Origin of the sequence: Haemophilus parainfluenzae, assembly GCF_036288925.1 — a bacterium.
Classification (GTDB): Bacteria; Pseudomonadota; Gammaproteobacteria; order Enterobacterales; family Pasteurellaceae; genus Haemophilus_D.
Map to the genome: position 1 here is coordinate 573,553 of NZ_CP127167.1, position 115,343 is coordinate 688,895.

Here is a 115,343-nt window from a genome sequence, read left to right on the forward strand (position 1 = left end):
GCTACCCAGGCGGGGCAATCATGCCAACCTATGATGCAATTTATGACTCAGCTCTTGACCATCTTCTTTGCCGTAACGAACAAGGTGCAGCAATAGCCGCAATTGGTTATGCTCGCTCTACGGGCAAAGTTGGCGTATGTGTCGCAACATCAGGTCCAGGTGCAACCAACTTAGTAACAGGTTTAGGCGATGCCTTTGCTGATTCTGTACCTATCGTGGCATTTACTGGTCAAGTAGCAGCACCACTTATCGGTACAGATGCTTTCCAAGAAGCTGATGTTTTAGGTTTATCCCTTGCGTGTACCAAACACAGCTATATTGTTCAATCTGTTGAAGAACTTCCTGAAATTATTGCTTCTGCTTTCCAAATTGCACAAAGCGGCAGACCAGGCCCTGTTCTCATCGATGTCCCTCGTAACATCCAAGTTGGCGATGTACCAGAACATATCAAACCTATTGTCAAACCAACCGTAAAACCAACCGCACTTTCAGAATTAAAATTAGCTGAAGCAAAAACATTATTGGCACAAGCGAAAAAACCGGTGCTTTATGTCGGTGGTGGTGTAGGCATGGCGAAAGCTACACAAGCGGTCAAAAAATTCCTACAAATTACCAAAATGCCATCTGTTTCAACATTAAAAGGTTTAGGCTCAATTGACCCGACCGATCCCGTTTATATGGGCATGATTGGTATGCACGGCACAAGACCTGCCAATATTGCCGTACACGAATGTGATTTATTGTTAGTGTGCGGTGCACGTTTTGACGACCGCGTGACAGGCAAATTAGACAGTTTTGCGCCACAAGCTAAAGTCATTCATTGTGATATTGATGCGGCTGAAATCAATAAACTTCGTGTGGCCAATGTTGCCCTTCAAGGTGATTTAATTCAAGCTTTAGAGGCTTTAAGTATCCCGCTTGCGATTGATGATTGGCGTACACATATTCAAGCGCTGAAAGCCAAACTCGATTTTACTTATATCAACAATGCAGGTAATCGACCGATTGACCCTTGGGCATTGCTCAACACTCTTTCACAGCGTAAACCTCAAAATGCGGTGATTTGTACCGATGTTGGTCAACACCAAATGTGGTCAGCACAACATATGCGTCATTTCGCACCAGAAAACTATATTACCTCTGCGGGCTTCGGCACCATGGGATTTGGTTTACCTGCAGCGGTGGGCGCGAAAAAAGCACGTCCTCATGATGAAGTGATTTTAGTCACGGGTGATGGTTCATTGATGATGAACATTCAAGAATTAGGTTCAATCAAACGCGGCAAATTACCCGTGAAAATTTTACTGTTAGATAACCAACGTCTTGGTATGGTGCGTCAATGGCAAGACCTTTTCTGGAACAAACGCCGCTCTGAAACCATTTTAGAAGATAACCCTGATTTCGTGATGTTAGCGAAAGCTTTTGATATTCCAGCTGAACGCATTGAGCGCGCTGATGACGTGGATGCAGCACTTAATCGCTTATTAAATAGCGAAACCGCTTATTTGCTACAAGTATGCATTCCACCTGAAGAATGCGTATGGCCATTAGTCCCACCAGGTGCATGTAATGCCGATATGTTGGAGGAAATTTAAGATGAATCAATATACTTTTGACTTGATCGCTCAACATCGCCCAGAGGTTTTAGAACGTGTATTACGCGTTATTCGTTTACGTGGTTTCACTGTGACTAATATGGATATGGCATTGGTAGAAACCCAAGTGAAGTTAAAAATCACTGTAAAATCTGACCGCACTTTTGATTTGTTGGTGAATCAATTGGAGAAATTGCCGGATGTGGTGGAGATAAAATAATGAAAAAATTTCTTTTACTTGTTATTTCTATCTTATTTATAGTTGGATGTACAACCAATAAAAAAGAAATATCTAAACAAACAGAGGTGATCCAAGCCTTTTTTATTGCAAACAATAATATTTATGCCATAGGAGATTTAAATAGCTATCAATTCTCATCTTCTAAATCTGAAGATGTGCAAAATTTCATTAATTTTTTAAATTCTAAAGATATGAAAGCTTTTAAAGAAGCACGCATAGATCGTATTGAAAAAAATAGTGAAGATAACAAAATTAAAGCATTCGTATTTATTGAACTTGATAGCAAAAAATTGACTAAAAAGGAGATAGAAAGTTTATTTAATAAACGTGATGTTTACAAATCCTCTCAGGGAAATCCTGACTTACTTTTTGGAATAAGTCATGGTGAGCTTGTAAAGCTTCAGAATAAAGATGAGATCTTGATTAAAGGAAAGCTCTCTAAACCATTAAAAACAAATTTTATTGAATATAAAAAATCAACAAGTTTTGATTATGAAGGGACCAAAGAGGGAGCTTCAATGGCTGTTGTTTGGGGGGCGTTGCTATTCTTATGATTCCATTAGCAATTATTACATTACCATTTCAAGCTATAGATTCTTTATCTAAATAATTGCATTTATAAATTTAACTTTATTGAATAATTTCTTCGTATTATCTTCTGCCAAATCTCCCCTACCCCTCTTTGATAAAGAGGGGGAAAGAACGAGCGAGATTTTATATCATTATTCTACTTTGATATGGCAAATATAAATTAGTCAGATGACAGCAAATTTATAAAGAAAATCCCCTCTTTAGCAAAGAGGGGTAGGGGAGATTTGGCAGTATTCATTAACGAAGAAATTAAATAATATAACGAACTTTAACAAAAATTTACTTGGAGAGATTATTTATGCCAAAACTACGTTCAGCGACCAGCACTCAGGGTCGTAATATGGCAGGTGCACGTGCCTTATGGCGTGCAACAGGGATGAAAGAAAATGACTTTGGTAAACCGATTATTGCGGTAGTGAACTCTTTCACCCAATTCGTACCTGGGCATGTTCATTTAAAAGATATGGGGCAACTGGTTGCAGCTGAAATTGAAAAAGCCGGCGGCGTAGCAAAAGAATTCAATACTATTGCGGTAGATGACGGTATTGCTATGGGTCACGGTGGGATGCTTTATTCCTTACCAAGCCGTGATTTAATCGCAGATAGCGTGGAATATATGGTTAATGCTCACTGTGCTGATGCGATGGTGTGTATTTCCAACTGTGACAAAATCACCCCGGGAATGTTAATGGCGGCAATGCGTTTGAACATTCCAACTATCTTCGTTTCAGGTGGCCCAATGGAAGCGGGTAAAACGAAATTATCTGATAAGCTTATTCGCTTAGATTTAGTGGATGCGATGATTGAAGCGGCAGATCCGAATGTAAGTGATGAGCGTATTGATGCGATTGAGCGCAGCGCTTGCCCAACTTGTGGTTCTTGCTCAGGCATGTTCACCGCTAACTCAATGAACTGCTTAACCGAAGCTTTAGGTTTATCTTTACCAGGCAATGGCTCGATGTTGGCGACCCATGCTGACCGTAAAGAATTATTCTTAAAAGCAGGTCGTCAAATTGTTGAGCTTTGCAAACGCTATTATGAACAAGATGATGAAAGTGTTCTGCCACGTTCAATTGGCACCTTTGAAGCCTTTGAAAATGCCATGAGTTTAGATATTGCGATGGGTGGTTCAAGTAATACCGTTTTACACTTATTAGCGGCTGCTCAAGAAGCAGGCGTAGATTTCAAAATGGAAGATATTGACCGCTTATCACGCGTTGTGCCTTGCTTAAGCAAAATTGCACCAAATACTAATAAATACCATATGGAAGACGTACACCGTGCAGGTGGTATTATGGGCTTATTAGGTGAATTAGATCGTGCGGGGCTAATCCATCGCAACACCAAAACCGTGTTAGGAACAACACTAGAAGAACAATTAAATCAATACGATATTATTCGTAACAAAGACGAAGAATTACACAAATTCTTCCGTGCCGGCCCTGCTGGTATTCGCACCACACAAGCCTTCTCGCAAGATTGTCGTTGGGATAGCATAGATGATGACCGTGTAAGTGGATGTATCCGTAACAAAGAAAATGCAATTTCTCAAGAAGGTGGCTTAGCCGTATTATTCGGTAATATCGCAAAAGACGGTTGTATCGTAAAAACGGCGGGTGTGGATGAGTCTATCTGGAAATTCACAGGCCGTGCTATCGTATTTGAAAGCCAAGAAGACGCTGTAGCCGGTATTTTAGGTGGTAAAGTTAAAGAAGGCCATGTAGTAGTCATCCGCTACGAGGGTCCAAAAGGTGGCCCAGGTATGCAAGAAATGCTTTATCCAACCAGCTACTTAAAATCGATGGGCTTAGGTAAAAAATGTGCTTTATTAACAGATGGTCGTTTCTCTGGTGGTACATCCGGTTTATCTATTGGTCACGCCTCGCCTGAAGCAGCTTCCGGCGGTGCAATTGGCTTAGTACATGATGACGATATTATCGAAATCGATATTCCAAATCGTTCGATTAATCTAAAAATTAGCGATGAAGAATTAGCAACACGTCGTACTGAGCAAGATGCCAAAGGCTGGCAACCCGCTCACCGTGAACGTGAAGTATCATTCGCCTTAAAAGTATTTGGTCACTTCGCTACTTCTGCAGATAAAGGTGCAGTGCGTGATAAAACACTTTTAAAATAATTTCTAATCACTCCTCCTCTCACAAAAGAGAGGAGGATAAAAATAAAGAAAAATTAACCGCACTTCATCATAACAAATTAAGTATCATGAAAAATCTACTTACCAATTCTCAACCCTCTCAATCGGATTATGTTAACGCGATTGTTAAACTTGGCTCCAGAGTATATGAAGCCGCTACTGTAACCCCGCTACAAAAAATGGGGAAATTATCCGAGCGCCTACATAATAATATTTGGATTAAACGTGAAGACCGCCAGCCAGTAAATAGCTTTAAGCTGCGTGGTGCCTATGCCATGATTTCCAGTCTTTCTTCTGAACAAAAACAGGCGGGTGTCATTGCCGCTTCTGCAGGTAATCATGCGCAAGGCGTAGCATTATCAGCAAAACAACTTGGGCTAAAAGCATTGATCGTTATGCCACAAAACACACCAAGCATTAAAGTGGATGCCGTCCGTAGTTTTGGTGGCGAAGTGTTTCTACACGGAGCTAATTTTGATGAAGCCAAAACTAAAGCGATTGAGCTTTCAAAATCTAAACATATGACATTTATTCCACCGTTTGATCATCCATTGGTGATCGCGGGTCAAGGTACGTTAGCGATGGAAATGCTGCAACAAGTGGCTGATTTGGATTATGTCTTTGTGCAAGTTGGAGGTGGTGGTCTCGCCGCTGGCGTAGCCATTTTACTCAAACAATTTATGCCGGAAATTAAAGTGATCGGTGTCGAGTCCAAAGATTCAGCCTGTTTGAATGCTGCTTTAGAAAAAGGTGAACCTACAGATTTAGCACACGTTGCCCTGTTTGCTGATGGTGTAGCAGTAAAACGTATTGGTGATGAAACATTCCGCTTATGCCAGAAATATTTGGATGGTATGGTGTTGGTGGATAGCGATGAAGTTTGTGCCGCAATGAAAGATTTATTCGAAAATGTGCGCGCGATCGCCGAACCATCTGGTGCTCTAGGTCTAGCTGGTTTGAAAAAATACGTAAAACAAAACAATCTAGAAGATAAAAACATGGCAGCGATTTTATCCGGTGCCAACCTTAACTTCCATACTTTACGTTATGTTTCAGAACGTTGCGAAATTGGTGAAAACCGTGAAGCTTTATTGGCGGTAACCATGCCTGAGCAACCTGGTAGTTTCTTAAAATTTGCCCATGTCATCGGTAATCGAGCAGTAACAGAATTTAGTTATCGTTATGCAGATAACCAAAAAGCTTGCATTTTTGTTGGTGTGCGAACGACTAATGAAGCAGAAAAAGCAGACATTATTGCTGATTTAACGAAAAATGGCTTTGATGTTGAAGATATGTCTAATGACGACATTGCTAAAACACACATTCGTTACTTGATGGGTGGACGAGTTTCAAACCGTAATGAGCGACTTTATAGCTTTGAATTCCCAGAACAAAAAGGCGCTTTACTGAAATTCTTAGAAATATTAGGTAAACGCTGGAATATTTCATTGTTCCACTATCGTGCGCATGGTGCCGATTACGGTAATATCCTTGCAGCATTTCAATTAGAAGAAAAAGATAACACAGAATTTGAGCAAGCTTTAACACAACTCGGTTATGTTTATGAAGATGTAAGCGAAAGTAAAGCTTATCGATATTTCTTAAGATAGAAACAAAAAGAGCGGTCAAAATGACCACTCTTTTTTTATTACCATAAATTTATCGTTTTGATTTAACGAGTTTTTCAGTAAGCTCGTAAGCACGAAGTTTCGCTAACTCTCTAGAAAGTTTCGCTACAAGTAGGTCATGATCTACATCAGAAATATGAGCCACAATATTTTCTTCTGCTTGGCGTTTTGCATTCAAGATGCGTTCAGCATCCAACTCTTCTCCACGAATTGCTACATCAGCGAGTACTGTTACAACTGTAGGTTGTATTTCTAAAAAACCACCTGAAACATAAATAACTTCTTCAGTTTCATTTTTAAGCGTAAATTTGATAATGCCAGGCTTAATCGCAGTAAGTAAGGGAGTATGACCAGGTAAAATACCAAGCTCTCCTTCAATACCTGTTGCTCTAAGTTGTGTTACATCACCTTCAAAGATTTTATCTTCGGCACTCACGATAATGAGTTTTAATGTTGCCATTTTAGTTCTCCTTCAATAACTTGAAGCGATTACATATTTTTGGCTTTTTCTAGCACTTCTTCGATCGAACCTACCATATAGAACGCTTGTTCTGGAATATGATCGTATTCACCGTCTAAAATACCTTTGAAACCACGAATAGTATCTTTTAATGATACATATTTACCTGGAGAACCGGTAAATACTTCAGCAACGAAGAATGGCTGTGATAAGAAACGTTCAATTTTACGAGCACGTGCCACTACTAATTTGTCTTCTTCTGATAATTCGTCCATACCAAGAATAGCGATGATATCTTTTAATTCTTTATAACGTTGTAGGATACCTTGTACGCCACGAGCAACATCATAATGTTCTTGACCCACGACTAACGGATCTAATTGGCGAGAAGTCGAATCCAACGGGTCAACTGCTGGATAAATACCTAAAGATGCAATTTGACGACTTAATACAACGGTTGAATCTAAGTGTGCGAATGTTGTTGCTGGCGATGGGTCAGTCAAGTCATCCGCAGGCACATATACCGCTTGAACAGAAGTAATAGAACCTGTTTTGGTTGAAGTAATTCGTTCTTGTAACACACCCATTTCTTCCGCTAATGTTGGTTGATAACCTACCGCAGATGGCATACGACCTAAAAGTGCCGATACTTCGGTACCTGCAAGGGTATAACGATAGATATTATCAACAAAGAATAATACATCACGGCCTTCATCACGGAATTTTTCAGCCATAGTTAAACCAGTTAATGCAACACGAAGACGGTTACCTGGCGGCTCATTCATTTGACCATAAACCAAGGATACTTTATCTAATACGTTAGATTCGGTCATTTCATGATAAAAGTCATTACCTTCACGAGTACGCTCACCAACTCCCGCAAATACAGAATAACCAGAATGCTCAATCGCAATGTTACGGATTAACTCCATCATATTTACGGTTTTACCCACACCCGCACCACCGAATAGACCTACTTTACCACCTTTTGCGAATGGACAAATTAAGTCGATAACTTTAATCCCTGTTTCTAATAATTCTGTACTGTTAGATTGTTCTTCATAGCTTGGCGCTGCACGATGGATAGACCAACTTTCTTCTGCACCAATTTCACCCCGTTCATCAATAGGTTCACCCAATACGTTCATAATACGACCAAGGGTTTTTGTACCTACAGGCACTTGAATTGGGTTACCCGTGTTGTCCACTTTTAAGCCACGTTTTAAACCATCAGATGTACCTAATGCGATACAACGAACTACGCCGCCACCTAATTGTTGTTGAACTTCAAGGGTTAAACCTGATTCAACTTTTAATGCATCATAAACTTTTGGTACTGCATCTTGTGGGAATTCAACGTCAATCACCGCACCGATGATTTGAACAATTTTACCTGTTGCCATTACCGTTCCTCTTTTCGTTAAATTGCAGCCGCACCGGCGACAATTTCATTTAATTCATTTGTAATACTCGCTTGACGAGCTTTGTTATAAACTAACTGCAAGTCATTAATTAAGTTACCCGCATTATCTGTTGCCGCTTTCATTGCAACCATACGAGCAGCTTGCTCGGAAGCAAGGTTATCCACCACAGATTGATACACTTGTGATTCTAAATAACGAGTTAATAAGCTATTTAATAACGCTTTAGGATCTGGCTCATAAAGATAATCCCAAGTGTGTTGTCTTTGCTCTAAATTATCCGTTTCTAATTCTGGTAATGGTACTAATTGTTGATAAATAGGGGATTGAGACATCGTATTGATAAACTTGTTATAAGCAATATAAATCGCATCAATTTCACCTTTACGATAGGCCTCAAACATCCCATTTGCAACACCAAGCAATGCTTCCATTGCCGGATTATCACCGAGACCTGAGAGCTGTTCATTAACAGGCAATCCTAGTGAACGAAAGAAATTAATGCCTTTTGAACCAATTAATCCTAATTGAACATTAACACCTTTCGTTTTCCATTGTTTGATTTCTGTTACCACCGTTTTAAATAAATTTATATTTAAACCGCCACACATTCCTCTATCTGTAGAAACGACTAAAATGCCGACATTCTTCACATCTCTTTCTGCTAGAAATGGATGTTTGTAACCAACATTCGCTTTAGAGACATGGCTGATAACATTTCGTATTGTTTCAGAATACGGACGAGACGCTGCCATACGATCTTGCGTTTTACGCATTTTCGAAGTCGCCACCATTTCCATTGCCTTAGTAATTTTTTGTGTACTTTGTACGCTGGCAATTTTGGTTTTTATCTCTTTTGCACCTGCCATTTTATTTCTCCGTTACTTTTACCATGCGCTATTGGCTTTAAAATTATCCAAAATTGTTTTCAATGTGTTTTTAATCTCATCATTGTAATTACCAGTTTTGGTTAATTCAGCCATAAAATCGCCATGAGTACGGTATGCATAATCTAAAAGTGCGGTCTCAAAACTTGCAATTTTTTGCAATTCCACATCTTCTAAATAACCAAACTCAACAGCAAAAAGTACAATGGCTTGTTCAGCCACACTGAGGGGTGCATATTGTCTTTGTTTTAACAATTCAGTAACTTTTTCACCGTGCGTTAATTGTTTACGTGTCGCATCATCCAAATCAGATGCAAACTGAGCAAACGCAGCTAATTCACGATATTGAGCTAATGCAGTACGGATACCACCAGCTAATTTTTTTACTACTTTAGTTTGTGCAGAACCACCCACACGAGATACCGAAATACCAGGGTTTACCGCTGGACGAATACCAGAGTTAAACAAGTTAGATTCTAAGAAAATCTGACCATCGGTAATCGAAATTACGTTGGTTGGAACGAATGCAGAAACGTCACCCGCTTGAGTTTCAATAATAGGAAGAGCGGTTAAAGAACCAGTTTTTCCTTTTACTGCACCTTGAGTAAATTTTTCTACGTATTCTTCATTTACACGTGCTGCACGTTCAAGTAAACGTGAGTGTAGATAGAATACGTCACCTGGATAGGCTTCACGACCTGGTGGACGACGTAATAATAATGAAATTTGACGATAAGCAACGGCTTGTTTTGATAAATCATCGTAAACAATTAACGCATCTTCACCGCGATCACGGAAATATTCACCCATTGCACAACCAGCATAAGGTGCTAAATATTGTAAAGCAGCTGATTCAGATGCAGATGCCGCAACAACGATAGTATTTTCAAGTGCACCGTGCTCTTCTAATTTACGCACTACGTTTGCAATAGTCGACGCTTTTTGACCGATCGCGACATAGATACATTTAATACCTGAATCACGTTGGTTAATGATAGCGTCGATTGCTAATGCTGTTTTACCCGTTTGACGGTCACCGATGATTAACTCACGTTGACCACGACCGATTGGCACCATGGAGTCAACCGCTTTATAACCGGTTTGTACAGGCTGATCAACAGATTTACGATCGATAACACCTGGTGCAATCACTTCAACAGGAGAGAAACCATCGTTTTCAATTTCGCCTTTGCCATCAATTGGTTGACCAAGTGTGTTTACCACACGACCTAATAAACCACGACCAACTGGTACTTCAAGGATACGGCCAGTACATTGTACTTCCATACCTTCCGCTAAATCTGCGTAAGGACCCATTACTACCGCACCAACAGAATCACGTTCAAGGTTAAGTGCCATTGCGTAACGGTTACCTGGTAAGGCGATCATTTCGCCTTGCATCACATCGCTTAAACCGTGAACACGAATAATCCCATCACTTACAGAAACAATTGTCCCTGTATTACGGGCTTCGCTCACCACGTCGAATTGAGCGATGCGTTTTTTAATCAATTCACTAATTTCTGTTGAATTTAGTTGCATCTTGTATTCCTCTTATAATTGCAACTCGTTTGCGAGACGAGTAAGTTGCCCACGGCTACTTCCGTCAATCACAAAATCTTCTGTACGAATCACTACACCAGCAATCAGTGAGCTATCTACATTGCAATTTAATTTCACTTTGCGAGCTAATCTTTTTTCCATTGCAGCTGCAATTTTTTCGATTTGTGTTGCATTCAATGGTTGTGCAGACGTTACTTCAACTTCTGCAATAGCTTGATGTTCTTCCACATAATGTTTAAATTCTTCAAACACGGTAGGAATCGCACTCAAACGCTTATTTTCAGCCATTAACCGAATAAGATTTTGCCCATATTGATCCAATTGTTCGCCACAAATAGAAATTACTGTATTAGCTAATTTCTGTGCAGAAAGAGAACTACTTAAGTAAGCTTTTACCGTCTCATCTTCAGCTACGGCGGCAGCGAAACCTAACATTTCAGTCCATTTTTCGACCGCACTTTGTTCAATGGCAAAGTCAAATGCAGCTTTTGCATAAGGGCGAGCTATTGTAGTTAATTCTGACATAAGCTAAGCCTCTTATAACTCTGCAACTAATTTATCAATAATGTCATTGTTTGCCGCTTCATCAATAGAACGACCCACAATTTTCTCAGCACCAGCCACTGCTAATGAAGCTACTTTAACACGTAATTCTTCTTGAACACGTTTACGTTCAGCTTCTACTTCAGCATAACCTTGTGCAATAATTTTTGCTTTCAGTTCTTCGGCTTCAGCCTTCACTTCGTCTAACACTTCATTACGACGTTTATTCGCTGCATCTAAAATTTCTTGAGCTTGTACTTTTGCAGCTGAAAGTTCTTGTTCAACAAGATTTTTCGTATCTGCTTGCTCTTTTTTAGCTGCTTCAGCTGACGCTAAAGCGTTCGCAATTTGACTTTGACGAGTTTCAATCGCATTAATAATTGGTGGCCAAACAAATTTCACACAAAACCATACAAAAATAATAAAGGCGATGGTTTGACCAATTAATGTTGCATTAATATTCACAACATACCTCCTTCGTTAATTAGGAAATTTGTTGTTTATTAACCTAATAATGCAGCAAATGGATTTGCGAATGCGAAATATAAACCGATACCTACCGCGATCATCGCAATCGCATCAAGAAGACCTGCAACAATAAACATCTTAGTAAGTAGTGAATTAGCTAATTCAGGCTGACGAGCGGCAGACTCAAGATATTTACCGCCAAGAAGACCAAAGCCAATCGCAGTACCTAACGCAGCAAAAGCAAGCATAATCGCAGAAGCAATGATTGTTGCACTAATTACAGTTTCCATAAATTTTCTCCGTTGTTGAGAGTTGAGTTGTTAAATAAAAAATAAAAATTAATGTTCCGCTTTATTATATGCAATACTCAGGTAAACCACAGTAAGCATCATAAAGACGAAGGCTTGTAATGCGATGACCAAAATATGGAAAATCGCCCACACCAACTGCAATGGCACACCCAGTGCAGCCACAAATGCATTGGCTGAATACATCACGGCAATCAAAATAAAGATCAGCTCACCAGCATACATATTTCCGAATAAACGAAGTGCTAATGAAACAGGCTTTGAGATCAACGTCACGGATTCAAGAAGAAGATTAACAGGGATAAATGCCCAATGATTGAAAGGATGTAAAGTGTATTCTTTTGCAAGACCTTTAATACCCTTAGATTTAATCGTATAAAAAAGGATCAATACAAATACTGAAATCGACATTGCAAATGTCATATTCATATCCGTAGTCGGCACAGCTCGTACAGGAATATGATGATCACCTGTAATAATAGCAAACAACTGGGGAATATAATCCACAGGTAGCAAATCAATAGTATTCATAATCATCACCCATACGAAAATGGTTAAAGCCAACGGCGCTATCACATCTCGTTTGCCGTGATAATTTTCTTTTACCACACCATCAATCCATTCTACAGCCATTTCAACAGCACATTGTAGTTTACTCGGTACACCTGCTGTTGCTTTTTTAGCCACTTTACGAAAAATAGCTAAGAAAAGGAAACCACACAACACAGAGAAGAAAAACGTATCAAGATTAAACGTCCAAAAACCTTCACCTGCTGTAAGATAAGTTAAATGGTGTTGGATATATTCAATTGAAGTTTGTCCAGACATAATCGATCCTTTGTAGAAAAAATTAAGATCTATTTAACAAAAACGGAATAAAATTATTCAACGCTAATGCTGTAAAAAAACCAACAAAAAACAAAATAAAATGTGAGATAACAAGCCATTTAAAGGACACCCCCACAAGCACAATCATTAACATAAACTTTAACGCTTCACCACGATAAAATGCCGTTAATTTTGTTGAAAAATCTTGTTTACGAAAAAAAACAATATAAGCAAAAGCACAAAATGGTACAAAAGCACTAATAAATCCTAAACTAAAATCTACCGCACTTTCACCTTGCCAAAGCGCAACTAACAAACCAAAAACAACAAGACAGACTGATTCAATGATTATCGCCTTTTGATATCGATTTTTGGCCTGCGTTAAAACCTTAGACATTATCTTATTTTTTTAAAATACAAAAACTACCTAATTATACCCGTGCTACAAAGAGTTTCAACTTTTAAACCACTAAAAAATGTTAAACAAATCACACTTTTAAAAAATAATTAACAAAATAGCCGTAAAAAAAGTGTGTTTTATCGTAAAACGATTAAATGTCGCTCACCTATAAGCTCTGGTACATGCAAAGTTATCACGTCTTTTACTTCGAATTTTTTGTCTAATTCTTGAACTTCATCTTCGTGATAAATGCCTTTCAAAGCATAAAAATACCCATTTTCTTTTGGCAAATGATGACACCAATCTGTCATATCTTTTAACGAAGCAAATGCACGACTTAATACTCCGTCAAATTTTTGTTCAGGTTGGTATTCCTCAACACGGCTAAGAACAGGTTCTACATTTGTTAGTCCTAACTCACGTACTGCATTTCGAATGAAGCTAATACGCTTACCTAAACTATCTAACAAGACAAATTGCTTGGTAGGATTAATAATGGCCAAAGGCAGTCCTGGCAAGCCTGGACCTGTTCCTACATCTATAAAACGATCCCCTTGTAAATAAGGACTAACAACAATACTATCCAAGATATGTTTTACTAACATCTCTTGCGGATCACGTACAGAGGTTAAATTATAAGCCTTGTTCCATTTATTGAGTAATTGTACCAACTGAATCAGCTGATCTTTTTGTAGATCGGTTGATTGAATTTCTGCTTGAGCCAGTAAATTTTCGAGTTTTGCTTTCATTTTTCTATCTATCTTGTCTGTTTGTCGCCATTCTACTTGAAAGTGCGGTTAAAATCCTTAGTGTTTTTATTTCAGTAAAAATTTAGCCTACTAATTACATCTTTTTAATTTGTAATATAAAAAAGTGCGATGAAAATTCACCGCACTTTTGCTTTCAATACCTGAGAAGTTTACTCCCCACGTTTTAGCATGCCTTGTTTTTTCAAATTCACCAGAATAATTGAAATTGCTGCAGGAGTAATGCCTGAAATTCGGCTCGCTTGGCCAATGGAAACCGGACGATGCTGTTCTAACTTCGCACGTACTTCATTAGATAAACCAGACACTTTGCTGTAATCAAAGTTAGCCGGGATAGCCGTATTTTCGTGGCGTTTTTGTTTTTCAATTTCTTCTTGTTGATGCTCAATATAGCCTTGATACTTAATAGCAATTTCCACTTGTTCTACAGCTTCTCTATCTTCCATTGCTGGTTTGTATGGCGTTAAAGAAGTCAAAATATCGTAGGTCATTTCTGGACGGCGTAATAAATCTTCACCGTTGGCTTCACGCACAAGTGGGCTGCCAAGCACTTTATTGGCTTCTTCTAAATATTCAGAACGCGGATGCAACCAAATGCTGCGTAAGCGTTGGCGTTCCTGTTCGATATTTTCCATTTTTTGATTAAAGCGAGCCCAGCGAGCCTCATCAATCAAACCTAATTCATGGGCAATTGGTGTTAAACGAATATCCGCATTGTCTTCACGTAATAACAAACGGTATTCTGCACGAGAAGTGAATACGCGATACGGTTCTTTGGTACCTAGCGTACAAAGGTCATCCACCAATACGCCTGTATAAGATTGATCGCGACGTGGATACCATGCCTCTTTTTCTTGTACATAAAGACCTGCGTTAATCCCCGCCAATAAGCCTTGTGCCGCCGCCTCTTCATAACCTGTTGTACCGTTAATTTGACCCGCAAAAAATAAACCGGAAATAGCTTTAGTTTCTAAGGTTGGTTTTAAATCGCGTGGATCAAAATAATCATATTCAATGGCATAACCTGGTTTAATGATGCGAGCTTTTTCCAAACCTTTCATAGAATTCACAATGCCCATTTGCACGTCAAACGGCAAACTAGTCGAGATCCCGTTTGGATACACTTCATTACTGGTTAAGCCTTCAGGTTCCAAATAAATTTGATGTGAATTACGATCAGCAAAACGCATTACTTTATCTTCAATGGATGGGCAATAACGTGGACCGATCCCTTCAATCACTCCGGTATACATTGGACTGCGATCCAAGTTATTACGGATCACTTCATGGGTTTGTTCATTGGTATGGGTGATATAACAAGGAATTTGTTGAGGGTGATCATCCACTGATCCCATAAAAGAGAATACCGGTAATACGGCATCACCATGTTGTTTAGCCAATATATCGAAATTGATCGTGCGTGCATCAATACGCGGTGGTGTACCCGTTTTCAAACGATCTACACGTAAATTCAAATCACGTAAACGATGAGAAAGTGTAACGGATGCCGGATCACCTGCACGGCCTCCTTCATAATGTTCTAAACCTATATGGATCTTACCCGCTAAGAAAGTACCGGCAGTTAAAATAACCGATTTAGCACGGAATTTAAGCCCCATTTTGGTTTCCACACCACAAACGCGATCTTGCTCAATTAAAATATCGGTCACTTCTTGCTGGAAAATATCTAAATTTGGTTGATTCTCCAGTGCGATGCGTACCGCTTGACGATATAACACCCGGTCAGCTTGAGCACGAGTTGCACGTACAGCAGGTCCTTTACTGCTGTTTAAAGTACGAAATTGAATACCGGCTTTATCCGCTGCATGAGCCATAAGGCCACCCATCGCATCAATTTCTTTCACTAAATGGCCTTTACCAATGCCACCAATGGCTGGATTACATGACATTTGTCCTAGGGTATCGACATTATGTGTCAATAACAGAGTTTTTAATCCCATACGTGCTGGTGCTAATGCCGCTTCTGTACCAGCATGACCGCCACCAACAACGATCACATCATAATTTTCGGTGTAAAACATATCTCTCTCTTTGTCTTTAATTTGATCTTCGATCTAAAAATAGGCGCTATTCTACTGAAAATTACGTGTGCTTGAAAGCAAGAATTCAATCTGTGATAAGAGAAGATCGAAAGGTAATAAAGATAAGATCTATTTATATATAAAGATCTTATTATTGTTACTATTATGATCCTTTTACCTTGTGAATAAGATCCTTTTCCTTTTTTAAATGAAGAAGTTAGATCATTTTAGACTTTGTTGAAATGTCATCAGTTTGGAGGCTTTTTCTTGTGGATAACCTTCAATTTTATCCACAGTTAAAACAATCATCATATTTACTCAGTGGAAAAGAACAAGTTTTTGACAGGTTTTATTAAAGTTACCCACAGATAATTTTTTTGGATAATAGATAAAGAAAAAGCGATAACTCAAATTATCGCTTTATTATGACTAAAGTGCATGAATAAATTGTGGTAACCAATCTTCCGCAAATTGTTCTTGATCATCAACATACAAGACATCGATTTTTAAACTCTCGCAGATTTTGACCGCACTTTTTTCACTTAATTGTGTTTCGACTTTATTCACGGCATGACAGAATGTATCGTAATCTGAATTACCTAAGCCTACAACGGCAAAGCGGAGAGAAGAGAAATCTTTATCTGATGCCGCAATTTGTTCAAAAAGTGGTTTTAAATTATCAGGTAATTCACCTGCACCATGTGTTGAAGTGACGATCAACCAAATATTTTCATCAATCACCTCATCAAGTTCTGGTCCGTGGAAAAGTGCGGTAGAAAAATCTTGTGTTTTTAATACATCTTCTAAATGCTCCGCCACATATTCAGCGCTGCCTAATGTACTGCCTGAAATCAAACAAATATGCATATTCTTTCCTAATAAAAAAGGCTTAGATTTTCTAAGCCTTTATAGTCATTATACGTTGTCGAATTTACCCAACAATGAACGAATGTGTTCTTGCCAGTTGCGGTGTTCATTTCTAAGTTGCTCGTTTTCATGTTGCAATGCTTCTACCGCTTGTTGAGATTGATTTTTTTGTTCTTTTAATTCTTCTACTTCAAGTTGAAGTAATTGAATGGTTTCTACTGCTTGTCTAATTTTTTCTTCAAGCTGATCTAAAATTTCTAAAGACATAGTGATTTCCTTTTTTAAAATAAGTCCGAAATGACTTCATTTTACCCACTTAATCTTATTTTTAAAAGCTTCTTATCAAAAATTATTAGGCAAACGTTTGCTTAGTGATAAAATAGCGAGACTTTTTGCATTGGGAGAGAAAAATGAATCGTGCATTAGCTATTGAATTTTCAAGAGTAACCGAAGCAGCTGCATTAGCGGCTTATACTTGGCTTGGACGTGGTAATAAAAATGCGGCAGATGAGGCGGCAGTCAAAGCCATGCGTTATATGCTGAATTTAATCCATATGGACGGTGAAATTGTGATTGGTGAAGGGGAAATTGATGAAGCCCCAATGCTTTATATTGGCGAAAAAGTGGGATCAGGTAATGGTGAACTCGTTTCTATTGCGGTTGATCCGATTGATGGCACACGAATGACAGCAATGGGACAATCAAATGCGATTTCGGTATTGGCGGCTGGTGGTAAACGTACTTTTTTAAAAGCGCCTGATATGTATATGGAAAAATTGGTTGTCGGTCCTGAAGTAAAAGGCATGATTGATTTAAGTTTACCGATTGAGCAAAACCTGCGCCGTGTAGCTTCTCGTTTAGGTAAATCCTTATCGGATTTAACGGTGATGGTACTCGCTAAACCACGCCATGATGAAGTGATTAAGCAAATGCATAATCTAGGTATTCGCGTGATGGCCATTCCAGATGGTGATGTTGCTGCTTCGGTTTTATGTTGTTTACCGGATGCTGAAGTGGATATGGTTTATGGCATTGGCGGTGCACCTGAAGGTGTGGCAGCTGCCGCTGCAATTCGTGCATTAGGTGGAGATATGCAAGCTCGCCTTATTCCACGTAATGAAGTGAAAGGCGATACAGAAGAAAACCATAAAATTGCCGCTGAAGAAGTTCAACGTTGTGAAGCCTTAGGTGTGAAGGTCAATGAAATCTTAAAATTAGAAGATTTAGTACGTGATGATAATCTTGTTTTTGCTGCAACGGGAATTACGCACGGTGAATTACTCAAAGGAATTTCTCGTCGTGGTAACTTAGCAACTACAGAAACCTTATTAATCCGTGGTAAATCACGCACCATTCGTAAAATCCAATCCATCCATTATCTTGATAGAAAAGATTCTGAAATCTATGAGATTTTAAGAAATTAGTAAAAATAAAAGAGCGGTCATAAAAAACAATGAATTTTTTGACCGCTCTTTTTTATTTCTTACAGCATTTTCTTCAATTGATACAGATAAGCTAAGGCTTGTTTTGGACTTAATTCATCTGGATCAAGCTGCTCAATGGCTTCACGTAAAGCATCTGACTCTGCTTCAAAAGCCAATTCACCTTGATATTGATTTAATGCTCTCAAATGTTGAATTTGTTGATCACCATTTTGTGCTGACAATTTTTCTAACTGATGTAATTTTTGCTTCGCCAGTTTAATCACAGATTGAGGCACACCAGCCAGCGCTGCAACAGCAAGACCATAACTTTTACTTGCTGCACCGTCTTGAACCGCATGCATAAAGGCGATGGTATTGTTATGTTCTAATGCATCTAAATGAATATTCGCAATACCTTCAATTTTTTCTGGTAGTGCCGTGAGTTCAAAATAATGGGTCGCAAATAACGTAAGAGAACGGGTTTTCTTCGCTAACCATTCGGCACAAGCCCAAGCTAAAGAAAGCCCATCATAAGTAGACGTCCCTCGTCCAATTTCATCAATCAGAACCAAACTTTGTGAAGTGGCTTGATGGAGAATGTTCGCCATTTCGGTCATTTCTACCATAAATGTAGAACGACCGGATGCTAAATCATCAGAGGCTCCAATTCGAGTAAAAATACGATCAATTTGCCCAATAACCGCACTATCAGCCGGCACAAAACTGCCTATATAGGCCATTAACGTAATTAAAGCTGTTTGGCGCATATAGGTACTTTTACCACCCATATTTGGGCCAGTAATAATCAGCAAATGACGTTGCTGATTGAGATTCACAGGGTTAGCAATAAAGGGGTCTTTTAAGACTTGTTCCACTACAGGATGACGACCATTTTCAATCTTTACACCAATTTCATCACTAAATTGTGGAGCAACATAATTTAAGGTTTCTGCTCGTTCTGCGAGGTTAACTAACACATCTAATTCAGACAATGCTAAGCTGGCTAACTGTAATTGACCTAAATGTGGCAACAATAAATCAAATAATTCATCATAAAGTTGCTTTTCTAAAGCAAGCGCCGCGCCTTTTGATTTTAAAACCTTGTCTTCATATTCTTTTAATTCAGGAATAATGTAGCGTTCGGCATTTTTTAAGGTTTGACGACGAACATAATGAATCGGTGCTTTATGAGCTTGCCCTTGGCTGATTTGAATGTAATAACCATGCACCGCATTAAAGCCAATTTTTAAGGTATCAATGCCTGTGCTTTCTCGTTCGCGTTGTTCTAAATTTTCTAAATATTGCGTTGCGCCAGCGGAAAGGGTTCGCCATTCATCTAATTCGGCATTATAGCCTTCAGCAATAACGCCACCATCGCGAATTAATAACGGAGGGGTTTCAATAATTGCTTTTTGAAGTAGCTCGATTTGCGCTGAAAAATCATCAATTTGTACAGAAAGTGCGGTCAAATTTGACGATGTTTTTGTATGAATCAGAGATTTTATCGGTTCAATTTGTTCTAATGCAGTACGTAAACGCGTGAGATCTCTAGGACGTGCGGAACGCAGTGCTATACGAGCAAGAATACGTTCCATATCCCCCACTTGTTGCAAATAAGGCTGCAATTCGTGATACAAATCTTGCTCAATAATTTCACCAATAGTTTTTTGGCGTTTTAATAGAATGTCTGTTTGACGGATAGGTTGATGAATCCAACGTTTTAACAAACGACTACCCATTGGTGTAACACATTTATCTAATACCGAAGCCAGCGTGTTTTCTGTGCCACCCGCAAGATTTTGAGTGAGTTCTAAATTTCGGCGTGTTGCAGCATCTAATTGAATATTATCGTTATTTTGAATAACACTAATGCTTTGAATATGTGGAAGAGAAGCACGTTGTGTTTCTTTTGCATATTGCAATAAACAGCCTGCTGCTGCCAAGCCAAGAGGTGATTTTTCTACACCAAATGCACGTAAATCTTTCGTACCAAATTGACGATTAAGTTCTGAAATCGCGGTACTAAGTTCAAATTCCCAAATTGGACGACGGCGTAGGCCTTTATAAGGTTCGATAATGGCCATTTCAGCAAAATCTTCACAATAAAGTAATTCTACAGGATTAATACGCTGTAATTCAGCTTGCAAGGCTTCTTTTGAATGAGGTTCACAAAGCTGGAAGCGTCCAGATGTCATGTCTAATGTGGCTAGACCGAATTTTTCTTTTTCCTGATAAACCGCCACAATTAAGTTATCTTGGCGTTCTGGTAAAAGCGCTTCATCACTTACCGTACCTGGTGTCACAATTCGTACAATTTTTCGTTCAACCGGCCCTTTTGATGTGGCGGGATCACCCACTTGCTCACAAATGGCTACAGGTTCACCTAATTGCACTAATTTTGCTAAATAGCCTTCTACCGCATGATAAGGCACGCCAGCCATGGGAATGGGATTACCTGCTGATTGTCCACGTTTAGTTAAAGAAATATCTAACAACGCCGCCGCTTTTTTTGCATCATCATAAAAAAGCTCATAAAAATCCCCCATTCGATAAAATAACAAAATGTCAGGATTTTCTGCTTTTAACTTGAGATATTGCTGCATCATCGGCGTATGCTGCTCGAAATTATCTTGTAAATTCATCACGTTATCCAGGAATAAATATAGATATAAATTATTAGAAGTTTAATATTCTAATTTTAACTGGTTATTGTATGAATTGTTGGAACAAAAAGCCACTGATAGCAAAAAATAACAAAAGTTTTTGTTCTATTTGATCAGTTTTATAACTTCTTCTGTTAAACGTCCTATTTCTTGCCAATTTTTTGTATTAATTAGTTTTTTATCAACAAACCAAGAACCTCCACAAGCCAATACATTTGGAATTGCAAGATAATCTTTAATATTTTGTAAATCAATTCCTCCTGTAGGCATTATTTTTAGCTGGCTGTAAGGTCCTAATAATGCTTTGATCATTTTTATACCACCAGAAGCTTCAGCTGGGAAAAATTTTACAGTATCAATACCTAGTTCTAAAGCTGCTTCAATAGACATTGGATTATTTATACCAGGAGTGATTGGTAAATTTAAATCTTGGCACAATTTTACAATTTTTTTATTAAATCCTGGAGTTACAACAAAATCAGCACCTGCATTTTTTGCTTGAAAAACTTGTTCTGATGTTAAAACTGTACCAGCTGCAATGAGAAAATCTGGACGTTCTTGACGTAATAATTTAATAGCTTCTGCAGCAAAAGAGGATCTGAAAGTAATTTCAGCTATAGGTAAACCATTTTCAGCTAATGTGTCTGCAAGTGGTAAAATGTCTTTTTCGTTATCTAGAGCTATAACTGGTACAATCTTAAACTTACGAAGTTTTGATTCAATTTCATTTAATGTTAATGACATGATACTTTCCTATTTAAAGTAATGTTTTGCATTATTAAAGCAGATATTCTCAATCATTTTTCCTAATAAATTAAGGTCATTTGGAACTTCACCTTTTTCTACCCATTCACCAATCATTTCACAGAGAATTCTACGAAAATACTCATGACGAGTGTAAGATAGAAAACTACGGGAATCAGTAAGCATTCCAACAAATTGACTTAATAAACTTAATTGAGATAGTTGTTGCAGCTGACGTTGCATACCATCTTTTTGATCATTAAACCACCAACCTGATCCAAATTGAATTTTTCCTGAAATGCCACCTGTTTGGAAATTACCAATCATGCTAGCAATCATTTCATTATCACGAGGATTTAAGCAATATAAAATGGTTTTTGGAAGTTGATTAGTTTTATCCATTTCATCTAGCAAGTGAGATAACTGTTCTGCATAAGTTCGGTCACCAATAGAATCAAATCCACTATCAGCACCTAATAAAGAAAACATTCTGCTGTTATTATTACGGATAGCACCAATATGCATTTGCATCACCCATTTACGTTTACAATATTCACCTGCCAACCAAACTAAAATTGCAGTGCTAAATTGAGCTATTTCATGTTCTAATATTTGTTTATTTTGAAGACGTTTTTGCAAAATTTGAGTTAATGTAGTTTCATCGGGTATAGGTGCAAAACGAACAATTTCCATCCCATGGTCAGATGATTTACAACCATGTAAGTCAAAATACTCAAGACGTTTTGATAATGCTTTTTGTAAGTCTGAAAATGTATAAATTTCTACATCAGAAACTTCACTTAGTTGTTTTATATAATCGTTAAATTGAGGTAATTCAATTTTTAATACTTTATCAGGTCGCCAACTAGGGACAACATCAATATCAAATGAATTGTCTGCTTGAATTGATTTATGATAGCGTAAATCATCAATAGGATCGTCTGTTGTTCCGACTAATTTAACATTCATTTGTTGCATAATTCCACGTGCTGAAAATTCGGGTTGCTGCAATAATTCATTGCATCTGTTCCAAATTTTTTCCGCATTTTGTGGATTAAATAATGTATCTTTAATACCAAATGGGCGACGTAATTCTAAATGTGTCCAGTGATAAATAGGGTTACCAATACAAAGTGGAACAGTTTTTGCCCAAGCTAGATATTTTTGATAATTATCAGTTTTACCTGTAATAAGATCTTCAGATACACCAGCCGTACGTAAGGCTCGCCATTTATAATGATCACCTTCTAACCAAATTTCTGCTAAATCTTTAAATTGACGGTTTTCTGCTATTTCTTTTGGATTTAAATGACAGTGATAATCAAAAATAGGCTGTGCTTTTGCATAGTCATGATAGAGTGTTCTCGCTGTATCAGTTGAAAGCAAAAAATCTTCATCCATAAATAGTTTCATATTAAGTCTCCTTATACTCCACTGTATGCAGAAAAACCACCATCAACAGGTAAAATCACCCCATTCACAAAGCTAGCATACTCTTCATCTATTAAGAAAAGTAATGCACCTAATAGCTCTTCTGGTTCACCAAAACGGCCCATAGGTGTATTAGTTAAAATTTTATTAGCACGAGCTGTAGGATTACCTTGAGCATCAAAAAGTAATGTACGATTTTGATTACTTACCAAAAAACCTGGAGCAATAGCATTACATCGAATTCCAACTTTAGAAAAGTAAACAGCCAGCCATTGCGTAAAGTTACTGATAGCTGCTTTTGCACCAGAATAAGCAGGTATTTTTGTTAATGGAGTGAAAGCATTCATGCTAGAAATATTAACGATATTTGCACCTGGTTTTCCAAGCATATCTTTAGCAAAGACCTGTGTTGGTAATAAGGTACCTAAATAGTTAAGGTTGAAAACAAATTCAATACCTGATTTATCTAAATCAAAGAAAGTTTTGGTTGTTTCATTTAAGTCAAATTGATGGAATTCATTATCAGTTGTTGCTTTTGGATTATTCCCACCTGCACCATTAATTAAAATATCACAAGTACCAAAATCTTTAGATATTTGATTTCTAACAGATTGAATATTTTCTAATTCTAACACGTTAGCTTTATAGGCTTTTGCTATACCGCCAGACTGATTAATTTCTTCTGCAACAATATTTGCTGCATCAAGATTTATATCTAATAAAGCTATTTTTGCTTTAGTTTTTGCAAGTTGTTTTGCCAGGAATGCACAAAGTACACCACCAGCACCAGTAATAACAATAAGTTTGTTTTCTAAGTTATGTTTTGCTGCAATATTCATAACAAATTCCTCCATTAATTAAATTCAGATTTAAGATAAGAAGTGGCTGTTTTATCAATAATTGCCCCTTTATGTTGAATCACTATTCCGGCAAGTTTATTACCTTGTTGGCAACAAATTTCTAATGATTTACCTGTTAAATAGCCTTGTAAAAAACCTGCATTAAACGAGTCGCCAGCAGAAGTTGTATCTATTACATTATTAATAATTTGAGTTGCAACTTGAGCTGTTTTTCTTTGATCTTTATCATAAAAAATAGCTCCATTTTGACCGCACTTTAAAATCACTTTTGGAATGCCAATTTGTTTTAAACGGTGTAATGTTTCTTCTTCGTTTGTGTCATTCCATAGAGCTTTTTCATCATCTAATGTAACTAGAGCTAAATCAACTAAAGGTAATAGTTGTCTATAATATTCTTGTGCTTCTTGTAAATTTTCCCAAAGTTTAGGACGAAAGTTACTATCAAAGACAATTTCAATTCCTTTTTGGTGTAGGTTTTCTAAAATTTTAATCAATAAAGTGCGGTCATTTTTAGGTAAAATAGCAAGAGAAATACCACTTAAGTAGATCATATCCATTTTTTTTAATTGATTAACAATATCAGAAAAATTAGAATTTGAGAGAAGATACCGAGCAGCAGAATCATTTCTCCAATATAGGAATGTTCTTTCCCCCTTTTCATCAAGTTGAATCAAATACAAGCCTGGTTGATGTTTTGAATCAAGTAAAACACAATCTGTATTTATTCCATCATTTTGCCAATGGGTTAACATTTCATAGCTTAATTTGTCAGTACCTAAAGCTGAAACATAATGAATAGAAACGTCTTCTTTTTTACTTATACGAGATAAGTATGTCGCTGTATTTAAAGTATCCCCACCATAGCTTTGCCACATATTCCCAAATGGTTTACCATTTAGTTCAATCATGCATTCACCAATGAGTGCAATTTTTTTCATAAAACCCTCTTAAATAGAAAAAGGATACGGAATTCCGTATCCTTTTCCGCTAATATTATTTTGTTGCTAATGAATCAATTTTTTCAATATAGTCTTTAAGAACAGGATTTTGTTTCGCTACATCATGCATTGACTTTGTTGCTTCAATAAACGGAGTTTTATCTACTTTCACAAATTCAACACCTAGTTTATCTTTTGCCTCTTGTGTGGTTTCAGCAATCATTTTTTGCCATAAATCTTTATGATACATCATTGAATCGTCAGCGGCTTTTTTTAGTGCTTTTTGCTGTTCTGGAGTAAGTTTATCCCAAGATTTTTGACCGATAACTAATACATCTGGAATCATAGTGTGTTCATCTTCACTATAGAATTTAGCCACTTCACCATGACGAGCTAGAGTTAGTGCTGTTTGATTATTTTCAGCCCCATCTACTACTTTCTGTTGTAAGGCAGTGTAGAGTTCTCCATAAGCTAAAGGAGTTGGAGATGCTCCCATTAATTTAATCATTTCAACAGCCGTTGGACTTGGCTGAACACGAATTTTCATACCTTTTAAATCTTCAGGAGATTTAATTGGTTTAGCCGCATAAAAACTACGAGCGCCGCCATCATAGTAAGTTAAACCGATAAAACCTTTATCTTTAGAGGCATCAAGAATTTTTTGTCCGATATCTTTGTCTGTTAATACTTTGTAATAATGATCTACATCGTGGAATAAATATGGAATATTGAATGCACCGTAGGATGGTTCAAATGCTTCTAATTCACTAGCATTTGATTTAGCCATATCTAAGGATCCAGCTTGGAGTAATTCCATTGATTCTCGCTGGGTTCCTAATTGACTATTAGGATAAATGCGGATTATTACTTCACCATTTGTTAATTTTTTAACTTCATCAGCCATATATTGCATCGAAATATGAACAGGGTGGGTTTTGTCATTATTGTGACTTAATTTCAATGTTGTTTTCGCTGATGCTGAAAGCGATACACCTGCAGAAAGAGCAATAGTTAAAGCAAAAGCAAGTAGGTTTTTCTTAGTACGCATAAAAATCTCCATACATATATTAAGAATTTTATAAATAATAATGTTAGCGACCAACAGCATTTGATGTCGTTATTTTGTAATATTGCAAATATTTTAAAAGTGGTCAATCCAATTTTTTTAAATTGGTGATCCAGATCACGAATTTAATAAAAAAAATTTGCAAAAAAAGAAAAGTTAAAGATAATTGGTAAACCATTTTATAATAAAAACTCTATAGGAGGCTAGTACGATGAATAGATTCATCTTAATAATGGACAAAATACTTTCTACATTATGTGTTGTATTAAGTTCATTCCTAGTATGTTGTGTTGTATGGCAAGTTATGTCTCGCTATATTCTTAATGCACCAAGTACTTATACTGATGAAATTGCCCGATTTTTATTTATTTGGGTTGGTCTTGTTGGTGCAGCCTATGCTTTAGGTAAAAAGAAGCATTTAGCTATCGATCTTCTCGCTATTAAATTAGAAAACTCACCAATTAATCAAAGTCGTTTATTTCTCGTGATTAATCTTATTAGTATTGCTTTCTCTGCAATTATTATGTGCTATGGTGGAATAAATTTAGTACTTGATACTTTTAGCAATGGCCAGCTTTCGCCTGTTCTTGGTATCCAAATGGGGCTGATCTATTTTGCAATTCCTTTAAGTGGCTTTTTTATGCTGATTTATTTAATACGTGATGTTTATGAAAATCTCAAGACCATCACAAGTAATCAATCTCAAATTATGGTTAAAGGTGAATAAAATGGATTGGTCAAGTGTTATTGTTCTATGTTCTAGTTTCTTTATTTTACTATTTATTGGTGTACCAATTTCATTTTCTATTGGATTGGCATCATTATTAACGATTTCTCTTTCCATTCCTTTTGATTCTGCTATTGCAGTAATTTCTCAAAAGATGGCATCAGGTTTAGATAGTTTCTCATTATTAGCTATTCCATTCTTTATTTTGGCAGGGAATATTATGAATCGTGGAGGTATTGCTATTCGACTTATTGAATTTGCTAAAGTACTTGGAGGTCGTTTACCAGGCTCACTCGCTCACGTTAACGTGTTAGCTAATATGATGTTTGGCTCTATTTCGGGATCTGCAGTTGCAGCGGGAGCTGCAATGGGTGGAATAATGTCACCTCTTCAAAAAAAAGAAGGGTATGATCCAGCTTTCTCTGCAGCAGTAAATATTGCATCTTGTCCTACAGGTCTACTTATTCCACCAAGTAATACTTTTATTGTGTATTCTTTAATTTCAGGTGGAACGTCTATTGGTGCATTATTCTTAGCTGGATACATTCCAGGAATTTTAATGGGACTTTCCATAATGGTAATTATTGGGTTTATTGCGAAAAAAAGAAACTATCCAGTATCTCCTAAGCCAACAAAATCCGAAGTCGTTAAAAAAACCTTAGATGCATTACCAAGTTTAGGTTTGGTTATTGTGATTATGGGAGGGATTATTGGTGGTATATTTACAGCAACTGAAGCTTCAGCGTTTGCAGTAGTGTATACCTTGGTATTAGCTGTAATCTTCTACCGTGAAGTGAAAATTAAAGAGTTACCAGGAATTATTCTTGAATCTGTATTAACAACTTCTATCGTCTTACTTTTAATAGGCACTTCCATGGGGATGTCTTGGGCAATGGCTAATGCGGATATTCCTTACACTATCAGTGATGCTCTGTTGGATATTTCAGATAACCCTATAGTCATACTTTTAATTATCAACATTATTTTATTAATTGTTGGTGTGTTTATGGATATGACGCCAGCACTTTTAATTTTTACCCCAATTTTCTTACCAATAGTGACTGAATTAGGTATGGATCCTGTTCATTTTGGTATTTTGATGGCATTTAACTTATCTATTGGTATTTGTACCCCTCCTGTTGGTAGCGCATTATTTATCGGTTGCTCTGTTGGTGGAGTAAGAATTAATCAAGTAATTAAGCCTCTTTTACCATTTTATATTGTTCTTATTTTAACCTTATTATTAGTAACCTATATTCCATCACTTAGCTTAGCTTTACCACAAATGCTGTTAGGCTATTAATTCGGAGAAAGGCAAAGATGAAAACATTAAAACAATGGCAGTTTATTAAAAACGAAAAAAATCGTATTGATTTGGCATGTGATCATGGATTTATATTGCATATTTTTGTTTTGGAAAATGACATTATTCGTGTGGCCTTTACACGAAATAATGAATTTAAACTTCCTCATACTTGGGCTATAACTCCAAACAAAAAAGATGTTGAATGGAAAGGTCGAGATAAATGGTCATTAGATGGGTTCTCTTTGCCTAATTATCAGCTTATTCAAACAGAAAAAACACTTGAAATTTCAACCGCACTTTTACGTTTAACAGTCCATCAGCCACTTTATCTTGAATGGGAATTCAAACAAGGTGAAAAATGGAAGCCATTGATGATGGATAGAAAAACAGGCGCATATTTAATGGGTATATCTAATTCTGATATTTCTCATTTTATAAACCGATCTGTTGATCACTATTACTATGGTTTAGGTGAAAAAACAGGTAACCTTAATAGACATGGTCGTCGTTTTGAAATGCGTAATATAGATGCAATGGGCTACAACGCAGAGTATACAGATCCACTATATAAACATATTCCATTCTATATTACTCATACTTCAGATGTCAGTTATGGGCTTTATTATGATAATTTGTCACCTTGCTGGTTTGTCTTGGGTAGTGAAATTGATAACTACCATGCTTATTATCGTTCTTATAAAGCAGAAGATGGAGATCTTGACTATTACGTTATTCTTGGACCAAAAATTATTGATGTAACCAAAAAATATTGTCAATTAACTGGGGGTACAGCTTTTGGTCCAAAATGGAGTTTAGGTTATAGCGGATCGACTATGAGTTATACCGATGCTCCAGATGCGCAAGAACAGTTAAAAAAATTTGTGGATTTATGCGATAAGCACGATATTCCATGTGATTCTTTCCAACTTTCATCAGGCTATACTTCAATTAATGGAAAACGCTATGTTTTCAATTGGAACAAAGAAAAAATTCCTCAACCATTAGAAATGGCTAAGCATTTTCATGATGCAGGAATGAAATTAGCAGCCAACATTAAACCTTGTTTATTACAAGATCATCCACGCTATGAAGAAGTGGAAGAATTAGGTTTATTTATCAAAGATTCTGAATCTAATGCGCCAGAACGATCAATGTTTTGGGATGATGAGGGATCACATTTGGATTTTACCAATATGGATACTGTCGATTGGTGGAAGTCAAATATAAAAAAACAATTATTAGATAATGGTATTGATTCTACATGGAATGATAATAATGAATTTGAAGTATGGGATAACTATGCAAAATGTCATTATTTTGGTAGGGGAATGCCAATTAAATTGTTGAGACCATTGCAACCATTGTTAATGATGAAATCTTCCTATGAAGCACAACTAGAACATGCTCCAAATAAACGCCCTTATTTAATATCCCGTTCGGGTTCTCCAGGAATGAATCGTTATGTTCAAACTTGGTCTGGAGATAATCGAACAAGTTGGAATACTCTAAAATATAATATCAAAATGGGATTAGGGATGAGTCTTTCTGCTCTCCACAATGTAGGGCATGATGTTGGTGGCTTTTCGGGTAATAAACCTGATGCAGAACTCTTTGTTCGTTGGGTTCAAAATGGTGTAATGCATCCTCGATTTACTATCCATTCTTGGAATGATGATAAAACGGTTAATGAACCCTGGATGTATCCTCAAGTAACGAATATTATTCGTGATGCTATTCAATTACGTTATTGTTTAATGCCTTATATTTATAATGCATTTTGGAAATCTCATAATGAAAATGAGCCTATGTTACGCCCAACTTTCTTAGATCACGAGAATGATCCTAATACGTTTGCTGAAAATGATGATTATTTGTTTGGTGAAGATTTATTGGTGGCTTCTGTGGTTGAAGAAAATCAACGTAAACGAGAAGTTTATTTGCCACAAAATTTAACAGGTTGGTATGACTTTTATTCTCACCAATGGTTTAATAGCGGCGAAACGATAATAGCTGATGCTCCATTGGAAAGGATACCTCTATTTGTAAGAGCTGGTAGTATTATCCCTCTAACTAAAAAGGGATATAAAAATACTTTAATAGATGATTATCGTGAGTTGCTTATCATGCCTTTTATCAACCATGGTCAAAGAAGTATTACAATTTTTGATGATGATGGTGAAACATTTGATTATCAAAAAGGTAAATGCCTAATTTTAAATATTGACCTTAAATGTACCAATAGTACTATTGAATTAACTATTACTAAATCAGGTGGTTATTTGCCTAAATATAATGAGATTAAATTTAGGATTCCAATTTCAGAAGAAAGAGATTTTGTTATTAATGGAAACATGGTGAATAATGGCTTTAAACTAAATTTAAATAATATTTAATTAGAGAAGAGTAATGAACTTTGATGAATTAAGATCCTATAAAAAGATTGGAAATGAATTAAAAGAACAACTTAATAATAATCAATATAAAGTTGGTGAAAAATTACCTGCAGAGCGAGATTTAGCAGAGTATTTTGATGTTAGTAGAACGGTTATTCGTGAAGCTATCATTATGTTGGAATTAGAAAATCTAGTTGAGGTAAGAAAAGGCTCAGGCGTATATGTTATTGCTTTGCCTCAAAGACAGGCAAGCAATGATGATGTGCTTGATAAAGTTGATGTTGGACCTTTTGAATTATTACAAGCTCGTCAATTATTGGAAAGTAGTATTGCTGAATTTGCTGCATTACAAGCAACTCGTTCAGATATTGTTCGTTTAAAAGAAATTCTGGCTAGAGAACGTTCCAATTTAGATCAAGGTGATGAAGATTATGTGGCTGATGAAGATTTTCATCAAACAATTGCTGAAATTACGCAAAATGAAGTAATTGTACATATGCAAAAGGCGCTCTGGGAGCTACGTATAAATAGCAAAATGTGGCAAGGATTACATTTACATATTCCAAATCAGAGTTATCGGCATCTTTGGTTACAAGATCATGAAAATATTATAACGGCATTGCAACGTAAAGATCCCGCAATGGCAAAGAAAGCTATGTGGCAACACTTAGAAAATGTAAAACAAAAACTTTTTGAGTTATCTGATGTAGATGATCCTGATTTTTATGGTTATCTATTTAATATGAGTCCAATTGTTGTAGATCGTTAAAATTAAGAAGGAGGTTCAAATGGAACAAGCATGGCGTTGGTATGGACCCAAAGATCCGGTATCTCTATCGGATATTAGACAAGCAGGTGCGACAGGTATTGTAACAGCATTGCATCATATTCCAAATGGGCAGGTTTGGAGTATTGAGGAAATTGAAAAACGAAAAGCAGAAGTTGAAACAGCAGGGCTAGTTTGGTCTGTAGTTGAGAGTGTGCCAGTACATGAGGAAATAAAAACACAAACTGGCAATTATCAGATTTGGATTGATAATTATAAACAAACTCTTCGTAATTTAGCTAAATGTGGTATTGATACAGTTTGTTATAACTTTATGCCTGTTTTAGATTGGACACGTACAGATTTAGCTTATGAATTGCCTGATGGTTCTAAGGCTCTACGTTTTGATCATATAGCTTTTTCTGCCTTTGAATTGCATATTCTGAAACGTCCTAATGCAGAGTTAAGTTATACAGAGGAAGAACAGGAAGCAGCTAAACGTTATTATGAAAAGATGACGGAAGCAGATATTAAGCAATTAACTAATAATATTATTGCTGGTCTTCCTGGTGCAGAAGAAGGGTATACTTTGGAAGAGTTCCAAGGACAATTAGATCGTTATAAAGATATTTCACCAGAAAAATTCCGCTCTCATCTTGCCTATTTTTTAAATCAAATTGTGCCGGTTGCACAAGAGGTTGGTGTTAAACTGGCTATTCATCCTGATGATCCTCCTCGTCCAATATTAGGGTTACCTCGTATCGTATCTACTATAGAGGATATGCAATGGTTTGTTGAAGTAGAACCGCTTCCAGCAAATGGTTTTACTATGTGTACTGGGTCTTATGGTGTTCGTTCAGATAATGATTTAGTTAAAATGACAGAACAATTTGCCGATCGTATTTACTTTGCTCATCTACGCTCAACAGAAAGAGAAGATAATCCATTAACGTTCCATGAGGCTTCTCATTTACAAGGAGATGTGGATATGTTTAATGTAGTAAAAGCATTATTAACTGAAGAGTATCGTCGTTTAAATAATGGTGAGACTAGATTGATTCCTATGAGACCAGATCATGGACATCAGATGTTGGATGATTTGCATAAGAAAACAAATCCTGGGTATTCCGCTATTGGACGTTTAAAAGGTCTGGCTGAATTTCGAGGTTTAGAGATGGCATTAAAAAAAGTATATTTCAATAAATAACAGGAATTCCTTACTAAGGAGGAAATGATGAAAAAAGCATTATTAGTATTACCTTTTATTTCATTGGGTGTGTTTGCTCAGGATGATCTGACTTATGATAAGCTTGTGCAGACATCAGTGAAAAGTGGTTCTATTGATTACTTTATTCAAGGCAAAGGAGGGGCCGGTGAGAAAAATAATCAAATTTGTGAAGATGGATTATTTTTCAATGATCACTATCTTGCCGTTTTTGATGGAGCGACTGATAAATCTGGTAAGAAATATGACGGCAAAAAAGGAGGTCGAGTTAGCAGAGATATCATTCAAGATGTTTTCCAATCGCTTCCTCCTAATACAGATAAATTAGCGATTTTGCAGAAAATTAATGAGAAATTCAAAGAATTTTATGCTAAGAATCCAGACATGGATTTTGAAAAGAATCCATTGTTTAGACCAACAGCAACATTAATTTGGTATAACTTGGATACCAATGAGCTTGTTGCAATTGGTGACTCAAAGGCAAGAATTGATGGGGTTAATTACAATGATGAAGCTAAATATGTTGATGTATTAAATAGTGCTTTGAGAGTAAAAATTCTAAAAGATTTGAAATTAACACCTGAGCAAATAGAAGAAAATGATTTAGGTCGTTTTTATATTCTTCCTTTGCTGAAAAGACAATCTGAATTTCAAAACAACCCAAACGCTCCAAAAGCTTTCCAATATTGGGCAATTGATGGTTTTAATATCCCTGAATCGGAATTAAAAACTTGGAAGTTTGATAAAACTCCTAAAGTGATTGAATTATCTTCAGATGGATATGAAACTTATCCGAAAGAAGCAACTGTTGATAGTTATGAAAATCAATTGAAAGAAGAACTAAAAAACGACCCATTGCGCATTGAAAACCCATCAACAAAAGGAGTCGTAAAAGGTAATTATACCTTTGATGATAGAGCAATTTTGATCTATAAATCTAAATAGGCTATCTACTTGTACTTACGTTAAATAAGTACAGGTTTTTTTATATTATTAATTTATGCGTAAGTATTCTGGCGAACTTATTTTATTTTTTGTAACTTTTATTGCTGCTTCAGGTTGGTTTTTTTCTAAATATTCTTTAGAGGGAATGCCACAGATGGGGTTTATTGGCCTTCGTTTCACCATTGCATTTCTTATATTTTTGCCCTTTTCCTATTCTACAATTTGTAAGTTAGAATTTTTTCAAATAATGAAAGCTGTGAGTGTTGGTTTAGCTTATATACTAACGATGGTATTATGGATTTCTGGATTAATATTAAGCGAATACTTAGGGGAAGGAGCTTTCTTATATAGTCTATCAATGCTGATCGCTCCTTTAATATCTTGGGGATTATTTAAGCATAAACCTCAAAAAATTTTTTGGATTTCACTACCTATTGCTGTATTAGGGCTCTATTGTTTATTGGGACAAAAAAGCAGCATGTTCCATTTTTCCTTGAGTAATATTATTTTCTTACTAGCCTCTATTTCTGCTGCATTATATTTTGTGTTAAATAATCAATTTGCTAAGAATATTCCACCATTGGCTTTGACAACAATTCAGATCGGAGTTGTTGGAGTTTTGGCTGGATTATATTCTTTATTGGTAGAAAAATGGCTATTCCCCATCTCTATGAATACCTTATTTTGGTTTGCAGGTAGTATCCTTATTGCTACCAATTTAAGGGTTTTTTTACAAACTATTGCTCAAAATAAGTGCAGTATTAATAATGCAGCAGTTATAATGTTATTAGAACCTATATGGACTCTGGTTTTAAGCATATTTTTTTTAGGTGAAATATTTTCGTTCATAAAAATATTAGGTTGTAGTTTAATTTTAATTTCTTTGATTATTTATCGCTTACCTAAATTAACTAGAGTATCACTTGAATAAGTAGAGTTTTAATTTTCTACATCCACACTCAGTACTTCATCTTCTGTTTTTAACAGCGTATAGACATCTTTTAGCATTTCATTATCGATGTTGTAGCATCGTACTTGCAAGCGAACTTCGCCGCTAGCTTGGTCTTTTACCGAGATATTTTCAATACGATAGTCATGTTTGAGTAATAAATCTGTGACTTTACTAATACCGTTCGCAGAACTTAGCTGAATAGCCAATCGAGTACGCTTTTTATAGGTTTTACGGCGAACATAACGTTGCACAATCGGGCTGATACGGATAGCGATTAAAATCATCAAAGTAGCAATAATCGCATCAAAAATAAAACCCGCACCTGTTGCCACACCGATAGCCGCAGCCGCCCAAATAATGGCGGAAGTAGTTAAGCCTGAAATAGCATCATTTTTCTTGTGTAAAATTACCCCTGCGCCTAAAAAACCAATACCACTGATTACTTGTGCGGCAAGTCGCATAGGGTCAGTTCGGATATTATCTGAAACTTGTGCGTAATGTTCAGCAGCTTGAATGGAGACAATCGTGAGTACACAAGTCGTTACCGCAATAATAGCACAAGTTTTGACACCAACCGGTTTGTGTTTAAGTTCTCGTTCTAAGCCAATAATCCCGCCAAGTACAAGTGCGAGTAGCATTTTTCCGAGAATAATTAAATAAGCCATTTGTTCAAAAATAGTTGAAAAAAGAGAGAGATTTTCCATATTAATAATCAATATAAGTAAATAAAAATGGTACTTATTCTACCTGAAAAAAAGGCGTTAATGGGTAAATTTACTTTAATTATCGCCTTTCTGCTTGAAATTGAGTAAAATCTAAGGTTTTGAAAAATGACGATAGCTGAGAATAAATTTATGCAAAAATCAACGCCAAATATTGGCTTTGTAAGTTTAGGTTGCCCTAAAAATTTAGTTGATTCAGAACGGATTTTGACCGAATTACGTACTGACGGATATAACATTGTGCCAAGTTATGAAAATGTAGACTTGGTCATTGTGAATACTTGCGGTTTTATTGATAGTGCTGTACAGGAATCCCTAGAAGCTATTGGCGAGGCGTTGGAAGAAAACGGACGTGTGATTGTGACCGGCTGTTTAGGGGCGAAAGAAGATCAAATTCGCCAAGTTCACCCGAAAGTATTGGAAGTAACTGGTCCGCATAGTTATGAAGCAGTAATGGCTCAAGTACACAAGTATGTACCAAAGCCAGAACATAATCCTTACACCAGCCTTGTTCCAAAACAAGGAGTGAAATTAACACCAAAACACTATGCATATTTGAAAATCTCAGAAGGTTGTGATCATCGTTGTACATTCTGCATAATTCCTTCATTGCGTGGGGATTTAGAAAGCCGTTCTATCACGCAAGTATTGGATGAAGCAAAACGTCTTGCTGATGCAGGCGTGAAAGAGTTATTGGTCGTATCACAAGATACCTCTGCTTATGCAATGGATACACAACGCAAAGAAGGTGGCGTAAAAACGGCTTTCTGGAATGGTATGCCAATTAAAAATGACTTAATGACCTTGTGTAAACAACTTGGTAAATTAGGCATTTGGGTACGTTTACACTACGTTTATCCTTATCCGCACGTGGATGATTTAATTCCATTAATGGCGGAAGGTTTATTGTTGCCTTATTTGGATATTCCATTGCAACACGCAAGTCCAAAAATTTTAAAAGCGATGAAAAGACCAGGAAAAATTGACCGCACTTTAGAGCGTATCAAGCAATGGCGTGAGATTTGTCCGGATTTAACCTTGCGTTCAACTTTCATTGTAGGCTTCCCGGGTGAAACAGAAGAAGACTTCCAAATGTTATTGGATTTCTTAAAAGAAGCACAACTTGATCGCGTGGGCTGTTTCAAATTTAGCCCAGTAGAAGGCGCACCGGCTACCGAAATGGCCGACCAAGTGCCTGAAGAGGTAAAAGAAGAACGTTTCCACCGCTTTATGCAGTTACAACAAGAAATTTCCGCTGAACGATTAAAGCAAAAAATTGGCCGAATGCTTGATGTAATCGTGGATGAAATTGATGACGAAGGTATTATTGGCCGTACAAAAGCTGATGCACCAGAAATTGATGGCTTAGTTTATATTGAAAATCTAAGTGGCACACCTGTAAAAGTAGGCGAAGTTATTAAAGTCACTATCACCCATTCAGATGAATATGATCTGTGGGGAACCTGTTAATTATTCATTTTATTTATTTTTTACCAAAGAAATTTAGAAATGACAGAAGCACAAAAACAACCAAGTGTTATCCGTTTTGAACAGGAAGTAGCAGCAAAAAGCTATGAATCAGCTTGCGTTGAATTGCTGGATATTTTAAGCAAAATTGATAGTAATTTTGGTGGCGTTGAAGGTATTGAAATTGATTATCCTAGTCAATTAAATGGTGAATTAGTACAAGAAAAAATTAAGCATTTTTGTACCCGTGTAGCGGTAGCAATGAGCGAGCTATTTTCTAATCCTCAATTAGATATTTCTGAAGGTGGTGCTCAGCGTTTCTTTAGTTTCCAACGCTGGATTAATATGATTTTTGCTTCATCACCCTTTGTGAACGCTGATCATGTGTTACAAGCTTATAACCGCAATCCAGATAAAACCAATTTATTCGATTTCCATTTAGATAATACGAAATCATCATTAATTAAATTCTGTATTTTGTATTTGCCGGAATCGAATATAAACGTCAATCTTGATGCTTTATGGAATTTAGATCCAGAATTATGTGCATCCCTTTGTTTTGCATTGCAATCACCACGTTTTATTGGTACAGAACAATCGTTTTCTAAGCGTGGTACGCTTTTACAATGGTTCCCTGAAAAATTAGCAACGATTGAAAACTTAAATAATATACCAAGTGCAATTTCACATGATGTGTATATGCATTGCAGCTACGATATTGCTGAAAATAAACACTGGGTGAAACAAGCATTAAACCAAGTTATTCGTCGTCATTTATTGCAAGGTGGATGGGTAGATCGCGATGTCACGAAATTAGGTGAACGTGATGGCAAACCAGTCATGGTCATATTATTGGAGCATTTCCATTCATCCCATTCAATTTATCGTACGCATTCCACTTCAATGATTGCTGCGCGTGAGCGTTTTCATTTAATTGGTGTAGGTAATGATGCTGTAGATGCAGCAGGACAAGCGGTGTTTGATGAATTCCATTTATTAAAAGGTGATAATATTTTTGGTAAATTGAATGAATTAAAAGAGATTTGTGAAAAAAATGGTGCTGCGGTTCTTTATATGCCAAGTATTGGAATGGATTTAACCACTATTTTTGCAAGCAATACACGCCTTGCACCAGTTCAAGTAATTGCTTTAGGTCACCCAGCTACGACACATTCTGATTTTATTGAATATGTGATTGTAGAAGATGATTATGTGGGTTCTGAAAAATGTTTCAGTGAGCAATTATTGCGTTTACCGAAAGATGCCTTACCTTATGTGCCTTCAGCACTTGCACCACAACACGTAGAATATCGCTTACGTGAAAACCCTGAAGTGGTGAATATTGGTATTGCCTCTACCACAATGAAGCTTAACCCCTATTTCTTGGCAGCATTAAAGGCTATTCGTGATCGTGCTAATGTGAAAGTGCATTTCCACTTTGCATTAGGTCAATCTAGTGGTGTGACGCATCCTTATGTTGAGCGTTTTATTAAATCTTATTTAGGCAATGATGCGACAGCTCATCCACATGCACCTTATGATCAATATCTTCGTATTTTGCATAACTGCGATATGATGGTAAACCCATTCCCATTCGGTAACACCAACGGCATTATTGATATGGTGACGTTAGGTTTAGTGGGCGTATGTAAAACTGGTGCAGAAGTGCATGAACATATTGATGAAGGGTTATTCAAACGTTTAGGTTTACCGGAATGGTTAATTGCAAATACGGTAGATGAATATGTTGAGCGTGCAATTCGTTTAGCAGAAAATCATCAAGAACGTTTAGAACTTCGCCGTCATATCATTGAAAATAACGGTTTACAAACCTTATTTACAGGTGATCCAAGCCCAATGGGTAAAGTGTTACTTGAAAAATTTGAGGAATGGAAAGCAGCAAATTTAGCTGAAAAGCCAAAGAAAAAAGCGACTAAATCCGCAACGACAAAAGAGAAGGCCACAAAGTCTACGACAGAAAAGAAAAGTGCGGTCAAATCTGAAGGTAAATCTGAGCCGAAAAAAATGGTAAAAAAAAAAGCAGATAAATAATCAATAAATCCCCGAAAGGGGATTTTTTATTGAAAAAAATTAAACAAAGCCTCATTTTTTCTAAAAAAACTTGATTTTGTGACATAAAGCCTGTAATTAATAGACCCATTCAACACAACATAAAATAAGGAAAAACTCATGAAAAACGTCGGTTTTATCGGTTGGCGCGGAATGGTCGGTTCCGTATTAATGGATCGTATGGTACAAGAGCAAGATTTTGCCAATATTAATCCAGTTTTCTTCACTACTTCTCAAGCAGGTCAAAAAGCCCCTGTATTCGCAGGCAAAGAGGCAGGTGAGCTTAAAAATGCATTCGACATTGAAGAACTTAAAAAATTAGACATTATCGTGACCTGCCAAGGTGGCGACTATACCAATGAAGTCTATCCAAAATTAAAAGCAACAGGTTGGGATGGTTATTGGGTTGATGCAGCGTCTGCACTACGTATGAAAGATGATGCGATTATCGTGCTTGATCCGGTAAACCAACACGTGATTTCTGAAGGCTTGAAAAAAGGCATTAAAACTTTTGTGGGTGGTAATTGTACTGTAAGCTTAATGTTGATGGCTATCGGTGGTTTGTTTGAAAAAGATTTAGTGGAATGGGTATCTGTTGCAACTTACCAAGCGGCTTCAGGTGCGGGCGCAAAAAATATGCGTGAATTGATTTCACAAATGGGCTTATTAGAACAATCGGTTTCAAGTGAATTAAAAGATCCTGCTTCGTCAATTTTAGATATTGAACGTAAAGTGACGGCAGAAATGCGTTCTGGTAGCTTCCCAACGGATAACTTCGGTGCAGCATTAGGGGGAAGCTTAATCCCTTGGATTGACAAACTTCTCCCTGAAACAGGACAAACGAAAGAAGAATGGAAAGGCTATGCAGAAACCAACAAAATCTTAGGTTTAAGCGACAATCCAATTCCTGTTGATGGTTTATGTGTGCGTATCGGTGCATTACGCTGCCACAGCCAAGCATTCACTATCAAACTGAAAAAAGACTTACCGTTAGAAGAAATCGAACAAATTTTAGCGTCTCACAATGAATGGGTGAAAGTGATTCCAAACGACAAAGAAACCACATTACGTGAATTAACTCCAGCGAAAATAACAGGTACATTAAGCGTACCGGTTGGTCGTTTACGTAAATTGGCAATGGGTCCGGAATACTTAGCGGCATTCACTGTAGGTGACCAATTATTATGGGGCGCTGCAGAGCCAGTTCGCCGTATCTTAAAACAATTGGTGGCATAAGTTTTACTTTCACTACAAAGGGCGTATTTACTACGCCCTTTTCATTAAAAAATTATGATCAGAGAACCTCATTTTCATCAATTTGCTCTTGCAGAGTTATTGCCTTTTTTTGAGCAATTTCCGACGCAATATCTTTCTGGTGAACGAAATATCAAATTAGCTTATCGTCATTTGGTTCAGCCTGAAAGCGCGGTCAGAAAATTGATGATTTTGGTTAATGGTCGAGCAGAAAATATGCTGAAATGGACTGAGTTGGCTTATGACTTTTATCAACAAGGTTATGATGTTTTGCTTTTCGATCACCGAGGACAAGGCTATTCACAGCGTATTATTCCTCAAAAAGGGCATTTAGATGAGTTTCGTTTTTATATTGATGATATGGCAAAAATCATTGAAAAAACGACCGCACTTTATTCTTATCAAGCGCAATATATTCTTGCACACTCCCTCGGCGCTTTGATTTCTACCTATTATCTAGCCAATTACGATCATCATATTAAAAAGGCTGTGCTTTCTTCGCCTTTCTTTGGCGTTCCCATGAAACATCCGTTACGAGATGAAATCATCATTGCAACGATGATGGCATTTGGTCAAGGTCATCGTTATGTTTTTGGCAAAGGACATTACAAACCGGCAGATTTAAACCTTAATGAACTTAGTCATTCTAAAACGCGAATGAAATGGATGAACCGAGTTAATCGAAAACGCGCAGCTATTCACTTAGGTGGCCCGACATTCCGTTGGGTACATTTGTGTTTAAATGCAATCAAAGCGCTCCCTAAAATCATTCCAAGAGTGGAAATACCCGTGCTTATCCTACAAGCGGAAAAGGAAAAGATAGTGGATAACAAAAATCTTGAAAAATTGACCGCACTTTTTCCGCATGCAGAATCCATGCTTGTACCTCAAGCAAAACATGAAATCCTTTTTGAAAAGGATAACGTGAGAAAAGCCGTGCTTGAACGCGTTAATCAATTTCTTCATTCTTAAATTTTCCTAATTAGATTAAATACAAAACATTATATATTGATTTATTAATGTTTTTTTATTTTTATCTCATGAGTGTTTAGCCTTTTATTGAGCAAGATCATAGTTTCTTTCTCACTATATCCCTACAATCAATAATACTTATTTATAGTTATGTTTTTTTGTCGTTTGTATAGTTGGAGTGTCTATGTCAAAAATGAAGAAAATCGTCACCGCAATTTGCTTGGCTGGTGTCGGCGCTGTGGTATTGTGGGGAACGCAGTGGGTTATGCATAAAACCAGTACACCGGAGTTTTGTGTCAGTTGTCATTCAATGAGCTATCCAAAAGAAGAATGGGAAGGTTCGAGTCACTTTGCTAATGCAAAAGGCGTGCGAGCACAATGTTCAGACTGCCATATTCCAAAAGAAGGTTGGCATTATGTCAAAGCTAAATTTATTGCTTTGAAAGATTTGTGGTATGAAGCACAAGGCAAGATTGAGAATAAAGAAAAATATGAAGCCCACCGTGCCGAGCTTGCTCAAATGGTGTGGAATGATATGAAAGCCAACGATTCAGAAACCTGTCGCAGCTGTCACAGTTTTGATGCAATGGAGTTTTCAAAACAAACTAAATTAGCAAAACAAACCCATACAGATGCCCAAACAAACGGCCAAACCTGTATTGATTGTCATAAAGGCATTGTTCACTTCCTTCCTGAAGTACATGGCGATCAAAATGCGCAAAAATCCTCTACTGTACAAGGCGGTACTCTCTCTGATGGCTCAGCGATTTTTGCTACTGAAATGGTGAAAGCGACCAATGATAAAGGAAATGAGGTTCGTCTCATGCCTTATGCAGAATTAATGCAATGGAAAGTAAATGGTGATCAAGTTCAAGGCACCTTACATGGTTGGCAACAAGTAGGAGCTGAAGCGGTTGTTTATCAAGAATTAGGTAAACGTATCACGCTTGCTTTACTGGATGAAGATGCACGTAACCATGTTCAAGTCGTAAAAACTGTACATGATGCAGTAACGGATTCTGACTGGAAAGAAATCAATGTTGCGGTGAATGTTGCAAAAGAAAAAATGTCATCAGATCTGACCGCACTTAATCAATATGGCAATCAGTTAAATCAAACTCAATGTAGTGGTTGTCACGCGGCAATTGGTGCGGATCATTACACGGCTAACCAATGGATTGGTGTGGTGAACTCTATGAAAGACCGAACATCAATGAACAAAGATGAAGTACGTGCATTAACTATTTATCTGCAACGCAATGCCAAAGATATGGCAAAACAATAATAACCAACTATCTAAAACGAGGCTGAAATGAAAAAGAATAACGTAAATGAACAACGTCGTGATTTTCTGAAAAAAACATCTTTAGGCGTGGCAGGTAGTGCCCTTTCTGGTGGTATGGTGGGCGTTGTATCAAAAAGTGCGGTCGCAAAAGAAGCTGAAATAAAAACAGTGGTTACTGCGGCTCACTGGGGACCGCTTGGTGTGGTTGTGGAAGATGGTAAAGTTGTGAAATCTGGCCCTGCCATTGAACCTGCTGTACCGAACGAATTACAAACCGTTGTTGCCGATCAGCTATACAGCGAAACTCGCGTGAAATATCCAATGGTGCGTAAAGGCTTTTTAGCTAACCCAGGAAAAAGTGATACCACAATGCGTGGTCGTGATGAATGGGTGCGAGTTTCTTGGGATGAAGCGTTAGATTTAGTACACAATCAGCTTAAACGCGTTCGTGACGAACATGGTCCAACAGGCATTTTTGCCGGTTCTTATGGTTGGTTTAGCTGTGGTTCATTACATGCTTCTCGTACGTTATTACAGCGCTACATGAATGCTACCGGTGGTTTTGTGGGGCATAAAGGGGACTACTCTACGGGTGCTGCGCAAGTCATCATGCCGCATGTGCTTGGTACTATTGAGGTCTATGAACAACAAACCAGCTGGGAATCTGTGTTAGAAAACAGCGATATTATTGTGCTTTGGTCTGCAAACCCACTCACAACCATGCGTATTGCTTGGATGTCTACCGACCAAAAAGGGATTGAATATTTCAAAAAATTCCAAGCGAGTGGAAAACGCATTATTTGTATCGACCCACAAAAAAGCGAAACTTGCCAAATGCTGAACGCAGAATGGATTCCGGTGAATACAGCAACGGATGTGCCGTTAATGCTTGGTATTGCGCATACTTTAGTTGAACAAGGTAAGCATGATAAAGATTTCTTGAAAAAATACACGTCGGGTTATGCTAAATTCGAGGAATATTTATTAGGTAAAACTGATGGCCAACCAAAAACAGCAGAATGGGCGTCAAAAATTTGTGGTGTACCGGCAGAAACGATTAAACAGCTTGCAGCAGATTTTTCTAGTAAACGTACCATGTTAATGGGTGGTTGGGGTATGCAACGCCAACGCCATGGTGAACAAACCCACTGGATGTTAGTCACTCTAGCGTCTATGTTAGGACAAATTGGCTTGCCAGGTGGTGGATTTGGTTTGAGTTATCACTATTCAAATGGTGGGGTGCCAACGGCGACAGGGGGTATTATCGGCTCTATTACCGCAAGTCCAGCAGGCAAAGCGGGTGCAAAAACATGGTTGGATGATACCTCTAAATCTGCTTTCCCATTGGCGCGTATTTCAGATGTGTTGCTCAATCCTGGCAAAAAAATTCACTATAACGGTACTGAAATTACTTACCCTGATATCAAAGCGGTGTATTGGGCAGGCGGTAACCCATTTGTTCACCATCAAGATACCAATACCTTAGTGAAGGCCTTCCAACAACCAGATGTGGTGATTGTGAATGAGGTAAACTGGACGCCAACTGCGCGCATGGCAGATATTGTCTTGCCAGCAACCACCAGTTATGAACGTAATGACTTAACCATGGCAGGCGACTACTCCATGATGAGCGTTTACCCGATGAAACAAGTGGTTCCGCCACAATTTGAAGCGAAAAATGACTATGATATTTTCGTTGAACTTGCTAAACGAGCAGGTGTGGAAGAACAATACACCGAAGGTAAAACGGAAATGGAATGGTTGGAAGAATTCTACAATGCAGCCTTTACTGCCGCACGTGCAAACCGTGTTGCAATGCCTCGTTTTGATAAATTCTGGGCAGAAAATAAACCGTTAAGCTTTGAAGCGGGAGAAGCCGCGAAGAAATGGGTACGTTATGGTGAATTCCGTGAAGATCCATTACTCAATCCGCTCGGCACGCCGTCAGGTAAAATTGAGATTTTCTCTGATGTTATTGAGAAAATGCATTATAACGACTGTAAAGGTCACCCAAGCTGGATGGAGCCAGAAGAATTTGCGGGTAATGTGACAGAAGAATATCCGTTAGCTTTAGTAACGCCACATCCTTACTATCGTTTACACAGCCAATTGGCACATACTTCATTACGTCAAAAATATGCGGTCAATGATCGGGAACCGGTAATGATTCATCCTGAAGATGCGGCTGCTCGCGGTATTAAAGACGGTGATATTGTTCGCATTCATAGCAAACGCGGTCAAGTGCTTGCAGGTGCGGTTATCACAGAAAACATCATCAAAGGTACTGTTGCTCTCCATGAAGGCGCGTGGTATGACCCAATGGACTTAGGTGAAAGTGAAAAACCGTTATGTAAAAATGGTTGTCCAAACGTATTAACACGCGATGAAGGCACATCAAAACTTGCACAAGGTAACTCACCCAATACCTGTATTGTTCAGGTTGAAAAATTTACCGGTAAAGCACCTGAAGTGACGGTATTCAAACAACCTAAACAGGCTGTGTAAAACCAATAAAAAACGACCGCACTTTGATTGATAGGATCAAAGTGCGGTCTTCTTTTTAGTTATTTTTTCTTGTTATTGTCAGCTCGTTACTATGCTTTGTGCATATTTCTCAGCAAAGCAATTTCCCGCTCTAAGCCTAGAATAATTTTATCTTTTTGTGCCAATAGCTCGTCTTTATGAGAAATAATTAATTGCAATTGTTGAATGGCTTTTTCTAAATTATCATTACCAACAGCGAATAAGAAATTATTTGAATTTGTTGATTCTGTGACTGAATTATTAAAATAAACTTTTTCAGTTTCCCCATAAGAAAGCAATTCGCAAATATCCATATCAAACACTTCAGAAATTTGCTCCAAACGTGGCAGATTTGAACGCACCTCACCTCGTTCAATTTTGGCATAACCGGTCACCGACATGCCTAATTTATCCGCCATATTTTCTTGAGATAATTGGTGTTGTTCACGTAATTGACGAATTTTTTCATTAATTTTCATATTCTACTCTCGCAGTGCAAATAGCTACCGCAACTCGGTAACCTTCTGTAATTGTTGGTTAATTGTACACAAATTAGCGAAAAATTATAATTCTTTTGCTTTTTAATCCCTAAATAATTTAAGGAATCCCGTATGAAACTCAAAAATCTTTCAATTGCAACCGCACTTTTACTGGCGTTAACCGGCTGTGGCAGCAGCGGTGGCGGAAACAGCGATAACCCCCCAACTACGCCCAATAACGAAATTCAAAACAACCAAACAACACAAAATCAAGCTAACACGCAACAGGCTGAACTCGATCGTTTAAAAACGCAACTTTCTCAAGCGCAAAATGAAAAGCAAACGGCAGAAGATAAACTTAAACAAGCCGAGCAGCTTTCTGCGCAAGATTTAAATAAAGCAAAAGCAGGTTTACAAAAAGCACAAGAAGAACTTGCAGCAGCACAAAAAGCATTAGATGAAAAACTCTCCTTAGAAAAAATGCTTACTCGTGATGAAGTATTTCAATTTGCATTACATAACGGTTTAAATACTGTTGATTCTAGCGAATTTGCAGATAATTTCAAAAATAACAGCAAATCATTTGTAACTGAACAGCTCGTTGAAGTTCACAAAATTATAGCGCTTAAACGTTTAGCAAGAAGCTATAGCTTATCCGAAGATGAAGTTCGCAATTTTGTAAACGCAAATAAAGACAAAACATTAAATGAAGCAAGAACATTACTTAATGATAAACGTACAGAAAGAGAAAATTTAATCAATGAATTAACCGCCCTTGCAAAGCAAAAAGGTTTAGAGGAGTGGGAAGCACGTAATTTTGCCTACGGTAAAAACTATACAGATAAAGAAAGTGCGGTCCAAGATCTCAATAATTACATTGCTGAGAAAGATAAACGTAAAACCAAAATCGATGAATTAATTAATCTTGCGAAAGAAAAAGGGTTAGATGATTGGGAAGCGCAGAATTTTGCTAATAGTAATATTGAAAATGAGCGAACTAAAGCATTGGAAAATTTAGATAATTTATTAATAGAAAAAGAGCAATCAGCAATTTTAGATGCAAAACGCAATATCATTAGAGAGGCGTATAAAACACCTGAAGGATTTACTCGAAAATATGACCCACAAGAAACTACATCTTCAAACGTTCGAGGAGAAGAATCATCCAAACAAACATCATATATAGATGTTTATAATCAAAAATATTCTATTGTTGTTGGTAAATATGAAGACTATAAAAACCTTAATGATCCGATGTACAATAGAGAAACATATAGCGTTTCTATACAACGCAATTATCTAAATGGAGTGAATACCAAAGATATACCTAATGAAGGTAAAGCGACTTATATCGGGACTGCTTTCACTAAAGATAGAGAAGGAATGCTTACATATAATGTAGATTTTGCCAATAAAAAAGGTGAGGGAAATATTACCGGTTTAGACGGTTTAGGTAATCTAACTTTACATGAAGGTAATTTAGCCGAAATCTACGGCAAAGATTGGGGTAAAGGCATATCTTCTGATATGACTTCTGATAAATGGACAAACATGAAAGGGGAATATTTACTGCTATTTTACGGAAAAAATGCTGAAGAAATTGCAGGTGTAGCCGAATTTGGTAAAGAAAATGTCTCTTATGATGATCAAGAGGTAAAAGAATTATTTAAAGTTGTGCCTAGAAACGGTGAACGTAATCTCCATTATTCTAGTAGCGATAATATCGCTATCGGCTTCGGCGGTACACGTGGCGAGATCCAAAAATAAACTTTTCCTTTAATATAAAAATGCCGTTTGAACCTCGGTTTAAACGGCATTACTTTCTAATCGACTATGAAAAAACTTCCCTATTTTATCATTCTATTTCCCTTAGCTACTCAAGCTGAAACCTTCCAAGCACCACAGCCTATTTTCTTTGAAAAGAATATCGTGCCAAAAACGGAAGATCCGCAGATAAAAACGCCGGAAAAATCTACCGCACTTTCAAGACCGATGACATTTGAATCCAATGACAATACCCAAACTAAACTGGAAAAACTGATCAATTATAGTGTGGTAAAACAACAATGGGGGATATTGAAACAAACGTTGCCGCTTTATCAATCGCAACCTCAGCACGATGTCACGCTATATCGTTATGCCCTAGGGGCGATGTTGCGTGCGGAGCGCAACCATAAGCAAGCGATTCGTCTTTATCGGCAAATTGTTGATGAAAAACCGGAACTTGCCTATCCGCGTTTCGATTTAGGCGTGATGTTATTTGAAAATAAACAGTATCACCAAGCTAAAGCAGAACTTGAGCGCGCTATGCCGGATTTATCTCCGCCTATGCAACAATTCGCCCAACGTTATTTGGCCACCATGAATGAACGCCAAGGCTGGAAAGCAGACGTAGAATGGCAATATACCCAAACCGACAACGTGAATAACGCGTCATCCCAACAAGATATTTTGTTAGGTAAATTGCGCTTTAAAAAAGACAAAGACTCTTTACCACAAAAAGCGCACGGCTTTCGTTACGGACTTGGGTTAAGCCGTGAAATCAATGTCGCCGGTAATCATTTTGTGACCTTAAACAGCCGTTTTGGCGGCGTGTATTACTGGGATAATCAAGATTATAGCGAAAAATCACTTTACGCCGCATTGGGCTATCGTCATCGTTCCGTCTTACAATCTTTAGGATTGACGCCCTTTTTTGAGCAAAACTGGTTGGGTGCGCCACGTTATAGCCAAAATTATGGCATTACCGCAGATTTACACCGTGAATTAACCGCACTTTGGTCGCTCTCCGGTACGCTTTCCCACACGCAAAAACGTTATGCGGATGCCAATATTGCACGCCGTCATAACGGCTATATTAACGGCGCAACATTCGCATTAAGTTATCAAGCGAAACCGAATTGGTTACTTTTCGGCGGGATTGAAGGCAGTATGGATCGCAGCAAAGACAAAGCAGAGTCCTCACTTCGTCGAGGTGTCAATATCGGCACCGTCTGGCAAATTAAGGATTTTGCTACCCGTTTAAGCCTGCGCTATGTGAAACGTTATTTTCGTGCAGAAAATTTCTATTTCCCAATGAAAAAACGACAAGATAAAGAATACGGTTTTAACATTTCGCTATGGCATAACAAACTGCAATGGAAAGGTTTTATACCTAAATTAAATTATCGTTACCGTAAAATTGACAGTAATATCCCGGAATTTTATTCGCGCACAAGTGGCGAGTGGTTTGTGTCTGTCGAACGTAATTTCTAAAGGAAGTTACCCAAAATAAAATATAAAACATAGCCGCACTTTGATTTTCGCCTTCAAAGTGCGGTCTCTTTTCAAGGTATTTTCTCTTCACTTCGCTTTGTCTATCTATCAAATCAATTTTTTCTACCTTTCCTCATCACCGCTAAAATGTGATCTATCTCACAGTTTTAAGTCTTGTCTTGTGCTCAAATTGAACCACTGTCCTTTTTTTGGGACGAAATAGTAGAGACCTGACGATGTAAAAAGAGAAGGTATCACTTTGATTCATCATGTAGAAAAAGGAGAAAACAGATGACAAAAGATCTTAATGTCTTTGATAAACACTATGGTTTATTGATCAATGGCGAATGGACAAATGGCTCTGAGGGTAATACCTTAACAGCATATAACCCTGCAAATGGTGAAGCCTTAGCCACCTTTATTGACGCTACGGATGCAGATGTCGATGCTGCAGTGAATGCTGCGAAAGAGGCCTTTAAAACCTGGAAAAATACCAGCGCAACGGAACGAGCTACAATTTTGAATAAAATTGCAGATATTATTGACGAAAATACCGAATTATTCGCTTTACAAGAAACGTTGGATAACGGTAAACCGATTCGCGAAACACGCGCAGCAGATATTCCGTTGGCATCAGATCATTTCCGTTATTTTGCCAGTGTTATTCGCGCCGAAGAAGGTGTCGCAAACCAACTGGATAGCGAAGATTTGTCGTTGATTTTACGCGAGCCTATTGGCGTTGTTGGTCAAATTATTCCATGGAACTTTCCGTTCTTAATGGCTGCATGGAAAATAGCACCGGCATTGGCAGCAGGTTGTACTGTCGTGATTCACCCATCTTCCACTACTTCATTGAGCTTACTTTCCTTAGCTCAAAAAATTAATCATTTATTACCGAAAGGTGTCTTCAATGTTATCACTGGTAAGGGTTCTAAATCTGGCGAATACATGTTGCACCATACTGGATTTAACAAACTGGCATTCACCGGTTCCACCGAAATCGGTAGAAAAATTGGTGTGGCTGCTGCTGAAATGTTGATTCCATCCACCTTGGAATTGGGTGGTAAATCAGCTAATATTTTCTTTGACGATATGCCATTTGATAAAGCATTGGAGGGCGCACAAAAAGGAATTCTCTTCAACCAAGGGCAAGTGTGTTGTGCCGGTTCACGTATTTTCGTACAAGAAAGCGTTTACGATAAATTTATCGCGGCACTAAAAGAAGAATTTAAGAAAGTTAAAGTCGGCTTACCTTGGGAAGATGACACGCAAATGGGGGCGCAAGTAAACGGAAATCAAGTTAAGGTTATTAGCAAGTATGTTGATATTGCTAAAGAAGAAGGGTGTCAAATCGTCGTTGGTGGAGGTAAATCAACCGACCCGGCATTGGCTCGAGGCGAATTTTTCCAACCAACCTTAATTTTAGCGCCTGATAACAAAAAACGCGTGGCACAAGAAGAAATTTTTGGTCCGGTTGCGGTAGTAATCAAATTCAAGGATGAAGCAGATGTAATTAAAATGGCAAATGACAGTGATTATGGCCTAGGTGGTGCGGTGTGGACATATAACATTAACCGTGCGCTACGAGTTGCACGAGCACTTGAAACCGGTCGTGTTTGGGTGAACTGTTATAACCGTTTACCAGCTGGAGCTCCTTTCGGTGGTTATAAAACCTCTGGTATAGGTCGTGAAACCCATAAAATGATGCTTGACGCTTATACACAGGTGAAAAATATCTTCATCAGCACACGTGAAGAGCGTGAAGGTATGTATTAATCATTCACTTTCTAACCTAAAAAACGACCGCACTTTGATTTGTATCTCAAAAGTGCGGTCAATTATTAAAGAGTTTTAAAACCTCTCAAAAACTGACCGCACTTTTGTATTTTCAACGATATTTATGTTAAGCAAATCTTATAATTTCACGTCTAACTTCGCGTAAGCACGTTCTACTTTTTCCAATGCTTTTTCCACGGAAATATCACGAGCGAGTAAGACACCTAAACGGCGATGACCATTGACTTCGCCTTTGCCGAAAATGCGGATATTGGTGTGTGGTTCAGCCAATACTTCGGCGATATTGCCAAATTGCACGTTTTTCGATTGGCCTTCCACCACAATGGCTTTGGAAGCCGATGGACTAATGAGAGTAATTTCTGGAATAGGTAAGCCTAAAATCGCGCGGGCGTGTAAGGCGAATTCGGATAATTCTTGAGAAATCAGCGTGACCATACCAGTATCATGTGGGCGAGGGGAAACTTCATTGAAGATAACCTCATCACCACATACAAACATTTCCACGCCGAAAATACCGCGACCACCTAATGCGGTGGTGATTTTCTCTGCCACCTCTTGGGCTTTTTTCAACGCTGCATCAGACATGGCTTGTGGTTGCCAAGATTCGCGATAGTCGCCATCTTCTTGGCGATGGCCGATTGGTGCTAAGAAGCTGGTGCCATTAATGTGACGAACGGTGAGTAAGGTAATTTCATAATCGAATTTAACAAACCCTTCTACAATCACGCGTCCTGCACCTGCTCGACCACCTTGTTGAGCGTAATCCCACGCTTTTTGTAAGTCGTCTTTGGATTTTAAAATACTTTGACCGTGGCCAGAAGAGGACATAATCGGTTTCACTACGCAAGGAATACCGATTTTTTCAACCGCACTTTGGAAGTCATCAAAGTTATCGACAAATTGATAAGGAGAGGTTGGCAATTTAAGCTCTTCAGCGGCTAAACGGCGAATGCCTTCGCGATTCATCGTCAGCTTGGTGGCTTTGGCGGTAGGCACAACATTAAAACCCGCTTTTTCTAATTCAATCAGCGTATCAGTCGCGATGGCTTCTACTTCCGGCACAATGTAATCTGGGCGCTCTTTTTCCACTAAGGCTTTGAGTGCTGCACCATCTAGCATGGAAATCGTATAAGCACGATGTGCCACTTGTTGTGCTGGGGCGTTTTCATAACGATCGACGGCAATTACTTCTACGCCTAAACGTTGTAATTCAATTACCACCTCTTTGCCTAGTTCACCAGAGCCAAGCATCATCACTTTAATAGCATTTGGGGTTAATGCTGTACCTAGGGTTGTCATGTTGTGTCCTTATTTTAAGAAAGATTCATCGAGTGCTAAATCGTCATTTTTATTAATCCCCACACCGCGAGAAATCACATTTTTAGCAATTTCATGTGCTTCTTCTAAAGAATGCTCAGTGTAAGTTCCGCATTGGTATTCATTTAATTCAGGAATTTGGTTTTGATCTTGCACGGTTAAAATATCTTTCATGGAAGCTAACCATGCATCAGCCACTTGTCGCTCGTTTGGTGTACCAATTAATGACATGTAAAAACCTGTGCGACAGCCCATTGGGGAAATATCGATGATTTCTACATTGTCATTGTTTAAATGGTCTCGCATGAAGCCCGCAAATAAATGTTCAAGGGTGTGAATCCCTTTTGGTAGGAGAATTTCTTTGTTTGGAATGCAAAAACGAAGATCGAAAACAGTGATGTCATCGCCCTTTGGGGTACGCATCGTTTTGGCAACTCGCACGGCAGGTGCGTTCATACGGGTGTGATCCACTTTAAAACTGTCGAGTAATGGCATATTTATTTCCTTTTAAATCATTAGTTTGTAAATTTTTTATATGTTTTTACAAATTCTTTGAACTTTTCTTTTTAGCGTCGGTCTTATAAAACAAGCAACTTGCAGTTGTTTTAATAAAATTGGTTCCTTAGGTTATTTGCCCCTTACTTGATAAGGGGCGTTTTTTTATCTGTTGAATATCAATTCGTCGTTATTCTAGCCCACAACCAGGTTATGTACAAAGGCTATTCACGGCTATGACACGAAAGGTAAACTGAAAAAGAGTAGGGCAATATAACGCAGTGCTTTTCCAATCGTCATAAAAATCAAACAACTTAGCCAATTTAAACGAAGCCAACCGGCTACCGCACAAAACACATCCCCGATAATAGGCAGCCAACTTAATAATAAAGTGATGGCGCCATAACGTTGTATTTTGTTTATTATCCACAAAGTGCGGTCATTTTTGCTATTAATTTTTGGAAACCATCGACCAATCCAGTAAGTGGTAAAGCTACCTAATGCGTTGCCTGTGGTTGCTAGAAAAACAAGCCAAAAAATATCCGCACTTAATAATGACCCGACCAATACTTTTGGCGCAGCAAGGGAGACAAAAACAATTTCTGAATTACCCGGCAAAATGGTGGCACTTAAGAAAGCACTGAAAAACATCAGCCATAGCCCATGGGTTTGCCAAAAATCAGCCCAAAAGCTGAAAGAGAAAATGTCCCACATTAGGCTCTAATAATCTCGCGCGTTCTGACATCAAACACATCCATCCCCGCACTTAATCCCGCTTTTACGCCGAGATCGGCATCTTCAAAGACGATACAACGAGATGGTTCAGCTTTTGCCAGTTCTGCACAGCGCAAAAAGGTTTCTGGATGTGGTTTATGTTCTTTCACATCATCAGCGCTGACAATGGCATTAAAGTAATGTTTGATATCTAATTTTTGCATCAACATATCAATGATTCGGCGGTTTGAACCTGAACCAAGCGCAATTGGCTTTTGTTGATAGTAATGACGCACTACGTCAAAGGTTGGGAGTAATTTTGATTCTGTTGGAATCAATTCATAAGAAAGTTTGCGTTTTGCTTGTATCACTTCATTTAAACGTTCTTGTGGCATACCGGCATCTTGCATAATGGCAGAGGCGATAGTGCTCACGGTTGCGCCACCTAAATCATACATAATTTGGCTGTTAAAACGATAACCAAATTGTTCCCCCACCATGTTCCAGGCTCGGGCGTGTACTGGCATGGTGTCGATTAAGGTGCCATCCATATCAAAAATCAGGCCATCATATTTTTCAAAAAGTCTGTTATCTATCATTTATTGCTTTCCTAGTTCGTAAATTTTTTCACTTTGTTTCAATTTTGTGATCTGTGCACTGGTAATTTTGTGAAATAGCGGTAAAGTTATCCTATCTTAAAAAGGAATGTTATGTCGTTACTCAAACAATTAACCCGTTGGAAAATTCGCGGTCAGATTGATCAGGACGTTATTGATATTATTCTGACTTTGCAAAGTCGCCTCGAGCATCATTGGCGCATTGATGTGTCCATTCCGACCGTCATCACACTCTTATTGCATATTGCCAACAGCCTTGCCCGCTTAAAACGAGGTGGTTGCGTTTCTCCGCTTCATCAATCCTTTTATGATGAAATGCAAAGTGCGGCCATTTTCCCTGATGTTTTGGAAATTCACCGCGATTTGCTTTCTTTTATTCCGCAAGATATTCCCGAAGCCGAGCAGAGCTATTATCTCGCCAATATTTATAGCTTGCTGCTGGAGCAAGATAAAAAATAAGGGCATGAAAAGCCCCTATTTTATCAGTTAAAAATCAAACTGAGTTCTAAATCTTTGAGTAAATTGCTTTCTAAGCGCAAATCATTCCATACTAACGGATTATTATCCAAGTAATGTTTCTCAAAAGTCAGTTCCCAAGTCTGCAAAGAGCGGTCAATTCTGAGACCGATTTTATCGGTGCTATCTGTTGCCTGACGAGATTTATTTAAAATCACCGAAATGCGTAAAAGAAGCAGTAAAACAAGGACATCTTCATCTGCATAACGAGCAAAAATCGGTAAATCATTCTTTTTAAATGCACCCGTGTGATAACGAACTAAATTTACCAATAAGCGTTGTTGTTCGCGATCAAAGCCCGGTAATTCCATATTCTGCAGAATATAAGCGGAATGTTTTTGTACATTGCGATGATTAATGACAATACCGACTTCTAATAAGCGTGCTGCCCAAATCAGTAGATTTTTCATTTCATCAGCAAGATACGGTTTTTGCCAATGGGTGTATTGGTTAATTAAGGTTTTTGCACTATTTGCTACGCGATCGGCTTGCGCTAAATCTAAGTTAAATTGTTCGGCAAGTCCTAATGCGGTACGCGTACGGATATCTGAAACTTGGAAGTTTTTTTCTAAGCTGTAAATCACTCCTTCTCGCAAAGCACCGTCAGAGTAGCGCATATTTTCTAAGCTAAAAACGTCAAAAACAGCACTTAAAATGGCCAAGCCTGGCACAAAGATATCCACACGATCAGGGTTTAGTCCCGCAATATTGAGTTCTTCAAAATGGGAAGCTTGTAAGGTTCGTTCAATTAAATTTTGTAAGCGTTCAGCGGTGATGATACCGTTTGGATCAAGGGTTGCAGTAATCACTTGGTACACGGTTTTGATCGTGCCAGATGAGCCGAGTACAGATTGCCACCCAAGTTTGCGGTATTCCCAGCTTAAATCTTCAATTTTATTGACCGCACTTTGGCGAGCTTGCTCGAAGTTTTCTTTTGAAATTTGTCCGTTCGGGAAGAATTTTTTGGCAAAGCTCACGCAGCCCATGTGACGACTTTCCGCCACTAAGGGGGTGAAATCATCACCGATGATCATTTCGGTCGAGCCACCACCAATATCGATGACCAGTTTACGTCCGCTTTCGGGTTGAGTGTGGCAAACACCCGCATAAATAGTTTTAGCTTCAGTTTGACCGCTGATGATATTAATGGGATAGGGAAAGACAGTGGCAGCCTGGCGTAAAAATTCATCATTATTGACCGCTCTTCGTAAGGTATAAGTTCCGACGACATTCACATCTTCTGGCGCAAAGCCTTGTAAGCGTTCAGCAAAAAGTGCAAGGCAATTTACACCGCGCTCAATGGCTTCTTGGCTTAATACATTGTGCTCGTCTAAGCCATCGGCAAGTCTCACTTTTTGTTTTAAACGAGAAAGCACCTGAATCGAGCCATTGATAATGCGTGCCACAATCATGTGGAAGCTGTTTGAGCCTAAATCAATGGCGGCAATCTCCCTGGCCTCACCTCGGTGATGAGGTTCTGCGAGTTGAGCCAGTTGCTTGTCATTATGCATGTTCTTTCCTAAAATTCAAATTGATACAATAAATCAAAAACTTGGTTTGTGCTAGAAACCGATTGGAAATAAAGCTGCGGCATTAAGCGATAACGTAAAGTCACTTCCGCCAAGCCATCAAACAATCCTACACCGTATTTCACTTGTAAGCGTTTACCAATATTACCACTAACTTGTACTTTAGAGCTATCACCAACACCGGCAGTGCCTAAGTTTAAGTCTTGAATACCAAAGGCTTCGCCAATACCGCCGACGACTTTACCACTTTTTGCTAAACCTAAGCCAAGTAATGCCGCTCCCACAGAACCACCAGATCCCGCTTCACCACTGTTTTCTAATGAACGACCAGTTAATAAGTAAGAGAGTGCCTGATCTTGTGATTTTGCAGGATCAGAGAAGACGGTGACTTGTGGGCTAGATGCTATACCAATCACTTTTACCCCTGCGGTCACTTTACTGTCTTCCATAGCTTCTGGGTTACGAATCGCTTCAATATTTAACATCGGTTGTGAAGGTAAACCCGCGAAGCTAATTTGTCCTTTACGAATTAATAAATCCTGTCCAAAAGAAGCATAACGACCATTTTTCAGGTTAATTTGACCGAATAATCCTAGCTTACCTTTATCCTGTTTCACAGAAAGTAAACCATCCAAATTCGTTTTTAAACCATAGGCATTTAAATGCACATCATCGCCGATTTTAATTTTTAAGTCAGATTGAATTTGCATACCGGATTTGGTTTCTGAAACAAATTGGCGATTGATGAGTTCTTCTTTACTTTTTCTTGGGCCATTTAAAATCACTTCATCTTCACTTACTGGCTCAGCATTGTCCGGTAAGCTTTCAATAGCAATTCTTGCCCATGGGATATCCACGTTTCCACTTAAATCCAAGTGTTTAGGTGACGCTTTGACAACCACATTCGGACTGACTTTTAATTTCGCCATAGACGGAATATCAACTTTGAAATTATCCGCTTGCGCTCTAACTTCTGCCGTCCAGTTATTCATGTTAGCCCAGTTAGCTCGCCCGTTAATATTAAGTTTGCTATCTGGTGTTTGAACATGACCATTTAAGGTTGAAGACGTACCATTAAAGCGGATTGCCACTTGTCCATCAGTCACATCAAAAGGTAGGCTTTTTAGTTTTGTTTTGACATGGCGAAGATCAAAATAACCGTTTAGCAATGGTTTTTCTAAATTGCCACCAAAACTTAAGCGAGAAACCACTTCACCATCCATGCTTTCACCGCTAGAGAGAAGTTGATTCGCTAAAGATAAACGTAAACCTTCAATAGTAAAGGTGCCGCCTAATTGTCGACCTTTACTTAAATCATTAATTTTTAAGTCCGTACCGATTCGACCTTGATTTTGAATATTAATGTTTGATTTCAGGGTTAAATTGTTATTTTGAATATCGGCATTCACGCTTAATTTAGGAATATCCAGCTTAAAGGTGCGGTAGTCTAATTTTTGTGCCACACCAATGTTATTACCTTCTACTGCTACATTTAGTTGTAACGGTTTATCACTGAACCACGCTACTTTACCTCGGCTTTGTAATTGACCTTTGAGCATGTTTTGTCCCATCAATTTATTCACTACATCTAAATTAATGCGTTTCAGCTCAAAAGGGACTTCGCCGTTTTTCCCTGCCGTAAATTGTTGTGGAAAACACAAATCTAAATCTTGGTTAACCCAGCAGTGTGATCCGATGGTGGCTTGGATTTTTTTGTTGTCATAGGTCACTGGAATAGTTTGATTCACTTTAAAATCGCCGATGGGTGAGTTTAAATGTACCTGACTTAAATTTCCTTTCCATTGCTGAGAAGTGCGGTCAAAATTGCCGGTGATTTGTAAATTAGCTGCAACAGGTTCACCTTTTGATTTTAAGGTAAGGGTATGATGTTTCTCATCACCTGATGCATTCAAATCAATATTATATAATTTGATGCTATCGCCATAGCGAAAGTTTTCCGCTTTGACGTTAAGTTCACCTTTCACTTGTGGTTCACTCACAACATTACCTTTAATTAAGGCTTTGGATAAGTCTAACCCTTGGAAATGTAAGCCTTGCGCCGTTAAATCGGTATTAATGGTTGGTGCCGTAAGCTTACCTAAAATCTGGGCTTTGCCAACAACGGAACCCGCTAAATCTTGCCATAGACCACGTAAATCAGGTGCATTGATATCCAAGTTTAAATCAGATTCTTCACCTAATATACCTTTAGCTGTGAAGTGATTATTACCATAGTTTAATTGTAAATTTGGAATATTCAGTAAAGCGTCATCACTCAACAAGAGACGACCTTTCAAGCTCAATGGTCGAGAAGAAAGACGACCAACTAAATCTACAGTAGGTACTTCTACTTTCCAATTGGCCACCCCAATGTGACCTTGTGAATGAATTTTCCCTGATAATACTGCTGGGATATCTGGAACATAAGGCTTAAGATTCATTTCCTGAAAATTGGCAGAAATATCCCATTGCACCCGATCTTGCCAGTTTGATGAACCTGAAAAATGAGCCGAACCTTCAGGATTATTTAAATTTAGTTCGTTAATTTTGATTTCATACAGCTTACCATCTGCATTTAAATCAATTTTTGTAGGAGGAATATGATTCAATCCTTCTATTTCTCCACGCGTTTTAAGGTGATAATTCAATAAGTCACCGGAAAGGTTGATATCAACATCGTTAATTTTGAGTGGTGCAAGGCTATCTGCAAAAGCGTATTGACCTTTTTTCGCTTTTAACTGCAGATTTAATGGCATTTTATCTTCAGCCAGTTTCACGTCACCCGTTAAGGTCGCATCAAGTACGCCTTGTGTGGTTAATGAAAGTGCGGTTGTTTTTTTCAATGAACCCGATACATTGAGATCAACTTTGCTAGCAGGTAGAATGGTTTTGTCTTTTGATTTAAATGCTTGGAGATCAGATTTTAATGTGAGATCAACTGGAAAATCCTCATTGAGCTGGAGTTGCCCTTGGCTAGAAAGTGTACCGAGAGAGCTATCAATTTCAAGCTTTTGTAATTTCACTAAATGATCGGTGGCATCCGCTTGCAATTCTACTTTAGGCACAGTGATTTTTTGGGTTTCTTCGCCTTTTTCATCGAGTGATTGATATTGCCAGTTTGTACCCAAAACACTTGGAATGTGCATATCAAAAGGCAAGTTCACCGCATTTAAATTACCTAAAAAAGCGGGAGTGAGTTTTTGCTCAATTTGAGCCCAATCAACGGGTTTAGCCGGTTCTTTTTTCTCAGGCTGAGGGGGATTTGCTTGAGTTTGGGTGACCGTTGAAAAAAGCACATCTGAAATCGTGGTAGGCTCAAGGGTAAGGCCAGATTCATTGTTTAAACTGACAGCACTTTGAAATGACGAAAAGTTAATATTACTTTGATCGAGTTTCATATCAAAGTCAGTAATCGCCACATTTTTCACTTGTACAGAAACCGGTAAATGGATTTTTTCCATTGGACCACTTTCTGTTTCTTTCTCTTCGGAAGGCGGCATAACACTGGTATCAATGGCAATTTTCGGCTGCGTTAAGCTGAGATCATCAACAATAATATCTCCCGACAGTAAACGAGCTAAATTCAGTTGTAAGCGCGCTTTAGGGAGAGACACATCTACGCCGGTTGTTTGAAAACGTAAATTCTCTAAGACCAAACCATTTTGTAACCCACCACTGACTTGTTCAATAGATAAGCTATCGAGCATTTTATCCGCAAGCTGAATAAGTGCACGTTGTCCACTATCAAAAGAAAGTGCTGTGACCAAGCCTAAAACCGGGACAAAAATGACCGCACTTCCGACACATAAAATTTTACGGCAGGTCTTTTTCTTTTTAATGGGTTGTGTCGTTTGGTTATCTGGTTGTTTTTCTTGTTCAGACATAGTCATACCCTAAATTTCAGCCCCTAAGCCGATATAAAATTGAATATTTTTGCTGTTATCTTTATCTCGAATTGGTGTGGCGATATCAAATTTAATTGCTCCTACTGGCGATGCCCAACGTACACCAACCCCTGCACCGTGGCGTAATTCGGTTGCTTTATAAGAATTAGCTGCTAAGCCAGAATCAGCAAATACCGCACTCCACCAATTAGGGTAAACCTGATATTGATATTCAAGGCTGCCCACTAACAGATGTGATCCTCCCACTAATTTTCCATCGTGATTTCTAGGTGAAATTTTCTTATAACCATAGCCTCGCACGCTACGATCTCCCCCCGCAAAGAAGCGTAATGCTGGTGGAATTTGACGAATATCTGCTGTATTTAAATAGCCGATCTCGGCACGTGTAATGAAGCGATGATTATCTGCGTAGGTTCTAATCCATGCTGTAGAGGCTTGCACTTTAAAGAAATTAATATCAGACATCCATGCTCGATTACCTAAATCCACCGTAATTTTTTGGGAATCACCCCAAGTTGGAAATTGCCCACCTTTTAAACGGGTGCGACTAAAGCCTCCCGTTGGATAAAACAAAAAGGTTTTATCAGTAAAGTCTGCTTGTGTAAAGCTGTCGTAACGGACACGAAGACCCGCAAAATATTGCCAGTTTTTACGGTTATTCCAGTAACGTAGTGCCGCTAAGGTAAATGCTTTCGTATCTGTATCGTTTTTATTTTCTCTTTCATAACCTGTTGAAAACTCATAGTAATGGTGTAATGGATTTTTCAACAATGGTATTTTATAAGTGGCTTCAAAGTTTTGCTTTGGTGCAGAGACGTACAGATTTGTTCGTAAACTATGACCTCGGCTATTCATCCAAGGTTTTGTCCAACCGACTTGGACGTGAGGACCTGTATCCGTGGCAAAACCTACACCCAATTCCACCGCATTTTTCTTGCGTGGATAAAGTAAAAGTTCGATATCCACTAATTTTTCTTCTTCGCGGACATGAGGCTGTAAAAGCACTGAGCTAAACCAGTTGGTAGAAGAAAAATCGTTAGTTAATTCAGATAAATCGCTGACTAAATAAGGATCGCCCGATTTAATGTTGAGCATATTTTGCAAATAGTCTTCGCGAATTTGGGAATGGTTGAATGTGATGTTGCCGTAATGATAACGTACACCACTATCAAATAGCATACGCCACCATGCTTCATGGGTTTCAGGGCTAATTTCTAAGCGAGAAATTTGGAATTTTCCATCAAGATAACCGCGAGCAAGGGCAAGGTTTGATATGCTGCTTTTATAAGCATTGTATTTTTGATGCTCAACTAATTCGCCTTTTTTGGGTAAGTTTTTACGGAGTGCTGTGAAGTTTTCGTCTTCTGCGGCTTCACCTGTAATTTCAACGTCTGTTCCAGCAATTTTGCTTGGCTCACCTGGAGTGATATTAGCAATGAGCAGATCTCGCTGACCTTTGCGTTTTTTCAATTCAAAGGTCACGGAAGAACCATAATAACCAAAGACTCGAAGCCCTTTATCGACAGCATCTGAAACTAATTGTTTATAACGATCTGAGCCATCCATTTCATCTTTATCAATGAGTTTGACATTCATATCCGTATTACGAATGGCACGTTCACCCTTGATTCCGCGGATCTCAATATCCACGGTTTGTTCGGCGAATGCTGAAAAGCTTATCCATCCAAACAAAAGTACGGTGATTTTTAATGATATTTTTTTCATTCTACTGGCAGCTAAACTATTAATAAAATTTTAAATAGATGCCTTAGTTTACCGATAAAATAACAGGATTACCAATGCAATTGTGAACGATAAAAGAATTTTAGGCGTGATACTATTTACAGTATTAAGATTCAATAATGTGTAACTTCTTTGGATTGTTGAATTTTCTTAATGATGGGCGTTGCTTTGTCGCTCATTAAAAAATCAAATGTGCTTTGTGGCACGAGGGATTTAATGAGACTCCAATTTTTTTGTTGAATAGCTTGACGTACATTAGAGGCACTAATTGCTCGCCCATCTATTGTTTTGCGATTAACAATAATACATTCTATGCCATGCTCAGGCAGTTTTTGCTGCATGGCTTGGTTATAAATTTGTGTGACATGGCTAAAAGGTTCATCTCCCACGTAGCGACGTTGAATGCCAAGTGTTGCGGCAATGCGAGTGAAGATTTGTAAATCAATAGCAACGTGGCTTTGAATAACCGCATCTTCATCCTTTTGAAAATAGCTTGGGAAAGTAGCTTGACTTATAATATAGGAATCACTGTCATGTAAAACGACATTCGATAAATGAGCTATTCCCGCTTGAATTAATTTTTTGCGTACCTCGTAAGGAAAAAAACTGCAATCTTCGCTTAGCATAAAGAGGTGGACTAAATCATTTTCAGCCGCTGCTTTTTCAATAAGATATTGATGTCCTAAAGTAAAAGGATTACAGTTCATGACAAGTGCTGCTATTTTAGGCGATAAACTTTGTGTTTTTTTTACGGCACTTTGTAGTTTGGTGAGATAATGTTGAAAACCATTCCGCTTATTTTCCATAAAAACAATTTGATTTGGGATGCGCACAATCTCTTGAAATCCAAGACTAGAAAAAAACTTTGCCGAACAATATTTGGTATAAAGGAAAAGGTGATTATTACCTTGTTCCATTTGTATATTGATTAAGTGGGTTACGATTTGGTTCATCAACCCTTCACCTTGATGCTCATGAGAAACAGTAAGGCAGCGGAGAGTATTGTTATAGCAGCTGCCAGTGGCGATAATGTTCATTTCATCATCAAACATGGCACAAGTATAATCTAAGTGTCTATCTCGACGAATACCTTCATCAATTAATAGCTGATCAATGGCCGAAAGGCTTGCGGTATCCGTTGGCAAGATTTTTCCAATACTATAGTTCATATGTTTAACCAAAAAGTAACGGGACCATCATTGGTGAGGCTTACTTGCATATCAGCGGCAAATTGTCCGTTGGCAACAGTGATTTTTTCTGCACATTTTTGCGAAAAATAGCCATACAATTCGTTAGCTAACGCAGGTGATGCGCCTTTTGAGAAACTTGGTCGTAAGCCTTTTTGCGTGTCTGCAGCTAAAGTAAATTGTGATACTACAAGCACTTCGCCACCGATTTGCTGCACGTTTAAATTCATTTTGTCATTTTCATCGCTGAAAATACGGTAATTTAAGACTTTCTCAGCGAGTTTATCCGCTTTGGCTTGGTCATCTTCTTTTTCTACGCCCAATAAAACCAATAATCCTTTGCCGATTTGCCCCACAATTTGACCTTCAACTTCCACTTTAGCCTGGGTAACACGCTGAATTAATGCAATCATTTTACTTCCTCTAAATTTGTTTGATTCATTGACCGCTCTTCAGCAAGTACTGCAGCTAATTGTGCGCCGAATAACACCACTGTCCAGCTGATTTGAATCCACAATAACATAATTGGTAGTGTTGCCATGGCGCCATAAATTAATTGATAGGAGGGGAAAGTGGTGATGTACCAAGTAAAAGCTTGTTTCCCTAAGGTAAAGAAAACCGCGGCAATTAATGCGCCTGCTGCGGAGTGTTTGATGCTCACTTTCTTATTTGGCACGACCATATAAATGAGTGTGAAAATAAACCAAGTAGAAAGAAATGGCACAAAGCTGAGGAGTTTTAAGCCAAAAGAAAGCGATTCGGATTGCTCAAACATGGCTTTGACGTAGGAACTTGCGGCAATGCTGGTACCGATTAAAAGTGGACCGAGCGTTAAAATGAGCCAATAAATAGCAAATGAAGTAAAAATTGGGCGATTACTGGTATCTTGCCAAATGCCATTAAGTGTGCGGTCGATAGAGTTAATCAGCATTAATGCCACTAAAATCAAACTCACAATCCCCACGGCGCTCATTCGCTTGGAGTTATAGACGAATTCATCAATATATTGCCCAACAACATCACTTGCGGAAGGGGCAAAATTGGTGAAGATAAATTCTTTCAATGCCCCCGTTACCTCATTAAAGACGGGAAAGGCGGAGAAAATCGAAAACACCACCATAATTAATGGCACGATGGCGAGCATGGTGCTGTAGGTGAGTGAACCGGCAGCTTGCGTTAATTTGTTTTCTTGAGAACGTTGCCAAAATAGGGTGAGAAAAGATGTGAGTGTCATTAGAGTAAATCTCCGCAACAATGTTTAAATTTCTTTCCCGAGCCACAGATACAAGGCTGTTTATTACTCGGAAGTGGAACTGTCGGATCAATAAAATACCAACGGCCCTCGATTTTTACAAAAAGAGAATGTTCGTGATGTACTTGCGGCTGTTCGCTACCTTGAAAATGAGCCTTAAATTCAACCGCACTTTGGGTTTTGGTTAAGGTTTCTGTTTTGACAATATCTAAACCGAGCCATTGTGTTTCATCAGCCCAATCTTGCAGGGCTTTTTCATCTAATAACGGTTGTTGGCTTGGCACAGTAGTTTGCACAATATAAGGAATGTTTTTGAGCACAAACGCTGAATAGCGGGAACGCATGAGTTGTTCCGCTGTTTCTGGAAACATATTGCCTGAATGAAAGCGTCCGCAGCAATTTTCATAAGAAAGCGAAGATTGGCACGGGCAAAGTGCGGTCGTTTTAGCCGACATTTTCGGCCGCCTGCTGTAAATTACGTAATTGTGAGTTAACAGAACGTTTAAACGCTGGTGCTAATTCCTCAATAGCTAAGGCCTCTTCAAACTCTGCCACACTTGAAGGGGCAGAAAGTAGCGTGTTTAAACGACGAATTGTCCATTCGGGATAAGGACGATGTTGCAAAATAAGTTCATCGCCTTGATGAATTTCCCCTTCTTCGATCACGCGAACATACCAACCTGTCCAGCCTGACTGACGGATAACCTCTCTTGTATTCTCATTTTTGGTATTATGAGATAAACGTTCGCAAGGTTTACGTGGTTGAGACACTTCTAACAGCGTGGAGCCAATTTTGTAACGATCGCCTACACAAACATTATCTTCATGTAAGTCTGATACCACAAAGTTTTCACCGTAAATCGCACTACCGTGAAAATCAAACTTTTCACCAAGTAGCTCGTTTAAAGTAGGGAAAGAGACATCAGACATAAAAAACAAGGCTTTATCAACACCACCGTGATGCGCCTTTAAACCCACATCGTTACCTTCTGCACCCAGTGTGTGCACTTTTACCATCGATACCGGTTTTTTACGGATGGCACTTTCATATGAGCTACCATCAGGGAACGTTAAGGTTTCTATTAATCCTGTTTTAATAATAAGAATTTTTGCGTTTGCCATCTATTTTTCCTGCTTTGAGTTAGTTTTGAGGAATTATACCGTAAAATCACTTAAATTTTGACCACACTTCGTTTTTTACTTATCATTCCTCCTAAATAAAACCAACAAAACAAAGGAATCTTTATGCAATATTCTCTCGCACGTACCGAACAAGGTCAAACCTTTGGTATTACTGCAAAAATGGCAAACCGCCATGGCTTGATCGCTGGGGCGACAGGGACGGGGAAAACCGTGACATTACGTAAAATGGCAGAAGCGTTCAGTGATGATGGCGTACCGGTTTTTTTAGTCGATGTAAAAGGCGATTTGTCTGGTTTAGTAAAAGCGGGCACATTCAGTGGCAAAGTGGCAGAGCGTATTGAACAATTTAATTTAGGTGGTGAGAGTTATTTAAATGGCTATCCTGTGTCATTTTGGGATGTATTCGGTGAAACAGGCATCCCACTTCGTACCACGATTTCTGAAATGGGACCATTACTGCTTTCCCGTTTATTGAATTTAAACGCAACCCAAGAAGGCTTATTAAACCTCGTATTCCGTGTGGCAGATGATAAAGGCTTGCTACTCATCGATCTGAAAGACTTGCGTGCAATGCTTAAATTCGTGGCAGAGAACGCCAAATCGTTCCAAGTAGAATATGGCAACGTATCAGCTGCGAGTGTGGGCGCGATTCAACGTGCTTTACTGACCCTTGAAAATGAAGGGGCGACCAATCTTTTTGGTGAGCCGGCATTAAATCTCGAAGATTGGTTACAAACCCGTTATGGCCGTGGCGTGATCAATGTTTTAAATTCTGAAAAATTAATTAATTCCCCAAGAATGTATAGTGCATTCTTACTTTGGTTGATGTCTGAATTATTTGAACAATTACCGGAAGTTGGCGATCCAGAGAAACCAAAATTTGTGATGTTCTTCGATGAAGCGCATTTACTCTTTGATGGCGCACCGAGTGTGTTGGTGGACAAAGTGGAACAAGTGGTTCGGTTGATCCGTTCTAAAGGAGTAGGGATTTATTTTGTAACCCAAAATCCATTAGATTTACCGGATACCGTGTTAGGCCAATTAGGTAACCGTGTACAACACGCATTACGTGCTTTTACACCACGTGATCAAAAAGCAGTGAAATCTGCAGCAGAAACGTTCCGTTCAAATCCAGCTGTTAATGTGGTGGAAACCATTTCCACTTTAGGAGTGGGTCAAGCATTAATTTCATTCTTAGATGAAAAAGGCATGCCAACGCCAGTTGAAGTGGCGTATGTTTACCCACCGAAAAGCCAACTTGCACCGATTACTGAAGAAGAGCGAGCGGCGTGGGTGAAAGACGATGAGCTTTATGCCTTCTACAAAGATTACGTGGATAACGAATCCGCTTTCGAAGTATTAAATGCGCAAGCGGATTTAGCGGCAGTACAACAAAAACAAGCCGAGCAAGCGCAGCAAGAGGAAGAAAGCGGTTTATTGGGTAGACTAAGTCGTATGATTTTTGGAACACAAAAACGCGGGGATAAACTTTCTCCGACAGAACAAATGGTGAATAGCGTGGCAAAATCAGTTGGTCGCAATATTCGTAATGAAGTGACTAAACAAATTATGCGTGGTATCTTAGGGGCATTGAAAAAATAACGATAAGTTGGCCGCACTTTGCGGCAAGAATAATAAAGGAGATGATTATGTCTGATGTATTTCACTTAAACCTGACTAAAGCACAGTTGAAAGGCGCTACATTAGCTATTGTACCGGGCGATCCTGCACGTAGTGAACGTATTGCTAAAAAACTTGATAATCCTGAGTTTCTTGCAAGTACACGTGAATACACGTCTTGGTTAGGCTATCTAAATGGTCAACCGGTAGTCGTATGTTCAACCGGTATTGGTGGCCCTTCTACATCTATCTGTGTGGAAGAGCTAGCTCAGCTTGGCGTGCGTACATTCTTACGTATTGGTACAACAGGTGCAATTCAACCACATATTAATGTGGGAGATGTGCTTGTTACAACGGGGGCAGTTCGCCTTGATGGTGCAAGCCGTCATTTTGCCCCAATTGAATATCCAGCAGTGGCAAACTTTGAATGTACTACCGCACTTTTCAATGCGGCGAAAGAAAAAGGTATTGAGCCATTTGTAGGGATTACCGCGTCGTCTGATACCTTCTATCCTGGCCAGGAACGTTATGATACTTACAGTGGTAAAGTATATCGTGATTACCAAGGCTTGTTAAAACAATGGCAAGATCTCAACGTAATGAACTACGAGATGGAATCCGCGACATTATTCACCATGTGTAACGCCTTAGGCTTGCGAGCTGGTATGGTAGCAGGTGTGATTGTGAATCGTACACAACAAGAAATTCCAAATGAAGCGACCATGAAAGATACGGAAGACAAAGCAGTATCTGTCGTGGTGGAAGCAGCAAGAAAATTGTTAGCGTAATATGTAAAAGGCGTTTTAATAAAAACGCCTTTATTTTTTCATCATATAAAAACAAGTGAATTCTGCTTGATTCTGAAAAAAATTTTATCTCAATATTCAATTTTTTCTCAAAATGCTACAAAAGTGTGATGTACATCACAAAATCTACTCTCCTTTTTCATTAAAATTCAAAACCGTATGTTTACTAGAAAGGATTCATTATGGGCAGTACAACAAATCTTTCATCAAGAATGAATGGTATGAATAGTCATTATTCAACCGAAATTAAAAGTAAATATTTAAAATATCAGCTTCATTCTCTGATCGGTGTTTTTATTGGTTATATGTGTTACTACATAGTCCGTAATAACTTCGTATTATCCACCCCCTATTTAGCAGAAAAACTAGAACTTTCTAAGACGCAAATTGGTTTGCTCACCTCATCTTTACTTATTACGTACGGGTGTAGCAAAGGTGCAATGAGTATCTTGGCAGATAAAGCGAACCCTCGCTACTTTATGGCTTTAGGACTTCTTCTTTGTATTCTTATTAATATTATGATGGGGTTCTCAACAAGCTTCTATTTATTCGTAGGATTAGTCATTTTATTAGGGGTATTCCAAGGAATGGGGGTTGGTCCTTCAATTATTACCGTTGGGTATTGGTATCCACGTAGTCAGCGTGGGCGAGCAAGTACAACTTGGAATGTATCACATAATTTAGGTGGTGGTATTGTTGCGCCTATTGTAGGTGCTAGTCTTGCTTATTTCGGTTCTGAACAATGGGAAATCTCGACTTATGTTGTACCGAGTATCATTGCCTTAATTGGTGTTTTTCTTGTGTTATTTTTTGTGAAACGCCGTCCAGCTGAGGAAGGACTACCGACTGTTGAGGAAATGTATAACGAAGAAACGGTTAATACAAAATTAAAAGGTCATTTATCTGAAAAACCAGAAAATATGACTGCATTCCAAATTTTTTATCAATTTGTCGTTAAAAATCCTAATTCTTGGTATCTCGTTGGTGTTGATATTTTCACCTATATGGTTCGCTTTGGTATGTTAACTTGGATTCCACTTTATCTTCTTAAAGAAAAAGGTCTTACTAAAACAGATATGGGGGCTGCATTTATGATTTTTGAATGGGCAGCTATTCCATCAACGCTCATTGCTGGGTGGTTAATTGATAAATTTTTCCGTGGAAAAATTATGTATTTACCAATGATTTGTATGACAATTGTTTTCTTCTGTGTATTCGGTTACATGAACTCAGAATCCATTTTTGCCATTATTTTATTCTCTGCAATAGTTGGGTGTTTGGTCTATATTCCTCAATCTATGGTTGCAGTACAAGCAATGGAAGTTATTCCTAGTTTTGCATTAGGCTCAGCAGTAGGGTTACGTGGATTTATGAGTTATATTGTTGGTTCTACATTTGGTACAACATTGTTTGGTTTTGTTGTAGATAAATTTGGTTGGAGTAGTGGATTCTATACTATCATGTGTGGTGCGGTGATGTGTTTTATTTTCTGTTATCTATCTCACCGTGGATTACAAAAAATTCTTAATATGCAATAAATAAAAAAAGGCGTTTTAATTGAAAACGCCTTTTTTATCGAGTCTTAACTATTTGCCCTTGCAAAATCAGCCGCTCCGGCGACTAATTGCTCATCAGGTCGAATCCCAGTGTAGAGCTCAAATTGTTCGACAGCTTGTAGCACAATGACTTCTGCACCAGAAATGGTTTGTTTACCTTGCTGTTGAGCAAATTGGATAAACGGTGTTTCAGCAGGAATCGCTACCACATCAAAAGCGGTTTGAGCTTGTTGAATAAGATTTTCAGGAAAGGCGAGATCAAATTCTTCTTTTCCACCTTTCATCCCAATTGGCGTGACATTGACTAAAATATCTGCCGATTGATTATCTAAAGATGAGATATATTCATAGCCATAAAGTGCGGCTAAATTTTTACCTGTTTTTTCATTTCGAGCAAAAATCTTCAGATGCTCAAATCCACTGTTTTTAAAGGCGGCGACGACCGCTTTTGCCATGCCACCACTGCCTCGTACAATCACGCGACTATTTTTATCTAATTGATATTCTTGGATAAGTTTAACAATCGCAATATAATCGGTATTGTAAGCACGAAGAAAGCCTTGCTCATTCACAATAGTATTCACAGACTGAATGGCTTGTGCAGAAGGGGATATTTCATCTAAAAATGGCATGCAGCTTTCTTTAAAAGGCATTGAAACCGCACAACCTCGAATACCAAGTGCACGAATGCCTTTGACGGCACTTTCAATATCTGTGGTGGTAAAGGCTTTATAAATAAAATTAAGCCCTAATTTTTGATACAGATAGTTATGGAATGTTGTACCAAAATTGCCTGGTCTGCCAGAAAGAGACATGCAAAGTTGGGTGTCTTTGTTAATCATATCGATTCCTTAAATATTCAAATTTATATCATCATCGATAAAATATTGATTCATTTCAAATGCCGGTTTTGCCTCTTTGTCTTTGCCGACAATACGAGCAGGCACACCTGCTGCAGTGGCGTATTCAGGTACAGGTTGAAGTACAACAGAGTTAGCACCAATTTTGGCATATTTGCCCACTTCAATATTGCCGAGAACTTTTGCGCCTGCCCCAATCATTACGCCTTCTCGTACTTTTGGATGGCGATCGCCGGATTCTTTACCTGTACCGCCAAGCGTGACACCTTGTAAGATAGATACATCATTTTCAATTACCGAGGTTTCGCCCACTACAATACCGGTAGCATGGTCAAACATAATGCCGTGCCCAATTTTGGCGGCAGGGTGAATATCCACATCGAAAGCCACTGAAATTTGATTTTGTAAATAAAGTGCGAGTGCTTTTCGATTTTGGTTCCACAAATAATGGGTAATGCGATAGCTTTGAATGGCGTGAAAACCTTTTAAATAAAGCAATGGGGTAGACCACAATTCCACAGCGGGATCGCGGTGGCGAACAGCTTTAATATCACAAGCGGCACAATCAATGATATTGGGCTCAGCTTGATAGGCTTCTTCAATAATTTCACGCAGCGAAATTGCGGGCATGATAGGGTTAGCCAGTTTATTCGCTAGCAAATAACTCAAGGCACTGCCAAGATTTTGATGTTTTAAAATAGTGGAATGGAAAAAGCTTGCGAGCATTGGTTCGCATTCTGCTAGTTCTTTTGCCTCTTGGCGAATGTGTTGCCATACTTCTAACGTCATTTTTTCTCCTTATTCGCCTTTTCGTGCACGACCCAATAAGCTTAATGCGACGTCTTGTGCACTTTTACCACAAAAGAGCATTTGGTAAATTTGCTCTGTAATTGGCATTTCTACGCCTTGTCGTTGTGCTAATAAATAAGTTTCTTTGGTGTTATAAAAACCTTCTACCACTTGACCAATTTCATCCATAGCTTGTTGGCTATCGGTACCTTTACCAAGCATTAAACCAAATCGACGGTTACGGGATTGGTTATCGGTACAAGTGAGCACTAAATCTCCTAAACCAGACATACCCATAAAGGTTTGTGCATTGGCGCCCATTGCTACGCCCAAGCGAGTAATTTCCGCAATACCACGGGTAATCAATGCGGTTCTCGCATTGGCACCAAATCCCATACCATCCGAAATACCCGCCCCTATCGCAATCACGTTTTTAATGGCACCACCTAATTGAACGCCGATTATATCTTGATTTACATATACCCGAAAATGCTGACTGCAGTGAATTCGCGCTTGTAATTCTAAGGCAAACTTTTCATGACGAGAGGCAAGGGTAATCGCCGTTGGCAAACCTTGAGCCAATTCTTTTGCAAAAGTAGGACCTGAAAGCACCGCTGTCGGAATTGCTTTACCTAAGGTTTCTTCCACGACTTCTTGCAGTAATCGGCCGGTGTTGCGTTCTAATCCTTTGGTTGCCCAAATTAAACGATGATCAGGTTTTAAGTGCGGTCGAATTTTTAAGAGAATTTCGCCGAAAGCGTGACTTGGTACCACAATTAAAATGTCTTTCGATTGCTCAAGGGCAGTTTTCAAATCTAATTCTAAATACAAACTTTCAGGAAATTCAATATCAGGCAGAAAGCGACGATTTTGACGTTCCAGTTGCATTTGATGAATATGATCGGGATTGTGCCCCCAAAGATAGGTTGGCGAACCATTACGAGAAAATGAGATAGCGAGTGCTGTTCCATAAGAACCGCAACCAAGAATAGTAATTGGAGATTGGGATGTATTCATTTCAATCACCTTAAAAAAATAAAAGGGCAGACCATATCGCCTGCCCTTATCAAAATTAATGTTGGGTTTCTGGATGTTCTTCTACTTCGGCTGCTGCTTGCTGCTTATTCATGTAATCAATGAACAACGCATCGAAGTTTACCGGAGAAAGGTTTAATGCTGGGAATGTTCCGCGGTTGACTAAGTTAGAAATTAGTTCGCGCGCATAAGGGAAAAGCATATTTGGGCATTGAGATGTTAAGCAGTGCGCCATTTGAACATCTTCTAAACCGCTGATTGTAAATACACCAGATTGTTTCACTTCACAAATAAACGCTACATCACCAGAATCTTCCATGGTCGTTTCTACGTTGATGTTTAACGTTACTTCGTATAAATCTTCGCCCACTTGAACGGCTTCAGTGCTTAAATCAAAGCCAAGTTTTGGTTTCCATTCTTGGTGGAAAATATGAGGAAGATTTGGTGCTTCAAAAGAAACATCTTTTACATAAATACGTTGAATTTGAAGTACGGCTTCTTGTTGCTCTTCAGAGGCTACTTCAGGTTGTTGATTTTGTTCAGACATAGAGGATCCTTACTTATGTTTTTTTACTAATGGTAAATTTGCACCAGACCAAGCCGTTAAACCGTCTTTTAATACATAGACTTTTTCAAAGCCTTGTTTGGTTAAAAGCGCTGCAGATGTGGAAGAAGAAACACCGTTGATATCCACAATGATAACGGGATTTCCTTTGTAATGTTCAATTTTTCCTACATTTTGATTTTTAATTTCTGTCGGAAGCAAGTTTACACTGTTAATAATATGACCACGTCGGAATTCATCGATAGGACGTAAGTCAATCACAACCGCCTCTTCGTCGTTCATTAAGCGAACGGCTTCTGGATTAGTGATGACGCGATATTTTTGTGTCGCACTTTTAAAAAAGGTGAAAAGTGTCATAAAAAAGACAGCAAACCATGCGATCGTTAAAAAAGTGTGTTTTTGAGCAAATTCAATTGCTTGAGGCATAAATTCTTGCATGTTGTTCTCAACTTAATTTTTGATAATGAATAAGAGTTTATCTTCAGATGAAATAAGGTTTTAAGTATAACCGCACTTTAGTTATCTTTCAAAAAAATTATCAAGAAACGCAAGGTTGGCGAAAGCTTATACAATCATATGGCTAAAAATGTGATCGGGATCATAAATAGGTTATCTTGGTATTTATTCTCTACCTAATTAGGTAGAGAATGCCGATACTTTAATGAGTTAGTTCAAGGGGAATAAAATGAAATTCAAAAAATTAACCGCACTTATGATGGTTGGATTAGGTTTTTCTGTAGCACAAGCAGCAGAATTACCCAATATTACAATTTTAGCGACAGGCGGCACCATTGCCGGAAGTGGTGAAACTGCAGTTTCTTCTACTTATAAAGCAGGACAACTCAATATTGAGGCATTAATTGATGCAGTGCCTGAAATTAAGCAGCTAGCCAATGTAAAAGGTGAGCAAATTGTAAAAATTGGTTCACAGGATATGAGTGATGAGGTGTGGTTGAAATTAGCTAAAGCGATTAATACACAATGTAAAGACACCGATGGTTTTGTGATTACTCATGGTACAGATACGATGGAAGAAACCGCTTATTTTCTTGATCTGACTGCGAAATGTGAAAAACCGATCGTGTTGGTCGGTGCGATGCGTCCAGCAACAGAAAAAAGTGCGGATGGTCCATTAAATCTTTATAATGCTGTCGTGGTGGCATCTGATAAAAAATCAGCTGGCCGCGGCGTATTAGTAGCGATGAATGATGAAGTATTAGGGGCGCGAGATGTAACTAAAATGAGCACCACTGCTGTACAGACGTTTCATTCACCAAACTATGGCACGCTAGGCTATATTCACAATAGCAAAGTGGATTACGAGCGTTCGCCTGAAAGTAAACATACCGTAAACACACCGTTTAACATAGATAAATTAGACAGTTTACCGCAAGTTGGCATTGTTTATGCTTATTCTAATGCACCAATTGAACCGTTAAATTCATTATTGGATGCAGGCTATCAAGGTATTGTTTCAGCGGGTGTAGGTAATGGTAACGTGAATGCCGCACACTTAAAACGTTTAGAAAAAGCGGCGAAAGATGGTGTTGCAGTGGTACGTTCTTCCCGTGTGCCCACCGGTTATACAACACGTGATGCTGAAGTAGATGATTCTAAATATGGTTTTGTTGCTGCTGGTACGTTAAATCCGCAAAAAGCGAGGGTGTTGTTGCAACTTGCTTTAACGAAGACTAAAGATCCAAAAGTGATTCAGCAATATTTTGAAGATTTCTAATTTAGCAACATAAAATGTGTGGAAAATAATTGCACATTTCTATGCAAGATATTGAAATTTTTTGATCTAAATTATGGAATGCGTACCTATTTATTGTTATATTTACGTACGTTTTATTATATGACAACGATTTTTTATTGACTTAGGGGGTCAGTATGTCTGCAATGTTTTTATTGCAATTTGCCATTGTGCTATTGTGTATTTTAGTGGGCGCTCGCGTCGGAGGTATTGGTTTAGGAGTATTTGGTGGTTTAGGACTGGCCATTCTCTCGTTCGGTTTTGGTTTAAAACCCGCAGGCTTACCAATTGATGTGATGTTTATGATTATGGCTGTAGTTTCAGCGGCAGCTGCAATGCAAGCTGCGGGTGGTTTAAATTATATGATTAAAATTGCGACTAAAATTTTACGTCGTAATCCTAAACATATTACTTTTATTGCGCCAGCCGTGACGTGGTTATTTACATTTTTGGCGGGTACTGGTCATGTTGCTTATTCTGTTTTACCGGTTATTGCGGAAGTCAGCCGTCAAAATGGCATCCGTCCTGAACGTCCACTTTCAATGGCTGTGATTGCTTCTCAGTTTGCAATTGTTGCAAGTCCTATTGCTGCAGCAGTGGTGGCAGTCGTTGCTTATCTTGAACCTCAAGGTATTCATCTTGGTGATGTGTTGATGATTACTATTCCAGCGACTATTTTAGGTCTTTTCTTAGCTTGTATCTTTGTTAACAAAATAGGGAAAGAACTTAAAGATGATCCAGAATATCAACGTCGCTTAAAAGATCCGAAATATGCTGATGCATTCAATTCAACAACCGATACAAACGAATTTGAAGTGAGTAAAACAGCTAAAATCTCTCTTTCCTTATTCTTATGTGGTGCTTTACTCGTTGTGTTAATGGGTGCAGTGCCTTCTTTACGTCCAGTATTTGATGGTAAACCGATGGGGATGGCTCATACGATTGAAATCATTATGCTATCTATTGGGGCATTAATTATCTTTACTTGTAAACCGGATGGCACAGAAATAACTAAAGGTTCCGTATTCCATGCGGGCATGCGTGCCGTTATAGCCATTTTTGGTATTGCTTGGTTAGGTGATACGTTGATGCAGGCACATATGGTAGAAGTAAAAGAAATGGTGAAAGGCTTAGTGGAAACTGCACCATGGACATTTGCTTTAGCGCTATTCGTGTTATCTGTTTTAGTTAATAGCCAAGGCGCAACAGTAGCAACATTATTCCCACTTGGTATTGCATTAGGTATTCCTGCGCCTGTCTTAATTGGGGTATTTGTTGCAGTAAATGGTTACTTCTTTGTGCCTAATTATGGTCCTATTATTGCGTCAATTGATTTTGATACAACGGGTACAACTAAAATTGGTAAATATATTTTCAATCATAGTTTTATGTTACCAGGGCTATTAAGTATGGTCTTTAGTCTAGTTATTGGTTTATTACTTGCAAATGTTTTATTATAAAATTTATAGCTAGCTAAAACGGTGCATATTGTTTTATGCACCGTTTTTTATTTTTTTATGAAACTTATTAATCAGATTTTGTTCTAATAAGTATTCTATTTTTATAAGGAAAACCAATGAAATTATTTAAAATCCTTTTTGCTGCATTAATTGCTTATGTGCCAACAGCATGGTCTGCGGCGGATTACAATATTAAATACAGCTCAAATTATTTAATGCCCGCTTATGTGCATTTTAAGGCTGATGGTTCACAATATTCAGTCAATGCGAAAATTAATATTCCGTTGTACAACATTGTGTTTACTTCTCGTGGTTCACAAACTTCGAGCCAATTTAAAATGGTGAATTATCAAGATGTACGTAATGGTAAGTCTTATGCTATTTCTAAAATTTCGCCAACAATAATTGAATACGGTAAAGTGAAAAATGGATTAGAAACCGAGCCGTTAAAATTACCAACTTTTGATTTATTCACCATGGCATTTCAGTTGAGTTATTACGATAAATTGCCAACCAGCTTCCAAATTACAAATGGTAAAAAACTTTACCCAATGGAAAATGTGAATGTGAAGAAAGTAGAAAAACAGATCCAATATAATAAGCAAACTGTCACGGAAATCACTTATTCATTTAAAACAGGTAATAAGGATATTATGGTGAAGAAATTCTCAGGTGAACAATTTCCACGTTATATCAAATACACCAGAGATGGTGATGATTATGAGTTAGAGTTTGATGAGTTTGTTAAATAACATCAGATGAGAAAAAGAAGCCACGAAAGATTGCGTGGCTTTTTATTTTATAGCTTATTGTGCATACATAAATACTTGAACGAGAAGAAGTATCGATGAGATAACAAACTGACAGCCTACGATCGGCATGACAAATTTCAACCATTTGTTGAATGGAATACCAAGCATTTGTAGCGTGACAAGGACTAATCCTGTCGGTGCGAGGAACAACATAATATATTGTCCCCAGTTGTAAGCCGATACAACAATGTCTCTCGGGATGCCAACGGTATCAGCCAGCGGAGCCATAATTGGCATGGCGAGTACGGCAAGACCTGAAGATGAAGGTACAACTAACCCTAAGAAAATGAAGACCAAGAGCTGACCAATAATAAAGACGCCACCATTCATTCCACCGACAAGATGTGTCATATAATCGAGAATCGTGTCTGAAATCATTCCTTGTTCCAGAATGATATTGACTGCTCGAGCGAGTCCGATAATCAATGCGACGCCGACTAATTCAGAGGCGCCATGAGTAAACCCATTTACGACATCTTTTTCAGGCAATCCGCTGATGAACATAATAATAATGGTTATGGCTAGGAAGGAAGCCGCCATTTGAGGAAACCACCAGCCCCCAAACATAACACCCCATACCATGAGAGGAAAGGCGCCACTAAATAGAATCAGAATCAGTTTTCTTCTAAAGGTAAATTCAACGGTTGCATTGGGATCGATATCTTTCATATAGAGATCATAGAAGGCTTGGCGATCGTCATACGTATAAGAAAATTCAGGATTGGCACGCAGTTTTTTACAATACCAATACATGTAAGCAATCACACACGCACCACCAAGAATAAGTCCCAATGTACGAAATCCCATTCCTTCCGTGAATGGAATACCCGCAGCATTTGAGGCAATGACAACGGAGAAGGGATTGATTGTAGAGAATGCCGTTCCCATTGAGGCGGCGAGGAATATGGCACCAACACAGACAATGGAATCATAGCCTAAGGCTAAAAAGACAGGAACAAGAATTGGGTAGAAGGCTACTGCTTCTTCCTCAATGCCACAAGCCGTACCGCCTAACAGCATTAACACACAGACAGCAAAGACAACGGAGAATTCATTTCCTTTCGTTTTTTTGGTGAGAGACATTAATCCGGCATTGAATGCTCCTGTTTTGTTTATCACACCAATCATTCCACCGAGTATGAAGATAAAAATCATAATATCCGCGACTTCAATGGTGCCATCCACCATGGCGTGAATCATATCTGTAATGCCTTTTTCGTGTTGTTCAATGCGTTGATAGGTATCGGGGATAGCAATCGGCTTTTTGATAATGCCGTTGGTGAAATGAGAAAGTTGAATTTTGATATTGAGTTGATTAAGCGTTTGTTCTGTTGCTGGATAGCTTTGATCGGGAGTTCCGTGGGTTTTGACAATAAAATGATTTTCAGTGCTGTCATAGGAAAGTTTAGAGTAGGACCCTGAGGGAATAAGCCAAGTAAGACCAATAGCAATAAGAAGAATAATAAAGAGAATGCTAAATGCGGAAGGGAATTTCATCTTTTTCTTTGATGCTTCCATTATGGAGAACTCCTTGTGTTCGGATCAGTTAATAAGCCGAGCGCGTATTCTACACACAAAGAACAAAAAAGCAAAGGATGATTTTTAAAAGGATGCAATGATAGCGGGGTTGGCAATCGTTTACCTAAGCCGGGTTTGATTGTGATTAACCTGGCTTAAGTCTATTTTATTTAGGAAAATTGAGTAATTTTTTCACTCAAATCATCTAACATTTCATAACGTTTTCGGTACATAGAGCGTTTTTTGCTGGCAATTTCTTCCAGTGGTTTTCGGGTACTTTCAAGCGGTAATTGCCAATATTGACCCTTTAATTGCCCTTGGTTTTCTTGCCAGAATTCATCGTAATTGAATAGAATTTTACTGCGAGCAGATAGGCGATATTTACCTTGTGAAGTGTGAGGGATGCCGATTAATTCACATCGCCATTTTTCGGCTAACAAGCGGAAAACATTCATCAACATAAACATCGGGCGAACACCGTGTAATTCTTTTGTGGCTTGTTTCACCGCTTCTTGCGCTTCTTCATAAGAAGGGCCTTGAATTGAGGCGATAAGTAACTTATTTGGCTTTAAGAAGGTGAAAGAAGCATCATAAATGCTACGCCCATCATTGTCTTTTAAGTTAATGGAAAAATAACCTTCGAAAGGGTCAATCTGATTGATATTGAAATAAATACCAAGTTGATCTGTTAATTGTGCTAATAAAAGGGATTTTTCTTGGAGTAGTTTTTGGCAAAATTCTACGCCCATTTTTTCTTCAAGCATTAGCAGATTATTGGTAATGGCACTGAGTCGCTCGGTTGCAGAAAAACGTTTGTTACAATAGGTCGCGAGCAATGCATTAAAACGATACGGATTTTGTTGAAAAAGTGGAATCCAGGTTTGGTTAGTATTTAAGAAATCAACCAGTGCATCACATTGTTTTTTAAATAAAAATTTGCGTCCGTAATAACGGGCTTTATCCCTTAATTGTTTTTTTAATGGATGATTACAAGAATCGGGCAGTAATTCTTGAAAGGTCGCGAAAGTAATAGTTTGTTTTGCTGTCATAATGGATAAAGTGCGGTTATTTTTTCAAACGTTTTTTATTGGGTAAAATCATGCTGATTTTTGACCGCACTTATTGTACCTGTATTCCATGGTTTTTCCAATTAACCATCAATAAAGGTGGTTCTTTACTTGCCTATTTTTCGATTTCTCCTTAATATGCCAAATCCTACCTTGAATTTATGCAACTCATCCCCATATTCAATGAAATTATAGAATTGATGTAAGAGAGATAACTATGAACACCAAAAGAACTCAACAACGTACACTTCCTGTATTGCCATTACGGGATGTTGTCGTTTTCCCTTATATGGTGATGCCACTTTTTGTTGGGCGTGCAAAATCCATTAGTGCCCTTGATGAAGCCATGAATGAGGGCAAACAATTATTATTGGTGTCACAAAAGCAAGCGGATTTAGAAGAACCTACCGTTGATGATGTATTCGATGTCGGGACGATTGCCAATATTATTCAATTATTAAAATTGCCAGACGGCACAGTGAAAGTGTTGGTAGAAGGGCAACAACGCGCCAAAATCAATCAATTAAATGATGGTGAAGATCATTTTTCTGCGGAAGTGACACCGATTGAAACCACGTTTGGCGATGAAAAAGAATTAGATGTGGTGAAGGCAGCCGTTTTAAATGAATTTGAAAGCTATCTGCAACTTAATAAAAAAATCCCTGCAGATGTTTTAGGTGCGCTTCAACGCATTAATGATGCCGATCGTTTAGCCGATACCATGGCTGCGCATATTCCAGTGACCGTTCGCCATAAACAAAGCGTGTTAGAACTGGCAGATGTGCAAGAGCGTTTGGAATACTTGCTCGGCATGATGGAATCCGAAGCGGATATTCTTCAAGTTGAAAAACGTATCCGTGGCCGTGTGAAAAAACAAATGGAGAAAAGCCAGCGTAACTATTATCTTAGCGAACAAATTAAAGCGATTCGCAAAGAAATGGACGAAGGCGAAAGCGAAGATACCATCGATGAAGTTGAGCAACTTCGTCAAAAGGTTGAAGCGGCAGGTATGCCGGCAGATGTGCGTGATAAAGTAGAAAGCGAGTTGCAAAAACTCAAAATGATGTCAGCGATGTCGGCTGAAGCAACAGTGGTGCGAAGCTATGTTGAGTGGATGCTTCAAGTGCCATGGCATAAACGCACCAAAGTGAAGAAAGATATCGCAAAAGCTCAACAGGTTTTAGATGCGGATCACTACGGTTTAGAACGAGTGAAAGAACGCATTTTAGAGTACCTTGCGGTACAAGCTCGCTTGAACAAAATCAAAGGTCCAATCCTTTGCTTAGTCGGACCACCAGGGGTAGGTAAAACCTCACTGGGTCAATCTATTGCTAATGCAACAGGTCGTAAATATGTGCGTATGGCATTAGGCGGGGTACGTGATGAAGCAGAAATTCGTGGTCACCGTAAAACCTATATTGGTGCATTGCCGGGTAAATTGATTCAAAAAATGGCAAAAGTTGGTGTAAAAAACCCACTCTTCTTGCTTGATGAAATCGATAAAATGTCTTCGGATATGCGTGGAGACCCCGCATCAGCCTTGTTAGAAGTGCTTGATCCAGAGCAAAATACCACCTTCAATGATCACTATCTTGAAGTAGACTACGATTTGTCTGATGTGATGTTTGTGGCAACCTCAAACTCCATGAATATTCCAGGACCATTGTTAGATCGTATGGAAGTCATTCGTCTTTCTGGTTATACCGAAGATGAAAAACTGAATATTGCGATGCAACATTTGTTACAAAAACAAATTGAACGTAATGGATTGAAAAAAGGTGAATTAACCATCGAAGAAAACGCCATTTTAGATATTATCCGCTATTACACCCGTGAAGCCGGTGTGCGTGGATTAGAGCGTGAGATTTCTAAAATCTGTCGTAAAGCAGTGAAGAATTTATTGGTCAATCCAAAAGTGAAATCCATTACTGTTAATTCAGACAACTTGCATGACTATCTTGGTGTGAAACGTTTTGAATTTGGTAAAGCGGATACCCAAAACCGTGTGGGCGAAGTAACAGGTCTTGCATGGACAGAAGTGGGTGGTGACTTACTGACGATTGAAACTGCGTCAGTAGTGGGTAAAGGCAAATTAACCTTTACTGGTTCATTAGGCGATGTGATGAAAGAATCTATCCAAGCAGCGATGACTGTAGTCCGTGCACGTGCGGAAAAATTGGGTATCAATTCTGAATTCCATGAAAAACGTGATATTCATATTCACGTGCCAGATGGCGCAACACCGAAAGATGGTCCGAGTGCAGGTATCGCAATGTGTACGGCACTGGTTTCTTGCTTAACGGGTAACCCTGTGCGTGCCGATGTCGCGATGACAGGTGAAATCAGCCTACGCGGTAAAGTATTACCAATTGGCGGATTGAAAGAAAAATTATTGGCGGCACATCGTGGTGGTATTAAAACCGTATTGATTCCAAAAGATAACGTGAAAGATTTAGAAGAAATTCCAGATAACGTGAAAGAAAATCTTGCGATTCATGCGGTAGAAACCATTGATGAAGTGTTAGGCTTAGCGTTAGAAAATCCACCGGAAGGCATTGAATTTGTGAAAGTGGAAACGAAAGCGAAAGCACCACGCCGTAAAGCTGCGACTAAAACAGCAAGAGCGGTCAATTAATGACTTATTTTTTAGGGCTTGTGAAAACAAGCCCTTTTGACTTTTAATTATGCAAAAATTTCCCCCTCTTTCCCTTTATGTACATATTCCTTGGTGTGTGCAGAAGTGCCCTTATTGTGATTTCAATTCGCATGCACAGAAAGGCACAATTCCTGAACAAGAATATGTGCAACATCTGATAGCCGATCTTGAGGCAGACTTAGAGAAATATCAGGCGAGTATTCAACATCGTTCACTTCATTCCATTTTTATTGGTGGAGGCACGCCAAGTTTATTTTCAGCGGAAAGTATCAAGTTGTTATTGGCAGAAATTAAACATCGCATTCCTTTTTCAGAGAATATAGAAATTACAATGGAAGCCAATCCAGGCACTGTCGAAGCGGAGCGTTTTAAAGGCTATGTGGATGCGGGTGTCACACGTATTTCCATGGGTATCCAAAGTTTTAATGACGATAAATTACAACGTTTAGGGCGTATTCATAATGCGGCGGAAGCCAAAAGTGCGGTCAGTTTGGCGAAAGTTTCGGGCTTGAAAAGTTTCAATTTGGATTTAATGCATGGTTTGCCAAATCAAACGCTTGAGGAAGCCTTAGATGATTTGCGACAAGCCATTGAGCTTGCTCCACCACACCTTTCTTGGTATCAACTCACCATTGAACCCAATACCATGTTTGCTTATCGTCCGCCTACGTTGCCGGATGATGATGAGCTTTGGGATATTTTTGAGCAAGGCCACCAGCTTTTAACCGAAGCGGGTTATCAACAATATGAAATATCTGCTTATGCGAAGCCGGGCTTTCAATGTCAGCACAATCTGAATTATTGGCGATTCGGGGATTATCTGGCGATAGGCTGTGGTGCACATGGGAAACTCACTTTCCCAGATGGAAAAATTTTACGTTTTTCTAAAACGAAGCATCCAAAAGGCTATTTGCGTGGTGAATACCTTTATGAAGAAAAAAACGTGGAAAAAAATGACCGCGCTTTTGAATTTTTCATGAATCGTTTTCGTTTATTGGAAGCCGTGCCAAAACAAGCGTTTGAACATTACACGGGGCTTTCGCAAAGTGCGGTCAAAAATCAAATTGATTTTGCGATCCAGCAGAATTATATTGTGGAAACACCTGATTTTTGGCAGATCACCGAACATGGGAAATTGTTTTTAAACGAGTTATTAGCGCTTTTCTTAGATGAATAAAATTTTTTCATCATCACGAATAAATTTTTACACTTGTTTATTTAATAGGGTCGTATTAAAGTAAAGCAAACGTTTACGTCATTGTTTAAAATTTAAAAGAGGCAGAGAAATGGATCAATTAGAAATGAAAAAATTAGCGGCACGCGCAGCGTTAAAATACGTTAAACCCGATACTATTGTTGGTGTAGGAAGTGGCTCAACAGTGAATTGTTTTATTGAGGCTTTAGGCGAATTAAAAGATCAAATTCAAGGTGCGGTAGCGGCATCTAAAGCTTCGGAAGAGTTATTACGTAAACAGGGTATTGAAGTATTTAGTGCTAACGATGTGTCAAGTTTAGATATTTATGTGGATGGTGCAGATGAAATCAACCCACAAAAAATGATGATCAAAGGTGGCGGTGCGGCATTGACTCGAGAAAAAATTGTGGCTGCTTTAGCGAAAAAATTTATTTGTATTGTAGATTCTAGTAAACAAGTGGATGTGTTAGGTAGCACATTCCCATTGCCAGTAGAAGTGATTCCAATGGCACGTTCACAAGTTGGCCGTAAATTAGTTTCTCTTGGTGGCGCCCCAGAATATCGTGAAGGCGTGGTGACTGATAACGGTAACGTGATTTTAGATGTACATAACTTCGCCATTTTAAATCCAGTGGAAATGGAAAAAGAATTGAATAACGTAGCCGGTGTGGTAACAAATGGTATTTTTGCCTTACGCAGTGCGGATATTGTGATTGTTGGTACACCAGAAGGCGCAAAAGTCATCGATTAATAAAAATAAGGAAGCAAACATGACAAACAAAGTGTCACTCGACAAATCAAAAATTAAATTTGTGCTATTAGAGGGCGTGCACCAAAGTGCATTAGATACCTTGCATGCCGCAGGCTACACCAATATCGACTTTTACAAAAAAGCCTTAGATGGTGATGAGCTAAAAGAAGCCATTAAAGATGCGCATTTTATCGGCTTACGTTCTCGTACTAATTTGACTAAGGAAATGATTGAAGCTGCGCCGAAACTTATTGCCATTGGCTGTTTCTGTATCGGTATCAACCAAGTGGATCTTGATGCGGCAAAAATGCGCGGGATTCCAGTATTTAATGCCCCGTTCTCCAATACACGTTCTGTGGCTGAATTAGTGTTGGGTGAGATTTTACTCTTAATGCGCAATATTCCTCAAGCGAATGCAGATGTACATCGTGGTTTATGGAATAAATCTGCCGTGGGTTCTCATGAAGTACGTGGTAAAAAACTCGGTATTGTGGGCTATGGCCATATCGGTTCGCAATTAAGTATTATTGCGGAATCTTTAGGGATGGAGGTGTATTTCTACGATATCGAAAATAAATTACCATTGGGTAATGCTAAACAATTGCACACACTTGAAGAGTTATTGGGTTCTTGTGATGTGATTTCGCTTCATGTACCTGATTTACCTTCAACCCGTAATTTAATGAGTGCTGAACGTATTGCACAATTAAAACAAGATTCGATTTTAATCAATGCAGCACGTGGTACGGTAGTAGATATTGATGCTTTAGCAGCAGCAATTGAGCGAGGTAAAGTTCGTGGGGCAGCAGTTGACGTATTCCCTGTTGAACCTGCTTCAATCAATGAAGAGTTTATTTCTCCATTACGTAAATTCGATAATGTGATTTTAACCCCGCATATCGGTGGTTCAACCGCGGAAGCACAAGAAAACATTGGTTTTGAAGTCGCGGGTAAATTTGTGAAATATTCTGATAATGGTTCAACCCTTTCTTCTGTAAATTTCCCAGAGGTTTCTTTACCAGAGCACGCCAGTGCAAAACGTTTACTTCACATTCACGAAAACCGCCCAGGTGTATTAAACAAACTGAACCAAATTTTCGTCGAAGCCAATATCAATATTGCAGCACAATATCTGCAAACCGATCCGAAAATTGGTTATGTTGTGGTAGATGTTGAAACAGATGATGCATCACCATTGTTAGCCAAACTCCGTGAGATTGAAGGCACAATTAAAGCACGTGTGTTGTATTAATATGAAAAATTAAGCAAAAATTGACCGCACTTTGTGCGGGATACAAAGCAAAATGGGCAAAGTAAGTTATTTTACTTTGCCCATTTTTATTAACTAGTTGCAGCTTACATTTATTTGATCATCGCCTTAAATAGATTACGGCGATCAGCATTAAATGTCGGCTGTGCGGTTGGTATGGATAACACCATACGCAAACAATCCTGTGTGAGTTGAACCGCTTGTTCATTAGTCAGATTCGGGTCGAGTGGTGAATGTAAGGAGCAACTTAAATATTGCGGTACATTTTCAAGGCTACTAACGGTGAAAGTGAGTGCTTTGTATGGTAGTTGTACGGTGAGTTTATCACCTAATTCACGCGGTTCCCATTGTTGTTGAGGACCCGGTAGAATCACTACGCTCATCATCCATGGGGTTAGTACTGTGCCAATCCATTGATCTTCGAATAAAACAAATTTAGGGCAGAAACACTCGATGCCTTTATGAAAGAAAGGGAGATCTTGCATTTCAGGTACAATGTTTTGCATTTCAGCAAGAAAAATCTCCGTTGGGTTTTCTTCAAAGCCAGAAACAGAGTTTAAAAGTGCGGTCGAATTTTGTGGTGTTTTTTCGTGTCGATACATGGTTTATTTTTCAATATTAATAAGATTAAAGAATTCTGGAGAAACCTTAAAGAAAATTCCTTTCTTTCGTAAAGAGGGGTTAGGGGAGATTTAACCCTAGTCTCGATTAATTAAGTCAAATCTCCCCCGGCCTCTCTTTTCTAAAGAGGGGAATCTAGATTCAAACCGTATTCCTTAATGATTTGATTTAACGTTTCAAAAACCTTTGGCAACACGTTTTGTATTGTTTCCGTCAAACCAATTCCAGATTCTAGTGATTCTGGTTGGATGCCGATAAGGCAAAGGTGTTTTGGAAATTCATCCGTCAATTTCATCGCAGAAAGTACATCACAAATGCCGAGTTGGTGTGGCGAAATTTTGCGAGAGAAAAAGGTAGGCACCTGCTCGTCATGCAACACGATAATCTCACCTGGTTGTTTGTTAGCAAGCACAGCATCAACAATAATCAAATGCTCGCGATTTGCCATCGCATCCAGTAATTCCATGCCACAAGTACCACCATCGATGATGTCAAAGTGCGGTTGAATTTCAGGGCGTTTTTCAAGCTTCTGCACAACGCGCACACCGACACCTTCATCACTTAACAAAATATTGCCGACACCAAGAATTAACGGCTTCATTACAACACCTTCACTTCAGTCACTTCGCCGTTTTCGGTATTAACTACATGTACGGCGCATGACATACAAGGGTCGAATGAGTGAATGGTTCGAACTACTTCCAATGGTTTAGTCGGATCTGCCACCGGTGTACCAATAATGGAAAGCTCATAGGGACCCATTTGGTCTTGTTCATTACGCGGACCGGCATTCCATGTGGATGGTACAACCGCTTGATAGTTTTCGATGCGACCGTCTTTGATCACAACCCAGTGAGAAAGCATACCGCGTGGTACTTCACCGAAGCCAACACCACGGAATTCACCGCTTGCCGGGATATCGGTTTTGATATAAGCCGTCATATCACCTTTAGCGATATTATCAATGAGCATTTGCCATTGAGCGCTTAAAATATCGTTGACCGCACAGCAATGCACGGTACGACCGATAATACGTCCAAGAGTAGAATGTAATTGATCGGTGGTTAAAGTATTACCGGTCAATTTTTCATAAATGCCTTTTAATTCATTGAAATGGCTAACGGTTGGCGTGTCATTTGCTGCTAAACCACACATTAAATAGGCGAGAGGACCTACTTCGACAACTTTACCGTAGAATGTCGGTGCTTTTACCCAAGAGTATTTACCATCATCTTGCCAGCCTGTGTATTTCGGACGAGTTAAACCCGCCCAAGGTTCTAATGGCTCATCGTCTTCGTACCAAGCGTGTTTACCACTTTCTTTAATGCCTTTTACAACGAACTCATCTTTTTGTTGATCAATTGGACGGAAAGTCGATAAATCGCCGTTTTCGATATAACCACCTTTTAACATGAATTTAGAGTTATCTGCATCAATTGGGTATTCTGGTACAGATAAGTAGTTGCCAGAGGTTTTGCCTAAGCTTAACCATTCAGGGTAGTAAGCCGCAAATACTGCTGCATCTACTTTATACACTTGGTTAATGAAGTCAGTTAGGCGATCGATACAAGCTTTCACGAACATGAGACGTTCTTGGTTTAGTACGGCTTGGGAATCTAAGTTAATTGGGTTTGCGACACCACCAATCGCCAAGTTTTGAATGTGTGGTGTTTTACTACCGAGTAATGCGACTACACGATTAGCATCACGTTGACATTCAAGCGCTTGCAAATAGTGTGCGACGGCAATGAGGTTTACTTCTGGTGGAAGTTTCATTGCAGCATGACCGAAATAACCGTTAGCAAAAATACCAAGTTGTCCGCTGTCCACTAATGCTTGAATTTTTTTCTGTACGTTGCGGAATTCGTTAGCACTGTTTAATGACCATGTAGAAACGCCTTTTAGCATGTCTGCTGCTTTTTCAGGATCAGCTTCTAGCGCAGCGGTGATATCCACCCAGTCCATCGCGGAGAGTTGATAGAAGTGCACGATATGATCATGGATACTGTGTGCAGCAAGAATCATGTTACGAATGTACTGTGCATTTACGGGAACTTTAGCACCAATAGCATCTTCTACGGCACGTACGCTGATAATCGCGTGTACTGTGGTACATACGCCACATATACGTTGCATAATCATCCATGCATCACGTGGGTCGGCACCTTTTACGATATTTTCCATACCGCGCCACATGGTACCGGATGACCAAGCATTGGTGACGACGCCGTTTTCAATTTCGCAATCAATACGTAAATGACCCTCAATACGGGTAATTGGGTCAATTGAGATACGTTTTTTTTCTGACATTATTCTGCTCCGCTAACTTTTTTGCTGAATGCCGCTTTTTCGGCAATAATTTTTTCTGAGTCTTCGGTATGTTTTTCTTTAAATACCGGTAATACAGGGAATAAACGAATGATTAAAATATAGGCACATACTTCAATAGAAACGAAGCCGATTGAAATAAGCAATTCTTCCGCAGATGGGAAATATTGATAGCCGTTGCCCGGGTTATACATGATAAGCGAGTAGTTCATACGCCATAATGCTGCACCGAGTAACATGCTTAATGCCGAAATAAATAACCAACGGGAATCTGATTTTTTCTCCCCAAGGAAGAGGGTAAGTAACGGTAATACCATCAACCAGACTTCCATCCAGAACATCCATGCTTCAAATTGAGTTAATTTATCGAAACCTACAACCATTTGCAGTTTGTCGTGATAAATCAACTCACCAAAACGCACCGCTAAGAAACAGAAAATTAATCCTGCGGTAACGCGTGCCAATTGAGTAAATAAATGGCGTTCATCTGGTGTTTTTCCTGCTAGACCCGCTTTAACTAAAGAACCCTCAAAAATCACAATAGAGAAGCCCATAATGAAAGCTGTCAGCAAGGAGAGAATCGGTAACATTTCATAGCTTTGCCATACTGGATGGACTTTATGACCCGCTACAATCATCAAGGAACCCATTGAAGATTGGTGCATCATTGGTAACAAAGCACCCAAGGCAATAATGAAAAACATGATTTTATTCAGTTTATTAAACCATTTTTTCAATCCCAAGAAACCAAGCCATACAGGGGCAAATTCTAGGGTTACCACGATGATGTACACCGTCATACAAAATGCCGTTTCAAATAGAACGGAATTCGTGTTGAACTGCCCTGGAATATAGAAATATGGTAAATGCCAATAACGCCCCATATCAATGGTGATAGATAAACCACCAAGGGAATAGCCGAATAAACTTGCAAGCAATGCTGGGCGAACAAGGGCGTGATATTTCCCTTTATTGAAAATGTACACGGTCCAAGCGAGCGCCCAACCGCCACAGGCAAATCCTGTACCGACAAGTAAGTCAAAGGCAATCCATAAACCCCAAGGATAACCGCCATTAAGTGCGGTCACGGAACCAATACCAAACACTAAACGTTTTAAAATTAATAAAACGCAAAGCACGGCAAGTGGTGCAAAAAAGAGAATTGCGGCAGAAACAAGGCGACCGCCTACTGGACGTGGATTACTCATGATGCTCATCCTCCGCTTCTTCGATTTCCTTGCGTGCCTGACGCATGGCTTCTTTTTGTGCTGCAATACGCTCAGCGATTTTATCGCCATGCATATTTTTGTAAGTCATAAAGGTTAAACCGGCAAGTGCCACTAGCGGTAAGGCTAAACCGCGATACAAGAAGTGTTGTAAATGCGCCGCACGAGAACCTGTCGCGACTTCATCTAAGTCTGGTAAACCAAGATTAGCAAAAGGTACACCACTTAAGGCGAGCACCTGTGTACCACCACCTTCTTTTTCACCGTAGATATGATATTGATATGCCGGTACGGTAGCACGGTATTTATCTGGACTATTGACGTGTTGACGTGGGTAATCATATTCAGTACCACGTAATAAGCTTAAACGACGTTTAGCTTCAGCCAATAATTCTTCACGTGTACCAAAAATAATGGCGCCAGTTGGACAAACATGACAGCAACCAGGTAATTCGCCTTTATCTAAACGTTCAACACCTTTTTGGTTACAGAGTTCACATTTGCTGATTTCACCGAATGGATTGTCATAGTCGTATTTTGGTACATCAAACGGACAACCTACCATGCAATAACGGCAACCAGTACAGATATCGGGATCATATTTTACGATACCGGTTTTTGGATCTTTGGTAAGGGCTTGAACTGGGCAAACCGCAACACAGTTTGGGTCAACGCAATGCATACATTGTTTTTTCACGTAAGCATAGCCGTTTTCTGTTTTGTCTTTATTTGTGCCGTCACCATCACTCCATACTTGAATCACGTTACGAGTAAATGGGGTGAGTTTGTCGTTGTTTGACCAAGTTTGATCACCTTTTGGGTTCACGGGTGTGTGGTTTACGTTTTGACATTCAGCCACGCATGCTTGACAACCTACGCAAAGGGTAGAGTCGTAAAGCATTCCTAGTGCGCCAAGAATGGGCTCAACCGTTTCCGTTGCCTGCGCACTCGACACAGGCAAGGAGGAAGCGATTCCGCCAAGCATACCTGCTTTTAGAAATTTTCGTCTATCCATTATTATTTACCTGTATGTTGTTCTTTCTCTGCTGCTTTAGCTTCAGAACGGGCTTTATGTTGAGCGCTTAATTCGCGTAAGGTCACAACACTCACACCGGCTAGGATTGCAGCGGCACCACCTAATAAACCAATAGCGGTCATAGTTGCACCTGAACCTTCGGTATTGTTGACATCAGGTTTTTCAACGCGTGGTGTTGGGTTTTCTACGCCCGCTAATTGGAAAATACCTTTGGTAAAGCCCACACCTTTTTCGTTACAACCATAGCAAGGGTGCCCGATACCAACCGGCCAGTTATTACCGCCGACATCACAGAATTCTAAAGTAGAACAGTTACCGTAAGTTTCCGGCCCTTTGCAACCGAGATGATATAAACACCAGCCGTGACGATGGCCGTAATCGCCGTATTCTTTGGCAAAACGTCCGGCATCAAAGTGCGGTCTGCGATAGCAGTTTTCATGAATTAAGCGATCGTAAGCGAATAACGGACGATTTAATTTGTCCATTGCGGGTAGTTTCTTATAAGTAAGAATATAAGCGACAGTTGCAAGGAAGTTGTGTGGATTTGGTGGACAACCTGGAATATTAATCACTGGCGTGCCTTTTGGTAATACTTCAGACAAGCTGCTTGCACCAGTTGGGTTGCCACCGCTAGAAGGTACGCCGCCCCATGCTGCACAAGAACCGATCGCAATAATCGCTGCAGCACCTTTAGCGGCTTCTTGGATGTGTTCTACAATCGGTTTACCTGCTACCATACAATAGACGCCGCCGTCTTTCACCGGAATAGATCCATCTACGACTAAAACATATTTTCCATAATACTGTTTAATTGCATTGTGTTTGTTATCTTCAGCTTGTTCCCCAAAGGCTGCAGAAAGCGTTTCGTGGTATTCTAAGGAAATCATTTCCAATACCAAGTTTTCGACTGTTGGGTGGGTCGCGCGTAGCAAGGATTCAGTACAACCCGTACATTCTTGCGCACCGATCCATAATACTGGTGGACGTTTAGGTTCGGTTAAAGCAGCGGTCATTTCTGCACCCGCTTTTGAACTTAACCCCATGGTCGCCGCAAGTGCGGTACATAATTTCATAAAATCCCGACGGGAAACTTCTGCTAAAGCAGAAAATAATCCATCACTTCGTTGCATATGATCACTCCAAATTGGCACGTTACTTGTATGGTTAATCTAGCTATGATATGCCTTGATGGAGGAACTTTATTTGATCAGAATCAAAAACACCCTTATTTTCCTTACAAAATAAGAGGGTAAGTGATTGTTTTTATTTAATTATTGAGAATGATTGTTATTTGTTGTGGCTTTCTTCACTTGAAGCATATGTTATTGCACGTTATATTTTTCAATCAAAAGAAATGCTTTTGTTACCCTAAAAGAGAAATAACCTGGTGTGAAGATATGCTTTATCGTTTATATTCAAACTTTGGATTAAAAAATCTTTTTAAACATTGACCACAATTAATCTTGTTGAAGTGAGAAAAATGGGCAACAAAGATTATTCGATTTTGCCCATTTTTATAGATTAGTTATTAGCTATTTGTGCTTTTTTACGCTCTAAACGTAATACACCTAAATGTGTCATATAGCAGCAGAAAATACAGCCAGCTACAGCGAATAGTAGTAGATAGAAACCAGCGTCCCAACCGAATTTATCAGCTAAAATACCAAATAATGCAGTACCAGAGAAACTACCTAAGATATAACTTAATAAACCACGTAAGCCTGTTGCAGAACCTGCTGCAAAAGAAGGAACTAGCTCGATAGTTTGAAGTGAAGATAAGAACATTGGCACATAAATTAAGCATCCAATAATACCTGCCCCGATGGTGACGGTTAATAAGTCACTACCGCCCCAGTAAACAAACATTGCTGCGCCCACACCGAATAAGGTGATGATAGCAAGTGGCATACGGCGACCTTTGAAATAAGTATCAGTTAACCAACCTGCTAATAGCGTAGAAGGAATTGCTGCCCATTCAAAGATAGCAAATGCTGTCCCCATTTGAGCTTTAGTGAAACCTTTAGTTTCTAACAAATAAAGTGGTAGCCAGGTTAATACACCAAAACGGATCATATAAGTGAATACGTCGATAAAAGAAACAAACCACACATTAATGTCTTTCATAATGTAATCACGGAAGATTTCCCATGTGGTTAAGTTGACGTTTTCTTCTTTTGTGACAACTAATTCTTCATTTTCACTTTCAAGAATTTTTCCAACTGGTGGTAAGCCTTCATTGTAAGTACGACCCGCACCAAAGATGTAGAAAATAATCGCAACAATAGTAGCAATTGCTACAGGTACAACAAAGTGTGCGGCTTGCCAATGCTCTTGACCCAACCAAGCGATACTTGCACCCGCAATTGGGGCGACTAAACCACCACCTACGTTGTGAGAGATATTGAATATAGCGGTTGTTACACCACGAGATTTACGTGGGAACCAGCTTGCTAGTACGATGTACGCTGGACCAGCACCCATCCCTTGGAAGATACCATTAAGTACACAAAGGAATAAGAATGCCCAAAATGATGCACTGAAGCCCATCATTAAGTTTACTGCTGCCGACATCATTAAGCCGAAAATCATAAAGTGTTTCGGATTTGATTTATCTGCGATTGCAGACATGAAACCTTTACTTAAACCATAAACAATTAACATGGTACCGGAAATAAAACCGATATCTTTTTTGGTGAAACCAAAATCGCTAATTAATTCAGGAGAAGAAAGAAGGAAGTTATTACGTAAAATATAGAATGCTGCATAACCGATAAAGATGCCAAATAATGCATGCCATCTTAAGCGATTATAACGCTCTCTAATTTCAGTATCAGGAACAGGTGTACCTGGATTAGACTTTAGGAATGAAATCATGTGATAATCCTTTAATTTTTAGTACAACAAAACTCATTTCTATACAAAAAATGAGGTAGCGTCGTAATATAAGGAGAAAAATCGAGATGTCAAATAAAAAAATAACACAAACTTTGACCGCACTTTTATTTCGCAAAATAGTCAGTTTTTTGCTATAATTCCGCACAATTTTCATTACAAAATAGAGAAAAACTATGTCAGAAACACCTGTTACGGAAAATGCTTATGGTGCATCAAGTATTAAAGTCTTAAAAGGGCTTGATGCGGTTCGGAAACGTCCGGGCATGTATATTGGGGATACTGATGATGGAACAGGTTTACACCATATGGTGTTTGAGGTGGTGGATAATGCGATCGATGAAGCCCTTGCGGGTCATTGTTCCGATATTATCGTGACCATTCATGATGATAATTCTGTTTCCGTACAAGATGACGGCCGTGGTATTCCGGTAGATATCCATCCAGAAGAAGGTGTTTCTGCAGCAGAAGTCATCATGACAGTACTTCACGCGGGCGGTAAATTTGATGATAACTCCTATAAAGTATCAGGTGGTTTACACGGCGTGGGTGTTTCGGTGGTAAATGCACTTTCTGATAAATTGCAATTAACCATTCGTCGTCAAGGTCACGTGTATGAGCAATTCTATCACTTAGGCGAGCCTCAAGCGCCTTTAACTGTTATTGGTGAAACGCAAGTAACAGGTACAACGGTGCGTTTCTGGCCAAGTCCAGAAATCTTTGCAATTACAACTTTCGATTACAAAATTTTAGCAAAACGCTTACGTGAGCTTTCATTTTTAAATTCTGGTGTATCCATTCGTTTAATTGATAAACGGGATGGCACGGAAGATCACTTCCATTATGAAGGTGGTATTCAAGCGTTCGTTGAATATTTAAATAAAAATAAAAATCCAATTCACCCAAAACCATTCTATTTTTCAGCTGAAAAAGACGGCATTGGGGTGGAAGTTGCATTGCAATGGAATGATGGCGTAAACGAAAACGTTTATTGCTTTACCAATAACATTCCACAACGTGATGGTGGTACTCACTTAGCCGGTTTCCGTGGTGCATTAACCCGTAGCTTAAATAACTATATGGAAAGCGAAGGGTTACTGAAAAAAGAGAAAGTGAGCACTTCAGGTGACGATGCGCGTGAAGGTTTGGTGGCGATTATTTCGGTGAAAGTGCCCGATCCTAAATTCTCTTCACAAACAAAAGACAAATTAGTGTCTTCTGAAGTGAAAAGTGCGGTTGAATCTGCCATGAATGAGCGTATGCAGGAATATCTATTAGAAAATCCAGCCGATGCGAAGATCATTGTAAATCAAATTATTACGGCTGCACGTGCACGTGAAGCAGCACGTAAAGCACGTGAAATGACCCGTCGTAAAGGTGCATTGGATATTGCAGGTCTTCCAGGTAAATTAGCGGACTGCCAAGAAAAAGATCCCGCACTTTCAGAACTTTACCTCGTGGAGGGGGATTCTGCAGGCGGTTCTGCAAAATCGGGTCGTGATCGTAAAACCCAAGCAATTTTACCGTTAAAAGGAAAGATTCTTAACGTTGAAAAAGCACGTTTTGACAAAATGCTTTCTTCTCAAGAAGTGGGTACATTAATTACAGCGCTTGGCTGTGGTATTGGCCGCGATGAATATAACCCGGATAAATTACGTTACCACCACATCATTATCATGACCGATGCGGACGTGGACGGTTCACACATTCGTACTTTATTGTTGACCTTCTTCTATCGTCAAATGCCGGAATTAATTGAGCGTGGTTACGTGTATATTGCTCAGCCGCCACTTTATAAAGTGAAAAAAGGTAAACAAGAGCGTTATATTAAAGATAACGACGAAATGGTGCAATATGAGTTAATGCTTGCGTTAGATGGTGCTGCGTTACATATTAGTGCTAATGCGCCGGCAATGAATGATTTAGTGTTTGAGAAATTAGTAGGCGAATATAACAATGTTCAGAAATTAATTACTCGTTTAAGTCGTTACTATCCTGAGCCATTGTTACAAGGATTGGTTTACCAACCACAATTAACCATTGATTTAATGCGCAATGAAAGTGCGGTCGAAAATTGGGCGAATGCTTTTGTTGCATACTTAACTGAAAAAGAAACAGAAGCGCATTTATATTCAGCAAGAACCCAATTTAACAGCGAACGCCAAGTATATGAAGCCGTTATTACTGTTCGTAAACATGGTATTGATACTGATTACTTCATCAACTTTGATTTTGTAATGGGCAATGAATTTGCGAAGATTACCGCATTCGGTCAGCAAGTGAATGGCTTGCTAGAAGAGGGCGCTTACGTTACTCGTGGTGAAAAAACTCAGCCCGTTCAATCATTTGAACAGGCTGTTGAATGGTTGATGAAAGAATCTCGTCGTGGCTTAGAAATCCAACGCTATAAAGGGTTAGGTGAAATGAATGCTGAGCAACTTTGGGAAACCACTATGGATCCAAATGCTCGTCGTATGTTAAAAGTATCAATTAAAGATGCTGTTGCCGCAGACCAACTCTTCACCACATTAATGGGGGATGAAGTTGAGCCTCGTCGTGAATTCATTGAAATGAATGCGTTGCGAGCAAACTTAGACGTTTAGTCTAATATTCAAAAATATCACTAAAGATAACCGCACTTAGGGAAATCAAGTGCGGTATTTTTTTACTTAAGATATAAATAAAAATAATTTTCAATTAGATCTGTTATTTGTTTATATTCTTGACTATAATTTTCACGATTTTTATCGCTTAAAGGCAATGATACGAAATAGACTTGTTTTTAGTTGTTAGATTGATAGCAAAGTACGCATAGTAATGTGCGTACTTCTTTTTTGTTTTTAGGAGCAATCATTATGATGATAGATAAACGCCTAATTAACACGGTAGCCGACAGTAAAAAATGGATTGGCATCACGGTGTTATGGAACTGGGTGGCGTTAGTTGGCGGAATTATTAGTGCCGTCGTGTTTTCTTATATTTTACAGGCGGCTTATTTTAACGAATTGGGCCCGATAAGAGCGGTCATTTTGGGCATCGTTTTGGTTGCTGCTTTGGCATTGCGTGCCTTTGCGGGTAAAAAATCGGTGCAGTCTTCTTATTTTGCCAGTACGAAAGTAAAACACGAACTGCGTAGCCTCATCTATCGAAAATTGGCTTCAATGCCACTTAACCAAGTGAATCAACAATCTACGTCAAATATCATTCAAGTGGCTTCAGAAGGCGTAGAACAACTTGAAATCTATTTCGGACGTTATTTGCCTCAGCTTTTTTATAGCTTGCTTGCACCGCTCACACTCTTCGCTTTTCTGATCTTTTTCAGCTTTAAAACAGCGGTGATTTTGCTGATTTGCGTGCCGTTGATCCCTATGTCGATTATTGCGGTGAATAAAATCGCGAAAAAACTCTTGGCAAAATATTGGTCCATTTATGTGGGGTTAGGTAGCAGTTTTTTGGATAACCTACAGGGTTTAATCACGCTAAAAATCTATCAAGATGATGCTTATAAAGCAAAAGCAATGGATGAAGAAGCGGAACATTTCCGCAAAATCACTATGAAAGTACTGACTATGCAGCTTAATTCCGTATCACTGATGGATTTACTTGCTTACGGTGGTGCGGCAATCGGGATTTTAACGGCTTTGTTGCAATTCCAAGCGGACCAATTAACCGTATTAGGTGTCATTTTATTTATTCTGCTTTCTTCTGAATTCTTTATTCCGCTTCGTTTGCTTGGTTCATTCTTCCATGTGGCGATGAATGGTAAAGCTGCATCAGATAAGATATTCACATTGTTAGATACGCCAGTGGAAACACAACAAAGTGCGGTGGATTTTGAAGCAAAAAATAACGTTCAAGTGGAAATTAAAGATCTACATTTTGCGTATTCTGCAGAAAAACCAGCCATTCAGGGTTTAACTTTAACGATTCAACCAAACCAACTTTCTGTATTTGTGGGTAAAAGTGGTTGTGGTAAATCAACCTTAGTTTCGTTATTAATGGGCTTTAATAAAGCGCAACAAGGTGAGATTTTGTTTAATGGACAAAACGCCTCTGAAATAGACCGCACTTCTTTCTATCAAAAAGTATCGTTGGTGAGCCATAGTAGCTACGTGTTCAAAGGCACACTGCGTGAAAATATGACGATGGCGAAAATTGATGCCACAGACGAGCAAATTTATGCGTGTTTAGAACAAGTGAATCTTGCCCATTTTGTACGCGAAAATGGCGGATTAGATATGCAGCTATTAAGCCGTGGCGCGAATTTATCGGGCGGTCAAATCCAACGTTTAGCTTTAGCGCGTGCTTTATTACACAATGCCGAACTTTATATTTTTGATGAAGCGACCAGTAACATTGATGTAGAAAGCGAAGAAATTATTTTGCAGTTCATTCAGCAATTTAAACAACAAAAAACGATTGTGATGATTTCTCACCGCTTGGCGAATGCCGTGAATGCTGATTGCATTAACGTGCTTGAACAAGGCAAATTGATTGAGCAAGGCACGCATAAAGACCTCATGGCAAAACAAGGTGCGTATGCTGAAATGTTCCAACAACAAAAAGATTTAGAACAAATTAGAGAGGTGGCAAATGCGTAAAAATGGTTTTGTTGTGATGGGGCATTTGTTGAAATTAGTGACCCCATTGGCGCATATCATGGCGTTTACTATCACCATGGGAACGCTCGGTTTCCTTGCCGCTATTTTTATTATGGTGCTTGGTGCGATGGGGTTAGCGAATCTCTTAAACTTTGACACCCATTTGAGTTTCTCTGGCATTTTGACCGCACTTATCGTGTTAGCGGTGGCTCGTGGCGCATTGCGTTATTTAGAGCAAATGTCCGGGCACTATATTGCTTTTAAATTATTGGCATTATTGCGTGATAAAGTGTTTTCTTCTCTACGCCGTTTGGCTTTTGTGAAGTTGCAAGATAAACAAGCGGGGCAATTAGTGTCACTAGTTACCAATGATATTGAATTGCTCGAAGTATTCTATGCGCACACCATTGCACCAATTATGATCGCGTTCTTTACTTCTACAATTTTATTGTTGGTCTTTGGGCATCTTTCAGGCTGGTTTGTAATTGTGGCATTAGCCGCTTATTTAACGGTGGGGGTGATTCTACCCATTATCACCACCAAATTGGCGCGTGAAGATGGCAGACGCTATCGAGAGTTGGTTGGTGAGATGAATGATTTCTTCCTCGACAGCGTACGAGGCATGAAAGAAATTCAACTTTTTGGCTATGCAAAACAACGGTTAGATGAAATTCAACAACGCAGCCAAAAAATCGATACCGCTTTTGAGCGTATTAAAGACCAAGAAGCCAAAGTGCGCGTTTATACTGAAGTGGCGGTATCGGCTTTTAACATCATTATGTTATTCACCGGCTTAATTTTGTTTAGTCTAGATAAGATTGATTTTTCTGCCTTTTTAATTGGTGTGATTTTATTGATGTCGAGCTATGGCCCGGTTATTGCGTTAAGTAACCTTTCAAGCAACTTGTTACAAACCTTGGCTTCAGGTGAGCGTGTATTGAGTTTGTTAGCGGAAGAGCCTGAATTAAAAGACGTAGAAAGTGCGGTCGATTTGAAAGAGGTTTCTCGCATTGATGTTGAGAATGTAAACTTTGCTTACGGTGAAGAACAAATTTTATCGGATGTTAGCTTGTCTGTGAAAAAGGGTGAAATCTTAGGGATTCACGGCAGAAGCGGTAGCGGTAAAAGTACCTTGTTAAAATTGCTGATGCGTTTTTACGATCCTAAATCAGGCAGCATTAAAATTAACGGTGAAACCTTACCGAATATCAACACCCGTAGTTTGCGTGACAATATGGCATACATTACCCAGCAAACCTATATTTTTAACGAAACCATCGAGGAAAATATTCGCCTTGCGCACCGTGATGCAACGTTAGAAGAAATTATGGAAGCGGCGAAGAAAGCGTCAATTCATGATTTCATTTTAAGCTTGCCTGAAGGGTATCAAACGAAAATGACGGAATTGGGCGGCAATCTCTCTGATGGTGAAAAACAACGCATCGGTATTGCCCGTGCCTTCTTACACAATGCGCCGATTATTTTGCTTGATGAACCGACTAGCAACTTAGATAGCTTAAATGAAGCGATGATTTTAAAATCGTTGCTGAATGTGAAAGCAGAAAAATTGATTATTCTCGTGAGTCATCGCCAATCGACTATGGCTATTTGTGATCAGGTGATTGGTATTGAGAATGGAAGGATGTCGTAAGGTAGTGAGAAAAAGAGCGGTCAATTTGATCTGACCGCTTTTTTTTATTTTCTTAATTTCACTAACTCAACTTCGTGATTTTCACCTTTTCTAAGAATGAGATTGGCTCGCTCACGAGTCGGCAGAATGTTTTGTTTTAAATTCAATCCATTAATGTTATCCCAAATTTTGCTAGCCGTTTCAATGGCCTCTTGCTCAGAGAGATTAGCGTAATGTTTAAAATAGGAGTCAGGATTTGTAAAAGCACTTTGGCTGAATTTTAAGAATCGTTTGATATACCATTCTTTAAGAAGTTTTTCGTCTGCATCCACATAGATAGAAAAATCTACAAAATCAGATACGAAGGTTTGATTGGCTTTGTTTGAACCTGTTTGGAGAACGTTTAATCCTTCTAAAATTAAAATATCGGGTTGATCGACAATATTGAACTTATCAGGAACAATATCGTAAGTCAGATGAGAATAAATGGGCGATTTTACAGATGGCTTGCCTGATTTGATATCAGCTAGAAATTGAATTAACTTGGCCGTATCATAAGAAATCGGGAATCCTTTCTTTTGTAAGAGATTCTTTTTTTTCAGTTTTTCCAGTGGCAAGAGAAAACCATCGGTAGTAATGAGATCTACTTTCCGCTCAAAGGGCCAATAGGTGAGCAGTGATTGTAAAATGCGTGCTGAAGTGCTTTTCCCGACCGCAACGCTTCCTGCAATACTAATGATATAGGGCACTTTAGGGCGTTGTCCGTCAAGAAATCGATTTAAAACCGTTTGGCGGCGAAGGTTTTCATCAATATAGTAGTTGATGAGACGTGCAAGCGGTAGATAGATAGTACTTACTTCATCAAGAGAAAGCTCTTCATTAAAGCCTAAAAGTGGCTTTAGATCTTGCTCCGTTAATTTTAGCGGAACAGATTTTCTTAATTCAGCCCATTGTTGACGGCTAAAGTTTAAAAAAGGTATAAATTGTTCAGTAATATTCACGGTGTTTTATGTATAGACAGAAAAACTGGACAAAATATACCCTATAAATGAAGAATGATCATTGATTTTTATTAAAATTGATAAGTTTTGTATTCTGGTAATATATTTTTGCTTGTAAATTAGACGAATAATCAAAAAAAACTTTTTTTTTAAAAAAAAAGCTTGTCAGAAGTAAAAATTTCCATATAATACGCCTCACTTGCTTACGACATGCCGACTTAGCTCAGTAGGTAGAGCAACTGACTTGTAATCAGTAGGTCACCAGTTCGATTCCGGTAGTCGGCACCATCCTTTAGTAAACAAGTATTCATTTAGCGTGGAGGGGTTCCCGAGCGGCCAAAGGGGGCAGACTGTAAATCTGTTGGCTCAGCCTTCGAAGGTTCGAATCCTTCTCCCTCCACCATTTTCTAAATGAATTCTGATGGGACAGATGAATTTAGGACTGCGGGCATCGTATAATGGCTATTACCTTAGCCTTCCAAGCTAATGATGCGGGTTCGATTCCCGCTGCCCGCTCCAAACGCTGATATAGCTCAGTTGGTAGAGCGCACCCTTGGTAAGGGTGAGGTCGGCGGTTCAAATCCGCCTATCAGCACCACCTTCCAAATTCCTCTTTCCTTTATTAAATAGTAATGATTTTATTGGTTAATGTGGTTTAATTTACCCATCGATAACCGTGTCTATTTAGAGGGACTCTTTAAATGTCTAAAGAAAAATTTGAACGTACAAAACCGCACGTAAACGTGGGTACAATCGGCCACGTTGACCACGGTAAAACAACTTTAACAGCAGCAATCACAACCGTATTAGCAAAACACTACGGTGGTGCAGCTCGTGCATTCGACCAAATCGATAACGCGCCAGAAGAAAAAGCGCGTGGTATCACCATCAACACCTCACACGTTGAATACGATACTCCAACTCGCCACTACGCACACGTTGACTGCCCAGGACACGCGGACTATGTTAAAAACATGATTACCGGTGCGGCGCAAATGGACGGTGCTATTTTAGTAGTAGCAGCGACAGATGGTCCTATGCCACAAACTCGTGAGCACATCTTATTAGGTCGCCAAGTAGGTGTACCTTACATCATCGTATTCTTAAACAAATGCGACATGGTAGATGACGAAGAGTTATTAGAATTAGTAGAAATGGAAGTTCGTGAACTTCTTTCTCAATATGATTTCCCAGGTGACGATACGCCAATCGTACGTGGTTCTGCATTACAAGCATTAAACGGCGTAGCAGAATGGGAAGAAAAAATCCTTGAGTTAGCAAACCACTTAGATACTTACATTCCTGAGCCAGAGCGTGCAATTGACCAACCGTTCCTTCTTCCAATCGAAGACGTGTTCTCAATTTCAGGTCGTGGTACAGTAGTAACAGGTCGTGTTGAGCGTGGTATCATCCGCACTGGTGATGAAGTTGAAATCGTTGGTATCAAACCAACAACTAAAACAACTGTAACGGGTGTTGAAATGTTCCGTAAATTACTTGACGAAGGTCGTGCAGGTGAGAACATTGGTGCCTTATTACGTGGTACAAAACGTGAAGAAATCGAACGTGGTCAAGTATTAGCGAAACCAGGTTCAATCACGCCACACACTGATTTCGAATCAGAAGTTTACGTATTATCAAAAGAAGAAGGTGGTCGTCACACTCCATTCTTCAAAGGTTACCGTCCACAGTTCTATTTCCGTACAACTGACGTAACGGGTACAATCGAGTTACCAGAAGGCGTGGAAATGGTAATGCCTGGTGATAACATCAAAATGACAGTAAGCTTAATCCACCCAATTGCGATGGACCAAGGTTTACGTTTCGCAATCCGTGAAGGTGGCCGTACAGTAGGTGCTGGCGTTGTTGCGAAAATCATCAAATAATTGATGTATTAACTGTAACAAGTTAGATTAAGAAGGCGTATCGAAAGATGCGCCTTTTTGTTTTTTATCAATGAATGTCATTTTTATGATAGAAAGTGCGGTCAAAAATCGTGTTGTTTTGGTATGATACAGACTCATTTTTTATACAGGTGGTTTTATGCAACAACTTCCATTTAAAGCCGTGGTTTCTGATCTTGACGGTACATTACTCAATACTAATCATGTAATTGGTGATTTCACAATTAAGATATTAAATAAATTAGAACAAAAAGGTGTTGATATTATTTTAGCAACTGGCCGTAATCACACGGATGTTTCTTCTATTTTAGGTAAGATTGGAGCGGAGCATGCTGTAATGATCACTTCCAATGGCGCGAGAGTACGCGACCTAAAAGGTAACCTTATTTATAGCAATAGCCTTCCAGAAGAAATCGTACTTGAGTTGTATAAAATCCCTTTTGATCGTACCAAGATTTGTATCAATACTTATCAAGATGATGGTTGGTTTATCAATATAGATGTGCCTGAATTAGCAAAATATCACAAGGATTCAGGTTTCATGTATGAGGTGGTTGATTTCACAAAACATCATGGAAGAGGAACTGAAAAAGTATTTTTTATTGCTCGTGACCCGAAAGATCTTGTGGAGCTGGAAGATTATCTTAGAACGCATTTTGGTGATAAAACGACGATTGTTTATTCCGCTATGACTTGCTTAGAGGTCATGAATAAAAATGTATCTAAAGGTGATGCATTAGCTCATCTATTAGAAAATAGAAATTATGGATTAAAAGATTGTATTGCTTTTGGTGATGGCCAAAATGATGTTGAAATGCTTTCTTTGGCTGGTAAAGGTTATGTGATGGCGAATGCTGATCCTCGTCTAAAAGAAGCTTGCCCCGAATTGGAAGAGATTGGCTTCAATAAAGACGAAGCGGTAGCGAAGCATTTAGCTGTGCTTTTTGGTATCAAATAAATGTTTCAGTCAGTCATTCTTGTGAGCACAGGCGCAGCCATTGGTGCATCCTTACGATGGGGATTGGGTCTTTGGTTGAATTCACTATTTAGTACACTTGCATTTGGTACACTTGTGGCGAACTTTATTGGCTGTTTTTTGATGGGAATTTTAGTGGCAACCTTTTGGTTATTTCCTCAATTTAACCCTGAATGGCGATTATTCTTAGTGACGGGATTTCTTGGTGCTCTCACCACCTTTTCTTCTTTTTCAGGCGAAGTAATAGAACGCTTTTTTAAAGAAGAGTGGGTAAATGGATTATTCGTTTTAGCGAGCCATTTAGTTGGTTGTTTAATTTTTACAGTATTAGGGGTTTATTTCTTTAGGATCATTAGTCTTCTATTCCATTTCCGATAAAATCGCTAAATTCTTCAGAATAAAATCCATGAGAGAGCATATACTGCCAAATTTTTTGTTTGCTTTTGATTGGTTGAGGTTCTGCATAGTTAGGAAACTTTTTGTGTAGAACCTTTTCTGCTATTTCAATCCAATTAATTTCACTTTCTATGAGGACTTCATTGATTACGTCTGAAGATACACCTTTCAGTTGACGTAATTCTTGTTTGATACGATTTGCACCATACCCACGTTGCGAACGTGCGTATAAATAATTTTCAGCAAATCGCTTATTATTTTGCCAGTTTTTTTCCTGGCAGTGCGCTATCGTTTCATCGATCTCATATTCTGTAAATGCTTTTTCCTGCATTTTATTGCGTAGTTCAAATTCGCTATATTCACGTCGAGCAAGTAAATTAACGACATAGCTCAAAGCAAGAGAAGACATAGAAATTCCTTGTAAGAGAAATACAGTTGAAATAGAAAGGCGGTCAATTTGACCGCACTTTTAGTAATTAGAAATCGCTTTCTGTATCATCATTGGATTGTTCAATATCAGCCATTAATGCTTGTTCAGGATTAGCGACCAATTCAGCGCGAAGCTTTGCTTCAAGCTCATCTGATTTCGCAGGATTTTCATGTAACCACTTCATCGCATTGGCTTTACCTTGACCAATTTTTTCACCGTTATATGCATACCATGCACCGGATTTCTCAACAAGTTTGTGTTTAACACCAAGTTCAATTAATTCGCCTGCTTTAGAGATACCTTCTCCATAAAGAATTTGGAAATCTACTTGGCGGAAAGGTGCGGCTAATTTGTTTTTAACTACTTTAACACGAGTTTCGTTACCAATGACCTCATCTCCATCTTTAACTGAACCAGTACGACGAATATCTAAACGAACAGAAGAGTAGAATTTTAGCGCGTTACCACCAGTTGTGGTTTCTGGGTTACCAAACATCACACCAATTTTCATACGAATTTGATTAATGAAGATAACAAGACAGTTTGCATTTTTGATTTGACCAGTTAATTTACGTAGTGCTTGAGACATCAGACGTGCTTGTAAACCCATGTGTGAATCACCCATTTCACCTTCAATTTCAGCTTTCGGGGTAAGTGCAGCAACCGAGTCCACAATAACGACATCTACTGCTCCAGAGCGCACTAAGGCATCACAAATTTCAAGTGCTTGTTCACCATTGTCGGGTTGGGAAACTAAAAGTTCTTTCACATCAACACCAAGTTTTGCTGCATAAATAGGATCAAGAGCATGTTCCGCATCGATAAATGCACAAGTTTTGCCTACTTTTTGTGCTTGAGCGATAACAGATAAAGTTAAGGTTGTTTTACCAGAAGATTCAGGTCCAAAAATTTCAACAATACGACCCATTGGTAACCCACCAATACCAAGAGCGACATCAAGACCTAAAGAACCTGTTGAAACAGATTCTACATCAAGGGCTTGAGTATCGCCCAATTTCATAATTGAGCCCTTACCGAATTGCTTTTCAATTTGACCAAGTGCTGCAGCGAGCGCTTTTTGTTTTTCTTCTTGAGTTGCCATATAAAACCTTCTTGAATAGAGTTATCTAAATTTGGTTAGATTATATCTGTATTGATGTACAGTATCAAGAGAAAATTTTTTCCTTACTGAAAAAATGTGAACTAGATTCCAACTTTTAGAAATCGTTTATTTAAAATCAATTTGTTAAGTATATAAGTTTGGACTAATGTGATAGTCATGACCATATCAAAAATACTTATCATAAATATAGCGTTTATGATAATTACTTATAAGAATAATTTTAGTTATTATTGGTTGTTATTTGAGAATTTTCAATGGGTTTAAGTATCTAATTATAAAATTATTTTTCATTATCTAATTGCCTATTTGAAAATAAATTTTATATTTGCGATCTATCTCACAAAATTGAAAATTTCTATTCGTTACACTTAATTGATTATGGTATAACTATTCTATAGAAGTACTTCTTAGTTATAGATAAATAAACTTTACTCTAAGGGGAGCTTTAAAATGAAAATCCTACCGATACCTAATGATAATATTACCAAAGTATGTGAACTGCTAAATCAACTTATTGGCGATGTGACAAGTAAAAATCTATTTACAGGATATGGCTTGTTTCATAAACAAAAAGATATGTTTGCTGTTTGGGTAAACAATAAAGTTTACTTGCGAGCTAAGGATGAGCTTTCAATAAAATTAAAAGGACTTGGATGTAAATCTTTTACAACAAATGAACTCAATAAGCGTTTTGTATTATCTGATTATTATGCTTTAACCGAAAGTATCTTGAAGGACAACGTTCTAATGAGAACTTTGATTATTCTTTCAATTACTCAAATAAGGAAGGAAAAACTCGATCTTGCGCTATCTAAGATTGGACGAATCAGGGACTTGCCAAATTTATCGATAAAGTATGAACGGGCATTAAACAAAGTAGGGGTTGATAATGTTGATACTTTACGAAAAATTGGTGCTGAAAATGCGATTGTTCGTTTGAAGAAAGCGGATATTAGTGCAAGTGAAGCTTTTTATTGGCGACTTCGTGGAGCTTTGGAAAATCGTAATTGTGAGTTTTACACTGAAAAAGAGAAGGAAAGAGGGCTTAGTAAACTTAATGAAATACTCTCCGCAAATGGATTTAGACGTTGTAAACGAGCATCCAAAAAGGTTAGTTAGAGAGTATTACGCAAATGACTTCATGCCTAAAAAATAATCGGTTAATGAATTTTTTGTAAAAAAGCACTTGCAAAGAATTCTGAAATATCTATAATACGCCCCACACAACGACGCACTGTTGTGAAACGTAATAAAGCCAGTGCGTCGTTCTTTTTTGCTCTTTAACAATATATCAGACAATCTGTGTGGGCACTTGTTGATTGACTTGTTTTAAAAATATTTTTTAATTTTGAAGTCTTAATAGGTGCTAACTAGAAATTCATAATACTTTATTAAGTAGTGACATTTTATGTCAGCAGTATTGAGCGATTGAACTTGAATTGAAGAGTTTGATCATGGCTCAGATTGAACGCTGGCGGCAGGCTTAACACATGCAAGTCGAACGGTAACATAGAGAAGCTTGCTTCTTTGATGACGAGTGGCGGACGGGTGAGTAATGCTTGGGAATCTGGCTTATGGAGGGGGATAACTACGGGAAACTGTAGCTAATACCGCGTAATATCGAAAGATTAAAGTGTGGGACCTTCGGGCCACATGCCATAGGATGAGCCCAAGTGGGATTAGGTAGTTGGTGAGGTAAAGGCTCACCAAGCCGACGATCTCTAGCTGGTCTGAGAGGATGACCAGCCACACTGGGACTGAGACACGGCCCAGACTCCTACGGGAGGCAGCAGTGGGGAATATTGCGCAATGGGGGCAACCCTGACGCAGCCATGCCGCGTGAATGAAGAAGGCCTTCGGGTTGTAAAGTTCTTTCGGTAGCGAGGAAGGTGGTTAGTTTAATAGGCTAGCCAATTGACGTTAACTACAGAAGAAGCACCGGCTAACTCCGTGCCAGCAGCCGCGGTAATACGGAGGGTGCGAGCGTTAATCGGAATAACTGGGCGTAAAGGGCACGCAGGCGGACTTTTAAGTGAGGTGTGAAAGCCCCGGGCTTAACCTGGGAATTGCATTTCAGACTGGGAGTCTAGAGTACTTTAGGGAGGGGTAGAATTCCACGTGTAGCGGTGAAATGCGTAGAGATGTGGAGGAATACCGAAGGCGAAGGCAGCCCCTTGGGAATGTACTGACGCTCATGTGCGAAAGCGTGGGGAGCAAACAGGATTAGATACCCTGGTAGTCCACGCTGTAAACGATGTCGATTTGGGGGTTGAACTTTGAGTTTGGCGCCCGTAGCTAACGTGATAAATCGACCGCCTGGGGAGTACGGCCGCAAGGTTAAAACTCAAATGAATTGACGGGGGCCCGCACAAGCGGTGGAGCATGTGGTTTAATTCGATGCAACGCGAAGAACCTTACCTACTCTTGACATCCAGAGAACATTCCAGAGATGGAATGGTGCCTTCGGGAACTCTGAGACAGGTGCTGCATGGCTGTCGTCAGCTCGTGTTGTGAAATGTTGGGTTAAGTCCCGCAACGAGCGCAACCCTTATCCTTTGTTGCCAGCGATTCGGTCGGGAACTCAAAGGAGACTGCCGGTGATAAACCGGAGGAAGGTGGGGATGACGTCAAGTCATCATGGCCCTTACGAGTAGGGCTACACACGTGCTACAATGGCGTATACAGAGGGAAGCGAGAGTGCGAGCTGGAGCGAATCTCACAAAGTACGTCTAAGTCCGGATTGGAGTCTGCAACTCGACTCCATGAAGTCGGAATCGCTAGTAATCGCAAATCAGAATGTTGCGGTGAATACGTTCCCGGGCCTTGTACACACCGCCCGTCACACCATGGGAGTGGGTTGTACCAGAAGTAGATAGCTTAACCTTTTGGAGGGCGTTTACCACGGTATGATTCATGACTGGGGTGAAGTCGTAACAAGGTAACCGTAGGGGAACCTGCGGTTGGATCACCTCCTTACCAAAGACGAGAGACAATAAGTGTCCACACAGATTGATTGATATATTGTAGAAAATGAATGAAGAGAGAAAAGTGCGTAAGCAAAATGTAAGATAGAGTATCTTTATTTGTTGTCCCCATCGTCTAGAGGCCTAGGACATCGCCCTTTCACGGCGGTAACCGGGGTTCGAATCCCCGTGGGGACGCCAAATAAAGATAACTTTATTATCTTCTGTTCTTTAACAACCAGGAAACAAGCTGAAAAACTGAAGAGACTTTCAAGTCCTTAAGGATAAGAAAAAGTCTGAGTAAGAATAAAATCTTGATTGAACAAAAGCAATCAAGTGTTTAGTTGAAAACACAACATCAAGAATTTTTGAGGTTGTATAGTTAAGTGACTAAGCGTACAAGGTGGATGCCTTGGCAATCAGAGGCGAAGAAGGACGTGCTAATCTGCGAAAAGCTTGGATGAGTCGATAAGAGGCGTTTAATCCAAGATGTCCGAATGGGGAAACCCAGTAGATGAAGAATCTACTATCACTGACTGAATACATAGGTAAGTGAGGCAAACCGGGAGAACTGAAACATCTAAGTACCCCGAGGAAAAGAAATCAATCGAGATTTCGTTAGTAGCGGCGAGCGAACGCGAAGGAGCCTGTTAGTGATAATGACAGAGACAGAGGAACAAGCTGGGAAGCTTAGCGACACAGGGTGATAGCCCCGTACTCGAAGTCCAGGTCATGGTACTAAGCTAACGACAAGTAGGGCGGGACACGTGATATCCTGTTTGAAGATGGGGGGACCATCCTCCAAGGCTAAATACTCCTGATTGACCGATAGTGAACCAGTACTGTGAAGGAAAGGCGAAAAGAACCCCGGTGAGGGGAGTGAAATAGAACCTGAAACCTTGTACGTACAAGCAGTGGGAGCCCTTTAAGGGTGACTGCGTACCTTTTGTATAATGGGTCAGCGACTTATATTTTGTAGCGAGGTTAACCGAATAGGGGAGCCGAAGGGAAACCGAGTCTTAACTGGGCGTCTAGTTGCAAGGTATAGACCCGAAACCCGGTGATCTAGCCATGGGCAGGTTGAAGGTTGGGTAACACTAACTGGAGGACCGAACCGACTAATGTTGAAAAATTAGCGGATGACTTGTGGCTGGGGGTGAAAGGCCAATCAAACCGGGAGATAGCTGGTTCTCCCCGAAATCTATTTAGGTAGAGCCTTGAGCGGACACCTTCGGGGGTAGAGCACTGTTTCGGCTAGGGGTCCATCCCGGATTACCAACCCGATGCAAACTACGAATACCGAAGAGTGATACTCAGGAGACACACGGCGGGTGCTAACGTCCGTCGTGGAGAGGGAAACAACCCAGACCGCCAGCTAAGGTCCCAAAGTCTATATTAAGTGGGAAACGAAGTGGGAAGGCTTAGACAGCTAGGATGTTGGCTTAGAAGCAGCCATCATTTAAAGAAAGCGTAATAGCTCACTAGTCGAGTCGGCCTGCGCGGAAGATGTAACGGGGCTCAAATATAGCACCGAAGCTGCGGCATCAGTAGCAATACTGTTGGGTAGGGGAGCGTTGTGTAAGCGGATGAAGGTGTGTTGAGAAGCATGCTGGACGTATCACAAGTGCGAATGCTGACATAAGTAACGATAAAACGGGTGAAAAACCCGTTCGCCGGAAGACCAAGGGTTCCTGTCCAACGTTAATCGGGGCAGGGTGAGTCGGCCCCTAAGGCGAGGCTGAAAAGCGTAGTCGATGGGAAACAGGTTAATATTCCTGTACTTGGTAAAGCTGCGATGTGGGGACGGAGCAGGTTAGGTTATCGCACTGTTGGATATGTGCGTTTAAGTTGGTAGGTGGGAAGTTTAGGCAAATCCGAACTTCCTTAACACTGAGAGATGATGACGAGGCTCTACGGAGCTGAAGTAACCGATACCACACTTCCAGGAAAAGCCACTAAGCGACAGGCTTTACTAAACCGTACTGAAAACCGACACAGGTGGTCAGGTAGAGAATACTCAGGCGCTTGAGAGAACTCGGGTGAAGGAACTAGGCAAAATAGCACCGTAACTTCGGGAGAAGGTGCGCCGGCGTAGATTGTAGTCCCTCGCGGGCGAAGGTTGAACCGGTCGAAGATACCAGCTGGCTGCAACTGTTTATTAAAAACACAGCACTCTGCAAACACGAAAGTGGACGTATAGGGTGTGATGCCTGCCCGGTGCTGGAAGGTTAATTGATGGTGTAATCGAAAGAGAAGCTCCTGATCGAAGCCCCAGTAAACGGCGGCCGTAACTATAACGGTCCTAAGGTAGCGAAATTCCTTGTCGGGTAAGTTCCGACCTGCACGAATGGCATAATGATGGCCAGGCTGTCTCCACCCGAGACTCAGTGAAATTGAAATCGCCGTGAAGATGCGGTGTACCCGCGGCTAGACGGAAAGACCCCGTGAACCTTTACTATAGCTTGACACTGAACATTGAATTTTGATGTGTAGGATAGGTGGGAGACTATGAAGATGATACGCCAGTATTGTTGGAGTCGACCTTGAAATACCACCCTTTAACGTTTGATGTTCTAACGAAGATTGCGAAACGCGGTCTCGGACAGTGTCTGGTGGGTAGTTTGACTGGGGCGGTCTCCTCCCAAAGAGTAACGGAGGAGCACGAAGGTTTGCTAATGACGGTCGGACATCGTCAGGTTAGTGCAATGGTATAAGCAAGCTTAACTGCGAGACAGACAAGTCGAGCAGGTACGAAAGTAGGTCATAGTGATCCGGTGGTTCTGAATGGAAGGGCCATCGCTCAACGGATAAAAGGTACTCCGGGGATAACAGGCTGATACCGCCCAAGAGTTCATATCGACGGCGGTGTTTGGCACCTCGATGTCGGCTCATCACATCCTGGGGCTGAAGTAGGTCCCAAGGGTATGGCTGTTCGCCATTTAAAGTGGTACGCGAGCTGGGTTTAGAACGTCGTGAGACAGTTCGGTCCCTATCTGCCGTGGGCGTTGGAGAATTGATTGGGGCTGCTCCTAGTACGAGAGGACCGGAGTGGACGCACCACTGGTGTTCCGGTTGTGTCGCCAGACGCATTGCCGGGTAGCTAAGTGCGGAAGAGATAAGTGCTGAAAGCATCTAAGCACGAAACTTGCCAAGAGATGAGTTCTCCCAGATTATAAATCTGTAAGGGTTGTTTAAGACTAAGACGTAGATAGGCAGGATGTGTAAGCGGTGTGAGCCGTTGAGCTAACCTGTACTAATTGCCCGAGAGGCTTAACTATACAACGCTCAAGGGTTTTGGGTGTTGAAATGATACAAAGACGAAACTCAGAGAAGAAAGAGAAAGTATTGAAGGTAAATCAGCTTGTTTGGTTGTGAGCGCTAGAGATAGCGGAGCAGAGAGAAATAGAAAAGTTATTAAAGGAATAATCCTGGCGGCGATAGAGCGGTGGTCCCACCTGACCCCATACCGAACTCAGAAGTGAAACGCCGATGCGCCGATGGTAGTGTGGGGTTTCCCCATGTGAGAGTAGGACACCGCCAGGTAGTGAATGTAGAACCCCGAGCTGAATGGCTTGGGGTTTTTGTGTATGGAGTTTTCAATATTTTAGCAAAGCGTTGATTCTATGATACAATCACCGCCGTAATTTTAATAAAACAAGAGAAAATATGACCGCACTTAATGTATTAATTTATCCAGATGATCACCTTAAGGTTGTTTGTGAGCCAGTTGCAGAAGTCAATGATGACATTCGTAAAATTGTAGATGATATGTTTGATACGATGTACCAAGAAGAAGGTATTGGCCTTGCTGCACCGCAAGTAGATATTTTGCAGCGTATTATTACGATTGATATTGAAGGCGACAAACAAAATCAATTAGTGTTGATCAATCCAGAAATTTTGGCCTCAGAAGGTGAAACAGGCATAGAAGAAGGTTGTTTGTCTATCCCTGGATTCCGTGCTTTAGTGTCTCGTAAAGAAAAAGTCACAGTAAAAGCGTTAGATCGTCATGGAAAAGAATTTACGCTTGATGCAGATGGTTTATTAGCAATCTGTATTCAACATGAGATCGATCATTTGAACGGTATTTTATTTGTGGATTATCTTTCACCGTTGAAACGTCAACGTATCAAAGAAAAATTAGTGAAATATAAAAAACAAATTGCAAAACAATAATCAAAAGTGCGGTATAAAATGACCGCACTTTTCCTATCAACACCATAACGTAGAACATTATGAAACCATTGAATATCATCTTTGCCGGTACACCGGACTTCGCAGCACAACATCTTGCTGCACTCTTAAATTCACATCACAATATTATTGCTGTTTATACGCAGCCAGATAAACCGGCTGGCCGCGGTAAAAAATTGCAGGCGAGTCCTGTAAAGCAATTAGCAGAACAGCATCAAATTCCTGTTTATCAACCAAAATCCTTACGTAAAGAAGAAGCTCAAGCAGAGCTTAAAACGTTAAATGCCGATGTGATGGTTGTTGTCGCTTATGGTTTGATTTTACCTCAAGTAGTGTTAGATATGCCTCGTTTAGGTTGTTTAAATGTGCATGGCTCTCTCTTGCCACGTTGGCGTGGAGCTGCGCCTATTCAGCGCTCTATTTGGGCAGGGGATCAACAAACTGGTGTGACAATTATGAAGATGGATGCAGGCTTAGATACTGGGGATATGTTATACAAAGTGTATTGCGATATTGATGCACATGAAACCTCTGCCTCGCTTTACCATAAATTAGCTGAAATTGCGCCAGCTGCATTGATTGATGTTTTGGATCATTTGGAAGAAGGGAAGTTCATTGCGGAAAAACAAGATGATAGCCAAAGTAACTATGCAGAGAAACTTTCTAAAGAAGAGGCTAAATTAGATTGGTCGCTATCAGCAGCCCAGCTTGAACGCAATATTCGCGCGTTTAATCCTTGGCCGATTAGTTTCCTACAATTAACCGATGAGCAAGGTCATGAACAAACCTTAAAAGTTTATGCTGCTGCCGTGTTGCCACATGTAGATAAACCCGCTGGGACGATTTTAAGTGTCGATAAAAAAGGTATCCAAATTGCCACGAAAGAAGGCGTTTTAAATTTATTGCAACTTCAGCCCGCAGGTAAGAAACCAATGTTTGTGCAAGATTTTCTCAATGGACGAGCCGATTGGTTCCAGGTTGGTAAGGTGCTCGGATAATGGACTTTCAACGAAAAAAAACGGGAAAATCGACCGCACTTTCGGTACGCGCTATTGCTGCTCAAGTGATTTTGCAGATTTTAGATCAAGGTAAGTCCTTATCAACGTTGCTTCCTGACGTGCAATCGAAGGTAAAACCACAGGATTTGCCTTTATTACAGGAAATCACCTTTGGTATTTGTCGCGTATTGCCTCGTTTAGAAAATATTATAAAAAAACTATTAGATAAGCCATTGAAGGGTAAAACCCGCATCGTGCACTGCTTGCTATTGGTGGGATTGTATCAATTACTTTATATGCGCGTGCCCGCTCATGCGGCGGTAGATGAAGTAGTTAATGCCACAAAATCATTAAAATCAGATAGTTTTCGTGGTTTGGTTAACGGTGTATTGCGTCGTTTCTTACGGGAACAAGAGGATATTCTTGCTGTAGTAGATAAACATTGGCAAACGCTTCATCCTGAATGGTTTGTGAATAAACTCAAAAAAGCCTATCCAAATTGGTGTGAAATTATTGAAGCAAATAGCCAAAAGCCACCAATGTGGCTACGGGTCAATCAACAGCAAAATAACACGAAAACTTACCGCACTTTATTGGAAGAGCAAGAGATAGCAGCATTTGAATGTGATAATCCACATGCTTTGCGTTTGGCACAACCGCTTTCTGTCTCGAAACTACCGAATTTTGAACAAGGTGCAGTGACAGTTCAGGATCTCAATGCGCAGTGGTCTGCTTTATTGCTTGAGCCACAAAATGATGAATTAATTTTAGATGCCTGTGCGGCGCCAGGTGGGAAGACTACACATATTTTAGAGATGGCACCGCAAGCGAAAGTGATTGCGCTTGATGTCGAGGCTCATCGCTTAAAACGTGTTGAAGAAAATCTTACCCGTTTGAATCAGCAAGCGACAGTTGTTTGCGGTGATGCAACCGAGCCAGATAAGTGGCTTGCGGAAATAGGTTTAAGTGGTGCATCCTTTGATCGTATTTTATTAGATGTACCTTGTTCGGCAACAGGGGTCATTCGTCGTCATCCGGATATTAAATGGTTACGTCAAGAAACGGATATTGCTCAATTGGTTGCCTTACAAGGACAAATTCTCAAAGCGCTTTGGGCAAAATTGAAACCTAATGGTATTTTGCTTTATGTGACCTGCTCGGTGCTTCCTGATGAGAACAGTCAGCAAATACAGCATTTTTTAGCTGAAACACCCGATGCAGAATTAATGCCATTGCCGTTTGAACAAACGGAAAATACGATTGGAATCCAATTCTTACCACAAGAGAATGGCGGGGATGGGTTCTATTATGCGAAATTGAGAAAACGGTCAGCTTAAATGAATTTGTCTTTAATTGATGATGCCTATTTGAATAGGCATTGCAACCACTAAAACGGCAAAAGTAGCCACATTATTTGAAGATGTAGGCGTATTACATTTTTGTCGTGAAGGGATGCATGCAGAACGTTTGCTCGATGGTCTGTTGTTTGGTAAACAAGATCCTTCGATTACTACAGAAAAAATGGCAGAAGCAGAACAAGTAACGGCGACCATTTGTCGCCGCATTGAAACATTAAAGTGCGGTCTAAATTCAGCTGAAATTGGCATCCGACCTTTGGTTGTGGAGAGAACAGAATGAAAATAATCATCTTAGGTGCAGGGCAAGTAGGCACAACACTTGCGGCAAATTTAGTGAGTGAAGATAACGATATAACACTAGTCGATAATGAATCTCAACATTTGCAGAATTTGCAAGATAAGCATGATTTACGCGTGGTTAAAGGTTCCCCTTCCTCACCAAAGATTTTGCGTGATGCCGGAGCCGCTGATGCAGACTTGATGGTTGCAGTAACGGCATCAGATGAAATTAATATGATTGCTTGCCAGTTGGGATATACCCTTTTCAATACCCCAACACGTATTGCGCGTATTCGTAATGCGGAATATTTGCGTGAGAAAGATAAATTATTTAATGATGAAAACGTACCAATCAATCATCTGATTTCGCCAGAGAACTTAGTCACAGATGAGATTACACGCTTAATTGCTTATCCAGGTGCGTTGCAAGTGGCGCATTTTGCCAAAAATCGAATTAGCATTGTGATCGTAAAAGCATATTACGGTGGTCCGTTAGTGGGCTATGCGTTATCGGCTTTTAAGGAGCATATGCCACATATTGATTGCCGGATCATTTCAATTTTACGTAATGATAAATTAATTCGCCCACAAGGTTCGACCATTATTGAGGCAGGAGATGAAATTACCTTCATTTGTGCGACAGAGCACATTAAAGCGGTGATGAGTGAGTTGCAACGCCTTGAGAAAACCTACAAGCGTATCATGATTGTCGGCAGCGGGAATATTGCCTCAGGTGTTGCAAAACAGTTAGAAGATAAGTATCAAGTGAAACTTATTGAGCGAGACGGTGAAAAAGCAAAAGTCTTGGCAGAGAAACTCTCTAAAACGCTTGTTTTCCACGGTGATGCTTCTGACCAAAATTTACTTTTTGAAGAGCATATTGAGAACGTCGATGTCTTTTTATCATTAAGTGCCGATGATGAGGCCAATATTATGTCTGCATTACTGGCAAAACGTCTTGGTGCTAAAAAAGCCATGGTACTGATTCAGCGCATGGCATATATCAATTTGATTCAAGGTGGAACCATTGATATTGCGGTTTCACCACAACAAGCAACAATCTCTGCTTTATTAGGGCATGTGCGCAAAGGGGATATCAAAAACGTGGCATCCTTGCGTCATGGTACTGCGGAAGCCATTGAACTTGTGGTACATGGCGATTCGACAACATCCAATGTGGTTGGAAGACAGATTGGCGATATTAAACTTCCAGTTGGTGCAATGATTG

General features: G+C 39.2%; 94 protein-coding genes, 5 tRNA genes, 3 rRNA genes and 1 pseudogene (2 of these 103 only partly in view). 53 read left to right on the forward strand and 50 right to left on the reverse strand.

Going from position 1 to position 115,343, the window contains the following annotated elements; all coding sequences use genetic code 11:
* From ilvG to ilvA, 5 genes are all read left to right on the forward strand, one after another.
* A protein-coding gene (gene ilvG / locus QQS40_RS02950; RefSeq protein ID WP_329506025.1) for an acetolactate synthase 2 catalytic subunit crosses the window boundary here: on the forward strand, window positions 1–1,595 show its 3' portion. It extends 61 nt beyond the left edge of the window; 1,595 of the gene's 1,656 nt are visible here — the last part of the coding sequence; its start codon lies beyond the left edge, outside the window; it ends in the stop codon at window positions 1,593–1,595.
* Between the two features lies 1 nt (window position 1,596).
* Window positions 1,597–1,815, forward strand: a complete 219-nt coding sequence (gene ilvM, locus QQS40_RS02955; protein ID WP_297568740.1) for an acetolactate synthase 2 small subunit — start codon at window positions 1,597–1,599, stop codon at window positions 1,813–1,815.
* On the forward strand, window positions 1,815–2,390 hold the full coding sequence (locus tag QQS40_RS02960; protein ID WP_297568737.1) for a hypothetical protein: 576 nt from the start codon (window positions 1,815–1,817) through the stop codon (window positions 2,388–2,390). Before ilvM ends, QQS40_RS02960 begins: the two co-directional genes overlap by 1 nt.
* A 335-nt stretch (window positions 2,391–2,725) precedes the next feature.
* The gene (ilvD, locus tag QQS40_RS02965; protein ID WP_329506027.1) at window positions 2,726–4,564 is read left to right on the forward strand and encodes a dihydroxy-acid dehydratase; all 1,839 of its coding nucleotides are present in this window, start codon (window positions 2,726–2,728) and stop codon (window positions 4,562–4,564) included.
* Between the two features lie 86 nt (window positions 4,565–4,650).
* Window positions 4,651–6,192, forward strand: a complete 1,542-nt coding sequence (gene ilvA, locus QQS40_RS02970; protein WP_329506028.1) for a threonine ammonia-lyase, biosynthetic — start codon at window positions 4,651–4,653, stop codon at window positions 6,190–6,192.
* Window positions 6,193–6,241: 49 nt separating this feature from the next.
* On the opposite strand, the gene QQS40_RS02975 is transcribed toward ilvA, so the two are convergent.
* The 13 genes from QQS40_RS02975 to zapB form a co-directional block, all read right to left on the reverse strand.
* The gene (locus QQS40_RS02975) at window positions 6,242–6,670 is read right to left on the reverse strand and encodes a F0F1 ATP synthase subunit epsilon (RefSeq protein WP_289902356.1); all 429 of its coding nucleotides are present in this window, start codon (window positions 6,668–6,670) and stop codon (window positions 6,242–6,244) included.
* A 29-nt stretch (window positions 6,671–6,699) separates the two neighbouring features.
* Window positions 6,700–8,073, reverse strand: coding sequence for a F0F1 ATP synthase subunit beta (gene atpD / locus QQS40_RS02980; RefSeq protein WP_049355597.1), 1,374 nt, complete (start codon window positions 8,071–8,073; stop codon window positions 6,700–6,702).
* A gap of 17 nt (window positions 8,074–8,090) precedes the next feature.
* Window positions 8,091–8,960 carry a F0F1 ATP synthase subunit gamma gene (gene atpG / locus QQS40_RS02985; RefSeq protein WP_289902357.1) on the reverse strand — a complete coding sequence of 290 codons (870 nt, stop codon included), beginning with the start codon at window positions 8,958–8,960 and terminating at the stop codon, window positions 8,091–8,093.
* Window positions 8,961–8,978: 18 nt separating this feature from the next.
* Window positions 8,979–10,520, reverse strand: a complete 1,542-nt coding sequence (gene atpA / locus QQS40_RS02990) for a F0F1 ATP synthase subunit alpha (protein ID WP_289902358.1) — start codon at window positions 10,518–10,520, stop codon at window positions 8,979–8,981.
* 12 nt (window positions 10,521–10,532) lie between these two features.
* Complete coding sequence (gene atpH / locus QQS40_RS02995; protein WP_049355600.1) at window positions 10,533–11,066, reverse strand: F0F1 ATP synthase subunit delta; 534 nt, start codon at window positions 11,064–11,066, stop codon at window positions 10,533–10,535.
* Between the two features lie 12 nt (window positions 11,067–11,078).
* Entirely contained in the window at window positions 11,079–11,549 is a 471-nt protein-coding gene (atpF, locus tag QQS40_RS03000) for a F0F1 ATP synthase subunit B (RefSeq protein ID WP_049355601.1), read from the reverse strand.
* Window positions 11,550–11,587: 38 nt separating this feature from the next.
* A complete protein-coding gene (gene atpE, locus QQS40_RS03005) occupies window positions 11,588–11,842 on the reverse strand; it encodes a F0F1 ATP synthase subunit C (protein ID WP_005632219.1) in 255 nt (84 codons plus the stop codon).
* Between the two features lie 48 nt (window positions 11,843–11,890).
* A complete protein-coding gene (gene atpB / locus QQS40_RS03010) occupies window positions 11,891–12,688 on the reverse strand; it encodes a F0F1 ATP synthase subunit A (RefSeq protein ID WP_049355602.1) in 798 nt (265 codons plus the stop codon).
* A gap of 22 nt (window positions 12,689–12,710) precedes the next feature.
* Complete coding sequence (locus tag QQS40_RS03015) at window positions 12,711–13,085, reverse strand: ATP synthase subunit I (protein ID WP_049355603.1); 375 nt, start codon at window positions 13,083–13,085, stop codon at window positions 12,711–12,713.
* Between the two features lie 140 nt (window positions 13,086–13,225).
* Window positions 13,226–13,837 carry a 16S rRNA (guanine(527)-N(7))-methyltransferase RsmG gene (gene rsmG, locus QQS40_RS03020; RefSeq protein ID WP_297568727.1) on the reverse strand — a complete coding sequence of 204 codons (612 nt, stop codon included), beginning with the start codon at window positions 13,835–13,837 and terminating at the stop codon, window positions 13,226–13,228.
* 170 nt (window positions 13,838–14,007) lie between these two features.
* Window positions 14,008–15,897 carry a tRNA uridine-5-carboxymethylaminomethyl(34) synthesis enzyme MnmG gene (mnmG, locus tag QQS40_RS03025; protein ID WP_329506034.1) on the reverse strand — a complete coding sequence of 630 codons (1,890 nt, stop codon included), beginning with the start codon at window positions 15,895–15,897 and terminating at the stop codon, window positions 14,008–14,010.
* Window positions 15,898–16,326: 429 nt separating this feature from the next.
* A complete protein-coding gene (gene mioC, locus QQS40_RS03030) occupies window positions 16,327–16,764 on the reverse strand; it encodes an FMN-binding protein MioC (protein WP_049355606.1) in 438 nt (145 codons plus the stop codon).
* Window positions 16,765–16,812: 48 nt separating this feature from the next.
* Window positions 16,813–17,031, reverse strand: a complete 219-nt coding sequence (zapB, locus tag QQS40_RS03035; protein ID WP_014064476.1) for a cell division protein ZapB — start codon at window positions 17,029–17,031, stop codon at window positions 16,813–16,815.
* 143 nt (window positions 17,032–17,174) lie between these two features.
* Between zapB and glpX the strand changes: the two genes are divergently transcribed.
* Window positions 17,175–18,188 (forward strand): class II fructose-bisphosphatase, encoded by a 1,014-nt coding sequence (glpX, locus tag QQS40_RS03040; RefSeq protein WP_289902361.1) that lies wholly within the window; start codon window positions 17,175–17,177, stop codon window positions 18,186–18,188.
* Between the two features lie 59 nt (window positions 18,189–18,247).
* On the opposite strand, the gene mutS is transcribed toward glpX, so the two are convergent.
* From mutS to QQS40_RS03070, 6 genes are all read right to left on the reverse strand, one after another.
* Window positions 18,248–20,830, reverse strand: a complete 2,583-nt coding sequence (mutS, locus tag QQS40_RS03045; RefSeq protein ID WP_289902362.1) for a DNA mismatch repair protein MutS — start codon at window positions 20,828–20,830, stop codon at window positions 18,248–18,250.
* A 126-nt stretch (window positions 20,831–20,956) separates the two neighbouring features.
* On the reverse strand, window positions 20,957–21,595 hold the full coding sequence (locus QQS40_RS03050; RefSeq protein ID WP_289902363.1) for a bifunctional 4-hydroxy-2-oxoglutarate aldolase/2-dehydro-3-deoxy-phosphogluconate aldolase: 639 nt from the start codon (window positions 21,593–21,595) through the stop codon (window positions 20,957–20,959).
* A gap of 9 nt (window positions 21,596–21,604) precedes the next feature.
* Window positions 21,605–23,008, reverse strand: coding sequence for a glucuronate isomerase (gene uxaC, locus QQS40_RS03055; protein WP_178162419.1), 1,404 nt, complete (start codon window positions 23,006–23,008; stop codon window positions 21,605–21,607).
* Between the two features lie 11 nt (window positions 23,009–23,019).
* Entirely contained in the window at window positions 23,020–23,865 is an 846-nt protein-coding gene (locus tag QQS40_RS03060; protein WP_178162417.1) for an SDR family oxidoreductase, read from the reverse strand.
* A 14-nt stretch (window positions 23,866–23,879) separates the two neighbouring features.
* Window positions 23,880–24,824 (reverse strand): sugar kinase, encoded by a 945-nt coding sequence (locus QQS40_RS03065; protein ID WP_178162415.1) that lies wholly within the window; start codon window positions 24,822–24,824, stop codon window positions 23,880–23,882.
* Between the two features lie 55 nt (window positions 24,825–24,879).
* Window positions 24,880–25,872 (reverse strand): TRAP transporter substrate-binding protein, encoded by a 993-nt coding sequence (locus QQS40_RS03070; protein WP_178162413.1) that lies wholly within the window; start codon window positions 25,870–25,872, stop codon window positions 24,880–24,882.
* 229 nt (window positions 25,873–26,101) lie between these two features.
* Between QQS40_RS03070 and QQS40_RS03075 the strand changes: the two genes are divergently transcribed.
* From QQS40_RS03075 to QQS40_RS03105, 7 genes are read left to right on the forward strand one after another with little or no spacing between them, the layout of a single operon-like run.
* Window positions 26,102–26,617, forward strand: a complete 516-nt coding sequence (locus QQS40_RS03075) for a TRAP transporter small permease (protein WP_178162412.1) — start codon at window positions 26,102–26,104, stop codon at window positions 26,615–26,617.
* 1 nt (window position 26,618) lies between these two features.
* On the forward strand, window positions 26,619–27,920 hold the full coding sequence (locus QQS40_RS03080) for a TRAP transporter large permease (RefSeq protein ID WP_178162410.1): 1,302 nt from the start codon (window positions 26,619–26,621) through the stop codon (window positions 27,918–27,920).
* A 17-nt stretch (window positions 27,921–27,937) separates the two neighbouring features.
* Window positions 27,938–30,316: a glycoside hydrolase family 31 protein gene (locus QQS40_RS03085; RefSeq protein ID WP_178162408.1), complete on the forward strand. Its 2,379-nt coding sequence runs from the start codon at window positions 27,938–27,940 to the stop codon at window positions 30,314–30,316.
* Window positions 30,317–30,329: 13 nt separating this feature from the next.
* Entirely contained in the window at window positions 30,330–31,085 is a 756-nt protein-coding gene (locus QQS40_RS03090) for an FCD domain-containing protein (protein WP_329506044.1), read from the forward strand.
* A 19-nt stretch (window positions 31,086–31,104) separates the two neighbouring features.
* Window positions 31,105–32,289: a mannonate dehydratase gene (gene uxuA / locus QQS40_RS03095; RefSeq protein WP_178162404.1), complete on the forward strand. Its 1,185-nt coding sequence runs from the start codon at window positions 31,105–31,107 to the stop codon at window positions 32,287–32,289.
* 27 nt (window positions 32,290–32,316) lie between these two features.
* Entirely contained in the window at window positions 32,317–33,252 is a 936-nt protein-coding gene (locus QQS40_RS03100; protein WP_178162574.1) for a hypothetical protein, read from the forward strand.
* A gap of 55 nt (window positions 33,253–33,307) precedes the next feature.
* Window positions 33,308–34,183, forward strand: a complete 876-nt coding sequence (locus QQS40_RS03105) for a DMT family transporter (RefSeq protein WP_178162402.1) — start codon at window positions 33,308–33,310, stop codon at window positions 34,181–34,183.
* An 8-nt stretch (window positions 34,184–34,191) separates the two neighbouring features.
* Here the strand turns inward: QQS40_RS03105 and QQS40_RS03110 are convergent, their stop codons facing one another.
* Entirely contained in the window at window positions 34,192–34,908 is a 717-nt protein-coding gene (locus QQS40_RS03110; RefSeq protein WP_329506047.1) for an MgtC/SapB family protein, read from the reverse strand.
* Between the two features lie 150 nt (window positions 34,909–35,058).
* Here QQS40_RS03110 and rimO point away from each other — a divergent pair, with 150 nt between their 5' ends.
* From rimO to torA, 6 genes are all read left to right on the forward strand, one after another.
* Window positions 35,059–36,396 (forward strand): 30S ribosomal protein S12 methylthiotransferase RimO, encoded by a 1,338-nt coding sequence (gene rimO / locus QQS40_RS03115; protein ID WP_297568714.1) that lies wholly within the window; start codon window positions 35,059–35,061, stop codon window positions 36,394–36,396.
* A gap of 39 nt (window positions 36,397–36,435) precedes the next feature.
* Window positions 36,436–38,445, forward strand: a complete 2,010-nt coding sequence (locus tag QQS40_RS03120; RefSeq protein WP_329506050.1) for a UDP-glucose:protein N-beta-glucosyltransferase — start codon at window positions 36,436–36,438, stop codon at window positions 38,443–38,445.
* Between the two features lie 138 nt (window positions 38,446–38,583).
* Window positions 38,584–39,699, forward strand: a complete 1,116-nt coding sequence (gene asd / locus QQS40_RS03125; protein WP_289902366.1) for an aspartate-semialdehyde dehydrogenase — start codon at window positions 38,584–38,586, stop codon at window positions 39,697–39,699.
* A 54-nt stretch (window positions 39,700–39,753) separates the two neighbouring features.
* Window positions 39,754–40,689: an alpha/beta fold hydrolase gene (locus QQS40_RS03130; protein ID WP_289902367.1), complete on the forward strand. Its 936-nt coding sequence runs from the start codon at window positions 39,754–39,756 to the stop codon at window positions 40,687–40,689.
* A 184-nt stretch (window positions 40,690–40,873) separates the two neighbouring features.
* Window positions 40,874–41,974, forward strand: coding sequence for a NapC/NirT family cytochrome c (locus QQS40_RS03135; RefSeq protein ID WP_289902368.1), 1,101 nt, complete (start codon window positions 40,874–40,876; stop codon window positions 41,972–41,974).
* Window positions 41,975–42,001: 27 nt separating this feature from the next.
* Window positions 42,002–44,479 (forward strand): trimethylamine-N-oxide reductase TorA, encoded by a 2,478-nt coding sequence (gene torA / locus QQS40_RS03140; RefSeq protein ID WP_329506053.1) that lies wholly within the window; start codon window positions 42,002–42,004, stop codon window positions 44,477–44,479.
* 89 nt (window positions 44,480–44,568) lie between these two features.
* Here torA and QQS40_RS03145 read toward each other — a convergent pair whose 3' ends face one another.
* Window positions 44,569–44,976 (reverse strand): helix-turn-helix domain-containing protein, encoded by a 408-nt coding sequence (locus QQS40_RS03145; protein ID WP_314116712.1) that lies wholly within the window; start codon window positions 44,974–44,976, stop codon window positions 44,569–44,571.
* 132 nt (window positions 44,977–45,108) lie between these two features.
* Between QQS40_RS03145 and QQS40_RS03150 the strand changes: the two genes are divergently transcribed.
* The 3 genes from QQS40_RS03150 (at window position 45,109) to QQS40_RS03160 (ending at window position 50,007) form a co-directional block, all read left to right on the forward strand.
* Window positions 45,109–46,743: a factor H binding protein domain-containing protein gene (locus QQS40_RS03150; protein ID WP_289902370.1), complete on the forward strand. Its 1,635-nt coding sequence runs from the start codon at window positions 45,109–45,111 to the stop codon at window positions 46,741–46,743.
* Between the two features lie 66 nt (window positions 46,744–46,809).
* Window positions 46,810–48,231, forward strand: coding sequence for a surface lipoprotein assembly modifier (locus QQS40_RS03155; RefSeq protein ID WP_297568698.1), 1,422 nt, complete (start codon window positions 46,810–46,812; stop codon window positions 48,229–48,231).
* Between the two features lie 291 nt (window positions 48,232–48,522).
* The gene (locus QQS40_RS03160; protein ID WP_054420066.1) at window positions 48,523–50,007 is read left to right on the forward strand and encodes an aldehyde dehydrogenase family protein; all 1,485 of its coding nucleotides are present in this window, start codon (window positions 48,523–48,525) and stop codon (window positions 50,005–50,007) included.
* Between the two features lie 138 nt (window positions 50,008–50,145).
* Here QQS40_RS03160 and purT read toward each other — a convergent pair whose 3' ends face one another.
* The 4 genes from purT to QQS40_RS03180 all read right to left on the reverse strand — a co-directional run bounded on the left by purT (window position 50,146) and on the right by QQS40_RS03180 (window position 53,153).
* Window positions 50,146–51,327, reverse strand: a complete 1,182-nt coding sequence (purT, locus tag QQS40_RS03165) for a formate-dependent phosphoribosylglycinamide formyltransferase (RefSeq protein WP_329506060.1) — start codon at window positions 51,325–51,327, stop codon at window positions 50,146–50,148.
* Window positions 51,328–51,336: 9 nt separating this feature from the next.
* Complete coding sequence (luxS, locus tag QQS40_RS03170; RefSeq protein WP_049355613.1) at window positions 51,337–51,840, reverse strand: S-ribosylhomocysteine lyase; 504 nt, start codon at window positions 51,838–51,840, stop codon at window positions 51,337–51,339.
* A gap of 234 nt (window positions 51,841–52,074) precedes the next feature.
* Entirely contained in the window at window positions 52,075–52,554 is a 480-nt protein-coding gene (locus tag QQS40_RS03175) for a YqaA family protein (protein ID WP_329506062.1), read from the reverse strand.
* Window positions 52,554–53,153 carry a beta-phosphoglucomutase family hydrolase gene (locus tag QQS40_RS03180; RefSeq protein WP_049369681.1) on the reverse strand — a complete coding sequence of 200 codons (600 nt, stop codon included), beginning with the start codon at window positions 53,151–53,153 and terminating at the stop codon, window positions 52,554–52,556. The genes QQS40_RS03175 and QQS40_RS03180 overlap by 1 nt, the downstream gene beginning before the upstream one ends.
* 111 nt (window positions 53,154–53,264) lie before the next feature.
* Here QQS40_RS03180 and QQS40_RS03185 point away from each other — a divergent pair, with 111 nt between their 5' ends.
* On the forward strand, window positions 53,265–53,630 hold the full coding sequence (locus QQS40_RS03185) for a hypothetical protein (RefSeq protein WP_329506065.1): 366 nt from the start codon (window positions 53,265–53,267) through the stop codon (window positions 53,628–53,630).
* A gap of 23 nt (window positions 53,631–53,653) precedes the next feature.
* On the opposite strand, the gene ppx is transcribed toward QQS40_RS03185, so the two are convergent.
* The 8 genes from ppx to QQS40_RS03225 form a co-directional block, all read right to left on the reverse strand.
* On the reverse strand, window positions 53,654–55,198 hold the full coding sequence (gene ppx / locus QQS40_RS03190) for an exopolyphosphatase (RefSeq protein ID WP_329506067.1): 1,545 nt from the start codon (window positions 55,196–55,198) through the stop codon (window positions 53,654–53,656).
* An 8-nt stretch (window positions 55,199–55,206) separates the two neighbouring features.
* Entirely contained in the window at window positions 55,207–59,106 is a 3,900-nt protein-coding gene (gene tamB / locus QQS40_RS03195; RefSeq protein ID WP_420485558.1) for an autotransporter assembly complex protein TamB, read from the reverse strand.
* A gap of 3 nt (window positions 59,107–59,109) precedes the next feature.
* A complete protein-coding gene (gene tamA, locus QQS40_RS03200; protein WP_329506071.1) occupies window positions 59,110–60,846 on the reverse strand; it encodes an autotransporter assembly complex protein TamA in 1,737 nt (578 codons plus the stop codon).
* 131 nt (window positions 60,847–60,977) lie between these two features.
* On the reverse strand, window positions 60,978–62,033 hold the full coding sequence (gene citC / locus QQS40_RS03205; protein ID WP_297568684.1) for a [citrate (pro-3S)-lyase] ligase: 1,056 nt from the start codon (window positions 62,031–62,033) through the stop codon (window positions 60,978–60,980).
* Entirely contained in the window at window positions 62,030–62,464 is a 435-nt protein-coding gene (gene dtd / locus QQS40_RS03210) for a D-aminoacyl-tRNA deacylase (protein ID WP_289902377.1), read from the reverse strand. The genes citC and dtd overlap by 4 nt, the downstream gene beginning before the upstream one ends.
* Window positions 62,461–63,285 carry a virulence factor BrkB family protein gene (locus QQS40_RS03215; RefSeq protein ID WP_289902378.1) on the reverse strand — a complete coding sequence of 275 codons (825 nt, stop codon included), beginning with the start codon at window positions 63,283–63,285 and terminating at the stop codon, window positions 62,461–62,463. The genes dtd and QQS40_RS03215 overlap by 4 nt, the downstream gene beginning before the upstream one ends.
* The gene (locus QQS40_RS03220) at window positions 63,285–63,758 is read right to left on the reverse strand and encodes a YchJ family protein (RefSeq protein WP_289902379.1); all 474 of its coding nucleotides are present in this window, start codon (window positions 63,756–63,758) and stop codon (window positions 63,285–63,287) included. The genes QQS40_RS03215 and QQS40_RS03220 overlap by 1 nt, the downstream gene beginning before the upstream one ends.
* A complete protein-coding gene (locus QQS40_RS03225) occupies window positions 63,748–64,425 on the reverse strand; it encodes an MOSC domain-containing protein (protein WP_289902380.1) in 678 nt (225 codons plus the stop codon). The genes QQS40_RS03220 and QQS40_RS03225 overlap by 11 nt, the downstream gene beginning before the upstream one ends.
* Before the next feature lie 123 nt (window positions 64,426–64,548).
* Here QQS40_RS03225 and QQS40_RS03230 point away from each other — a divergent pair, with 123 nt between their 5' ends.
* From QQS40_RS03230 to QQS40_RS03240, 3 genes are all read left to right on the forward strand, one after another.
* Window positions 64,549–66,048: a helicase HerA-like C-terminal domain-containing protein gene (locus QQS40_RS03230; RefSeq protein ID WP_128787925.1), complete on the forward strand. Its 1,500-nt coding sequence runs from the start codon at window positions 64,549–64,551 to the stop codon at window positions 66,046–66,048.
* Window positions 66,049–66,095: 47 nt separating this feature from the next.
* Window positions 66,096–66,854, forward strand: a complete 759-nt coding sequence (udp, locus tag QQS40_RS03235; RefSeq protein ID WP_014064508.1) for a uridine phosphorylase — start codon at window positions 66,096–66,098, stop codon at window positions 66,852–66,854.
* A gap of 200 nt (window positions 66,855–67,054) precedes the next feature.
* On the forward strand, window positions 67,055–68,410 hold the full coding sequence (locus QQS40_RS03240) for an MFS transporter (RefSeq protein ID WP_289902381.1): 1,356 nt from the start codon (window positions 67,055–67,057) through the stop codon (window positions 68,408–68,410).
* Window positions 68,411–68,454: 44 nt separating this feature from the next.
* On the opposite strand, the gene QQS40_RS03245 is transcribed toward QQS40_RS03240, so the two are convergent.
* Genes QQS40_RS03245 through QQS40_RS03265 form a run of 5 tightly spaced genes read right to left on the reverse strand, consistent with a single transcriptional unit; the run spans window position 68,455 to window position 72,115 of the window.
* Window positions 68,455–69,270: a shikimate 5-dehydrogenase gene (locus QQS40_RS03245; protein ID WP_329506077.1), complete on the reverse strand. Its 816-nt coding sequence runs from the start codon at window positions 69,268–69,270 to the stop codon at window positions 68,455–68,457.
* Window positions 69,271–69,279: 9 nt separating this feature from the next.
* Entirely contained in the window at window positions 69,280–70,077 is a 798-nt protein-coding gene (gene cysE / locus QQS40_RS03250) for a serine O-acetyltransferase (protein WP_204698226.1), read from the reverse strand.
* Window positions 70,078–70,086: 9 nt separating this feature from the next.
* Window positions 70,087–71,094 carry an NAD(P)H-dependent glycerol-3-phosphate dehydrogenase gene (gene gpsA / locus QQS40_RS03255; protein ID WP_128787928.1) on the reverse strand — a complete coding sequence of 336 codons (1,008 nt, stop codon included), beginning with the start codon at window positions 71,092–71,094 and terminating at the stop codon, window positions 70,087–70,089.
* A gap of 55 nt (window positions 71,095–71,149) precedes the next feature.
* A complete protein-coding gene (gene secB, locus QQS40_RS03260) occupies window positions 71,150–71,659 on the reverse strand; it encodes a protein-export chaperone SecB (RefSeq protein WP_308601868.1) in 510 nt (169 codons plus the stop codon).
* A 9-nt stretch (window positions 71,660–71,668) separates the two neighbouring features.
* On the reverse strand, window positions 71,669–72,115 hold the full coding sequence (locus QQS40_RS03265; protein ID WP_329506083.1) for a rhodanese-like domain-containing protein: 447 nt from the start codon (window positions 72,113–72,115) through the stop codon (window positions 71,669–71,671).
* A gap of 247 nt (window positions 72,116–72,362) precedes the next feature.
* On the opposite strand from QQS40_RS03265, the gene ansB reads away from it, so the two are divergent.
* The 3 genes from ansB (at window position 72,363) to QQS40_RS03280 (ending at window position 75,642) form a co-directional block, all read left to right on the forward strand.
* Window positions 72,363–73,412: an L-asparaginase 2 gene (gene ansB / locus QQS40_RS03270; RefSeq protein WP_126470071.1), complete on the forward strand. Its 1,050-nt coding sequence runs from the start codon at window positions 72,363–72,365 to the stop codon at window positions 73,410–73,412.
* A gap of 155 nt (window positions 73,413–73,567) precedes the next feature.
* Window positions 73,568–74,890 carry an anaerobic C4-dicarboxylate transporter gene (locus QQS40_RS03275; protein WP_049355634.1) on the forward strand — a complete coding sequence of 441 codons (1,323 nt, stop codon included), beginning with the start codon at window positions 73,568–73,570 and terminating at the stop codon, window positions 74,888–74,890.
* A gap of 116 nt (window positions 74,891–75,006) precedes the next feature.
* On the forward strand, window positions 75,007–75,642 hold the full coding sequence (locus QQS40_RS03280; protein ID WP_126470073.1) for a hypothetical protein: 636 nt from the start codon (window positions 75,007–75,009) through the stop codon (window positions 75,640–75,642).
* A gap of 54 nt (window positions 75,643–75,696) precedes the next feature.
* On the opposite strand, the gene QQS40_RS03285 is transcribed toward QQS40_RS03280, so the two are convergent.
* Both QQS40_RS03285 and QQS40_RS03290 read right to left on the reverse strand, forming a co-directional pair.
* A complete protein-coding gene (locus QQS40_RS03285) occupies window positions 75,697–77,220 on the reverse strand; it encodes a YfcC family protein (protein WP_329506087.1) in 1,524 nt (507 codons plus the stop codon).
* Window positions 77,221–77,390: 170 nt separating this feature from the next.
* The gene (locus QQS40_RS03290) at window positions 77,391–78,269 is read right to left on the reverse strand and encodes a VirK/YbjX family protein (protein WP_329506089.1); all 879 of its coding nucleotides are present in this window, start codon (window positions 78,267–78,269) and stop codon (window positions 77,391–77,393) included.
* A gap of 235 nt (window positions 78,270–78,504) precedes the next feature.
* Between QQS40_RS03290 and lon the strand changes: the two genes are divergently transcribed.
* From lon to serA, 4 genes are all read left to right on the forward strand, one after another.
* On the forward strand, window positions 78,505–80,922 hold the full coding sequence (lon, locus tag QQS40_RS03295; protein ID WP_329506091.1) for an endopeptidase La: 2,418 nt from the start codon (window positions 78,505–78,507) through the stop codon (window positions 80,920–80,922).
* Window positions 80,923–80,971: 49 nt separating this feature from the next.
* Window positions 80,972–82,120: a radical SAM family heme chaperone HemW gene (gene hemW / locus QQS40_RS03300; RefSeq protein WP_329506094.1), complete on the forward strand. Its 1,149-nt coding sequence runs from the start codon at window positions 80,972–80,974 to the stop codon at window positions 82,118–82,120.
* Between the two features lie 109 nt (window positions 82,121–82,229).
* The gene (gene rpiA / locus QQS40_RS03305; protein ID WP_329506096.1) at window positions 82,230–82,889 is read left to right on the forward strand and encodes a ribose-5-phosphate isomerase RpiA; all 660 of its coding nucleotides are present in this window, start codon (window positions 82,230–82,232) and stop codon (window positions 82,887–82,889) included.
* Between the two features lie 19 nt (window positions 82,890–82,908).
* Window positions 82,909–84,141 carry a phosphoglycerate dehydrogenase gene (serA, locus tag QQS40_RS03310; protein WP_329506098.1) on the forward strand — a complete coding sequence of 411 codons (1,233 nt, stop codon included), beginning with the start codon at window positions 82,909–82,911 and terminating at the stop codon, window positions 84,139–84,141.
* A 110-nt stretch (window positions 84,142–84,251) separates the two neighbouring features.
* Here the strand turns inward: serA and hybE are convergent, their stop codons facing one another.
* From hybE to QQS40_RS03345, 7 genes are all read right to left on the reverse strand, one after another.
* Window positions 84,252–84,761: a hydrogenase-2 assembly chaperone gene (hybE, locus tag QQS40_RS03315; RefSeq protein WP_049355642.1), complete on the reverse strand. Its 510-nt coding sequence runs from the start codon at window positions 84,759–84,761 to the stop codon at window positions 84,252–84,254.
* 140 nt (window positions 84,762–84,901) lie between these two features.
* A complete protein-coding gene (locus tag QQS40_RS03320) occupies window positions 84,902–85,381 on the reverse strand; it encodes a HyaD/HybD family hydrogenase maturation endopeptidase (protein ID WP_049355643.1) in 480 nt (159 codons plus the stop codon).
* A complete protein-coding gene (gene hybC / locus QQS40_RS03325; protein WP_329506101.1) occupies window positions 85,381–87,090 on the reverse strand; it encodes a hydrogenase 2 large subunit in 1,710 nt (569 codons plus the stop codon). Before hybC ends, QQS40_RS03320 begins: the two co-directional genes overlap by 1 nt.
* Complete coding sequence (gene hybB, locus QQS40_RS03330) at window positions 87,090–88,316, reverse strand: Ni/Fe-hydrogenase cytochrome b subunit (RefSeq protein ID WP_329506103.1); 1,227 nt, start codon at window positions 88,314–88,316, stop codon at window positions 87,090–87,092. The genes hybC and hybB overlap by 1 nt, the downstream gene beginning before the upstream one ends.
* A complete protein-coding gene (gene hybA / locus QQS40_RS03335) occupies window positions 88,309–89,349 on the reverse strand; it encodes a hydrogenase 2 operon protein HybA (protein WP_049375209.1) in 1,041 nt (346 codons plus the stop codon). Before hybA ends, hybB begins: the two co-directional genes overlap by 8 nt.
* 2 nt (window positions 89,350–89,351) lie before the next feature.
* Entirely contained in the window at window positions 89,352–90,500 is a 1,149-nt protein-coding gene (hybO, locus tag QQS40_RS03340; protein WP_329506106.1) for a hydrogenase 2 small subunit, read from the reverse strand.
* Window positions 90,501–90,891: 391 nt separating this feature from the next.
* Window positions 90,892–92,244 (reverse strand): MFS transporter, encoded by a 1,353-nt coding sequence (locus QQS40_RS03345; RefSeq protein ID WP_289902389.1) that lies wholly within the window; start codon window positions 92,242–92,244, stop codon window positions 90,892–90,894.
* Window positions 92,245–92,438: 194 nt separating this feature from the next.
* On the opposite strand from QQS40_RS03345, the gene gyrB reads away from it, so the two are divergent.
* From gyrB to QQS40_RS03360, 3 genes are all read left to right on the forward strand, one after another.
* Window positions 92,439–94,865 (forward strand): DNA topoisomerase (ATP-hydrolyzing) subunit B, encoded by a 2,427-nt coding sequence (gene gyrB, locus QQS40_RS03350; RefSeq protein ID WP_329506108.1) that lies wholly within the window; start codon window positions 92,439–92,441, stop codon window positions 94,863–94,865.
* Window positions 94,866–95,117: 252 nt separating this feature from the next.
* On the forward strand, window positions 95,118–96,863 hold the full coding sequence (locus tag QQS40_RS03355; RefSeq protein ID WP_329506110.1) for an ABC transporter ATP-binding protein/permease: 1,746 nt from the start codon (window positions 95,118–95,120) through the stop codon (window positions 96,861–96,863).
* On the forward strand, window positions 96,856–98,514 hold the full coding sequence (locus QQS40_RS03360; protein WP_329506112.1) for an ABC transporter ATP-binding protein: 1,659 nt from the start codon (window positions 96,856–96,858) through the stop codon (window positions 98,512–98,514). The genes QQS40_RS03355 and QQS40_RS03360 overlap by 8 nt, the downstream gene beginning before the upstream one ends.
* A 44-nt stretch (window positions 98,515–98,558) precedes the next feature.
* Here QQS40_RS03360 and coaA read toward each other — a convergent pair whose 3' ends face one another.
* Window positions 98,559–99,494: a type I pantothenate kinase gene (gene coaA / locus QQS40_RS03365; protein ID WP_329506114.1), complete on the reverse strand. Its 936-nt coding sequence runs from the start codon at window positions 99,492–99,494 to the stop codon at window positions 98,559–98,561.
* A gap of 212 nt (window positions 99,495–99,706) precedes the next feature.
* On the opposite strand from coaA, the gene QQS40_RS03370 reads away from it, so the two are divergent.
* From QQS40_RS03370 to crcB, 7 genes are all read left to right on the forward strand, one after another.
* A tRNA-Thr gene (locus QQS40_RS03370) sits at window positions 99,707–99,782 on the forward strand.
* Window positions 99,783–99,812: 30 nt separating this feature from the next.
* Window positions 99,813–99,897 (forward strand) — tRNA-Tyr (locus tag QQS40_RS03375).
* Window positions 99,898–99,938: 41 nt separating this feature from the next.
* Window positions 99,939–100,013 (forward strand) — tRNA-Gly (locus QQS40_RS03380).
* A 3-nt stretch (window positions 100,014–100,016) separates the two neighbouring features.
* Window positions 100,017–100,092, forward strand: a tRNA-Thr gene (locus tag QQS40_RS03385).
* Window positions 100,093–100,195: 103 nt separating this feature from the next.
* On the forward strand, window positions 100,196–101,380 hold the full coding sequence (gene tuf, locus QQS40_RS03390) for an elongation factor Tu (RefSeq protein WP_049362643.1): 1,185 nt from the start codon (window positions 100,196–100,198) through the stop codon (window positions 101,378–101,380).
* 157 nt (window positions 101,381–101,537) lie between these two features.
* Complete coding sequence (locus QQS40_RS03395) at window positions 101,538–102,356, forward strand: Cof-type HAD-IIB family hydrolase (protein WP_329506116.1); 819 nt, start codon at window positions 101,538–101,540, stop codon at window positions 102,354–102,356.
* Window positions 102,357–102,752 carry a fluoride efflux transporter CrcB gene (crcB, locus tag QQS40_RS03400; RefSeq protein ID WP_049355704.1) on the forward strand — a complete coding sequence of 132 codons (396 nt, stop codon included), beginning with the start codon at window positions 102,357–102,359 and terminating at the stop codon, window positions 102,750–102,752. It abuts the gene before it with no gap.
* Here the strand turns inward: crcB and recX are convergent.
* Both recX and recA read right to left on the reverse strand, forming a co-directional pair.
* On the reverse strand, window positions 102,727–103,179 hold the full coding sequence (gene recX / locus QQS40_RS03405; RefSeq protein ID WP_329506119.1) for a recombination regulator RecX: 453 nt from the start codon (window positions 103,177–103,179) through the stop codon (window positions 102,727–102,729). The two genes, crcB and recX, sit on opposite strands and share 26 nt — an antisense overlap.
* A gap of 67 nt (window positions 103,180–103,246) precedes the next feature.
* Window positions 103,247–104,302: a recombinase RecA gene (recA, locus tag QQS40_RS03410; protein WP_329506121.1), complete on the reverse strand. Its 1,056-nt coding sequence runs from the start codon at window positions 104,300–104,302 to the stop codon at window positions 103,247–103,249.
* A 471-nt stretch (window positions 104,303–104,773) separates the two neighbouring features.
* Here recA and QQS40_RS03415 point away from each other — a divergent pair, with 471 nt between their 5' ends.
* The 10 genes and pseudogenes from QQS40_RS03415 to trkA form a co-directional block, all read left to right on the forward strand.
* The gene (locus QQS40_RS03415; protein ID WP_329506123.1) at window positions 104,774–105,442 is read left to right on the forward strand and encodes a TfoX/Sxy family DNA transformation protein; all 669 of its coding nucleotides are present in this window, start codon (window positions 104,774–104,776) and stop codon (window positions 105,440–105,442) included.
* Between the two features lie 317 nt (window positions 105,443–105,759).
* Window positions 105,760–107,299, forward strand: a 16S ribosomal RNA gene (locus tag QQS40_RS03420).
* A 112-nt stretch (window positions 107,300–107,411) separates the two neighbouring features.
* Window positions 107,412–107,487: transfer RNA gene (locus QQS40_RS03425), tRNA-Glu, on the forward strand.
* 179 nt (window positions 107,488–107,666) lie between these two features.
* Window positions 107,667–110,564: ribosomal RNA gene (locus QQS40_RS03430) — 23S ribosomal RNA — on the forward strand.
* Window positions 110,565–110,713: 149 nt separating this feature from the next.
* A 5S ribosomal RNA gene (gene rrf / locus QQS40_RS03435) occupies window positions 110,714–110,829 on the forward strand.
* Together the 16S, 23S and 5S rRNA genes with 1 tRNA gene alongside form the textbook arrangement of a ribosomal RNA operon.
* A 123-nt stretch (window positions 110,830–110,952) precedes the next feature.
* Complete coding sequence (gene def / locus QQS40_RS03440) at window positions 110,953–111,462, forward strand: peptide deformylase (RefSeq protein WP_329506125.1); 510 nt, start codon at window positions 110,953–110,955, stop codon at window positions 111,460–111,462.
* A gap of 59 nt (window positions 111,463–111,521) precedes the next feature.
* The gene (gene fmt / locus QQS40_RS03445) at window positions 111,522–112,478 is read left to right on the forward strand and encodes a methionyl-tRNA formyltransferase (protein ID WP_329506127.1); all 957 of its coding nucleotides are present in this window, start codon (window positions 111,522–111,524) and stop codon (window positions 112,476–112,478) included.
* Window positions 112,478–113,815, forward strand: a complete 1,338-nt coding sequence (rsmB, locus tag QQS40_RS03450) for a 16S rRNA (cytosine(967)-C(5))-methyltransferase RsmB (RefSeq protein ID WP_329506129.1) — start codon at window positions 112,478–112,480, stop codon at window positions 113,813–113,815. Before fmt ends, rsmB begins: the two co-directional genes overlap by 1 nt.
* Before the next feature lie 34 nt (window positions 113,816–113,849).
* Window positions 113,850–114,116: pseudogene (locus QQS40_RS03455) on the forward strand (glycosyltransferase); the annotation flags it as partial.
* Window positions 114,113–115,343, forward strand: partial view of a Trk system potassium transporter TrkA gene (gene trkA / locus QQS40_RS03460; RefSeq protein ID WP_289902161.1) — the 5' portion only. It continues 146 nt past the right edge of the window; the window shows 1,231 of its 1,377 coding nt (coding positions 1–1,231); it begins with the start codon at window positions 114,113–114,115; its stop codon lies off the right edge, out of view. The pseudogene QQS40_RS03455 and the gene trkA, both read left to right, overlap by 4 nt.

What these genes read in the sequence shown, in the direction of transcription:
- recA (WP_329506121.1), bottom strand. Translation starts at nt 104,302, where the DNA reads ATGGCAACTCAAGAAGAAAAACAAAAAGCGCTCGCTGCAGCACTTGGT.
- uxuA (WP_178162404.1), top strand. Translation starts at nt 31,105, where the DNA reads ATGGAACAAGCATGGCGTTGGTATGGACCCAAAGATCCGGTATCTCTA.
- mioC (WP_049355606.1), bottom strand. Translation starts at nt 16,764, where the DNA reads ATGCATATTTGTTTGATTTCAGGCAGTACATTAGGCAGCGCTGAATAT.
- QQS40_RS03280 (WP_126470073.1), top strand. Translation starts at nt 75,007, where the DNA reads ATGAAATTATTTAAAATCCTTTTTGCTGCATTAATTGCTTATGTGCCA.
- QQS40_RS03320 (WP_049355643.1), bottom strand. Translation starts at nt 85,381, where the DNA reads ATGAAGCCGTTAATTCTTGGTGTCGGCAATATTTTGTTAAGTGATGAA.
- QQS40_RS03355 (WP_329506110.1), top strand. Translation starts at nt 95,118, where the DNA reads ATGATGATAGATAAACGCCTAATTAACACGGTAGCCGACAGTAAAAAA.
- QQS40_RS03050 (WP_289902363.1), bottom strand. Translation starts at nt 21,595, where the DNA reads ATGTCATTAACATTAAATGAAATTGAATCAAAACTTCGTAAGTTTAAG.
- QQS40_RS03360 (WP_329506112.1), top strand. Translation starts at nt 96,856, where the DNA reads ATGCGTAAAAATGGTTTTGTTGTGATGGGGCATTTGTTGAAATTAGTG.
- tamB (WP_420485558.1), bottom strand. Translation starts at nt 59,106, where the DNA reads ATGACTATGTCTGAACAAGAAAAACAACCAGATAACCAAACGACACAA.
- atpA (WP_289902358.1), bottom strand. Translation starts at nt 10,520, where the DNA reads ATGCAACTAAATTCAACAGAAATTAGTGAATTGATTAAAAAACGCATC.
- QQS40_RS03135 (WP_289902368.1), top strand. Translation starts at nt 40,874, where the DNA reads ATGTCAAAAATGAAGAAAATCGTCACCGCAATTTGCTTGGCTGGTGTC.
- udp (WP_014064508.1), top strand. Translation starts at nt 66,096, where the DNA reads ATGTCTGATGTATTTCACTTAAACCTGACTAAAGCACAGTTGAAAGGC.
- rsmG (WP_297568727.1), bottom strand. Translation starts at nt 13,837, where the DNA reads ATGAAAGCAAAACTCGAAAATTTACTGGCTCAAGCAGAAATTCAATCA.
- QQS40_RS02960 (WP_297568737.1), top strand. Translation starts at nt 1,815, where the DNA reads ATGAAAAAATTTCTTTTACTTGTTATTTCTATCTTATTTATAGTTGGA.
- luxS (WP_049355613.1), bottom strand. Translation starts at nt 51,840, where the DNA reads ATGCCATTACTCGACAGTTTTAAAGTGGATCACACCCGTATGAACGCA.
- QQS40_RS02975 (WP_289902356.1), bottom strand. Translation starts at nt 6,670, where the DNA reads ATGGCAACATTAAAACTCATTATCGTGAGTGCCGAAGATAAAATCTTT.
- dtd (WP_289902377.1), bottom strand. Translation starts at nt 62,464, where the DNA reads ATGATTGCATTAATTCAGCGTGTTACCCAGGCTAAAGTGGAAGTTGAA.
- rimO (WP_297568714.1), top strand. Translation starts at nt 35,059, where the DNA reads ATGCAAAAATCAACGCCAAATATTGGCTTTGTAAGTTTAGGTTGCCCT.
- QQS40_RS03105 (WP_178162402.1), top strand. Translation starts at nt 33,308, where the DNA reads ATGCGTAAGTATTCTGGCGAACTTATTTTATTTTTTGTAACTTTTATT.
- mutS (WP_289902362.1), bottom strand. Translation starts at nt 20,830, where the DNA reads ATGAATTTACAAGATAATTTCGAGCAGCATACGCCGATGATGCAGCAA.
- tamA (WP_329506071.1), bottom strand. Translation starts at nt 60,846, where the DNA reads ATGAAAAAAATATCATTAAAAATCACCGTACTTTTGTTTGGATGGATA.
- tuf (WP_049362643.1), top strand. Translation starts at nt 100,196, where the DNA reads ATGTCTAAAGAAAAATTTGAACGTACAAAACCGCACGTAAACGTGGGT.
- citC (WP_297568684.1), bottom strand. Translation starts at nt 62,033, where the DNA reads ATGAACTATAGTATTGGAAAAATCTTGCCAACGGATACCGCAAGCCTT.
- QQS40_RS03265 (WP_329506083.1), bottom strand. Translation starts at nt 72,115, where the DNA reads ATGCAAGAATTTATGCCTCAAGCAATTGAATTTGCTCAAAAACACACT.
- def (WP_329506125.1), top strand. Translation starts at nt 110,953, where the DNA reads ATGACCGCACTTAATGTATTAATTTATCCAGATGATCACCTTAAGGTT.
- QQS40_RS03245 (WP_329506077.1), bottom strand. Translation starts at nt 69,270, where the DNA reads ATGATTAACAAAGACACCCAACTTTGCATGTCTCTTTCTGGCAGACCA.
- crcB (WP_049355704.1), top strand. Translation starts at nt 102,357, where the DNA reads ATGTTTCAGTCAGTCATTCTTGTGAGCACAGGCGCAGCCATTGGTGCA.
- QQS40_RS03090 (WP_329506044.1), top strand. Translation starts at nt 30,330, where the DNA reads ATGAACTTTGATGAATTAAGATCCTATAAAAAGATTGGAAATGAATTA.
- atpG (WP_289902357.1), bottom strand. Translation starts at nt 8,960, where the DNA reads ATGGCAGGTGCAAAAGAGATAAAAACCAAAATTGCCAGCGTACAAAGT.
- QQS40_RS03160 (WP_054420066.1), top strand. Translation starts at nt 48,523, where the DNA reads ATGACAAAAGATCTTAATGTCTTTGATAAACACTATGGTTTATTGATC.
- QQS40_RS03065 (WP_178162415.1), bottom strand. Translation starts at nt 24,824, where the DNA reads ATGAAAAAAATTGCACTCATTGGTGAATGCATGATTGAACTAAATGGT.
- QQS40_RS03085 (WP_178162408.1), top strand. Translation starts at nt 27,938, where the DNA reads ATGAAAACATTAAAACAATGGCAGTTTATTAAAAACGAAAAAAATCGT.
- QQS40_RS03015 (WP_049355603.1), bottom strand. Translation starts at nt 13,085, where the DNA reads ATGTCTAAGGTTTTAACGCAGGCCAAAAATCGATATCAAAAGGCGATA.
- ilvA (WP_329506028.1), top strand. Translation starts at nt 4,651, where the DNA reads ATGAAAAATCTACTTACCAATTCTCAACCCTCTCAATCGGATTATGTT.
- ilvM (WP_297568740.1), top strand. Translation starts at nt 1,597, where the DNA reads ATGAATCAATATACTTTTGACTTGATCGCTCAACATCGCCCAGAGGTT.
- atpD (WP_049355597.1), bottom strand. Translation starts at nt 8,073, where the DNA reads ATGGCAACAGGTAAAATTGTTCAAATCATCGGTGCGGTGATTGACGTT.
- atpB (WP_049355602.1), bottom strand. Translation starts at nt 12,688, where the DNA reads ATGTCTGGACAAACTTCAATTGAATATATCCAACACCATTTAACTTAT.
- atpH (WP_049355600.1), bottom strand. Translation starts at nt 11,066, where the DNA reads ATGTCAGAATTAACTACAATAGCTCGCCCTTATGCAAAAGCTGCATTT.
- QQS40_RS03285 (WP_329506087.1), bottom strand. Translation starts at nt 77,220, where the DNA reads ATGGAAGCATCAAAGAAAAAGATGAAATTCCCTTCCGCATTTAGCATT.
- recX (WP_329506119.1), bottom strand. Translation starts at nt 103,179, where the DNA reads ATGTCTTCTCTTGCTTTGAGCTATGTCGTTAATTTACTTGCTCGACGT.
- ilvD (WP_329506027.1), top strand. Translation starts at nt 2,726, where the DNA reads ATGCCAAAACTACGTTCAGCGACCAGCACTCAGGGTCGTAATATGGCA.
- purT (WP_329506060.1), bottom strand. Translation starts at nt 51,327, where the DNA reads ATGACAACCCTAGGTACAGCATTAACCCCAAATGCTATTAAAGTGATG.
- QQS40_RS03120 (WP_329506050.1), top strand. Translation starts at nt 36,436, where the DNA reads ATGACAGAAGCACAAAAACAACCAAGTGTTATCCGTTTTGAACAGGAA.
- QQS40_RS03230 (WP_128787925.1), top strand. Translation starts at nt 64,549, where the DNA reads ATGCAATATTCTCTCGCACGTACCGAACAAGGTCAAACCTTTGGTATT.
- QQS40_RS03080 (WP_178162410.1), top strand. Translation starts at nt 26,619, where the DNA reads ATGGATTGGTCAAGTGTTATTGTTCTATGTTCTAGTTTCTTTATTTTA.
- QQS40_RS03180 (WP_049369681.1), bottom strand. Translation starts at nt 53,153, where the DNA reads ATGATAGATAACAGACTTTTTGAAAAATATGATGGCCTGATTTTTGAT.
- atpE (WP_005632219.1), bottom strand. Translation starts at nt 11,842, where the DNA reads ATGGAAACTGTAATTAGTGCAACAATCATTGCTTCTGCGATTATGCTT.
- QQS40_RS03290 (WP_329506089.1), bottom strand. Translation starts at nt 78,269, where the DNA reads ATGACAGCAAAACAAACTATTACTTTCGCGACCTTTCAAGAATTACTG.
- ppx (WP_329506067.1), bottom strand. Translation starts at nt 55,198, where the DNA reads ATGCATAATGACAAGCAACTGGCTCAACTCGCAGAACCTCATCACCGA.
- QQS40_RS03395 (WP_329506116.1), top strand. Translation starts at nt 101,538, where the DNA reads ATGCAACAACTTCCATTTAAAGCCGTGGTTTCTGATCTTGACGGTACA.
- QQS40_RS03070 (WP_178162413.1), bottom strand. Translation starts at nt 25,872, where the DNA reads ATGCGTACTAAGAAAAACCTACTTGCTTTTGCTTTAACTATTGCTCTT.
- QQS40_RS03415 (WP_329506123.1), top strand. Translation starts at nt 104,774, where the DNA reads ATGAAAATCCTACCGATACCTAATGATAATATTACCAAAGTATGTGAA.
- ansB (WP_126470071.1), top strand. Translation starts at nt 72,363, where the DNA reads ATGAAATTCAAAAAATTAACCGCACTTATGATGGTTGGATTAGGTTTT.
- asd (WP_289902366.1), top strand. Translation starts at nt 38,584, where the DNA reads ATGAAAAACGTCGGTTTTATCGGTTGGCGCGGAATGGTCGGTTCCGTA.
- lon (WP_329506091.1), top strand. Translation starts at nt 78,505, where the DNA reads ATGAACACCAAAAGAACTCAACAACGTACACTTCCTGTATTGCCATTA.
- fmt (WP_329506127.1), top strand. Translation starts at nt 111,522, where the DNA reads ATGAAACCATTGAATATCATCTTTGCCGGTACACCGGACTTCGCAGCA.
- QQS40_RS03215 (WP_289902378.1), bottom strand. Translation starts at nt 63,285, where the DNA reads ATGACACTCACATCTTTTCTCACCCTATTTTGGCAACGTTCTCAAGAA.
- torA (WP_329506053.1), top strand. Translation starts at nt 42,002, where the DNA reads ATGAAAAAGAATAACGTAAATGAACAACGTCGTGATTTTCTGAAAAAA.
- QQS40_RS03145 (WP_314116712.1), bottom strand. Translation starts at nt 44,976, where the DNA reads ATGAAAATTAATGAAAAAATTCGTCAATTACGTGAACAACACCAATTA.
- QQS40_RS03075 (WP_178162412.1), top strand. Translation starts at nt 26,102, where the DNA reads ATGAATAGATTCATCTTAATAATGGACAAAATACTTTCTACATTATGT.
- QQS40_RS03345 (WP_289902389.1), bottom strand. Translation starts at nt 92,244, where the DNA reads ATGATTTCATTCCTAAAGTCTAATCCAGGTACACCTGTTCCTGATACT.
- zapB (WP_014064476.1), bottom strand. Translation starts at nt 17,031, where the DNA reads ATGTCTTTAGAAATTTTAGATCAGCTTGAAGAAAAAATTAGACAAGCA.
- secB (WP_308601868.1), bottom strand. Translation starts at nt 71,659, where the DNA reads ATGTCTGAACAAAATCAACAACCTGAAGTAGCCTCTGAAGAGCAACAA.
- QQS40_RS03225 (WP_289902380.1), bottom strand. Translation starts at nt 64,425, where the DNA reads ATGGCAAACGCAAAAATTCTTATTATTAAAACAGGATTAATAGAAACC.
- QQS40_RS03240 (WP_289902381.1), top strand. Translation starts at nt 67,055, where the DNA reads ATGGGCAGTACAACAAATCTTTCATCAAGAATGAATGGTATGAATAGT.
- hybB (WP_329506103.1), bottom strand. Translation starts at nt 88,316, where the DNA reads ATGAGTAATCCACGTCCAGTAGGCGGTCGCCTTGTTTCTGCCGCAATT.
- rpiA (WP_329506096.1), top strand. Translation starts at nt 82,230, where the DNA reads ATGGATCAATTAGAAATGAAAAAATTAGCGGCACGCGCAGCGTTAAAA.
- rsmB (WP_329506129.1), top strand. Translation starts at nt 112,478, where the DNA reads ATGGACTTTCAACGAAAAAAAACGGGAAAATCGACCGCACTTTCGGTA.
- hybA (WP_049375209.1), bottom strand. Translation starts at nt 89,349, where the DNA reads ATGGATAGACGAAAATTTCTAAAAGCAGGTATGCTTGGCGGAATCGCT.
- QQS40_RS03175 (WP_329506062.1), bottom strand. Translation starts at nt 52,554, where the DNA reads ATGTGGGACATTTTCTCTTTCAGCTTTTGGGCTGATTTTTGGCAAACC.
- cysE (WP_204698226.1), bottom strand. Translation starts at nt 70,077, where the DNA reads ATGACGTTAGAAGTATGGCAACACATTCGCCAAGAGGCAAAAGAACTA.
- gyrB (WP_329506108.1), top strand. Translation starts at nt 92,439, where the DNA reads ATGTCAGAAACACCTGTTACGGAAAATGCTTATGGTGCATCAAGTATT.
- QQS40_RS03275 (WP_049355634.1), top strand. Translation starts at nt 73,568, where the DNA reads ATGTCTGCAATGTTTTTATTGCAATTTGCCATTGTGCTATTGTGTATT.
- hybE (WP_049355642.1), bottom strand. Translation starts at nt 84,761, where the DNA reads ATGTATCGACACGAAAAAACACCACAAAATTCGACCGCACTTTTAAAC.
- QQS40_RS03110 (WP_329506047.1), bottom strand. Translation starts at nt 34,908, where the DNA reads ATGGAAAATCTCTCTCTTTTTTCAACTATTTTTGAACAAATGGCTTAT.
- uxaC (WP_178162419.1), bottom strand. Translation starts at nt 23,008, where the DNA reads ATGAAACTATTTATGGATGAAGATTTTTTGCTTTCAACTGATACAGCG.
- QQS40_RS03220 (WP_289902379.1), bottom strand. Translation starts at nt 63,758, where the DNA reads ATGTCGGCTAAAACGACCGCACTTTGCCCGTGCCAATCTTCGCTTTCT.
- QQS40_RS03150 (WP_289902370.1), top strand. Translation starts at nt 45,109, where the DNA reads ATGAAACTCAAAAATCTTTCAATTGCAACCGCACTTTTACTGGCGTTA.
- QQS40_RS03100 (WP_178162574.1), top strand. Translation starts at nt 32,317, where the DNA reads ATGAAAAAAGCATTATTAGTATTACCTTTTATTTCATTGGGTGTGTTT.
- glpX (WP_289902361.1), top strand. Translation starts at nt 17,175, where the DNA reads ATGAATCGTGCATTAGCTATTGAATTTTCAAGAGTAACCGAAGCAGCT.
- hybO (WP_329506106.1), bottom strand. Translation starts at nt 90,500, where the DNA reads ATGCAACGAAGTGATGGATTATTTTCTGCTTTAGCAGAAGTTTCCCGT.
- hybC (WP_329506101.1), bottom strand. Translation starts at nt 87,090, where the DNA reads ATGTCAGAAAAAAAACGTATCTCAATTGACCCAATTACCCGTATTGAG.
- QQS40_RS03130 (WP_289902367.1), top strand. Translation starts at nt 39,754, where the DNA reads ATGATCAGAGAACCTCATTTTCATCAATTTGCTCTTGCAGAGTTATTG.
- QQS40_RS03060 (WP_178162417.1), bottom strand. Translation starts at nt 23,865, where the DNA reads ATGAATATTGCAGCAAAACATAACTTAGAAAACAAACTTATTGTTATT.
- mnmG (WP_329506034.1), bottom strand. Translation starts at nt 15,897, where the DNA reads ATGTTTTACACCGAAAATTATGATGTGATCGTTGTTGGTGGCGGTCAT.
- gpsA (WP_128787928.1), bottom strand. Translation starts at nt 71,094, where the DNA reads ATGAATACATCCCAATCTCCAATTACTATTCTTGGTTGCGGTTCTTAT.
- QQS40_RS03185 (WP_329506065.1), top strand. Translation starts at nt 53,265, where the DNA reads ATGTCGTTACTCAAACAATTAACCCGTTGGAAAATTCGCGGTCAGATT.
- QQS40_RS03155 (WP_297568698.1), top strand. Translation starts at nt 46,810, where the DNA reads ATGAAAAAACTTCCCTATTTTATCATTCTATTTCCCTTAGCTACTCAA.
- serA (WP_329506098.1), top strand. Translation starts at nt 82,909, where the DNA reads ATGACAAACAAAGTGTCACTCGACAAATCAAAAATTAAATTTGTGCTA.
- hemW (WP_329506094.1), top strand. Translation starts at nt 80,972, where the DNA reads ATGCAAAAATTTCCCCCTCTTTCCCTTTATGTACATATTCCTTGGTGT.